104 protein-coding genes and 2 pseudogenes (2 of these 106 running past the window's edge) are annotated in these 114488 nt (G+C 64.3%); 53 read left to right on the top strand and 53 right to left on the bottom strand.

What is annotated here, in order from left to right; translation table 11 throughout:
- From LQZ85_RS03590 to LQZ85_RS03580, 3 genes are all read left to right on the top strand, one after another.
- Window positions 1–1509: the 3' portion of a glycoside hydrolase family 43 protein gene (locus LQZ85_RS03590; RefSeq protein WP_230100497.1), read on the top strand. The gene continues 153 nt to the left of window position 1, outside the view; only the last 1509 of its 1662 coding nucleotides appear in the window; its start codon lies beyond the left edge, outside the window; it ends in the stop codon at window positions 1507–1509.
- 15 nt (window positions 1510–1524) lie between these two features.
- Window positions 1525–2979 (top strand): ABC transporter substrate-binding protein, encoded by a 1455-nt coding sequence (locus LQZ85_RS03585; RefSeq protein ID WP_230100496.1) that lies wholly within the window; start codon window positions 1525–1527, stop codon window positions 2977–2979.
- Between the two features lie 109 nt (window positions 2980–3088).
- On the top strand, window positions 3089–4642 hold the full coding sequence (locus tag LQZ85_RS03580) for an alpha-N-arabinofuranosidase (protein ID WP_230100495.1): 1554 nt from the start codon (window positions 3089–3091) through the stop codon (window positions 4640–4642).
- Between the two features lie 336 nt (window positions 4643–4978).
- On the opposite strand, the gene LQZ85_RS03575 is transcribed toward LQZ85_RS03580, so the two are convergent.
- The 8 genes from LQZ85_RS03575 to LQZ85_RS03540 all read right to left on the bottom strand — a co-directional run bounded on the left by LQZ85_RS03575 (window position 4979) and on the right by LQZ85_RS03540 (window position 11578).
- On the bottom strand, window positions 4979–5335 hold the full coding sequence (locus tag LQZ85_RS03575) for a hypothetical protein (protein WP_230100494.1): 357 nt from the start codon (window positions 5333–5335) through the stop codon (window positions 4979–4981).
- Window positions 5335–5910 carry a helix-turn-helix transcriptional regulator gene (locus LQZ85_RS03570; protein WP_230100493.1) on the bottom strand — a complete coding sequence of 192 codons (576 nt, stop codon included), beginning with the start codon at window positions 5908–5910 and terminating at the stop codon, window positions 5335–5337. The genes LQZ85_RS03575 and LQZ85_RS03570 overlap by 1 nt, the downstream gene beginning before the upstream one ends.
- Before the next feature lie 117 nt (window positions 5911–6027).
- Window positions 6028–6324: an antitoxin VbhA family protein gene (locus LQZ85_RS03565; protein WP_230100492.1), complete on the bottom strand. Its 297-nt coding sequence runs from the start codon at window positions 6322–6324 to the stop codon at window positions 6028–6030.
- An 11-nt stretch (window positions 6325–6335) separates the two neighbouring features.
- On the bottom strand, window positions 6336–6791 hold the full coding sequence (locus tag LQZ85_RS03560) for an SOS response-associated peptidase family protein (protein WP_290368287.1): 456 nt from the start codon (window positions 6789–6791) through the stop codon (window positions 6336–6338).
- 207 nt (window positions 6792–6998) lie between these two features.
- Window positions 6999–8408, bottom strand: coding sequence for an aldehyde dehydrogenase family protein (locus tag LQZ85_RS03555; protein ID WP_230100490.1), 1410 nt, complete (start codon window positions 8406–8408; stop codon window positions 6999–7001).
- The gene (locus tag LQZ85_RS03550) at window positions 8405–9886 is read right to left on the bottom strand and encodes an APC family permease (protein WP_230100489.1); all 1482 of its coding nucleotides are present in this window, start codon (window positions 9884–9886) and stop codon (window positions 8405–8407) included. Before LQZ85_RS03550 ends, LQZ85_RS03555 begins: the two co-directional genes overlap by 4 nt.
- A gap of 40 nt (window positions 9887–9926) precedes the next feature.
- A complete protein-coding gene (locus LQZ85_RS03545; protein WP_290368286.1) occupies window positions 9927–11243 on the bottom strand; it encodes an NAD(P)/FAD-dependent oxidoreductase in 1317 nt (438 codons plus the stop codon).
- Window positions 11240–11578 (bottom strand): cupin domain-containing protein, encoded by a 339-nt coding sequence (locus LQZ85_RS03540; protein ID WP_230100488.1) that lies wholly within the window; start codon window positions 11576–11578, stop codon window positions 11240–11242. Before LQZ85_RS03540 ends, LQZ85_RS03545 begins: the two co-directional genes overlap by 4 nt.
- 103 nt (window positions 11579–11681) lie before the next feature.
- Between LQZ85_RS03540 and LQZ85_RS03535 the strand changes: the two genes are divergently transcribed.
- Window positions 11682–12278 (top strand): TetR family transcriptional regulator, encoded by a 597-nt coding sequence (locus LQZ85_RS03535; protein WP_230100487.1) that lies wholly within the window; start codon window positions 11682–11684, stop codon window positions 12276–12278.
- 370 nt (window positions 12279–12648) lie between these two features.
- On the opposite strand, the gene LQZ85_RS03530 is transcribed toward LQZ85_RS03535, so the two are convergent.
- The 4 genes from LQZ85_RS03530 to LQZ85_RS03515 all read right to left on the bottom strand — a co-directional run bounded on the left by LQZ85_RS03530 (window position 12649) and on the right by LQZ85_RS03515 (window position 17185).
- On the bottom strand, window positions 12649–13083 hold the full coding sequence (locus tag LQZ85_RS03530; RefSeq protein WP_230100486.1) for a hypothetical protein: 435 nt from the start codon (window positions 13081–13083) through the stop codon (window positions 12649–12651).
- A 404-nt stretch (window positions 13084–13487) separates the two neighbouring features.
- Window positions 13488–15284, bottom strand: coding sequence for a site-specific integrase (locus LQZ85_RS03525; protein WP_230100485.1), 1797 nt, complete (start codon window positions 15282–15284; stop codon window positions 13488–13490).
- A 470-nt stretch (window positions 15285–15754) separates the two neighbouring features.
- Entirely contained in the window at window positions 15755–16777 is a 1023-nt protein-coding gene (locus LQZ85_RS03520; RefSeq protein ID WP_230100484.1) for a tyrosine-type recombinase/integrase, read from the bottom strand.
- A 144-nt stretch (window positions 16778–16921) separates the two neighbouring features.
- Complete coding sequence (locus LQZ85_RS03515) at window positions 16922–17185, bottom strand: SOS response-associated peptidase family protein (RefSeq protein WP_230100483.1); 264 nt, start codon at window positions 17183–17185, stop codon at window positions 16922–16924.
- Between the two features lie 331 nt (window positions 17186–17516).
- On the opposite strand from LQZ85_RS03515, the gene LQZ85_RS03510 reads away from it, so the two are divergent.
- Window positions 17517–17828 (top strand): hypothetical protein, encoded by a 312-nt coding sequence (locus LQZ85_RS03510; protein ID WP_230100482.1) that lies wholly within the window; start codon window positions 17517–17519, stop codon window positions 17826–17828.
- A 463-nt stretch (window positions 17829–18291) separates the two neighbouring features.
- On the opposite strand, the gene LQZ85_RS03505 is transcribed toward LQZ85_RS03510, so the two are convergent.
- Together LQZ85_RS03505 and LQZ85_RS03500 are read right to left on the bottom strand one after the other, a co-directional pair.
- Complete coding sequence (locus LQZ85_RS03505) at window positions 18292–19284, bottom strand: endonuclease NucS domain-containing protein (RefSeq protein WP_230100481.1); 993 nt, start codon at window positions 19282–19284, stop codon at window positions 18292–18294.
- Entirely contained in the window at window positions 19281–19955 is a 675-nt protein-coding gene (locus LQZ85_RS03500) for a hypothetical protein (protein WP_230100480.1), read from the bottom strand. Before LQZ85_RS03500 ends, LQZ85_RS03505 begins: the two co-directional genes overlap by 4 nt.
- Window positions 19956–20556: 601 nt before the next feature.
- Between LQZ85_RS03500 and LQZ85_RS03495 the strand changes: the two genes are divergently transcribed.
- On the top strand, window positions 20557–21057 hold the full coding sequence (locus LQZ85_RS03495; RefSeq protein ID WP_230100479.1) for a hypothetical protein: 501 nt from the start codon (window positions 20557–20559) through the stop codon (window positions 21055–21057).
- 3596 nt (window positions 21058–24653) lie between these two features.
- Window positions 24654–25799 (top strand): site-specific integrase, encoded by a 1146-nt coding sequence (locus tag LQZ85_RS03490; RefSeq protein WP_230100478.1) that lies wholly within the window; start codon window positions 24654–24656, stop codon window positions 25797–25799.
- Between the two features lie 16 nt (window positions 25800–25815).
- Here LQZ85_RS03490 and LQZ85_RS03485 read toward each other — a convergent pair whose 3' ends face one another.
- The 3 genes from LQZ85_RS03485 to LQZ85_RS03475 all read right to left on the bottom strand — a co-directional run bounded on the left by LQZ85_RS03485 (window position 25816) and on the right by LQZ85_RS03475 (window position 28896).
- Window positions 25816–27339, bottom strand: coding sequence for a hypothetical protein (locus LQZ85_RS03485; protein WP_230100477.1), 1524 nt, complete (start codon window positions 27337–27339; stop codon window positions 25816–25818).
- A gap of 626 nt (window positions 27340–27965) precedes the next feature.
- The gene (locus LQZ85_RS03480; RefSeq protein WP_230100476.1) at window positions 27966–28508 is read right to left on the bottom strand and encodes a hypothetical protein; all 543 of its coding nucleotides are present in this window, start codon (window positions 28506–28508) and stop codon (window positions 27966–27968) included.
- 196 nt (window positions 28509–28704) lie between these two features.
- Window positions 28705–28896, bottom strand: a complete 192-nt coding sequence (locus LQZ85_RS03475; RefSeq protein ID WP_082586642.1) for a substrate-binding domain-containing protein — start codon at window positions 28894–28896, stop codon at window positions 28705–28707.
- Between LQZ85_RS03475 and LQZ85_RS03470 the strand changes: the two genes are divergently transcribed.
- The 14 genes from LQZ85_RS03470 (at window position 28880) to LQZ85_RS03405 (ending at window position 45201) form a co-directional block, all read left to right on the top strand.
- Entirely contained in the window at window positions 28880–29443 is a 564-nt protein-coding gene (locus LQZ85_RS03470) for an aldehyde dehydrogenase family protein (RefSeq protein WP_230100475.1), read from the top strand. The genes LQZ85_RS03475 and LQZ85_RS03470 overlap by 17 nt on opposite strands.
- A 670-nt stretch (window positions 29444–30113) precedes the next feature.
- A complete protein-coding gene (locus LQZ85_RS03465; RefSeq protein WP_056279339.1) occupies window positions 30114–30650 on the top strand; it encodes a nuclear transport factor 2 family protein in 537 nt (178 codons plus the stop codon).
- A 96-nt stretch (window positions 30651–30746) separates the two neighbouring features.
- The gene (locus LQZ85_RS03460; RefSeq protein WP_230100474.1) at window positions 30747–32054 is read left to right on the top strand and encodes an LLM class flavin-dependent oxidoreductase; all 1308 of its coding nucleotides are present in this window, start codon (window positions 30747–30749) and stop codon (window positions 32052–32054) included.
- Window positions 32055–32067: 13 nt separating this feature from the next.
- On the top strand, window positions 32068–33750 hold the full coding sequence (locus LQZ85_RS03455) for a CocE/NonD family hydrolase (RefSeq protein ID WP_230100473.1): 1683 nt from the start codon (window positions 32068–32070) through the stop codon (window positions 33748–33750).
- A gap of 107 nt (window positions 33751–33857) precedes the next feature.
- Window positions 33858–35006, top strand: a complete 1149-nt coding sequence (locus LQZ85_RS03450) for a flavin reductase (RefSeq protein ID WP_230100472.1) — start codon at window positions 33858–33860, stop codon at window positions 35004–35006.
- A 523-nt stretch (window positions 35007–35529) separates the two neighbouring features.
- Window positions 35530–37071: an ABC transporter substrate-binding protein gene (locus tag LQZ85_RS03445; RefSeq protein WP_056279345.1), complete on the top strand. Its 1542-nt coding sequence runs from the start codon at window positions 35530–35532 to the stop codon at window positions 37069–37071.
- A 102-nt stretch (window positions 37072–37173) separates the two neighbouring features.
- Window positions 37174–38178 (top strand): ABC transporter permease, encoded by a 1005-nt coding sequence (locus LQZ85_RS03440; RefSeq protein WP_082586645.1) that lies wholly within the window; start codon window positions 37174–37176, stop codon window positions 38176–38178.
- On the top strand, window positions 38175–39074 hold the full coding sequence (locus LQZ85_RS03435) for an ABC transporter permease (RefSeq protein ID WP_230100471.1): 900 nt from the start codon (window positions 38175–38177) through the stop codon (window positions 39072–39074). Before LQZ85_RS03440 ends, LQZ85_RS03435 begins: the two co-directional genes overlap by 4 nt.
- On the top strand, window positions 39071–40054 hold the full coding sequence (locus tag LQZ85_RS03430) for an ABC transporter ATP-binding protein (RefSeq protein WP_056279352.1): 984 nt from the start codon (window positions 39071–39073) through the stop codon (window positions 40052–40054). The genes LQZ85_RS03435 and LQZ85_RS03430 overlap by 4 nt, the downstream gene beginning before the upstream one ends.
- The gene (locus LQZ85_RS03425; protein ID WP_056279353.1) at window positions 40051–40836 is read left to right on the top strand and encodes an ATP-binding cassette domain-containing protein; all 786 of its coding nucleotides are present in this window, start codon (window positions 40051–40053) and stop codon (window positions 40834–40836) included. The genes LQZ85_RS03430 and LQZ85_RS03425 overlap by 4 nt, the downstream gene beginning before the upstream one ends.
- Window positions 40837–40962: 126 nt before the next feature.
- Window positions 40963–42381 (top strand): alpha/beta hydrolase domain-containing protein, encoded by a 1419-nt coding sequence (locus LQZ85_RS03420; RefSeq protein WP_230100470.1) that lies wholly within the window; start codon window positions 40963–40965, stop codon window positions 42379–42381.
- A 33-nt stretch (window positions 42382–42414) separates the two neighbouring features.
- A complete protein-coding gene (locus LQZ85_RS03415; RefSeq protein ID WP_230100469.1) occupies window positions 42415–44052 on the top strand; it encodes an amidohydrolase in 1638 nt (545 codons plus the stop codon).
- Between the two features lie 95 nt (window positions 44053–44147).
- On the top strand, window positions 44148–44606 hold the full coding sequence (locus LQZ85_RS03410; protein ID WP_230100468.1) for a DUF3237 domain-containing protein: 459 nt from the start codon (window positions 44148–44150) through the stop codon (window positions 44604–44606).
- A 58-nt stretch (window positions 44607–44664) separates the two neighbouring features.
- Window positions 44665–45201, top strand: coding sequence for a MarR family transcriptional regulator (locus tag LQZ85_RS03405; protein ID WP_157538253.1), 537 nt, complete (start codon window positions 44665–44667; stop codon window positions 45199–45201).
- 252 nt (window positions 45202–45453) lie between these two features.
- Here LQZ85_RS03405 and LQZ85_RS03400 read toward each other — a convergent pair whose 3' ends face one another.
- The 3 genes from LQZ85_RS03400 to LQZ85_RS03390 all read right to left on the bottom strand — a co-directional run bounded on the left by LQZ85_RS03400 (window position 45454) and on the right by LQZ85_RS03390 (window position 48124).
- On the bottom strand, window positions 45454–46635 hold the full coding sequence (locus tag LQZ85_RS03400; RefSeq protein WP_230100467.1) for a 4-hydroxybenzoate 3-monooxygenase: 1182 nt from the start codon (window positions 46633–46635) through the stop codon (window positions 45454–45456).
- 97 nt (window positions 46636–46732) lie between these two features.
- Window positions 46733–47485: an IclR family transcriptional regulator gene (locus LQZ85_RS03395; RefSeq protein ID WP_056279366.1), complete on the bottom strand. Its 753-nt coding sequence runs from the start codon at window positions 47483–47485 to the stop codon at window positions 46733–46735.
- Between the two features lie 60 nt (window positions 47486–47545).
- Window positions 47546–48124 (bottom strand): PadR family transcriptional regulator, encoded by a 579-nt coding sequence (locus tag LQZ85_RS03390; RefSeq protein WP_056279369.1) that lies wholly within the window; start codon window positions 48122–48124, stop codon window positions 47546–47548.
- A 125-nt stretch (window positions 48125–48249) separates the two neighbouring features.
- Here LQZ85_RS03390 and LQZ85_RS03385 point away from each other — a divergent pair, with 125 nt between their 5' ends.
- On the top strand, window positions 48250–49338 hold the full coding sequence (locus tag LQZ85_RS03385) for an aromatic ring-hydroxylating dioxygenase subunit alpha (protein WP_056279371.1): 1089 nt from the start codon (window positions 48250–48252) through the stop codon (window positions 49336–49338).
- A gap of 2 nt (window positions 49339–49340) precedes the next feature.
- On the top strand, window positions 49341–50324 hold the full coding sequence (locus LQZ85_RS03380) for a PDR/VanB family oxidoreductase (RefSeq protein WP_230100466.1): 984 nt from the start codon (window positions 49341–49343) through the stop codon (window positions 50322–50324).
- A gap of 2 nt (window positions 50325–50326) precedes the next feature.
- On the opposite strand, the gene LQZ85_RS03375 is transcribed toward LQZ85_RS03380, so the two are convergent.
- The 4 genes from LQZ85_RS03375 to LQZ85_RS03360 are packed head-to-tail and all read right to left on the bottom strand — an operon-like array spanning window position 50327 to window position 54193.
- Entirely contained in the window at window positions 50327–51835 is a 1509-nt protein-coding gene (locus LQZ85_RS03375) for a long-chain fatty acid--CoA ligase (RefSeq protein ID WP_230100465.1), read from the bottom strand.
- A 37-nt stretch (window positions 51836–51872) separates the two neighbouring features.
- A complete protein-coding gene (locus LQZ85_RS03370; protein ID WP_230100464.1) occupies window positions 51873–52325 on the bottom strand; it encodes a MaoC family dehydratase in 453 nt (150 codons plus the stop codon).
- A gap of 49 nt (window positions 52326–52374) precedes the next feature.
- A complete protein-coding gene (locus tag LQZ85_RS03365; protein WP_230100463.1) occupies window positions 52375–53259 on the bottom strand; it encodes an amidohydrolase family protein in 885 nt (294 codons plus the stop codon).
- A 4-nt stretch (window positions 53260–53263) separates the two neighbouring features.
- On the bottom strand, window positions 53264–54193 hold the full coding sequence (locus LQZ85_RS03360) for an SDR family NAD(P)-dependent oxidoreductase (protein ID WP_230100462.1): 930 nt from the start codon (window positions 54191–54193) through the stop codon (window positions 53264–53266).
- A gap of 104 nt (window positions 54194–54297) precedes the next feature.
- On the opposite strand from LQZ85_RS03360, the gene LQZ85_RS03355 reads away from it, so the two are divergent.
- Window positions 54298–54759: a MarR family winged helix-turn-helix transcriptional regulator gene (locus tag LQZ85_RS03355; protein ID WP_056280225.1), complete on the top strand. Its 462-nt coding sequence runs from the start codon at window positions 54298–54300 to the stop codon at window positions 54757–54759.
- 103 nt (window positions 54760–54862) lie between these two features.
- A complete protein-coding gene (locus LQZ85_RS03350) occupies window positions 54863–55519 on the top strand; it encodes a hypothetical protein (RefSeq protein ID WP_056279384.1) in 657 nt (218 codons plus the stop codon).
- Here LQZ85_RS03350 and LQZ85_RS03345 read toward each other — a convergent pair.
- On the bottom strand, window positions 55516–56433 hold the full coding sequence (locus LQZ85_RS03345) for a LysR family transcriptional regulator (RefSeq protein WP_230100461.1): 918 nt from the start codon (window positions 56431–56433) through the stop codon (window positions 55516–55518). The genes LQZ85_RS03350 and LQZ85_RS03345 overlap by 4 nt on opposite strands.
- Window positions 56434–56539: 106 nt before the next feature.
- On the opposite strand from LQZ85_RS03345, the gene LQZ85_RS03340 reads away from it, so the two are divergent.
- The 7 genes from LQZ85_RS03340 to LQZ85_RS03310 are packed head-to-tail and all read left to right on the top strand — an operon-like array spanning window position 56540 to window position 63246.
- On the top strand, window positions 56540–57571 hold the full coding sequence (locus LQZ85_RS03340) for an amidohydrolase family protein (protein WP_056279389.1): 1032 nt from the start codon (window positions 56540–56542) through the stop codon (window positions 57569–57571).
- 13 nt (window positions 57572–57584) lie between these two features.
- Window positions 57585–58277, top strand: coding sequence for a 4-carboxy-4-hydroxy-2-oxoadipate aldolase/oxaloacetate decarboxylase (gene ligK, locus LQZ85_RS03335; protein ID WP_056279391.1), 693 nt, complete (start codon window positions 57585–57587; stop codon window positions 58275–58277).
- Between the two features lie 2 nt (window positions 58278–58279).
- Window positions 58280–59230 (top strand): amidohydrolase family protein, encoded by a 951-nt coding sequence (locus LQZ85_RS03330; protein ID WP_230100460.1) that lies wholly within the window; start codon window positions 58280–58282, stop codon window positions 59228–59230.
- 2 nt (window positions 59231–59232) lie between these two features.
- The gene (locus LQZ85_RS03325; protein ID WP_230100459.1) at window positions 59233–60606 is read left to right on the top strand and encodes a protocatechuate 4,5-dioxygenase subunit alpha/beta; all 1374 of its coding nucleotides are present in this window, start codon (window positions 59233–59235) and stop codon (window positions 60604–60606) included.
- Window positions 60603–61556, top strand: a complete 954-nt coding sequence (locus LQZ85_RS03320) for a Gfo/Idh/MocA family oxidoreductase (protein WP_056279395.1) — start codon at window positions 60603–60605, stop codon at window positions 61554–61556. The genes LQZ85_RS03325 and LQZ85_RS03320 overlap by 4 nt, the downstream gene beginning before the upstream one ends.
- Entirely contained in the window at window positions 61553–62527 is a 975-nt protein-coding gene (locus tag LQZ85_RS03315; RefSeq protein WP_230100458.1) for an aldo/keto reductase, read from the top strand. Before LQZ85_RS03320 ends, LQZ85_RS03315 begins: the two co-directional genes overlap by 4 nt.
- Window positions 62524–63246, top strand: a complete 723-nt coding sequence (locus tag LQZ85_RS03310; RefSeq protein ID WP_230100457.1) for a substrate-binding domain-containing protein — start codon at window positions 62524–62526, stop codon at window positions 63244–63246. Before LQZ85_RS03315 ends, LQZ85_RS03310 begins: the two co-directional genes overlap by 4 nt.
- A 230-nt stretch (window positions 63247–63476) precedes the next feature.
- Here LQZ85_RS03310 and LQZ85_RS03305 read toward each other — a convergent pair whose 3' ends face one another.
- The 3 genes and pseudogenes from LQZ85_RS03305 to LQZ85_RS03295 all read right to left on the bottom strand — a co-directional run.
- Window positions 63477–64505 carry an agmatine deiminase family protein gene (locus LQZ85_RS03305; protein ID WP_230100456.1) on the bottom strand — a complete coding sequence of 343 codons (1029 nt, stop codon included), beginning with the start codon at window positions 64503–64505 and terminating at the stop codon, window positions 63477–63479.
- Between the two features lie 60 nt (window positions 64506–64565).
- On the bottom strand, window positions 64566–67448 hold the full coding sequence (locus tag LQZ85_RS03300; RefSeq protein ID WP_230100455.1) for an aminotransferase: 2883 nt from the start codon (window positions 67446–67448) through the stop codon (window positions 64566–64568).
- A gap of 419 nt (window positions 67449–67867) precedes the next feature.
- A pseudogene (locus LQZ85_RS03295) lies at window positions 67868–69541 on the bottom strand (amidase); the annotation flags it as partial.
- A gap of 157 nt (window positions 69542–69698) precedes the next feature.
- Here LQZ85_RS03295 and LQZ85_RS03290 point away from each other — a divergent pair.
- Window positions 69699–70316: a TetR/AcrR family transcriptional regulator C-terminal domain-containing protein gene (locus tag LQZ85_RS03290; protein WP_056279405.1), complete on the top strand. Its 618-nt coding sequence runs from the start codon at window positions 69699–69701 to the stop codon at window positions 70314–70316.
- Window positions 70317–70384: 68 nt separating this feature from the next.
- Here LQZ85_RS03290 and LQZ85_RS03285 read toward each other — a convergent pair whose 3' ends face one another.
- Window positions 70385–70567, bottom strand: a complete 183-nt coding sequence (locus LQZ85_RS03285; protein ID WP_056279407.1) for a hypothetical protein — start codon at window positions 70565–70567, stop codon at window positions 70385–70387.
- Window positions 70568–71391: 824 nt separating this feature from the next.
- On the opposite strand from LQZ85_RS03285, the gene LQZ85_RS03280 reads away from it, so the two are divergent.
- Entirely contained in the window at window positions 71392–71772 is a 381-nt protein-coding gene (locus tag LQZ85_RS03280; RefSeq protein ID WP_056279408.1) for a cupin domain-containing protein, read from the top strand.
- Between the two features lie 419 nt (window positions 71773–72191).
- Complete coding sequence (locus tag LQZ85_RS03275; protein ID WP_157538255.1) at window positions 72192–72560, top strand: hypothetical protein; 369 nt, start codon at window positions 72192–72194, stop codon at window positions 72558–72560.
- 253 nt (window positions 72561–72813) lie between these two features.
- Here the strand turns inward: LQZ85_RS03275 and LQZ85_RS03270 are convergent, their stop codons facing one another.
- Together LQZ85_RS03270 and LQZ85_RS03265 are read right to left on the bottom strand one after the other, a co-directional pair.
- Window positions 72814–73101, bottom strand: a complete 288-nt coding sequence (locus LQZ85_RS03270; RefSeq protein ID WP_056279417.1) for a hypothetical protein — start codon at window positions 73099–73101, stop codon at window positions 72814–72816.
- Between the two features lie 114 nt (window positions 73102–73215).
- A complete protein-coding gene (locus LQZ85_RS03265; RefSeq protein WP_056279420.1) occupies window positions 73216–73554 on the bottom strand; it encodes a hypothetical protein in 339 nt (112 codons plus the stop codon).
- A 176-nt stretch (window positions 73555–73730) separates the two neighbouring features.
- Between LQZ85_RS03265 and LQZ85_RS03260 the strand changes: the two genes are divergently transcribed.
- Together LQZ85_RS03260 and LQZ85_RS03255 are read left to right on the top strand one after the other, a co-directional pair.
- Entirely contained in the window at window positions 73731–74042 is a 312-nt protein-coding gene (locus LQZ85_RS03260) for a hypothetical protein (RefSeq protein WP_056279422.1), read from the top strand.
- A gap of 67 nt (window positions 74043–74109) precedes the next feature.
- Window positions 74110–74631 (top strand): ankyrin repeat domain-containing protein, encoded by a 522-nt coding sequence (locus tag LQZ85_RS03255; RefSeq protein WP_056279425.1) that lies wholly within the window; start codon window positions 74110–74112, stop codon window positions 74629–74631.
- Between the two features lie 251 nt (window positions 74632–74882).
- Here LQZ85_RS03255 and LQZ85_RS03250 read toward each other — a convergent pair whose 3' ends face one another.
- Both LQZ85_RS03250 and LQZ85_RS03245 read right to left on the bottom strand, forming a co-directional pair.
- Entirely contained in the window at window positions 74883–75530 is a 648-nt protein-coding gene (locus LQZ85_RS03250) for a response regulator transcription factor (protein WP_056279427.1), read from the bottom strand.
- Window positions 75527–77041 (bottom strand): GAF domain-containing protein, encoded by a 1515-nt coding sequence (locus tag LQZ85_RS03245; RefSeq protein ID WP_230100454.1) that lies wholly within the window; start codon window positions 77039–77041, stop codon window positions 75527–75529. Before LQZ85_RS03245 ends, LQZ85_RS03250 begins: the two co-directional genes overlap by 4 nt.
- A 145-nt stretch (window positions 77042–77186) precedes the next feature.
- Here LQZ85_RS03245 and LQZ85_RS03240 point away from each other — a divergent pair, with 145 nt between their 5' ends.
- From LQZ85_RS03240 to LQZ85_RS03230, 3 genes are all read left to right on the top strand, one after another.
- The gene (locus tag LQZ85_RS03240) at window positions 77187–77954 is read left to right on the top strand and encodes a universal stress protein (protein WP_082586648.1); all 768 of its coding nucleotides are present in this window, start codon (window positions 77187–77189) and stop codon (window positions 77952–77954) included.
- Window positions 77955–78096: 142 nt separating this feature from the next.
- A complete protein-coding gene (locus tag LQZ85_RS03235; protein ID WP_056279434.1) occupies window positions 78097–78711 on the top strand; it encodes a hypothetical protein in 615 nt (204 codons plus the stop codon).
- 37 nt (window positions 78712–78748) lie between these two features.
- Window positions 78749–80056 carry a signal peptidase I gene (locus tag LQZ85_RS03230; RefSeq protein WP_082586649.1) on the top strand — a complete coding sequence of 436 codons (1308 nt, stop codon included), beginning with the start codon at window positions 78749–78751 and terminating at the stop codon, window positions 80054–80056.
- Window positions 80057–80203: 147 nt separating this feature from the next.
- Here the strand turns inward: LQZ85_RS03230 and LQZ85_RS03225 are convergent, their stop codons facing one another.
- From LQZ85_RS03225 to LQZ85_RS03210, 5 genes are all read right to left on the bottom strand, one after another.
- The gene (locus LQZ85_RS03225; protein ID WP_056279440.1) at window positions 80204–80857 is read right to left on the bottom strand and encodes a hypothetical protein; all 654 of its coding nucleotides are present in this window, start codon (window positions 80855–80857) and stop codon (window positions 80204–80206) included.
- Window positions 80858–80885: 28 nt separating this feature from the next.
- Window positions 80886–81173, bottom strand: a complete 288-nt coding sequence (locus LQZ85_RS03220; RefSeq protein ID WP_157538259.1) for a hypothetical protein — start codon at window positions 81171–81173, stop codon at window positions 80886–80888.
- 78 nt (window positions 81174–81251) lie between these two features.
- Complete coding sequence (gene rarD, locus LQZ85_RS03215) at window positions 81252–82157, bottom strand: EamA family transporter RarD (protein ID WP_290368288.1); 906 nt, start codon at window positions 82155–82157, stop codon at window positions 81252–81254.
- 190 nt (window positions 82158–82347) lie between these two features.
- A complete protein-coding gene (locus LQZ85_RS17935; RefSeq protein WP_082586652.1) occupies window positions 82348–82560 on the bottom strand; it encodes a uracil-DNA glycosylase family protein in 213 nt (70 codons plus the stop codon).
- Between the two features lie 186 nt (window positions 82561–82746).
- Entirely contained in the window at window positions 82747–83958 is a 1212-nt protein-coding gene (locus tag LQZ85_RS03210; protein ID WP_230100452.1) for an ROK family protein, read from the bottom strand.
- Between the two features lie 376 nt (window positions 83959–84334).
- On the opposite strand from LQZ85_RS03210, the gene LQZ85_RS03205 reads away from it, so the two are divergent.
- From LQZ85_RS03205 to LQZ85_RS17930, 6 genes and pseudogenes are all read left to right on the top strand, one after another.
- The gene (locus LQZ85_RS03205) at window positions 84335–85735 is read left to right on the top strand and encodes an extracellular solute-binding protein (protein ID WP_056279447.1); all 1401 of its coding nucleotides are present in this window, start codon (window positions 84335–84337) and stop codon (window positions 85733–85735) included.
- 64 nt (window positions 85736–85799) lie between these two features.
- Window positions 85800–86792, top strand: coding sequence for a sugar ABC transporter permease (locus LQZ85_RS03200; RefSeq protein ID WP_056279449.1), 993 nt, complete (start codon window positions 85800–85802; stop codon window positions 86790–86792).
- Window positions 86792–87667: a carbohydrate ABC transporter permease gene (locus LQZ85_RS03195; protein ID WP_056279450.1), complete on the top strand. Its 876-nt coding sequence runs from the start codon at window positions 86792–86794 to the stop codon at window positions 87665–87667. The genes LQZ85_RS03200 and LQZ85_RS03195 overlap by 1 nt, the downstream gene beginning before the upstream one ends.
- A complete protein-coding gene (locus LQZ85_RS03190; protein ID WP_056279452.1) occupies window positions 87667–89043 on the top strand; it encodes an alpha-L-fucosidase in 1377 nt (458 codons plus the stop codon). Before LQZ85_RS03195 ends, LQZ85_RS03190 begins: the two co-directional genes overlap by 1 nt.
- Window positions 89036–92059: a glycoside hydrolase family 2 TIM barrel-domain containing protein gene (locus tag LQZ85_RS03185; protein WP_162253859.1), complete on the top strand. Its 3024-nt coding sequence runs from the start codon at window positions 89036–89038 to the stop codon at window positions 92057–92059. Before LQZ85_RS03190 ends, LQZ85_RS03185 begins: the two co-directional genes overlap by 8 nt.
- A gap of 162 nt (window positions 92060–92221) precedes the next feature.
- Window positions 92222–92359 (top strand): annotated as a pseudogene (locus tag LQZ85_RS17930) (winged helix-turn-helix domain-containing protein); the annotation flags it as partial.
- Window positions 92360–92593: 234 nt separating this feature from the next.
- Here the strand turns inward: LQZ85_RS17930 and LQZ85_RS03180 are convergent.
- A complete protein-coding gene (locus LQZ85_RS03180; RefSeq protein ID WP_056279456.1) occupies window positions 92594–92878 on the bottom strand; it encodes a hypothetical protein in 285 nt (94 codons plus the stop codon).
- Window positions 92879–93488: 610 nt separating this feature from the next.
- Here LQZ85_RS03180 and LQZ85_RS03175 point away from each other — a divergent pair.
- A complete protein-coding gene (locus LQZ85_RS03175; protein ID WP_157538261.1) occupies window positions 93489–94868 on the top strand; it encodes an ROK family transcriptional regulator in 1380 nt (459 codons plus the stop codon).
- Between the two features lie 81 nt (window positions 94869–94949).
- On the opposite strand, the gene LQZ85_RS03170 is transcribed toward LQZ85_RS03175, so the two are convergent.
- Window positions 94950–97355, bottom strand: coding sequence for a right-handed parallel beta-helix repeat-containing protein (locus LQZ85_RS03170; RefSeq protein WP_162253861.1), 2406 nt, complete (start codon window positions 97353–97355; stop codon window positions 94950–94952).
- A gap of 778 nt (window positions 97356–98133) precedes the next feature.
- Window positions 98134–98463: a TraR/DksA family transcriptional regulator gene (locus LQZ85_RS03165; RefSeq protein ID WP_056279462.1), complete on the bottom strand. Its 330-nt coding sequence runs from the start codon at window positions 98461–98463 to the stop codon at window positions 98134–98136.
- Window positions 98464–98989: 526 nt separating this feature from the next.
- Here LQZ85_RS03165 and LQZ85_RS03160 point away from each other — a divergent pair.
- From LQZ85_RS03160 to LQZ85_RS03145, 4 genes are all read left to right on the top strand, one after another.
- Window positions 98990–99196, top strand: coding sequence for a hypothetical protein (locus LQZ85_RS03160; protein ID WP_056279464.1), 207 nt, complete (start codon window positions 98990–98992; stop codon window positions 99194–99196).
- A gap of 329 nt (window positions 99197–99525) precedes the next feature.
- On the top strand, window positions 99526–99690 hold the full coding sequence (locus LQZ85_RS03155; RefSeq protein WP_230100451.1) for a hypothetical protein: 165 nt from the start codon (window positions 99526–99528) through the stop codon (window positions 99688–99690).
- A 330-nt stretch (window positions 99691–100020) separates the two neighbouring features.
- Complete coding sequence (locus LQZ85_RS03150) at window positions 100021–100569, top strand: DUF488 domain-containing protein (RefSeq protein ID WP_056280232.1); 549 nt, start codon at window positions 100021–100023, stop codon at window positions 100567–100569.
- A 56-nt stretch (window positions 100570–100625) separates the two neighbouring features.
- Complete coding sequence (locus LQZ85_RS03145; RefSeq protein ID WP_056280235.1) at window positions 100626–100940, top strand: hypothetical protein; 315 nt, start codon at window positions 100626–100628, stop codon at window positions 100938–100940.
- A gap of 471 nt (window positions 100941–101411) precedes the next feature.
- Here the strand turns inward: LQZ85_RS03145 and LQZ85_RS03140 are convergent, their stop codons facing one another.
- From LQZ85_RS03140 to LQZ85_RS03085, 12 genes are all read right to left on the bottom strand, one after another.
- Window positions 101412–102044, bottom strand: a complete 633-nt coding sequence (locus LQZ85_RS03140) for a uracil-DNA glycosylase family protein (RefSeq protein WP_082586656.1) — start codon at window positions 102042–102044, stop codon at window positions 101412–101414.
- Complete coding sequence (locus LQZ85_RS03135; RefSeq protein WP_082586657.1) at window positions 101995–102282, bottom strand: MGMT family protein; 288 nt, start codon at window positions 102280–102282, stop codon at window positions 101995–101997. Before LQZ85_RS03135 ends, LQZ85_RS03140 begins: the two co-directional genes overlap by 50 nt.
- 295 nt (window positions 102283–102577) lie before the next feature.
- Window positions 102578–103267, bottom strand: coding sequence for a response regulator transcription factor (locus LQZ85_RS03130; RefSeq protein WP_056279468.1), 690 nt, complete (start codon window positions 103265–103267; stop codon window positions 102578–102580).
- Window positions 103267–104508: a histidine kinase gene (locus LQZ85_RS03125; protein ID WP_162253862.1), complete on the bottom strand. Its 1242-nt coding sequence runs from the start codon at window positions 104506–104508 to the stop codon at window positions 103267–103269. Before LQZ85_RS03125 ends, LQZ85_RS03130 begins: the two co-directional genes overlap by 1 nt.
- A 20-nt stretch (window positions 104509–104528) precedes the next feature.
- Window positions 104529–105155, bottom strand: a complete 627-nt coding sequence (locus tag LQZ85_RS03120; protein ID WP_162253863.1) for an ABC transporter permease — start codon at window positions 105153–105155, stop codon at window positions 104529–104531.
- A 215-nt stretch (window positions 105156–105370) separates the two neighbouring features.
- A complete protein-coding gene (locus LQZ85_RS03115; RefSeq protein WP_056279474.1) occupies window positions 105371–106300 on the bottom strand; it encodes an ATP-binding cassette domain-containing protein in 930 nt (309 codons plus the stop codon).
- A gap of 447 nt (window positions 106301–106747) precedes the next feature.
- Window positions 106748–107776 (bottom strand): hypothetical protein, encoded by a 1029-nt coding sequence (locus tag LQZ85_RS03110; RefSeq protein ID WP_056279477.1) that lies wholly within the window; start codon window positions 107774–107776, stop codon window positions 106748–106750.
- Between the two features lie 662 nt (window positions 107777–108438).
- Entirely contained in the window at window positions 108439–108705 is a 267-nt protein-coding gene (locus tag LQZ85_RS03105) for a hypothetical protein (RefSeq protein WP_056279479.1), read from the bottom strand.
- Complete coding sequence (locus LQZ85_RS03100) at window positions 108702–109124, bottom strand: hypothetical protein (RefSeq protein WP_230100450.1); 423 nt, start codon at window positions 109122–109124, stop codon at window positions 108702–108704. Before LQZ85_RS03100 ends, LQZ85_RS03105 begins: the two co-directional genes overlap by 4 nt.
- Window positions 109103–109789: a hypothetical protein gene (locus tag LQZ85_RS03095; protein ID WP_230100449.1), complete on the bottom strand. Its 687-nt coding sequence runs from the start codon at window positions 109787–109789 to the stop codon at window positions 109103–109105. The genes LQZ85_RS03100 and LQZ85_RS03095 overlap by 22 nt, the downstream gene beginning before the upstream one ends.
- A 330-nt stretch (window positions 109790–110119) precedes the next feature.
- Window positions 110120–110404, bottom strand: coding sequence for a hypothetical protein (locus tag LQZ85_RS03090; protein ID WP_056279483.1), 285 nt, complete (start codon window positions 110402–110404; stop codon window positions 110120–110122).
- Window positions 110405–110584: 180 nt separating this feature from the next.
- Entirely contained in the window at window positions 110585–111754 is a 1170-nt protein-coding gene (locus LQZ85_RS03085) for an endonuclease NucS (protein WP_230100448.1), read from the bottom strand.
- 2000 nt (window positions 111755–113754) lie between these two features.
- On the opposite strand from LQZ85_RS03085, the gene LQZ85_RS03080 reads away from it, so the two are divergent.
- Both LQZ85_RS03080 and LQZ85_RS03075 read left to right on the top strand, forming a co-directional pair.
- Window positions 113755–113982: a helix-turn-helix domain-containing protein gene (locus LQZ85_RS03080; RefSeq protein WP_230100447.1), complete on the top strand. Its 228-nt coding sequence runs from the start codon at window positions 113755–113757 to the stop codon at window positions 113980–113982.
- Window positions 113982–114488, top strand: partial view of a site-specific integrase gene (locus tag LQZ85_RS03075; RefSeq protein ID WP_230100446.1) — the start only. Its footprint extends 633 nt past the window's final position; the window shows 507 of its 1140 coding nt (coding positions 1–507); it begins with the start codon at window positions 113982–113984; the stop codon falls past the right edge of the window. Before LQZ85_RS03080 ends, LQZ85_RS03075 begins: the two co-directional genes overlap by 1 nt.

The raw sequence follows: 114488 nt of genomic DNA, 5'->3' as shown, positions 1-114488 counted from the left end.
ATCGGCCATGCGCTCGACGCCGGATTCGACCTGCGCGGCGTCCCGGATTCCGGCGGAGTGTGGGCGCCGAGCCTTTCCTACTCCGAGGGGCAATATTGGCTCGCGTACTCGATCGTCCGCTCTATGGACGGCGATGACAAAGATATCGACAACTATCTGGTGACGGCGGATTCGATAGCGGGTCCCTGGAGCGAGCCTGTGCATCTCGGTTCCCGGGGCTTCGACTTCTCGTTCTTCCATGACCTCGACGGCACTCACTGGATCGTTGGAGTGCAGTGGGATCAGAGGCCCGAGCATCCGTCATTCTCAGGACTGGTGCTGGAGCAATATCTGCCCGACGCGCGCCGTACAAGCGGTCAGGCGACGCGAATCTATTGCGAGGCCGGCCTTGTCGAGGGACCGAACCTGTACCGGGTCGGGGATTGGTACTACCTGCTGATCGCCGCTGGCGGAACCGGCTGGAACCACGGCATCACGATGGCCCGATCACGAGAGCTGACCGGTCCGTACGAACGCGACCCTCGAGAAGCCGTTCTGACGGCACGTCACTCGCCCGGCGACCCCTTGCAGAAGGTCGGACACGGCGAACTCGTGGAGACACCCGACGGTGAGTGGATGCTCGTTCATCTTGCCAGCCGGCCCACGCTCCATCTCGGGGAACGCTATTGCACTCTCGGTCGAGAGACCTGCCTGCAGCACGTTCGGTTCGAGGACGATGGATGGCTGCGCCCTGTGGGCGGGGGCGACCGGGCACGCGTCGAACTGACGCTGGGTGATCGGCCGGACGGACTCATCGCGGAGCCTCTGGAGAGGCGGTGGGTCGACGCCTTCGATGCCGGCGGCCTGGATTCGACCCGATGGTCGACACTGCGTGCAGCACCACGGATGCTGGACTTCACGGCGCGGCCCGGGTGGCTCCGGATGCGCGGAGGGCACTCGACATCGTCGGTATTCGACCAGACGATGATTCTCACCCGGGTTGAGGAGCACCACACGGAGTTCGAGATCGTCATGGATGCTGATCCAGCGACATCGCGCGAGGCGGCAGGTCTGGTCGCGTGGTACGACCGGTCGGGCTGGATCTGGTTGCAGGTCACCTTTGACAGGGAGAACGGCCGACATCTCCGTGTCGTTCAGCGGGTCGGTTCGTCCACAACGCGCTCAGATCCTGTTCCGGTGCCCGAAGGGTCTCTGAGATTGCGGGCGGTACTCGACGGGCCGTGGTTGCGATTCGCGTTCTCCCCGGCGACGGGCGGCCGAGTGCGCGAGGTTCAGACGGCATACCCGGCGTGGATGCTCTCTGACGACCACGGGCCGCGGCTGCGATTCACGGGGATGTTTCTGGGTGTGCGTGCCGAAGATCTCGACGGCCGTGGATGGACAGCGGACGTTCGACGGGCCGGTATGCGGACCTCATCGACACGCCTGCCTCAGGCCCGCGCTGTGGACGAGTCGAAAGGCCGTCACGAGGGGGATTCGGCGGCGGCCGTGGCAGTAACGAAAGCATAACGGATATCGCGCGCATTGCGCCGACGGGCCCGACCGGATAACGTTATCCGTACCCGGTCAGTCGTGAGCGGGCCTACAGCGATTCGCATGCTCAAAGGAGATGACATGACCGGAAAAGTGATCACCGGCCTCGTAACCGATCGAAAGAGGCTTACGCGTCTTGTGGCGCTTGGCGCAGCGATTGGGCTGGGTGCGACAGCACTCGCCGGTTGCGCACCGCAGGACGGCTCAGGCGACTCGGGTGGTTCGGGAGAGCGTACGAGCATCCGTGTGATGTACGCCACGGGCGATGAGACGTGGAACAACACCGTCGATGCCGTCGTCGACGCGTTCAATGCTCAGTCGGATTCCACGGTCGTTCAGCTGGACCCCATGCCGCCTGGTGCGGACTACGCCACAACCGTTCGCACCATGGACGCCACCGGCAACTGGCCGGCGGTGATCGACATGCGAGACACCGCCACTTATATCAATGCAGGCAAGCTGGCGCCGATCCCCGAGGAGGTCACCGACCTCCTCGCCGCCGATGCGTTCGCTCCGACCGAAGACGGCAATGTGTACATCAGCCCGACCACCGGGATGATGGGCGAGATCGGCTTCAACATCGTCTACAACAAGGACTACTTCGAAGAGCATGCCCTCGAAGAACCCGCGACTTACGATGAGTTCATCAAACTGATGGATGACATCAAAGCCAACGGCGACGCGCCGTTGGCGATCGCCGCGGCACAACCGGGATCGACAGACCTGCTCTTCAAGCCATTGGCGGGGCCGATCAACGCGTCGTACGAAGACGGGTTCTGGAATGCGGTCGCCAGCGGCGAGGCCACGATGGAGGAGCTGCGTGAGCCTCTGGAGCGGACGAAGCACATCACCGACAACTATGCGCTCGAGGGTTGGGCGTCCACTGACGATCCTCAGCTGACCACGCTCCTGGTGAACGACCAGGCGGTGATGATCACCTCCGCATCCGGTCTTGGGCGTCTGCGTGACATCAACACGGTCGACCCCGAGTTCAACGCAGGCATGTTCATCATCCCTGCCGACGACGGCACGGTTCATGTCCTGCGCAATCCACTGACGGGTGACACCGATTCCGGCTGGGCCATCTCCGAGCAGGCGCATCAGGACGAAGCTCAGTATGCGGCCGCCATCGAGTTCCTGGAGTTCTACTACTCTCTCGACACGGCAAACCTCATCGAGAAGTCCGGCACCATCGCGCCCAACATCAGCGAGGTGGACAAGATCACACGCAACACGTCCATCCCGGGTGCCAAAGACTATTTCGCGTTGTTGGAGAACCCGAAGCTCGAGTGGTACGAGAACCCCACGAACTGGTCGACCTTCTCGACGTTCAACAGTTTCTTCCGTCAGTCGCGGGTCGAGATGATGACCGGACAGACGACGATCGATGAGCTCATCGTCAAGATCCAGGAGAACTTCGACTCCGTGATCGAAGACGAAGGTTAGAAGCCCAGCGTCCACCTCACCGCCCGACGTGGAGGCGGGAACGGCGTTCCGGCGCCAGTCCCCGCCTCCACGTCGCGTGATGCCCAGCCTCGTCAGACCCGGAGATCCCATGCACACCGTTCACGCCACCGTCGATCCCCGCTTTGTTGTCGGTCCCGTACGCCGCGAACTCTTCGGAGGGTTCGTCGAGCACCTCGGACGACACATTTACGACGGAATCTTCGAGCCGACCCACCAGACCGCGGACGAGCAAGGGTTCCGGACCGACGTGATCGATCTGGTGAAGGAACTCGGTGTTTCGACGATCCGCTATCCGGGCGGAAACTTCGTCTCCGGATTCAGGTGGGAGGACTCGGTCGGACCCGTCACCGAACGACCACGACGCCTCAACCTGGCTTGGCACGCCACCGAGACGAACGAGATCGGCTTGCATGAGTTCTCCGACTGGCTCGAGAAGGTCGGCAGCGAGCTCATGATGGCCGTCAACCTCGGTACCAGAGGTCCACTCGAAGCGCTCGACCTTCTCGAATACTCGAACATCCCCAGTGGTACGCGCCTCGCGGAGGAACGGATCGCCAACGGCCGCGCCGAACCGTTCAACGTGCGCACGTGGTGCCTGGGCAACGAGATGGATGGTCCGTGGCAACTCGGACACCGCAGCGCGGACGACTACGGCAGACTCGCCTCCCAAGCAGCCAAAGGTATGCGTCAACTGGATCCCGACCTCACCCTCGTCGTATGCGGATCCTCCAGCGCGCAGATCCCGACGTTCGGTGAATGGGAGCGGGTCGTCCTTTCTCACACCTACGACGACATCGATCTCATCTCTTGCCATGCCTATTACGAGGAACTCGACGGAGACCTCGGCAGTTTCCTGGCCTCCGCAGCGGACATGGATCGCTTCATCGAAACCGTGGTCGCAACCGCAGACCATGTGGGCGCCGTGCGCCGATCGAAGAAACGCATCGACATCTCGTTCGATGAGTGGAACGTCTGGTACATCCAGCGATATCACGCGATGGAACAGATATCCGGCCTGGACAACTGGCCGGTCGCACCGCGCCTCCTCGAGGACACGTACTCGGTCGCGGATGCGGTGGTGGTGGGGAGCCTTCTGATGACGCTCCTGAAGCACTCCGATCGAGTCGCCAGCGCCTCGCTGGCGCAACTCGTCAACGTCATCGCCCCCATCATGACGCAGCCCGGCGGACCGGCGTGGCGGCAGACGACGTTCTTCCCCTTCTCGCTCACATCGCGTCTCGCCCAGGGGTACGCTCTCCGTGTCGCGTACGAGTCGCCCACCTACTTCACCGAACGCCACGGAGACGTCGCACTCGTAGACATCACCGCGACGCACGATGCTGCCGCGAGGCGAAGCACCATCTTCCTCGTCAACCGCAGCCAGACGGACACGGTCACGTGCTCGGTCGACGTCTCGGCTTTCGGCGAGACGACCATCGCGGAAGCTCACACGCTGAGCGATGCAGATGTCTATGCGGCGAACACGCTCGAGGATCCAGGACGTGTGACAACACAGGCCAACAGCTCGGCAATGATCAGTGACGGATTCTTGACCGTCGAGCTTCCGCCTGTCTCATGGACAGTCCTGGCGCTGGGAATCTCCGACTCACGACGGGGCGCCACACCCAACTCGCTCAACTAGATCGAGCGTGCGCGGATATCTCCATGGAGGATGAGTGACCCTGTATCGGGAGCGCCTATTAGAAAGCAGACTTCAATCTGTTCTCGGCATTCCGGGTCAGCGAACGGACCCGCCCAATCGGGGAGCGACACCGACGCTGCACGATTTGGCGAGTCATGCAGGGGCAGCGTCCTTTTAACTAAAGGCGGAGCCCAGATGTGTCCGCTGACGACTCCACCCTGAGTGAAACGGCTCGCCCCCCTCGGAGTCTACGATCAACAGGTTCAAGCAGCAATTGACCTTCTATTCGACACGAAGAACCACCTCTGCGAGAAGATCGGCCGCGACCGCCCGCAGCTATAATGCCTCACCCAAGACATCCACGCTGTCGCGGTCGTAGATCGTCTCCCACTCGACGGGCCGCCGCCCGAACGTGGGCACCGAGTCTGCGTTCTCCACCGCGAAGTTGAACCAGCCGGCGCTCCATCCTCGTCGATCCGCCACACGCTCGGCTGCGGCGAGGACGGCGTCATCGCTTCCGGGGTGAATGTGAAGAGAGTCGAGGTCTCCAGTGGCGCGCCGGTCGAAGTACCTGATGACGAGCGCGGCACCGCCGACGAGGCGTATGCCCGCGACTTCACCGGCCGCGTGGAGTTCACCGACGAGGTCACGGAGGCCGGAGATGATGTCGTCGCGATCAAGCGAGTCGCCCATCAGACGCTCGCCAGAGTGTCTCGCCAGACAAGGACGCCACGCTCAAGGAACTCGGCGGGGACATCCTCGGGTGCCGGGATCGGGTCCGCAGGATCGACGTCCAGAGTTCGAGGCGCCCGGAGCTGTCTGTTCGGAGCGTCAACCCATGCGGGAGAGGGGAGTCCCTCCTCGCTGAGGCGAAGATCCACGAGCGCTGCAAGGGCCGCATCCCACACGCGGTCACCAGTCGGCTCCGGCTCGGCGAGGCCGAGGACCCCGCGCACAAGGCCGTGTTCGGAGTTGAGGTTGTCACTCAACTGGATGAGCTCGCGAAGAGCACTGTACTTGTCGCCCGCACGCAGGTACCTACGGATCGCTGCGGCGATGGTCGCCGCGTCGTCCCGCCGCGTGGGTGCGGAATACAGTCGGTGGCCGGTGCCGCTGAGGAAGCGCTCGATGGTGCTGAACTCGGCCTCGCGACCGCTTTCGAATCGCGACACTCGGCCCTGGTCGACGTTGGTCCGTTGGGCGAGATCCTTCTGTGTGAGGCCGCGGCTCTTTCGAGCGGCGCGCAAGAGAACTGATGCGTTCGTCATGTCGCCTCCTCTCAGAAATGTTTTCAGAGCCATATTCTATCGGGATTCGAGGCCGAGGGGGACCGACGCGGTGGCGCGGCATCCTGAGAGATCTGGCGACCCGAGGGACGCCCAGGCTTATGACCCCGCGCTTGCGCGTCGCTTCGCCTGCTCGATCAGCTCCTCGATTGCCACGTCTCCGTCGACGTATGACTGGACTCGGTCCAGGACTGCAGGATCCGGCTCCAGCCCAGCAAGGGACGAGCTCGCGATCGTGTCGTCGACGAGATCATGTCGCCGGATGAACTCGAGAGTCTCTTCGGTCGTGAAGGTCTTACCTCCGCGCTCCGCGAGAGCTTTGATCCGAAGCTCCTCCATGCCCTCTCGGATCTCCTGGAGACGTGCGAGACGGGCCTGCTCTTCTGGTTCGGTCACGATGTCTCCGTTCAGGCGACCGGCTCCAGCAGAGTCGGGTCAGTGGGGTCGACGGTGCGGCTATTGCTGACCTTGCGGTCGACGATGTGTTCGCGGATCGTAGAGGCGACGTCGCTCGAGGTGTGCTCCAGCATCGCCAACGTCTCCGTCTTCCGGTCACCAATGAGCTTCTCCGGTGTGAGCCAGGCATCCCAGGTGTCGGGCGTCAGGAACGCGGGCATCCGGTCGTGCACCTCGCCGCTGGCGTCGCGTGCTTCGCGGGTGATGACGACGAAGCAGCGCGACTTCTCGCCGTTCGGCAGTTCCATCGACCAGGTGAGGCCGGCGGCCGAGAGCAGTCCGTCGCCGTGCAGGAAGTGTGGCGTTTTCGGGGTCTTGTCGCCCGTCCACTCGAAGTAGCCGCGCATGGGAACGATGCACCTCGCTGCAGAGAAGGCGGGTGCCCAGAAGCCCTGTGCGAGCTTCACCGAACTAAGAGGACGCCTGCCGAAAACGATCGTTTTCGGTTGATGTTGTGTCCGTGCGATGGGCGGGGAGTCTTGCTTTGAGGGAGTAGCTGCTACCTAGTGCATCGCTCACGTGCCTCTAGGGAGCCGTCGGCTGCCCAGTCGTGGCGTGCGCCGGCGCTCACACGCCGCGACTTGGCTCGCCCTCGGCGAGGGATGGCTGCGTTGTTATCGTGAGATGACTTTTGGTGCTGCGACGGCTTTGAGGCCTGCGACGCCGAACTCCTGGCCATACCCGGACTGCTTGGTTCCTCCGAACGGTACCTGGGGGTTGAGTGCGCCATGCTGATTGATCCACACGGTCCCTGCCTGGAGGCGAGCGGCTACGTCCACGGCCGCGTCGATGTCGTCCGACCAGACGGAAGCGCCGAGGCCCTGAGTGGAGCTGTTCGCCCTCGCGATGGCGTCGTCGACATCGGAGTAGCGGAGCACAGGGATCGCCGGGCCGAACTGCTCTTCGGCGACGAGTGAGGCGTCGTCCGCGATATCGGCGACGACTGTGGCCCGGTAGAAGAGCGGGCCGAGCTCCTCGGCGGGTGCACCTCCCGTGACGACCCTCGCGCCGGCGGATCGTGCTTCATCCACGAGGCGGCTCACGATGTCGAACTGCTTCTCGTTCTGCAGAGGTCCGAGCACGTTTCCCTCCTCGAGTCCCGGTCCCATCGGCATCGTCGAGGCGAGACCGGCGAGGGTGTCGACGACCGATTCGTAGACGGAGTCGTGCACGTAGAGTCGCTTGAGCGACGCGCATGTCTGGCCCGTGTTGATGAAGATGCCCCAGAAGAGGTCCTGGGCGATCTTCGACACGTCGGTGCCCGGAAGTACGATGCCCGCATCGTTGCCGCCGAGTTCCAGCGTGAGGCGGGCGAGGTTCTGCGCGGAGGACTCGATGATCTTCCTCCCCGTCGCGGTCGAGCCCGTGAACATGATCTTGTCGAGACCCGGATGCTTCGCGATCGCGGCACCGACCTCGCGGTCTCCCACGACCACCGACAGGACTCCTTCGGGGAGATTCGCGTTAAACACCTCGACGAGAGCGAGCACCGACAGTGGCGTGTACTCGCTGGGCTTCACGACCACGGTGTTGCCCATCCGCAGCGATGGTGCGATTTGCCAGACCGAGATCATGATCGGCCAGTTCCATGGACCGATCGCTCCGACCACGCCGAGCGGGTCGTAGTGCACCTCCGCGCGGGACGCGTCGTTCTCGAACACGACCTCGGGTTCGAGAACGGTGTCGGCGGCGCTTCTTGTCCAGACGGCTGCGGCGCCGATCTCGAATCTGGCGTTGGGTCCGTCCAACGGCTTGCCCTGTTCGCGGGAGAGGATCACCGCGAGTTCTTCGGCGCGAGCTTCGATGTCGTCAGCGATTCGATGGAGGATCCGGCTACGCTCCTGGTGGCCGAGAGCAGCCCAGGCCGGTTGAGCCTTCCTGGCCGCACTCACGGCCGAATCGAGGTCGGCCAGCCCGTGTACGGGCGCGTATCCGATCGTCTCACGGGTTGCCGCGTCCGGGATTGCTCGCCCGTCGCGCTCGGGGACCGTGATGGCGTCGAGAAGTGTGGTCGCGGTGGTCATGATGTCTCCTTGTCGAATGAGGGCGATGTTGCATCGGCTGAGCGGCCGCGCTCGCTGGCGAACCCGCCCGCGAACGCGACCGGCACCACCGCGAGCAGGACGGCGGCGGTCGCCACCTCACCGCCGATGAGAGAGGTGAAGTTCGTCACGACGAGCGTCAGAACACCGAGCAACAACACGCCTGCAACAGCGGGCGCGATCCGTGTCTGCCACAATCCACCCCCCGGGTTTCTCACTGAATAGGCGATCACGGCGACAGAGCAGAGAACGTAGAGCGTGATGAGGGCGGCGACGGCGAGTCCGCTGAACCAGGAGAAGAGGGTGAGCACAGGATCGAGACTGAGGACGGCGAACGGCATGATCAGCAGCACTGCCAGGATCGACTGCACCCACGCGGCAGCGTGCGGCGCGCTCTGGCGGTTCGTGCGTGCGAGCGCGTAAGGCAGAGAGCGCTGGGTCGCCAGCGCGTGAATGTACCGGTTGATCCCATTGTGGAAGGCCAGGATGCCCGCGAAAAGAGAGGTGACGAGGAGAACACCGGCCACAGGGCCGGACCAGGAGCCGAGAATTCCGACGAGCGCGTTGAAGACGAACACGGTCGAGTCACCGGAGACGACTGCTGCCTCTGCGGCGGCAACCGCGGCGTCCGCACCGTAGAACGAGATGAACATCCACGATACGAAGGAGAAGAACAGTGCGATAACGCCGACCGAGAGGTAGGTCGCACGGGCGACGGTGCGGCGAGGATCCTTCGCTTCGCCAGAGTAGATCGCCGTGGATTCGAAGCCGAACATGGAGGCGACGGCGAACATGAGGGCGACGCCCGGCGCGCCGGACATGACCGCCGCCGGCGAGAAGCTCGAGGCCACATCGATCGATCCCTCGGGGCCGCCGCCCATGATGAGCGTGCCCACAGCGAAGGCGAGCAGGATCGCCACCTCCAGGCCGACCAGCACGGCAAGGACCCGTGCGCCCAGTTCGATGTTCAGCGAGCCCAGTACCTGCACGAGAACGATGGTGACGATCACCGGGATCCACCAGGGCACGACGATGCCAATTGTGGCGAGGAGACCGCTGAAGCTCGCTCCGTACAGGCCGTACATCGCCGCCTGGACAGTCGCGTAGGCGACGACCGCGAGCCAGGCTGAACCCGTGCCCGTCTTCCGCCCCAGTCCGGCGGACACGTATGCATAGAAGGCACCTTTGCCGTCGATCCGACGTGACATGGCGATGAACCCGACGGCGAAAATGACGATGATGATGCCGATGAGCAGGTACGCGCCGGGCGCGCCCGCCCCGTTGCCGAGCAGGATCGTCAGCGGCAAGGCACCGGCGATGCCAGTGAGCGGGGCTTGAGCAGAGAGGACGAAGAAGAGTATCCCGAGTACCCCGACCGCCCCCTTGCGAAGCGATGTGCGGTCGTCGGTATCGCCTCGCTCAGCGGGGGCCACCCGGCTGGCTTCGTTTTTTGTGGACATGATGATCACCTTTGATCTCTTGTAGTTGGGTATTGCCGAATCAGGCGGCCACTGGGCGGGATGCCGTGAGAACGCCGTGAGCTGCTTTCAAGCCGCTCTCGATCGCTCCGTCGATGAAACCGCCCCATCCGTCGGCGATGTCTGATCCGGCGAGTCGAATCCGTCCGAGCGGCTGTTGCAGCGCTGGCAGGGAGCCCGAGAGGTAACCGGTTCGGTGCATCGGCCAGGTTTCCTTGGAGAATTCATCTCCGACCCAGTCGTGGCCGACACTGGCGGTGACGCGCAGGTCCGGTACGAGGCGGTTCAGCACCCGCTGAACGGCCTCTGGGTCATTGGGGTCGAGGGCCGAGGCATCGGGGCCGAACCCGATGACATAGGTGAGTCCGTCCCGCACGTACTCGGACTGGAAGAAATTCAGCGGCCAGTCGGAGCCGCCGAGTGCGACGAAGGGGCGATGCTCACCCTCGACGGTGAACCACGCCTTGACTCCGAGGCCGAGCTGGCCGCGGTCGGCTGCCATGCTCACCGGTTGGGGGAGAGCCGGCTCGAAGTGGATGCGGCTCAGGGTCTGCAGCGGCACCGTAAGGATCACATCCCGCGCCGAGTAATCCGTCCCGTCGACCGTCGTCACGACAGCGGAAGACTGGTCCTGCGTGATGTCGCGGACGTCGGCGCCGAAGACGAAGTCCGCAGGAGTGTCCTGGAGGATCGCCTCAGCAAGAGCGCGGGTGCCTCCCGCGATCTTGTAGGTCGCGCACGCTTCGAAGTTGACCTTCCAGTCGCCGTTGGTCAGTGAAACCCACCGCAACGCCTGTGTGAAGGCGGCATCTGCGATATTCCCATTGAAGTTGAGCGTCCAAAAGGACTCGAGCAATGCACGTCGCTCCGCGCTTATCGGTAGTGCCGCGATCTCGTCGGCGAGCGAGCGGGAGTCAGCTTCCCCGACCGATGTGCTCAAGGGGCGGAAGGGCTGGGGGAAGACCTCTCGTGAGCTGGCGGTGAGGACCTGGTTGGGCTCGTCGAGTAATTCGAGCAGCTCGTCTGCCGAGCCTGCTGCAAGCTTGGAGCCGTCCCACCAGTAGGCGTTCTCGGGCACGGGGCTGGGAGCGAGGCCGATGCCGTAGCGGCTCAGCTCGGCCCAGACATGAGGCTGTGTCCAATGCACCCACGTTCCACCGAGTTCCAGCTCCATGCCGAGGCGGCGGTCGAGCCAGGTGCGACCTCCGATGCGATCCCGCGCTTCCAGGACCAGCACCGATTGTCCGCCGCGGGACAACTCGCGGGCCGCCGTGAGCCCTGCGAAACCTGCCCCCACCACAATGGTGTCGTATGACTGTGCCATATCGGTGTCGCTCACGAGTACACAAAAAACTCGACGGTCGGCTCGAGCACGGTCCATGTCGCCGATACGCCCTTGTTCATCGATGCGCATCCACCGGCCGCGACCTCGAATGCCTCTGAGCCCTCGGGCTCGATCCGCACTCGTCCTTCGACGATGTAGATGGTCTCGTCGGCGTGAGCCTCGACCACCATCGGTCCGGGCGTCTGGTCCGGTGTGATGAACCAGTAACCGGCGGCGAGTTCCTCGCGTCCGCCCTCCCCGGGACGGCGCACCCACTGCACCTCGCCGACTTCGAAGGGCTCGCTCTTCGTGCGGTTCTGCGTACCGGCGGTGATGAACTGATCAGGCATCTGTGTCCTCCTCGACGAGCCTCGCGCTACTTTGCGCACTCGCTCAGACTAAGCAATTGCTTAGTTCAGCGCAAGAGCGCATTTTTTAGGGTTTAGTGGGGGTATGGCTCGACAGATTCCCTACGGCAGCGGTCGCGATCTTCTGGTGGCGACGACAGTGGGTATCGTCGCGGAGAAGGGCCTCCGGGGGATGACGTTTCGTGCCGTCGCGGACCGGGCTGGCGTCAACAACTCGCTGATCGCTCATCATTTCGGAAACAGGGAGTCGTTGCTCGCGGCCGCACTGGACTGGAGCGTCGAGAGTTCGATTGACTCCACCGGCCTGCTCGATCTCGCGACGAGCAACGCCTTCTCTGACGGTTTGCTGGACTCCGTCGCTGAGCGACCTGAGCTGCAAGCATTCCAATACGAGATGATTCTCGAATCGCGAAGGAATCCCGTATACCAGCCCTACGTCACCCGCCTCTACACCCGGTACCACGAGGTCGTCGCGGCCAGTTTGAGTCACCACGGCATCGACGACCCCTCGGGTGCACTCGCGAGATCTGCTTTCGCGACTTTGGATGGAATCGTCCTTCAGTTCATGGCGGGGGTTGACGCAGAGCTATTGCGAGCGGCATTGCATCAGCTCTGGGAGGGGTTGCTTGGCACTAGGGATAGCGCTGTCATCGAAGCTGCAGCCGGGACCAGCAGCGGGTGATCCAGCGAGCGAAGCCAGCCTGGCATGCGCGAGAATACGGTTGACTCCTCCAGAGCCGCGCCCGACACGAGGAGCTGACCCTGATCAACGATCCCGAAGAAGCGATCCGTGCGAATCCGGCCGACGCCCGAACTGACTTACGACGTCCCGTGCGTGTTCTCGAACCGACATCACCGAAAACGATCGTTTCGGTAGACGCGCCTGCGCGCTTCATTGCTACAACTTGGACCGCGGGTCTCGGAACGGCGAGCTCAGAGTCCGCGCGCCAGGTCGAGTCACCCAGTGGCGACCGTGAAAATCGTCTGCACGTCGCACGCTCCCGCTAGTTCGAACGGCCCATCGAAGTTTGCCCGCATCCATCCGAGCCCGGCTAGTTGTGGTTAGACCAATAGTCGGCCACCAAGTGCAAGACGCTTCCGTCCGGCCTGGCCGACACCGTGATGGTGCGGGGGTCGAAGAAAGTTCCTGGAATATCCAGCCCCATCGTGACCCCAATCTCCTCCGCAAGAGCCTCCGGCGATTGCCCCTCCGGTGGCAGCACGGTGAATGTGGTGGCGCAGCCACCACTCCCGCACCCAGTGTTCTCGTCGATAATCTCGGCGCCAGCAGGCAACGGCAGTACCGACGCCGGTGGCACATCACCTTCGGTGGCCATCACATTCAGCCAAAAGACACGTCCCGCATACAGTGCCGCCAGCACGGCGATGATCACGATGGCCGCGACCCCGATTCCTACCCACAGCCAGCGTCGCGACCGGACGTTCGCATCCCTATCTGCCTGCTCGAAGTGCTGCGCCTGTCCCATGCAGCGAGCCTACTGACCGCGATTCATCACCCCAGAAACGCAACGCCCACGGGCAGGTTCAACGACGGCCACGCCGATTGAACTGGGCGATCTCCGCCGAGGACGACCATTGCTTTCAGGTCGATGGCCGATTCGAATGACGCTGTTAAGCCGGTCGAGCCAGGGTCTTCTTCGGCAGCGGGCACTAGCTGAGAAGAGGACTCAAGCACACCACCGGCGTCATTCAAGTCCGGTGGCGACTTCGGCGCCGAGAACGATCGATTTCGGCGGCCTGATGGAAGTTGCCTGCCGCAAGTGCAACACGCCGAGGAGCGACGCGCCGTAACCCCCTGCCGAAACCCAAACGCACCGAAACGGGTGGTGTACCGTTTGCGGCTGAAGATCTGTCCGTGAACCGCGAGGGGTCAAGGCGTGGGGTTTTCCCCCTCCGGACGACGTCGTTCGAGGGTCAGCCGGACAATCTGACTCATCTGTCCCAGCTTCTCCTCGGCTGCCCGGATGCTGATCTCGATGCCGTCCACTTCTCCAAGCCAGCCCATCCTCTTCGCCTCGGCAAGCCGTTCGTGGAGGTTGGCCAGGATGGATTCGAGGCGCTGGCGTTGTGCCGGGTCCGGTCGTAGCATCGGGCAGCGGATGCACGCGTGCTCGTGAATGCAGGGGGTTCCGTAGCCGCGTGAGCAGGACCCGAGTTCGACCTTGCGTTTGGAGAAGTGTGCGTGGAACTCCTCGAGCTCGGTCGCCGACGGATCGCGGTAGTCCTCTGCTGGTCTCGACGCTCGTCGACGATCAACGAACTGGCGGAAGTGTCGAGCGACGTCTTCATCGAAAACTGCCGCGTATCCCTGAGTCGTCGAGAGATTCAGGTGTCCCATCACTTTGGCGAGGATGTGCACCGGCAGTCCCGACCTCAAAGCGTCCGTCGCGAACAGCCGCCTGAAGTCGTGGGCAGTCAGTCGCGTCTCGGGGGTATCGAGGCCGGCCACTTGCACGGCGTAGGCGACGAAGTTCTTGAATGCGGCGGGCGAAAACACGCGGCGAACATCGCCGTCTTTCCACTGGAAGAGAAACGGCAGCGGTGGGGAGAACTCTCGCTCGAGCGAGTCGTAGCGGATCACCAGCGGAACCTGATGCTCGTCTCCGCGGGCGCGTTGTCCGAGACGAGCGAGGACGTGCGCAAGCTCGGGTGAAACGAGGAGCACGCGTTCTCGATCGGATTTCGACGGGACAACCTGTAGCAAGAGCATCTTCTCGCCTGTCGATGCTTCGTAGGTGAACAAGGCGGTTGCCGTGAGCTCCGAGACTTCCTCCTGCCGCATGCCGGTCTCGTGCATGACATGGACTATCGCCCAGGACCAGAATGCTCGCTCCGCGATCCGCGCCTGGAGGATGCGGGTGTCGGTCGCGAGATCCAGAATCGGGACCGCGGTCATCGACACACCGGGGCCTGCACCCGTTTCACGAAGGTACGCTCGCCCAGCCCACTCGAATCGCTCTCCGAGAGGGGTCGTGGTCGCCGCGCGCAGAAGCGACTCCTGATGCTCGAGGTCTGTGTCGATGGCGGCGAGGAGCTTCGGGACGCTAGGTGCGATCTTGCGGACTCGTTGATGGTGGGCGGCGATCACCCGTCGTCTGTGTTTCTGGTGGCCGGCGGTGTCGATCTGGGAGACGATGCTCGCAGTCGACCACGACGCCCAGTAGGCGTCGTGCGTGGCCCACACGGCGATGTCGAGGTACATGGCGCGCACCGCGAAGAGGGTGCGATAGCGGTTCTTCAGGCGTCCGACCGATTCCGTCTTCCACCAGTCAGCCACCTCCGGCGCGACACGTAGGTCGGCTTGCTCGGGATTGCGCGAGCGAATCTCCATCCAGAAGTTCCGGAGCAGTTCAGTCGACATCGCCTGCAGAGTTGGGTAGTCCACGCCCGGTGCTCGCGACCTGAGGTAGCGCGTGAACATCTCTGCGACGGCGGGCGGTTCGATCTTGTTCCTCGCGACCATCGCGGCTGCATCCGGCCTCGGCGGCTTCGCGAGCTGGCGAAGAGGCGGGAGGTCGGGCGGAACGATGCCGAGCCGTTTAAGGATCTCGAGCGCGTCTGCGAGCCCGCGGCGGATGGGCTTACGGGCGACGGCAGCGAAGGCCACGACGTCGTCGGCCGTGATCTCTCTGAGGTGTTTGCCGGTCGCCACCTGGAGGATCAGCACGGCTCGCAGTGTGTCTCGTGCGACATCGGTGGGGAAGCCTTCGAGCGACCACGGCGAGAAGCCGTCGAGACGGATGCGACCCACTCGGTTGAGGAACTCTGCACTCGGCCGAAGAGCGTCGAGGCGAATGAAGATCGACACGGCTACGCCGGGGCTCGTGCCAAGTTCGCGAGCGACTTCGTTGAGGCCAGGGAAGGCGTCGTGCCAGGTCAGGCTCGGCATGTTCTCGACCCCGCTTGCGTCCCAGCGCCGTTGCCAAGTCTCGCCGGGGAAGGTCATCAGCGTATCGATGAAGATCTGAACGATCGGGCGATAGTCGCTTCGGATGCCATCGTCGTACGGCGTGTGAGGAATCGCGGCGTTGAGGAACACGCCGGGGCGCGCTCGTCCTCGGGACGGCCGGCGATGTCGACGGAGTTGCGGCGCTGTAGGCGGCGCTTCGATCGGGTCTTCCGTCTCGATGAGGTCTTTCACCATGATGCGTCCCCCAGAAGTTCGTCAAGATCGGAGCTGTCGTAAGTCAACGCCGGAGCATCCGGCGTGGGTCTAGGCTCTGACCGCGCCCGAAGATGCTGAGCCACGCGCTCGATGATGTCGTCGTCATGCTGTTGGAGGTACTCCTGGGTCGTGGACAGATGCAGGTGGCCGAGAATGCGTTGGATGTCGCTGAGTGTCAGAGCGGGGTCGTTGGACATCCGCACGGCTGCAGTGTGCCGAAGGCCGTGAAGGCGCACCTTCGCATCTATCTCGAGGCCGACCCTGTTGAACATCGCTCTGGCAGCGTCATACCCGAACGGCCGATACGGGCGTCGATTTGTCCACCACACCGGGTTGCCCTTCGCGAGTAAATCGGGCGGCAGCGACTCTTGGTACAGCCGCAGCCACAGGAACGCGTTGGACGAGGCTGGCAGAGCCTGCTTCGCGCGAGTGCCCTTCCGCTCTACCGTGATGCGCTGGGATCCTGGGTCAACGTCCTCGAGATTCATGCCGAGCAGCTCTGAGGGGCGGGCCGCGCTGGAGAGGTAGAACTCGACGAGGGCTCGATCCCGCGTATTGCGGATGGTCTGGAGGATCTCGGCGACGCGCGACTCAACGATCAATCGAGGTGCTGTCTTCGGGACCTTCTGACGAAAGTCGGCCCGACGGTCGCGTCGGAACGCCAGTTCAGGGTTGTGGTGAGCGTTCAGCCGTCTGCCGCTATCGGCACGGCGCGCCGGTACGGGATTGATGATCGGACCGCGCTGTTGCGCAAGCTGATAGTCATAGAAGGCCGAGATCACGGCGAGGTTGTGATTCAGCGTCCGAGGCGATAGCGGCCGAGGGCTCAGCGCTGAGGGTTGGCGACAGGCGAGCACGAAGTCGCGCACTGTCTCGCGTGCTGCGCGCTCCCAGTCCGCGCGCTCGAGCGCGAGGTGACGAAACCACCTCAGCAGGCCGTACGCGTACGACCGGCAGCTCGATTCAGCGTTCCCACGTGCCCAGAAGTCGAGCATGAAGTCCGAGACTGCGGTGATGATCGCGCCATCACCATCGACGACAGCCCAGAAGGGAGGGTCATTGAGGGCCAGTACGGCGCCGACACGAGTTCTCTTGCTCATCTAGTCGAGCATCGCATTGAGAACCGACAGGAGAGAGGCTTAGTTCGGTATACACACCTTTTCCATGCGAGCGTTGATGATCGGACCACCCTTGGGGCGGTTCGCCGGCTTCTGCCAGTCCCAGCGCACGAGCTCGAGGATGCGGCCCTCGCCGCGGTCGCGCGCGATCGGTGCGTTCTGCGTCGGAGCCACCGAGTAGGCGCCGGCCCACGACTTCCACCAGGCCTCGGGTTTGCCGCCGTCGGCGACGTACTCTCGGATCAGTTCATCGGTCTTGGCGTCGTTCGCGGATCGGCCGCTCATGGCAGAGACCATGGTCGGCCGCTCGGGGGAGATGCTTTCTTTCGGCCTCGGAGCGCAGGGATACCGAGGCCCACAGCGTGGATGTTCCGGTCGGCGATCTGCTTCGAAGCGGGATATGGAGCGTTGGCGCAGCATCCTCGTCGAGCGAATGGTGGACACAGCGGTTCAACTCGAGAGCGCCTGCAATCGCGAAGGTAGCGAACTGATGGTCTTCTCGCCCATCGCAGGCCCTCTTGCACCTTTCGTCGGCACTGCTCTTTCCCGGTGTGACGGTACTCGCGCTGCCGGGGGTCGACGATTCGATCGGGGGCACGGCTCGTAGGATCGTTAGATGGGTTCAAACTTTGAAGACCGGTTGCTGCTCGCTGATAGTGATCCGCAAGCTGCCCTCGAGTACCGCGCGGCTGCGGAGGAGGTTATGGAAACGCAACGTCGAATCTTCGAAGCGCACATGGCTGAGGGCGTGCCGATCACGCCGGAGATAGCTGGCCCGTACGTGACCGCGCGACGCGAGCTGGGTCAACTCAATCGAATCTGTTTGCGACACGCCGCAGTGCGCCTTGACGACGCGCGACGTTCAAACGGGGAAGAGAGTGATCTCGAGTCGACCGTCATTCACTACGATCTGAACAACCCGCATTGACCTGTCAGTTCCGATGGGTGACGCTCCCGAAGGGAGCACGCAGATCGACTCATCGGATCGTCGACAATAGAAGGCTCGGAAAGTCGGGTGCTTGTCGAGCCGCTCGGTTGCGCATCTAGGTCTCGCCACACGCCGCCGGCAGGCACACCGCGTCGCGTTGCATCGAATCGCGGATCAGATCCGCGATTCGAGTCGGATCGAGGCCGACGGCTAGGCACACGCTTGGCGTGATGGGCTTTCCGTGCACGTCGAGCTTAGATTCTAGAGAGGTCATGAAGGAATGAGCCTGCTCAGGACGCCATCCATCGGGGCGGCGGTCAGAACGGTGGCGTTGGAGTGCCACGAGAACGGCAACGATACACTTGCCGCAGATTCCGACGCGAGGCGATTTGGGGCCAACGACACAGGCACCGCGGACGTAGCGTGTAACCGGCGTGCGCCCGATCTCGAGGATCTCGCCGTCTCATTGCGGCCCCTCGGGGGCTCGCGCCTCGGCCGATCGCCGCGTTTGCGCAACATGCGCTCGTGTCGTGCGCCTTCGCGAGCGCAGCCGGACGTAACCGCTCAGTCGCGCGTTCGGACTCGGTTGGCTCCATGAAGGAACAAGCTCGACAAGAGGCTCGTATGCGCTTAGCCGCGCCCCAACCTCGCTCTTGTCGTGTACCCAGCGTCTCGACCCATCGACGATCTGCGTCAGCGTCTTTCCAAAGTGGCCGATGTGGTAATCCCGACGGTATCGTCGCTCGCCCGCCTCTTCTTGTTGCCAGTGCTGGTAGACGAGATAGGCAAATGTCGTCGGCACGAAGTCCCACACGAAGGAGTTCGAGTACGCGTTCCAGAATGCTCGAAGATCTTCGTTCGTGCTCGCAGTCGGTGAGCGCCTCCCGCGATCTGAAATAGAAGGGAGGAGTTGTGTGGATCTGCGTGGTGGGTTGGGAGGTGCGTTGACACCGCACTCAACGATCTCGATGTATCCGCGATGCTCGGCGTATGTGAAGGTTTGGATGGGGAGGGCGGGTCTGGTGAGGGCTGCAACCGCTCTTTCTGTGATCTCATCGATCGAGCCCGCGATGATCGCAAGCCGAACCGGGCCGGCTTTCTTTCTCGGGAACTGGCGGTCAAAGTGTTGCTCGAATGCCGTCTCAACACTCGCGTCATGCCAGTAGGGGCTCACTCGCGCCTTGAGCGCTCGAAAGTCGAGCAATGAGATCGAGCGCGCATACGAAGCGACTTGACCCAGCACAGAAGCTGTGGTCGCTCCGTGCTTGAGCTCGAGCACCCAGAGGTGTCCCCTGGCGTCGATGGCGAGGAGGTCTATTCGCCCGTTCGCGACGGGCACTTGGCGACCGATGATGAGGAGGTGCTCGCCTAGCAGCCCTAGGTTCGCCGCGATCACGGTCTCCAGGTCGTATTCGTTAGAGATCCTCGGGCTGAAATCCGCACTGTCGATGCTCAATACTCTTCCTCCCTCGCGAGCGCGACCACGTCTTCAACCGGCCCACCGTCGCTTAGCCATGCATGGGGCGTCATCGGGCCCTCGCCAATCAGGTCGCTCTGTCGTACCGCCATGAGCGCCGACAACCCCATCCAGCCGCGCCACGCGCCAGCGTGAAGAATCTCGGAGAGTCCGGGTAGGCGCTTTGATGCCGATCGAAGATCGAATTGCCAGCTCGGGAAACGCGGCGCTCCACCGATCTCGACCGCTAGGAGCTCCTTCGCGGATGCCTGCGCTATTGCGTCTGCAGGATCGAGACGCAAGATGCCGCAGGCGTGATCGAGAGACATGGTCCGGCATGCGTGGGTCAGAAAATTCTCGAGTGCACTCAACTGGAGAGCCCCGCGGGCTACGTCCAGCTTGGTCGCCGCCAGCTCTTCCTCTGTGAAGGCACCCGAACGGATAAGCGAGTCTTCTTGCTCGGGCGTCATGGCATCCGCCGCGACAGGGCGAAGTGACAGTGCGACCTCTACAAGTCCGGTGATCAACCAATCGCTGTCGGAGACCAGTGCGGTGAGGGCCGCGCCTAGGGCTTCAAGCGGAGCGGAGTCCGCTGACTCGGCAGAAACATCGTCTGCGGCCGTGGACGCGGATGGGTGTTCTTCGTAGCGGGGGGCTGAGCGTTCGTTCATGGCTCGGAGGCTAGGGGAGTGGGTCGTGTCACGCAAGACAGCTAATTCCCCCTGATCTGGGACTTGTGGTCCCGAAATGACGTGCAGAGTGACCAGAATCTGGCCACTCTGTGGCCAGATTCTGGTCACTCTGCGGTCCCTGCTGGCCCGTAGCTCGGGTGGTGACCGCGTGGGGGTCTCCTTGTGGTTGCTGGCGAATACAGGGTGGGCCGGCGTTGACCGCGGTGAGGGAGCCTTGATTAATTGCGATTAGTGATTTCTTGGGCTCGGGCGTCTGGAACGTCGAGGGAAAGCGGGTGTGAGTTCACGGCAAATACATAGGAAAGTCAGTACCCGGGGGCTGCTCCACGGGCAGCCGGCTCGACGTCGACCGAGTTCGTCACCGCCATGCTGGTCGTGTTCGCCTCCAGGACACTGGCCTCGTCCTGATGGACCCGCGCGACAAGTCCGGCAGAAGGTGGCGCCGCACCGGGCGCCGCGGCGCCGAGAGTATGGAGTTCGCGGAAGCATCCTGAACCCTCATTCATCCCTTTTGAGTCCTCGTCGACTTCGGGTGGCGAGGTTCTTCTTTTCACCCGAGCCACTCCGATATACAGGACTCATGCTCCGCACTCGCCTCGCGCCCGCATTCGGCGCTCTGCTCCTCGCCGTCGTCGTCGCCGGCTGCTCCGCACCCGACTCTGACTCGACCGCCGAAAGCTCACCTTCGCCGTCGGCGAGCACCGTCGACGAAGTCACGCCGGCGCCCTCGGACACCACGGTCGAGCCGGTCCCGACGGAGTTCCCTCCGGCGCTGCAGCTGGTGAACTACTTCCAGACCGCAGGTCTCGTCGTCGAGGATCCCCGCGACAACACCGCCAAGGGCTGGTGCGACGCCGACATGTGGGACTGCACCGAGTTCCTCACATCGGAGCAGGTGTCGATCGCCATTCTGCCGAGTCCTGAAGGTGCCGAGCGACTGATGGCCACCGGCAGCGCCTACGTCTCCAGCGACGGTCGAGTCGGCCTGTCCTTCGCCGCGCAGCGCACGCCGATCGAGCAGCAGGATCAGTTCACCCGCGCGCTCGAGGACTACCTCCTCACCGTGCCCGCTCAGAGCTGATCTGCACTCACACTTCTTCGAACCCTCGTTACCCTCGGGCAGCGGGGGTTCTTCTTTTTCGCCGGCGCTGCGCTGTGGCGACTCTGGAAGTCACCCCGGCAGTAGTGGCCGCGATCCGGCCCGTTGGCGGTCACTCTCCGGTCACTGCGCGCCCACAGAAGGGCGCTTGACCCTGTCTCAGGGGTGACCTGGAGGGCGTGTTCCCGGATTGTGACCGCTGTGTGGCCGCTCTGTGACCGATTCTCGGTCACGGCGCTGGTTTCGGGGTCAGTTTCCTCGGACGGAGCCTCGGTTCTTCTGGACTGTCCGTTATGGGGCCGCTAACTGGTCAGATTCCGGTCACTCTGCGGCAACGCGATTCCGTCAAGTGGCCGGATAGTGACCGCGAAACGGTCACATGACGGTCACCATTTCCCGGTGCGATGCACCGGATTCTGATGCGTGAAGGGCGAAGGATGGCGGGAGCGGAGAGCGAGTAAGGCTCGCGCCGGGACCCGACATCTAACGCGGTCGCGGGTTCGCCAGATCCCCCTTCGGTGTCTTGCTGGCTGCGGGGCTCAGCAGACTCCTCCTGCGTTGCTCGCCACCGTAACCGGTAGATGATCGACGCCCTATGGCCTGCCCTGGCCTCTTGATCGATCGCCTGTGATTCCGTGCTTCCTGGCGGCCCTCGCCTCGCTGAGAACCCAGCTGGGTGAAGATCGAACGGTGACCTTTCGGACGATGGAGCGCGGGGATCGTGAGGAGCCACTGGGGGTTCTGCTACGGCGGCGCGCATGCGTTCGCAGCGGGGTCGCCTTCACCCCCGCTCGTTCCGTCCGCCTGAAGGCAGAACCGGACGCCGATGAACCGCTGTATCAATCAAGTCCCGGAGTTCACAACGGAATGCCACTACGACCGCGTAACCGATGTCGAAGAGGTGGGTGGTCAAGGCGCCCCGGGCCGGTTTCTGAGACGAATTGCCCCGCCGTGTTCTTTGACCTCTTACGAGCTGGATTCGCCGACGCTGCTCATCCTCCGGTGAGGTGATGTGCGCAGGTTGCGACTCCTGGAGAAGTCTCGACCTTGAAGACCGATGACGTGTCTGATTCTGTGCCCACCGCGGCGTCGTCGAGGTGGTGTCCTGGTCACTCCACAGTCGCGACCGATGGGTCAAAGAAAGTGCTCAACGGTGTCGCTTCGCTCCTGTCGACGATGTCCGACGGGCTCTCCTTCGTCGACCCCATCGATGGAGTGATAGCCGTCAGAAGGAAGCCGCAGCACAGCTGCAGCCTGCGCTGCTTGAGGACCAACTGCGACCGCCTCCGGGCGGCCGCGACGGGGGTGGTACCGGTCCGCTTCGCTCCCCTTTCGTGGCTTCGCTTCAGGACTGGTCCCTGTGTGCCACTTCGTTCTAAACACCGGTACCAGTCGACCCCCGACTTTCCGGGCAAAAGGGATACCCCAGGTACCTGACCACCCTCTGGGTCCTGCGGATTCCGGCCAGGTACCTGGGGGTCAGGTACCGGCCCTTTTCCCCGATCAAGCAGCAAATCTGAAGCCGTTTTCTCGCTGAAGCTCGAAACTGGCGCAAAAGAGTCAAAGAGCATAAGGGGAGGTGGCACCGAGCTGCGTTTCCACCCCTCGCTTCGCTAGGTCGGAATCTTGCTCTGTGGTCGGCGCGGCCGACACCTCTTCGGTCACCCATTCGACTGTCGCTTCGCTCCGTCGCCTGGCTACCCTCACCCTCTCCGCTGCGCTTCGAGGGCCCCACTTCGGAGCTGGCGCTCCTTGCCCTCCAACGCCCCATCCGGGGCCTTGTCGGGTGCTCCCACCGATGCCGCATCTCCGCTTCGCTGCGACTCGGACATCGTCGGCAGACCACGCCCTTCACGGGCGTGGAGCAAGAGCGCGGCAGTGCCGCGTGATGAGGCATAGGGAACCGGCGACGCGGAGCGAACTGACCCTTCGGGGTCGATATGCGGAGGGTGCTCTGCGCGTCAACGGCAGGAGGTCGGCGGTGTCGACCCGGGGACTGGTTCGATGTCCGTCACAGGCCTGTTGTCTGCGACGCTTCCCGATCCTGATGGACATGAAGCCGAGGAGGCACATCGCCGTGGCGATGGACACGAACGGGGTCACCGTGAGACGGGAAGCCGGCGTGCGAGACTGGACCGAATCTCTGCCCTCGCTCGGATCTCGACGCTACGGAAGAAGAGTCGGCGAGCGGGTATGAATGTCGCGGCCGGGGTGCTTCGGTGGGACCGGCGACGTGTCCCCGGTCCCGCGGAGCGACCCGTTCGACGACGTCTGGTGCTCGAGTCATCGCGCCACCTCAAGAAGAACCGACGGCGGCTGATGTTGACGACGATGACTGGCTGGGGCAATGACCCCCTCGCAGATATTCATCACCGCCCAAGTCGCTCCGGAGCGACTGAGCAGCTCGTCCAGACTTCGCTCGTGCGCAGTTCATCGAGGTGTAGGGACACCCCGGAGGAGGTCTCACCTGTGTCTGGACACCGTCCAACCTTCCCCGAGGAGCGAGTCGTCCGCGATGCTGATCCCATCGAAATTCGCGCTGCGAGTTTTCGGAGAAATGTCCTTCACCGATTTCCTGCGATCATGCGCACGTCATACCGGGCGCTAGACGAACATTCCCGCGCCGAGAAGGAACCCTCATGAAGACCCCGTCGGCTAGCAGATGCTCGTCTCGAGCGTCAAAAGTCCGAACGCCCACGCCGCGGTGGTGAGGCGGGCCTGCACGTACGCAGCGGGCAAGCGGTGCGAGACGGCGCTGTCTCAGCGACCTGCATCGCGGGCGCTGTGTACCTGGAGGTGCCTACAAGGGTGCAGGTACGCGCTCCGGCCCGATTAAGCCCTGGTCTGGGGCGATAAAGGCGCTCCAATATCGCGCGCCAGCGCTTAGCCCCAATTGTGTCTTAAACCTACGCTGATCGGGAGTTTCTAGAAAAGTACCTGGTGTACCTCCACTTGAGGTGAAACCTTTCTATAGGAGGGCATGTATATGGGCTCAGATAGCGTGGAGGGTGGAAGACGTCCTTTATCGATTCTTTAGATCAAGCAGGTACACCAGGTACTCCGCTTCGAGGTCGCCGGAGATCCCTGTAATCACGCGAGAGTGCACGTACCTGCTGGTGTGCCTGGAAGGGCGATTTTCCCAGTTACACACCAGGTACGCCGAACAGGCGAAACGGGCTAGACCCGCGGCGTGAGCGTTTGTGTACAATTGGGGCAAGCCTCATATAAACAAACGGGCCAGAGCGAACGCTCGACGAGTGGATACGCCAAGCAACCGCTAATGGGTTCGGCTACCAAGGTCCTCTTGAAAGCTGAACCGTGCCTCTGCACGGATCTTTCAAGAGGAGACCTGTGTCTACTTCGGCCCCTACGAGCACCGCGCTGCTCGACTCTCTGATCACCCCGGCAACTCTTGCCGCACGCCTCGGAACGACTGAACGCAGCCTCAGTGAATGGCGCATCACGGGCCGGGGTCCAAAGTACATTCGTGTTGGCCGCAGCCCGAGGTACCGGCCCGAAGCCGTCGACGTCTGGTTGCTTGCCCAGGAACACTCGAACACGTCCGAGGAAGCCGCCTGATGGGGACGGTCAAGGCATACTCTACGAAGACCAAGGGGCGGATGTACGAGGTCTGGTACACCAAGCCCGACGGAACTCGCGGTCACGACCGCGGGTTCAAGCTCAAGCGAGACGCGGAAGCGCACCTCGCCACAGTCGAGGTGGCAAAACTCCGAGGCTCCTACGTTGATCCGGCGGATTCGAAGATCCGCATCTCGGAGCTAGGCCCAGCTTGGCTCGAGAGGCACAAGTCGAAAGTCACAGCCAGCAGCCACCACTCAGTCGAGAGCACCTGGCGCGTTCACGTCTTACCGCAATGGGGGCACTACTCGGTCGGCGCGATAACTCGACGGGATCTCGCCATCTGGTTGACGAAGCTGGGGGAGTCTCGATCACACACCACGGTTGCGCGAGCCCGGGACCTCCTCGGTGGCATCTTTGACGAGGCGATTGAGGACGGGCGCATCGTCAAGAATCCCGCTCGTGGGATCGCGATCAAGAAGAAGCCCCTGCCTGAGGAGACCTTTCTCACTCATCGGCAGGTTGAAGAACTCGCGAGAGCCTCGCGGTACCCGACACTGGTGCGGTTCCTTGCCTACACAGGTCTCCGTTGGGGTGAGGCCACAGCCCTACGAGTGCGCAACGTCGACACCGCGAAGCGGCGTCTCATGATCCGCGAGGCTGTGGCCGAGGTCAACGGTAGGCACATCCTCGGGAGCGTGAAGAGTCACGAACGGAGGATCGTCGCTTACCCTGACTTCCTCGATCCGGAGATCGCTGAGGCGTGCTTGGCGAAGGGGGCCGATGATCGCATCTGGACTGCGGTAGACGGCGGGTTTCTGCGCTCGGGCAACAGCCGAAACGGTTGGTTCCAAGCAGCGGTGAGACGATGCATGGCTGCGGACTCTGGCATGGTCCGGGTCACCCCGCACGACCTCCGGCACACAGCGGCGTCGCTGGCAATCAGCGCTGGTGCGAACGTCAAGGTGATTCAACGAATGCTCGGCCACAAGTCAGCGAAGGTAACGCTAGACACATATGCCGCCCTTTTTCCCGACGACTTGGACAACGTGACTCAGGCGCTCAGCCGCCAGCGTGCAGCCACGTTCAGCAACCTCCGCAGTAGGGTTTCGGGCGCAAACCGTGTGTCTGCGTCACTCGAATGAGCCCTAACCATCGCTTTCAGTCCTCAGTCTGGATTCCCTTCAGCTCCGGCGCCCTGCCCTGCACCACTCCCAGTGCGGGCCGATACAGGAATGGAGTCCAGTAGTGATCCTTGCGTTGCTCGAGTACTCCAATGTCGACGAGTCTTGCCGTTCGGCGAGCGGTCTCAGCCTCGTCTGTCTGCCAGATACGTGAGAGGCTGGCGTCGTTTTGAGCGCCCTTCTCACCGTCAAGTGCCTCGAGATACGGGACAACGTCAGGGTACTCGGCATAAACCGTCGAGTTGAGTCGCTCCTCTGATACTTGCCGATCGGCGGCCTCGAAAGCCTTAGGGTGAAAGATTGCCTCGCCGTCGGTGTCATCCAGTCCCGTTTCGTAGCGCTCGACCTGTGCGTCGCGCGCGTGAGCGAACAATGAGATCAGTTCGCGGGGCGCGTTCACTCCGAGACCATCCTTAGTGTGGTTGATACACCATCTGAAGAGCGTCTTCGTCTTTCCTGATCCTGTATCCACGGCCTTCGGGAAAACTCTGCCGAAGGCTTGCTCCTGCAACGCTGAATCGGCCACAACCTTCCTCGCGTCGAGGTCGTAGTGCTTGAGCAGTTCCTCGCTTTTCACGAGTCGCCGGGTAACTAACTGGAGAAGCGTGGGCTCAGTCCAACTGATCGTCTTCTTGCGGACGATATGACTCGCTTCACGAAAGCCACCAGCGGTGACGTCGGCCCAGATGTCGGATCGTAGGAATACCTTGAGTTGGAGGCGGTCGAACCCTCGCAAGTCCAGGTACACCCGGAACAGCGCGCGGAGAGCGGCTCGCTCAAGCTCCGGCGCAGTCGCGAAAGCGGCATCGAGTCGATCCAGGCAGATCCACAGCGAGCGGTCCACATCTTGTAGAGCATCCTGGGCGAGATCAAACAAGTCGCTCACGTCCCCAATCGCTTCAGCGGGATCTAGCGTGGCGGCAGGATCGGCAAACGACATTGAGCTGCTCAGTCCTATGGGAGCGCCGGTTCCGGGGTCGAGATGCAATTGTCCTTCGACCTTCTCCGGCGAGACGCGACTTCGCACATACGCCCAGATCGACTGCAGCACTTTCCGGCGTGGTTGCTTCCCCGAAAGCAGCCCTGCATCACGGAGCATCGCATGGAGTTGCTTGGCTGGATCGGACTTGACTCCGGCATCACTCAGAGTCTCGCTGATGAGGCTCGCGAAGTAGAGCGCCCAGATCTCCTTGAACTCAGCTTCGGAAGGATTGTTGGAGACGAGTGTCTTGAACGCTGGCTCACCCTGCGGGTTCTCGGCGGTCGCGATCAGGATCCGCCTCGTCGCGAGTTCGGCACCGCGTTCGATCAAAGTTGAGTAGACGGCGCTCTTCCCTCCGCCCTTGGGCGCGAGGATGAGATCGACCTTGCCATCCCACACCTTTCTCCAGACATCCGTTTCGAGAAAGTACGAAGCAAGTTCCGCCTTTTCGTCTTCCGCTACGCCGCTACCAAAGTCGACGGACGTGACAACTTCCAACTTTTCTTCGATCGATGCCATGCTCCGAGCATAGAGTTTGCGATGCGCGGTTGCGGTGGACAAGGACAGACTGAGTCGTACCAGCTCCCACGAAGTAAGTGCACACAACTCACATCCACGGCAGCGGCACATCATGGTTGCCTACCCACCACAGCCCCATCGCAAGCATGCTGTCAGTTGAGCGCAGAGGTAGCGCCAGAGACGGGTGCGTTGGCTGGGCGCTGAAAATGTTCGACGGGGCTTCCAAGCTCCAGTGCGGCCTGAGTCCTCCCGTCCATATGAGATGAGCTGCAGCTGGTTCGATCACACCCGCGGGCTGGAGGCAAAAGCTGGAGACAACTGCGGGCGAACTTGTTGCGGCTGCACGGCTGCTCCCGCTGCGGCATGGACGGGTGCGCCCGTGGTGCGTTTTGGTGCAGGAAGGGTCGTGAGTAGATGTGAGCAACCGTGCGCGAGAGGGAGATCTACCCGCGAAACTGCGCGGATCGCTGACAACTCGCGGCGGATCAATAGCCCGAGCAATGGGTTCAAATCCCACCGTCACCGCCACCACGAAGGCCCCGAATCCCCTGGAAACACTGGGATGCGGGGCCTTCGTCATGTGTCGAGGCTGTAGTGCAGTAACGCAGCGGTAACGCGAGAATAACTTAGGTCGACCACTTCGCCGACTGCGAGTTCGAGGACTCCCAATCCCGTCGCTGCTCCGCCTTCATGGCTTCCTGGATGCGGCGGTCGAGATCGTCAAGCTCGGCAAGGACTTCGGATGCAGCCCACACCCGGTCCTTCTTCCGTCCGGTGATCTCCTCGAGGAAGCCGGCGCCGACGAGTTGATCGATCACACTGTACGTTTGGCGGGTGGTGGTGCCTGAGGTGGCGGCGCCGATCTCGTGCATAGACATGACGGGGTGGTCATAGAACGCGACGGTGAGGATCTCGGCTGAGGAGCCAGCGTGGGGCTTGAGCTCTGCGCGCCACTCGTCGGGCACGACTTTGAGCCGTGCGATCGAGTCGCGGGACGCGGTGGCTACGAAGCGGGCTGACTTGGCGAACAGAAAGATGAGCGGCGCGGGGTCGCCGAGCCGGTACGAGCCGAGCGCGGTGAAGTAGTCGTCGCGCCGGGCGAGCAGCCCGCTGGCGAGGGGGACCACCGCGTTCTTGGTGACGTCGCGACGCCGGAGCGCGGGGCGCACCGACCCAAATACTGGCTGGCCTCCGGACCAGAAGACGAACTACAGCGGGCGCGGGATGACGTCGCGAGAAGACCGCACCCAGCAACGATCATGTGCCTAGAATTACCACGCGGGTCACTGATCTTGTCGGCGTCAGCGCCGCCGACCTCGGCGACAGCGACAGCGATCGTGACAGCGACGGCCTTCGCGCCAGGGGTCACCGCGGACCCGCCTCGATCGCTGCCTTCCACCGCGGTGGAGCAGTGCTTTCACGGATCACCAGCTCGGTCGAGAGCTCGATCCGGTCCGAGTCGATGAAGTCGCCGTGGTCTCGCCGGACGAGTGCCTGGACGGCGAGCTGTGCGAGCTGTTCCAGCGGTTGGCGCACGGTGGTGAGCAAGGGGGTCATCCAGGTCGACTCGGTCGTGGATGCCCTCTCTCGGCTCGCCTCGACGATGCCGATGGGACCAGGACTCGAAGAGGGAAATGTCCTCGGACCTCTTCAGAATCAGAGGCAATTCGACATCGTTAGCCGCCTCATCGACGAGGCGCGGTCCGGAGGAGCCAAAGTCGTCACCGGTGGTGCACCCGCCGAAGGCCTCGGTCCGCTCTTCTACCAGCCCACAGTCGTCGTCGACATCGCAGACGACGCTTCTCTCGTCGTCGAGGAGCAGTTCGGCCCGGTCATTCCCGTGCTGCGGTACTTCGACATCGACGACGCTGTCGCACGGGCGAACAGCTCGTCGCAGGGGCTCGGGGCATCCGTCTGGTCGGCTGACATCGATGCTGCCCTCGACGTAGCCGCTCGTCTGCAGGCTGGGACTGTGTGGATCAATCAGCACGGCGCGCTCAATCCACAGGTTCCGTTTGGCGGCACCAAACAGTCCGGATACGGCCAGGAGTTCGGGGTAGCGGGGCTCAAAGCCGTCGCGGCCCCGAAGGTTATCTCGCGGTGAGAAAAACCCTCTATGGCCACTCCTTTCCTTCTCGGGGAGAGTGACGGGCGTCGGAGCCGACGACGACCCGGCGCGGGTGACGCCATCGAGAGCCACTAGGGTGCCATCCGGCGACCTGGAACCGGTCGCCGGCAGAGGCGGACGGGGCGAGAGGACGGCGATCGTGCCGAGAACACGGCGCCGGCGGAGCCAGACCACTCCGGTGGAGATCGCGACCGCGGTCGCGAGCCTGTTGAGGCTGCTCACGCCCGCGTGTCCACCCTCGACCCAGCACTACCACTGATCGCCGTGATCTCGTCGCGACTCCACGCCGAGGGCCAGGGGGAGAGGCACCCGGCCCGGGACCCCATCGAGTTCGGTCTCCCCGCAGCGGACGAGCGAGGCGTGTCGGGAAGTTCTCCAGAATCACGGCCAGTCGGTGTTCAGGTCTCCGCGGAGAGGGTGAGTGGGACTCGCTCTTCGTGCGGTGTGCGGACTGACGAATCATGAACGAGTGAATTGCATGGGAGGCAAAGTATTGAGAATATGGTGGAAACCGCACGAAAGTAATTCAGTAGTTGACGAACTACGCCGCGTTCCGTAGTCTGACATTGACGCTGGTCAAGGCAGGACGGCGAGTTGGTTGGTCGTTCGAGTGACCAAATAGTCGGCAACGAAGGAGTGGCAGACGGTGAATCACGAGGATCTGACGCGGCATCTGATCGCACTGGAGCGAAGGGTCGAGGATCTCGAGTCGACTCAGGCCATAGCCGCGCTTCATCACAAGTACATTCGTGACCTGGCGGCGCGCGATTGGCGAGCGGTGTCTTCCGCCTACACCGAGGACGCGCTCTGCGACATCCGTCATCACGGAGTGCACCGAGGTCGTGAGGCCATCGATGCCATGTTCACGAGGGACTTGGTTCCTGTCGTGCAGAGCAACGATGGGTACATTCTGTCGTCGCCGGACATCGTGGTCGATGGAGATGCAGCGCGCGGCACGTGGACGTGGCATCGACTGCAGGCGGACTTCAAGACTTCGCTCGGCATGCTTCGCGTCTGGGGGCCGTGGTCGGAAGGCCGTTACGAGACTGAGTACGTCCGGGAGAACGGGGAATGGAAGATCTCCAAGCTCTGGTTCCGCGTTCACGCGCCCGATCATGACGAGGAGATGGTCGAGGTCGGTGCTGCTGGTGGCGTCATCGGGGGCGGTCTGCGACGGCGTTGAAGCTCAGTACTTGCCGTTCAGCGGGCGCGAACCCGCGACGACTTCTGCCACTTTTTCAGTGTTCTCCCGCCCTTCCAGAAAGATCGGATTGAAGACATGACACGCATGATGGTTCTTACGACGTTCGTGATGCCGCTTGGCTACCACCGCAACAGCTGGTGTCGTCAGGGGAGCCGCGCAGAGGAGGTGCCGGGACTCGACCTGCTCACCGATATCGCGCGAACAGCCGAGAACGCCAAGCTCGACGCGCTGTTCTTCGGTGACGTAGTTCACGCGACACCTACGTTGCGTGGCGACACGATGATGAACGGCTTCTATGAGCCGATGACGACGCTTTCAGCATTGGCGGCGCGAACTCGCCATATCGGCCTCATCGGGACGCTGTCTACGTCCCTCATGGATCCGTACAACGTTGCGAGGATGCTTGCGTCGCTGGACCACCTCTCGGCGGGGCGCGCAGGTTGGAACATCGTGACTTCTGGCGATGGCTATCAGAACTTCGGCTTCGCAGAGGTCCCTGACCCAGCACAGAGGTATCGTCGGGCACAGGAGTTCGTCGAGGTCGTCAAGCAACTATGGGACAGCTGGTCCGATGACGCAGTGGTCGTGGATCGCTCCGAGCGTCGGTGGCTCGATACCGCAAAACTGCGCAAGATCGACTTCGCGGGCGACTACTTCACGGTGGAGGGGCCGCTGAATATGCCCCGGCCGCCGCAGGGTCACCCGGTGCTTGTGCAAGCCGGTTCCTCCGGTCCCGGCATGGCATTGGGGACGTCGGTGGCAGATGCCATCTACACCGCCCAGCCGGACTTCGACCAAGCGGTCTCGTTCTATGCCTCAAGCAAGTCCATGATCGCTGCGAATGGGCGCGACCCCGACGCCGTGAAGATCATCCCGGGGATCGTGCCCGTGGTCGCATCTACACAGCGTGAGGCTGACGAGATTGCGGCCGAGCTGAGCTCGTTCCTCGATGTCGAGCAGGGGCGACTCCAGATTGCAGGCGACCTCAAGGTGGATCTATCTGACCTCGACCTCGATGAACCGGTCCCGGCTGAGCGGTTTGATCAGATTCCGCAGCGATCCAGTCGCCAGGAGATCTATCGTCGCAAGTCGGTCGACCAGGAACTGTCTCTGCGCGATCTCATTCACGATCGAGCGCGGTCGACAGGGCATCAGTGGATTGCCGGCACGCCGGCAACGATCGCGGACCGGATGCAGAAGTGGTTCGAAACCCCCGCGTGTGACGGGTTCAATCTCAATTCTCCCTATAACCCCGAGGGGTTTGAGCGGATCTGTTCCATGCTCGTCCCTGAGCTACAGAACCGGGGTCTGTTTCGGACGGAGTACGAGGGCACACAGCTGAGAGACCATCTCGGACTGGCGCGGCCCGGTCTCCAGTTTTGATGGGGGGGCACTCATGATGTCATCGCCGTTGGACCCTCATGCGATTATCGATCGCCCGGGTGCGGATCCCGCCAGCGTGGTCGGAAAGCCGGCGCCCCCGCCCTTGCTTCACGAGACCGTCGATCTCGGTGGGCTTATCGTCGAAAAGGATGCTGCAGTCCGACTTCGCGATGGAACTACGATCTACCTCGATATCTACCGGCCCACTTCTGAGGCGACAGACCTTCCGGTCCTGCTCGCGTGGGGCCCGTACGGGAAGCACTGGGTCACGAAGGCCACGTTCCCCGGGTCGGGAGTCGATCCGGAATGGATCTCGCCACATACCGGCTTCGAGGCGCCGGACCCGGTCTACTGGACGCGACACGGCTATGCCGTCGCCTATGCCGACCCCCGGGGACTCTGGCATTCGGAAGGCGACTTCTCCCATAACGGCCCACAAGAGCGCGACGATCTCTACGACACGATCGAGTGGCTGGGAGCCAGTACGTGGTCGAACGGCCGGGTCGGGATGCTGGGAGTTTCGTACTTGGCGGGGAGTCAGTACCAGGCGGCGTCGGTGAAGCCTCCGTCGCTCAAGGCCATCAGCCCTTGGGAGTGCTTCGCCGACTGGTATCGGGAGTTCGCAACACATGGGGGGATCCCTGAAACCGGCTTCCGGCCCCGAGTCTCGACGAACGTGTCATACGGCCTTTCCCGCACCGAAGACACTGCGGCCAATCTCGAGGCGCATCCCCTCGATGACTGGTACTACGCCGACAAGTACGGAGATCTCGCCACTATAGATGTGCCGGCATACGTCGTCGCATCGTGGAGCGACCATGGGCTGCACACCCGCGGCACGCTCAATGCGTTCGCAGCGATGGTTTCGCCGAACAAGTGGCTGGAGGTGCATGGGCAGAAGAAGTGGCAGTACTTCTATGAGCCGGCGAGCGTCGAACGGCAGCGCGTGTTCTTCGACACCTTTCTCAAACAACGAGAATCCGGGATCCACGACTGGCCTCGTGTCCGAGCCGAGCTGCGTGACACGGGCGACTCCGCCGAATCCCGATGGGTGGAATTGCCTGACTGGCCCGTCGCGGAACGTTTCGAGACGCTCCATCTGGACGCCGCGACCAGGTCGTTGTCGGGTGCCCCGCCCGAGACCGGAGCCACTGCGACTTTCGATCCGCAGACCGAGTCGTTTGATGCTGCGTACCTGTTCACACAAGACCGGGACGTCATCGGACCTGTCTCGCTGTCGATCTGGTTGAGCGCGGACGAGAGCACGGACGCAGACGTGTTCGTCGTGGTACGAAAACTGCGCGCCGACGGAACCGAGGTGCTCTTTCCCATCAATTCGCTTTTCGCGGACGGGCCCGTCGCACTCGGATGGTTGCGAGCCAGCCACAGAGCGCTTGACCTCACGCGCTCCACCGCTTTGGTCCCTTATCATCCGCATGACGCGGAGCAGCCCCTCACACCAGGAGTGCCCGTCTGCCTGAATATCGAGGTCTGGGCATCCGGCACAACTTTTCATGCTGGCGAAAGCCTCGTGCTGACCATTCAAGGGCGAGATTGGATGAAGCGACCGTTGTCGGGTGGCGTGCCACCGCTTCAGATCCTCCACGAGGAGTCGCGAACCGTCGGCAGGTGGAGTATCTGCACGGGGAGCACCCATGAAAGCGTTCTTCGTCTGCCGGTCGTCGAATCGGATTGAACGCATACACACACAGCTTGGGAGTGCGCTCTGCCCGTTGCGAGCGGGTCTCGTTGAGAAGCGCATCCACGCACTGGAACCCGATCATTCTTGAATGAGGAGTAGTCATGTCGCAGTCAACAGATCCCGCCGCCGCCGGCGCGCTCGATCAAGGAGTCTTTCGGAACGTCGCGGGGCACTTCGCGTCGGGGGTGACCATCATCACGACCGAGTCTGATAGCCGCCTCTTCGGCACGACGGCTTCCGCGGTGGCATCGTTGTCGATGGATCCGCCGATGATGCTGGTGTGCTTGAACAAATCGAGTTCCACTCATGATGCCATTCGTGAGCGGGGACGATTCGCGGTCAACATCTTGGCGCTCGAACAGCGCGACTTCGCAACTCGGTTCGCTACGAAAGGCGCCGACAAGTTCCGCGATGTCCCATACGCTCAAAGCGAGCGAGGACTGCCGCTCATTGAGGGTGCGCTCGCAAGCATCGAGTGTCGCGTGGCAGACACAGCTCCCGGCGGAACTCATACCGTCTTCATCGGGGAGGTTCTCGACGCGCGGTCTCGGCCTGGGGAGCCTCTCGCATACTTTCGAGGAAAATTCGGATCGCTTGAGCGGATACTCGAAGCCAGCAGCTACGAATCGGTTCGCGAGCTCGTCTTGCGGCGACGCACAGCCGTCGGCGAGGAAATTCATATCGACGATTTCGCCGGGGAACTCCAGACGGAATCTGCACTGGTGTACAACTCACTGGTACGGCTTCTCGCTGAGGGACTCGTGTTGCGTTCGGAGCAAGGCGTGTTCACGCCGACGCCGATTACTGAGGAGTTCGTCGATGACTTCTATGGAGCGCGCCAGACGATCGAGGTCGGTGTGCTCGACGCGTACCTGCACGACGCCCCAGATCACCGAGTGCTCGACATCGTCCGGCGTGGGCATGCCCTGGCCAAGAGCGAAACCGGCACTCCCGATGCACTCGACGCGTTCCTGCGTGACAATCTCGACTTCCATGCTGCGATTGTCGGCCTTGCCGGATCTCGGCAGCTCGAGCTCCAGTTTCGGCAATTGAGTCTCGTCACTGTCTGGCGCGAGACCTATCAGTCTCCTCTATGGCGCGACCAGTCCGGTCACCCGTTGATCCACAGACTGGCCCTGGCCATCGAGAGTCGCGATGCCGAAACCGCGAGTGAACTCGTGCGCACTCAGGTTTCGTTCGTCACGGCCGCCGCGAAGGAACTCATCAGGCTGGGCGGCGGCGCGTTGTGAATCACCTCCCGGCCGGTGCAGATTCTCGCCATGTCCCGAGCCGTCGTATGAGTGATGCGTATGACTGGCGAGGGCCTCGCGGATCCCGACGCCGCCATGTCGAGCGCCCTCAACGGCAGGATCTCGGTATTCACTGTCCCGGCGACATTGACGAGGTCAAGATCCAGTGAAAGTGACAGGTCGATCTTCGTCTTCGCGGCCCGCGGCATCAGCCGTTCTCTCCCGGTGACCACAGTCAGATGCTCTTGATCCGACGGGGCGAGAAGTTTACTTCTGAACCTGCCGACAGTTTCCATTTGCCTTGATTGCGCCACGATGCCCGTGAATACGGCGGACCACGCGTTCTCTGAAGATGCGAGCTAATTCACTAGTTGACGATATGACGATGGCTGGGTAGCCTGTACTCAACCGGGACTCTGGTCGGGAAGACCACCGAAAGCACTTCGAGTCGGACAGAGAAGGCGCGAGTTCCCTAGCCATGACACAGAGCGAGACCCACCCGTCGCACCACAGAGGAGTAGAGATGGTCAACAGTCGGAAGTCCAGAAGCACCGTCTTATGGGGGGCGTCGGTTCTTGCAGCTGCGTCGCTGGCCCTCGCCGCATGTTCCGGAGACGGGGGTGCAAGCCAGGCGCCGGCTGACCTGACCGAAGTTCACGTCGATCTCACCACGTCCGTGACGTCTATCGATCCGGCCATGGGTCCCTACCTGTCTGACTCCGTGATCGTCGCGCTGACCAGTGGGCGACTCGTGCAATTCGTTCGGGGCAGTGCAACTAAAACGGAGCCCGTGCTCGCCGAGAGCGTGACCGCCTCAAGCGATGCCACGATCTACACAGTGGTCTTGAAGCCTGATCTGACGTTCTCCGACGGTTCGCCGTTGACGAGTGAAGACGTCGTGGCGTCCCTCACCAGGTTGCGGGACACCCCGGGGCCTAACCAGAGCTACGCAGAGATGATCGTCGAATTGGCGGCGCCCGACAGCAGGACGGTGACCATCGGACTGAGCATGCCGTTTGCGAATTTCGATCAGATGCTGGCCGTGCCGGCCATGGGTATCCTTCCCGCCGCCGCTGCGACGGACGAGGACTACTTCCAAGGTGAGCCCGTCTTCTCCGGTCCTTACGTTCCGGAAGGCAACGTCAAGGGGAGCTCGTTCTCGCTCGTCCGAAACGAGACGTTCGCAGGAACCCACCCCGCGGTCGAAAAGCTCGAGTTCAGTGTGGTGGCAGACACTCCCACCAGCGTCAAGCGCCTCCAGAGCGGAGATGTGGACTTCATTCCTGCGCTGCCGCACGAAGTGTCGGCACAGCTCTCGGGAGACGTGACGGCTCAGCAGGTCGACGGTCTCGCGAGCCTTTTCATCGTTCCGAACAATCGGCCGGGTGGACTGTTCGAAGACGTGCGCATCCGCCAGGCGATCGCGTGGGCTATCGATCGCGAGGCCCTGGCGACGTCCGCGTTCGGGCCGGACGTCATACTTCAAAGTGGGCCGTACCCTGCCGTGGCGGACTACCCGGTACCGGTGAAGGTCTATGCGAAGCAGGACATCGCCCAGGCGGAGAAGCTGCTCCAAGGCACCGCCTGCGAGAACGGTTGCTCGTTCACCGTCAGCTACTTCGCGAGCGCCTCAGACGAGGCGGGTCGAGTGGCCGCTGTGCTTCAGCAGCAGCTCGAGCCGCTGGGGCTGAACATGAACATCCAGCCCGTCGAGGACCAGCAGTTCATTCAGAACTCGGTGGACGGCGCGTTCGACCTCAACATCGTCACGTTCAGCAAGTTCAATGCTCCGAGTTCTGCGAAGGGCAACTTCGACCCGGCTGCCACGATGTGCATCTTCGCCGGTTGCGAGAACGAACAGATCGCGCCCGCGTTCAATGATCTGTTCGGAGCTCAGACGCCACAGGACCAGGAAGCGGCATCTGCCCAGGTGTTGCAGGTGTTCGAAGAGTGGACGCCGATCATTCCCGTCTCCGGCGTGACGGGCAGTTACGGCGTTCGATCCAACCTCGTCGACGTGATCGGTCTGCAGCCGAACTCGGAGTTGTGGATTGCCGGCCAGTAGGCCGCGCGCCCTCGCCCGTCGCCCGAGCCTCTCGATTCACGCGCAAGGAAAAGACATGGACGGGTTCGTAGTCGCCTCTATCTCATCTCAGGGTGAGAGATCATGAGTGCCACGACGGAGGCCATCGCGGCAGGCTCCTCCCCTGCCCGGGGACGACGCGGATGGTCACGGTTGGTGCGGAGAGTCGGGCAGAGCATCCTGCAGCTCGTCATTGTGGTGGCGCTGATCGTGGTCGGGACGGCGGTGCTCGTCCGGCTCGTACCCGGCGATCCGGCGCAGGCCATTCTGGGTATGCAGGCGACGCCCGAGACGCTCGAGGCGTTGCGTGATCAGCTCGGTCTGGACCAACCGCTCTTCTCTCAGGTCCTGAATCAGCTCGCGGGGCTCCTGATCGGCGACTTCGGAACGTCGATGACCTCGGACCAGCCGGTCTTCTTCATCGTCGGTGAAGCCCTCCCCGTCACGCTTTCCTTGGTTGTCACGGGGATCCTCTTCACACTCGTCATCGCTGTTCCGCTTGGTCTCCTCCCCGCCTTTGGGGTAGGCTCTCGAGGCGTTCGCGTCCTCCGGATGTCGATGGTCGTCCTCATCGCCATCCCGTCCTTCCTAATCGGTATCTACCTGCTCATCCTGTTCAGCGTTCAGCTTCACTGGGCGCCTGCGGGGGGTTGGTCGAGGGAATGGCCGAGCACGCTGCGATACGTCTGGCTTCCCAGCTTGGCCCTGGCGCTATTCATGACGCCGATCTTCGTCCGATCAATCGAGCGTGAGTCGACGAGATTGATGGGCGAGGAGTTCGTGGAGGCCGCGATCAGCCGTGGCGTCTCGCGGCTCTCGCTCGTCGTCCGCCACGTCCTGCCCAACGTGCTTCTCCCGATCATCACCCTTGTGGGATTCAGCATGGCGGTGCTCATCGGCGGCGCGGTGGTGATCGAGGCGCTCTACGGGATTCCGGGAATCGGCTCGGTGGTCGTGACGGCCGTCGGACAACGCGACTATCCCGTGATCGTCGGGGTGACCGTGTTCACAGGCATCTTCACGGTCGTGATCAGCCTCATCACCGACATGATCTACACGATCGCCGACCCAAGGGTGCGTGTTCAGTGACTACCATTCCGCGGACAACCGCTATTCCTCTCGCGGCGAAACGACGCCGTGCCGAACGTGGTCTCACCGAGATCATCGCCGGCGCGGTAGTGCTCCTGCTCTTCGTAATCATGAGCTTTCTCGCTCCGGTCCTCATCGGCTACGGCCCTAACGAGCTGGGCGGGCCGCCTCTGGCGCCACCGTCCCCCGAGCACCCATTCGGGACCGATGTGCTCGGGCGCGACGTTTTCGTCCGGACTTTCGTCGCCGTCCACGTCGACTACCTCGTGGCACTGGTAGGGGCGTTCGTGTCTCTGGCGATCGGGACACTCCTCGGCACTCTGGCCGGCATGGCGAGGCGGCGCACCTGGGGTACGGTCCTGATGAGGGTGACAGACGCACTCATCGCCGTCCCCTTTCCGCTGCTGATCCTTCTGATTCTGCTCACCGTCGGCAATCAGGTCAGTGTGCTGGGCACGCCGCCGGGAGTGTTTCAGATCCTCGTCGGGATCGTGGTCGTCGGCTGGTCGATCTATGCGCGTCTCGCGCGTGCCGAGGCCGCTGGCCTCCGATCACGCGACTACATCGTCGCCGCCGAGTTGATGGGATATGGGAAAGGTCGGATCACGTTCCGCCACATCATGCCTGCTGTGATTGCCGTGACCGGGACCTATGCGGTCGCCGACGCCGTGATCATCGTCGGATTCGTCGCCAGCCTCCCGTTCCTGGGAGCTGGTGTACCGCCGCCCACTCCGGAATGGGGATCGATGATGTACGAGGGGCGCTCCTCAATCGTCTTCGCCTGGTGGCAGGTCATCTTCCCTGCGCTCGCGTTGACCATCTCGGCGGTCGCAGCGTCGGTCATCGCCGACGGACTGCTCGATCGCACTGCGCGCAAACTGAGGAGACAGGAATGACTCTGGACACGGCGCCGGAAGCGCAGCTCAGCCTGCGAGTCCGAGACCTCGAGTTCTCAGTGGGAGACAGCGTCAGGCTTGGTCCGATCACGCTGGAAGCTGCTCCCGGAACGACCCTCGGCGTGGTCGGGGAGACAGGTTCTGGAAAGTCCCTGCTCTGCCGTGCCCTGGTGGGAATGTTGAGCCTCTCCGGTGGAACCATCGACGCGGGCTCGATCGAGTTCCAGGGCGAAGAGTTCGCCCGAGCCGATACCCGCCGCTGGGCTCAACTGCGGCGTCGACGCGTCGGGTATATGCCGCAAGCCTCCATGGCCGGCCTCAATCCCGTGCGCAGGGTGGGCAGTCAGCTCAACGACATCCTCGTCGGCACCCGGATAGTGAAGCGCGACAAATCACGCGTGCTGATGCAACAAGTGCAGATGCGCGACCCTGACCGGGTGCTTCGCAGTTATCCCCACGAGCTTTCCGGCGGGATGCGGCAGCGCGTGATGCTGGCCTTCGCGCTCGCGGGCGACCCCGACATCCTGGTTGCTGACGAACCGACGACAGCCCTGGACGCGACAGTCCAGAACGAGGTGCTCGGTTTGATTCAGCAGGTGCAGAAGGAACGAAACATGGCAATGGTCATCGTGTCGCATGACATGCGTGTGATCCGCCGAGTCTGCGATCAAGTTGCCGTGATGTACGGAGGTCGAATCGTCGAACTCGGCCCGACATCGACTGTCTTGTCCGCACCGTCGCACCCGTACACGAGAGCTCTACTCCAGGCAGATCCTACGCTCGCAGCGCGTAAGACGGTTCTGGGTGCGATACCGGGCGCCCCGCGACCACCTGTCGATTGGCGGGACGGTGGTTGTGTCTACCGCGAACGGTGCCCGTTCTCGACCGAAGTGTGCGCCCAGTCGGTGCCTGAACTCAGGAACGTGCGCGCGGGCGACGCGGCCGCGTGCCACCATGCAGAGAAGGTCGTGGCGGCATGAGCGACACCCCAGCGATCGAGCTACGTGACGTGCGTTATCGGTACACCGGAAACGGTCCAGAGGTCTTGAAAGGCATCAGCCTCGCGGTTCCGGCGGGTACGATCACAGGGCTCGTCGGGGAGAGCGGATCGGGGAAGTCCACCCTGGGCAGACTCGTCGTCGACGAGCGCCGACCGACGGACGGCGATATTCTCATCGAAGGCAGGCGCTGGGATCGCAGTTCGCGCAGGAACGGTATGCGCCGATCCGTGCAGATGGTGTTTCAGGATCCGTTCGCGGCGCTGAACCCGTACTTGTCACCGCTCGCCGCTGTGACCGAGGCGGTTGCTGTCGCAGATCGGCAGGGGCGCGCCAGGGCGCGCGACCGGGCGATCGAACTGCTCGCGCAGGTCGGTCTCAGCGGTGCCCTTGTAGAGAGGGCTCCCAGTTCCCTCAGCGGTGGTCAACGACAGCGCGTCGTGATCGCCCGCGCGTTGGCATGTCGACCTCGGGTGCTGGTAGCGGATGAAGCAACTTCCGCACTCGATGTATCCGTGCAGGCACAGATTCTGAATCTCTTGATGGGGCTGCAGCGGGAGCTGGGGTTGACGATCCTGTTTATCAGCCACGACATCTCGGTGATCAATCATTTGACGGACGATATGGCGGTCCTCAAGGGCGGTGTGATCGTCGAAAGCGGCGCGACCGACCAGATCATGAACGCGCCGCAACATGCCTACACGCGCACTCTGCTCTCAGCGTTCGGCCACACGCCGATCCCTCCCCGCGTTCTTCCCAGTTGAACCGTGTCCGACGGGCGCTGCACTCGCCACTCCGTTGCCGCTGCGGAACACCCACTGGCGACGATGGGGATGAGTGATCGTCCACTACTCAACCAATGACCAGGCAGTTAGAGAAAGGCATCCGGCATGATCAACGAGATTCCCGGTGCGACAGAATCTCCGTCGTACCTCCCCGAGCAGATCTCGCAGAACCTCGCGACCATTCGTGACGCAGGCTACGACGTCCGGGAATACTCGATCTCGGCTCCGGCGCGCGTTTTCGCCGATAGCAACGGCGCTCTTCCCCATTCGGTGACCGCCACTTCCGAGTTCACGAGTCGTGTCGTCAGCGTCTTCCCGCTCAGTCCGGAGAGGTTCAGTGGGAACGTTCACTTCGAGCTCTTGAACCCTTCGGGCGGGATGGAGTCATCGATGTTCTGGCCTGACGCAGCCGGATACATCCTCCAGCGCGGTGATGCTTACGTGGGACTCACGTGCAAGAACGTGATCGTGGAGGCGCTCAAGGCAAGCTCTTCTGCCAGGTACGCGCATTTGTCGGTGGGGCACGACGGGCTGCTCTGGGACATGATCGCTGCTGTCGGGCGCGCGCTCCGCACTTCCGAGGGCGGTGGCATGCTCCCCGGGCTGAAGCCGGCGGAGCGGATCATCGCGAACGGATGGTCGCAGTCGGGTAGCTTCCTCCGTACTTACCTTTCAGAGCACCTTCACGCCCTGCACAGTCTCGAGGCTGGTCACGACATCATCGACGGCTACGTGATCGGGGTCTCAAGCGGCGGGTTCGGGCCGATGGGCTACGTGAACATCGACCGGGATGGCGAACTGGACTTCGACGAAGACTTGAGGCCGATCGGCGAATTCGATCAGCTTGAGCTCGACGACCCGCGGCGAGTCGTCCGGGGGGCGTCGGTGCCCGTCATGGAGTTCATGACTGAAGATGAGGTCATGCAGCACCAATGGCACAGTCGGGGGGACAGCGACACGCCAGGTGACCTCTACAGGTGCTATCAGATCCCCGGTCGCGGTCACATCAGTGGCGTTCGCAGAGTGCATTACGAGAAGCCCGTCGATGGGCGGCACATGTCCGAGGGCGATCTGCCGGATGAGCCGGAGCATGTGGCGACGATCTTCCTCCTTGCAGCAGCCCTTGACAACGTCATCCTCTGGACCAGGGGTGTGACACCGCCCCGCGCCGATCCGATCGTCGTGGACATTCCGGCGTCGTATGTCCGGGATATGGCGGGCGTGGATTACCGAGCGCTGCGATCGGCGAAGGACTCCTCAGGGCATGCTAGAGGCGGGGTCCGGTATCTCGACGTCGACGTGCCGCGCACATTGATGGCCGCCGATGTCGATGGCCCCTTGACCATGAAGTACTGGGAGCACCGGGCCCTTTCCGCAGAGCAGATGCGAAGTCTCTATGGCTCAGTCGACGTCTATAGAGAACGCGTCGAAAGGCGGCTGGCGGAGCTCGTCGAGGAGCGTTGGTATCTGCCTGAGCACGTGCCGGCCGCGTTGCACCATGCCCTCGACGGCATCGACTTCTGAGTGTCCGAGAACGAGTCCTGAGAGGAACAAGAAATGGCTTCCAAGATCTTTGTAAACGGTTCGATCTACGTGACGGGGGTCGGTTCGCGGCCGGCTGCGGTCGGCGTCGTAGACGGTGTCATCGCTGCGATCGGGACCAGAGGCGAGGTGGGCGATCGAATCGGGCGGGCCGATGAGATCGACCTTGCCGGCGGCCTGCTCAGTCCGGGTTTCATCGACGCCCACCTGCATCCGATCATGGGAGGGGCGGAACGTGGTCAGTGCGATCTCAACCAAGCGGCGACCCGCGAAGAGGTTCTTCGAATCGTCGCTGAGTTCGCAGCGGTGTTGCCGGAGGACGCGTGGGTGACCGGTGGGGGATGGAGGCAGGACGTTTTTCCGAATGGGCTTCCTACGCGCCAGGAGCTCGACGCGGCGACAGGCGGTCGTCCGGCCATCCTGCGCAGCGGGGAGCGGCACAGTGCGTGGGCTAATACCGCGGCGTTCCGCGCAGCGGGCATCGGAGTGACCTCGCCTGATCCATCCGATGGGCGCATCGAGAGAGAAGCAGACGGATATCCATCCGGCACCCTGCACGAGGGAGCCATAATGCTCGTGCAGTCCGTCGCACCCGAACCCGATTTCGGTGCCATGTACCGCGGGTTGCTCGTCGCCCAGGATCACTGCTTCTCACACGGAATCACCGGGTGGCAGGACGCCATTCTGCGTGTGCACGACAACGGTATCGATGCGCTCGACGTATACCTTCAGGCACTGGAACGCGGCGACCTGCAGGCGAAAGTCCGGGGCGCCTTGTGGTGGGACAGGAACCGCGGACTGGACCAGGTCGGCGAATTGATCGAGCGCCGGAATCGTGCGCGCGATTGGGCGCCGCGTTTCCGCGCCGATTCAATCAAGATCATGCTGGACGGGACCTGCGCGAACTTCACCGCGCTCCTCACCCAGCCGTACCACGATGGTCACGGTCATGCCACCGAGAACCATGGGATGAGACTCGTGCCTTTCGAGCAACTCGGGTCCGCCGCCAAGGAACTGGACGCAGCCGGCTTCCAGATGCACTTCCACGCCCTGGGCGATCAAGCGGTTCGGGATGCGCTCGATGCGATCTCGTCGCTGCCGCGCCCTTCCTTGCAGCGACACCACCTTGCGCACCTGCAGATCGTGCAGCCGGACGACGCGGATCGTTTCTCGATGCTCGGTGCGATCGCGAACCTCCAACCGCTGTGGGCGCAGAGCGATGCGTACATGGATGACCTGACCATTCCGTTCCTCGATCCTCAGCTACGCGAGTTGCAGTACCCATTTGGGACGCTGGAGCGGGCTGGTGCCCGAATTGCAGCAGGGAGTGACTGGCCCGTCTCTGACATCAGTCCGGTCGCGGGGATGCACGTCGCCGTGAATCGCAACGCGACGGGAGCGCCGAACCCGGGCCCGTTCCTGCCGGAAGAGGCCATGCAGTTAAGGTCGATCTGGGATGCGTACACGGCGGGTTCTGCCTATGTGAACGGCCTCGAGGACCGAGCCGGCAGAATCTCCGTGGGCTATGACGCCGACTTCGCCATCTTCGACACTGACCCGTTCACCGCACCTCCCGAGCAGATCGGGGAGGCCCGCGTGGTATCGACCTGGGTCGACGGACGAGAAGTCTACTCACACGATGCTCGCGTCTGAGCGCCGCAGGCGAGCGCTCGATCGTGTCAGATCCGGAGCAGGCAGTTGCTTCGCGACTTCCACAACCGCAGATCCAATAGGAATGAGGAACCCGCATGCGTGATCCAGGCCTGGAACTTCTCTTCGAAGCGACTGGTGATCTCTCAGTTGCTGTGACCATCGGGAGCACCCCGAATGGACTGGAACGGGTGATTCCCATCCCCCCTGGCGGGCCTTTCGAGGGCCCGCACATCCGGGGCAAGATGGTCGGTGGATATGATTGGCAGCTGACGCGCCCGGATGGGGTCACCGTCATCGATGCGCTCTACCTTCTGGAAACGGATGACGGTGTGCACTTGCGGTGTCGCAACCGCGGTCTTCGTCATGGCGACCCCGCGGTGATGCAACGTCTTGCGGCAGGCGAGGAGGTCGACGCTGACGAGTACTACTTCCGATGCGTTCCCGAGTTCTCGGCCCCCGCAGGACGATACGGATGGATGAACGACAACATATTCGTGAGCACGGGCGCTCGTTTCTCTCAGTCGATCAAGGTCCGCTTCTACCGTTTGACGTAGTGGACGACATGAACGGTGATACCCGAATCAGCTCGGGTATCACCAAGGGGGTAAGGCAATGACACAGTCAAGAGCGAGTCTTCCTGAAGACCGGTTTCTGGACTTCGTGAAGCTGGCTGGTGATCGCACCGCAGCCGAACTCGGGCATCTCGGAAGCGGACCCACCGTGCTATTGACACTGCTCACGCGTCGCGTCACGCGACAGTTGGCGGACAGCGATAGCGTGGTGTTACCCGATGGCCTCACTTGGGCAGGCTTCCGAGTCTGTTTCGCGTTGTGGGTTGCCGGGCCACTTGAGCCCCACCGCCTTGCATCTCTCACGTCCATGAGCCGGGCGGCCGTGTCCGCTGCCCGTAAGCCCCTCGAATCCCGCCAGCTGGTGACGTCGGTCGGCTCGTCCACCGATCAGCGATCCATTCTCCTGTCGCTGACACCGCAAGGCGCCGACCTCGTCCTGGAGATCCACGAACGTGCGATGCGGAACGCTACCGAAGCCCTCAATGCGCTGACGCTGCCCGAGCAACACCTGCTCGTGGGGCTTCTCGGAAAGGTTGTAGGCGACGAGGAAGATGCTTCGACCGCCTCCGACGGGTGAAGCACCGGTTCCGCTCGCCGCGGCGGACTAGGTGGCTCGTGTCGCTAGGAGCTTGTCGAGGACGCCTACACCGCGCGCGTTCTTTCTCCGGACTTCACGCGAAGACCTCGTGGCGGTGCTGTGGACCGTAGGAACGGCGAGCCACAAACCGGTCGCACGGCGGGCCTGGCGCCGTGCAGTCGATCGCGGCCTCGCCGCCGCTTGATCGGCTGAGTCTCGTCGCGGGCCAGGTCAGGGTCGAGTCGATTCCCCTCATCCCTCGTGGGGCCACCCCGTGTACGCCTCGGCGAGGAACGTGCGGCCGGCTTCCGACTCGACCACGGATCGCAGTTCCCCGACCTGTCGGCGCTGATCGAACGGGGAGGCGTCGACCGCCGTGTGCAGCATGCTCGTCATCCACCAGGAGAAGTGCTGCGCCTTCCAGATGCGCTTCAAGGCGGTCTCGGCGAACGTGTCGATGAGGCGCGCGTCGTTCTCCAGAAGCAGCGCGCGAAGGGCGCAGTCGAGCAGGACCACATCGGCCACCGCAAGGTTCATGCCCTTGGCGCCGGTCGGGGGAACCGTGTGCGCGGCGTCGCCGACCAGCACGGATCGCCCGTGCCGCAGCTCGCGGGCGACGAAACTGCGGAAGCGGAGGACGTCACGCTGCACGATCTGTCCGGTGGCGAGAGAGGTGCCAGGCACTCGGGCCTGCAGCGTGTCCCAGATCTCCGCCTCGGAGAGCGCGTCGGGGTTGGCGGCCGGGTCGCACTGGAAGTACATCCGCTGCACGGTGGCGCTGCGCTGACTAATCAACGCGAAACCGTCGGGGGAGTTGCTGTAGATGAGCTCCTCCGAGCTGGGCGGCGCTTCGCAGAGGATGCCGAACCAGGCGAAGGGGTACTCGCGGAAGTAATTACCCGTCGAAGGACCGGCGACGGTCGGGCGCACGACGCTCCGCGAGCCGTCTGCGCCGACCACGAAGTCCGCGTCGATGCGCAGTTCGTCACCGTCGGCCGTCGTGGCGGTCACCCAGGGGTGCTCGGTCTCGACGTCGCCCACGCTGTTGACCTCGGTCTCGAACCGGAGGTCCTGGCCTGCGGCCAGACGCGCGGCGATGAGGTCCTTGAGTACCTCGTGCTGCGGATACAGCCAGACGCTGCGACCGACGAGAGACGGGAAATCGATACGGTGACCCTCGCCGTCGAACCGCAATTCGATGCCGTCGTGACGGTTGCCGGTGGTCAGCACCCGCTCGCTCGCTCCGGACTCGTGGAGCACGCGTACGGTCTCCTGCTCGAGGATGCCGGCACGGATGGTCGACTCGATATCCGAGCGGCTGCGACGGTCGAGCACGACCGATTCGACACCGGCGTCGGCCAGCAGATGCGAGAGCAGCAGGCCTGCGGGACCGGCGCCGACGATGGCGACCCTGGTGCGGACGGTGCGGGGCATGGCGTCTCCTTCGACGAGTGGGTCGCAGCCAGTCTGCTTGCATCTCGCGGAGGGCGCGTCGGGGTTCCCGTTGAACGGGACTGTAGTCTGCTGAACCTCAGCGTCGTCCGCCGAGAGAGCGCTCGATGTCCTGTGCGGCGGCGAGCAGTTCGCGCACAGCCGGCTCGACCGCGTCGTCACGACGGAGCACCACGGAGAGTGCGGCAGTCACGTCTCCCGCCTCGTCGCGCACGGGCACCGCCACACCCGTCGACACCGCTTCGATGTACCCCGGCGCGCTCGCGTACCCCAGTGCGCGCACCTCCGCGAGCTTTCGCCGCAGGGCCGCCGGGTCCGTGATCGTCTCGACCGAGACGGCGGGAAGCGGTCCCGCGAGGATGCGCTCCTGCAGTGCCCGATCGGCGTAGGCGAGCAGCACGAGACCGGATGACGACGCGTGCAGCGGGAGGCGCCCGGCAACCCTGGTCACGTTCGCGCCGGAATCCGGTCCGCTCAGCCGCTCGAGGAAGAGCGCCTCATCCTGCTCGAGGATCGCGAGCTGCGTGTGCTCGCGCACCCGCGCCTGCACGCGCTCCATGAACGGCAGTGCCACCTGCCGCAGCCGCAGCGCGTGGGACGAGCGTGTCGCGAGCTCCCACAGGCGCATGCCGATGCGGATGCGCCTGTCATCGTCGCGCTCCAGCATCCCGCCATCCACCAGTTCGCCGACGATGCGGTGCGCGGTCGAGGCGGGGAGTCCGGCCCGGCGCCCGATCTCGGCCGCAGTCTGCACCGTCCGGGCGGGTGTGAACGTCTCGAGCACGCGGATCAACCGTTCGGTGACCGAGTCGCCGGTGGAGGAGTTCGCCATGTGGTGAGTCTGACACGGTGAAGCGCGATTCCCATTGATCGGGTATCGGCATGGCGGCTGTCACCCGAGGTCGTCGAGAAGCCGGAGGCCGCGCTCGGCCCAGCGGATCTCCGCCGTCGCGCGCTCCATCAGGCCCTCGTACGCGAACACCTTGAAGGCGACCGCGCGCTCCCGCTCGGCTTCGGGGATCGCGGCGAGGCGCCGTTCGACCATCGGATGGGCGCCCGACCGGATGCGGTCGATCTCGCTCTGCCACCTGTTCCGCAGCTCCGTGTGCTGGCGCACATGGGCGTCGAGGAATTCGCGGGCGGCTCGGGGTTCGGCCGATTCGAGGTACGCGGCGCGGAGGTGCGCGGGGTCGCGAACGCGCGAATACTCCAGCGGTTCGTCGAACCAGTCGGAGAACGCCCGCGCGCCCTCTTCGGTCACGTGGTACATGCGGCGGCGTCCGTGCACGCCTCGCGTCTGCTCCTCGGCCAGAAGCAACCCGTCGGCCTCCATGCGACGGAGCTCGGGGTAGATCTGCGAGTCGGGCGCATGCCACACGTGACCGACGGATTCCGAGAACAGCTTCTGCAGCTCGTACCCCGACAGCGGGCCCACTCGCAACAGGGCGAGCAGCGCATATCTCAGTGACATCGAACCTCTCTCGTCGTCTCCAGGAACGTATCAGGAGGCGCCGATCCCTTGCGCGGGAGGACCGTTCGCTCGTAAGCTGCAAATACCTATCGAGATAGGTAAATTCCCGACACGAAGGAGTGGCGATGGCAGAGACGACGACGGCGAAGATCTTCGAATATCCGCGAAACGCCTGGTACGTCGCGGCCTGGGATCACGAAGTCACCAGGAAGCCGCTCGCGCGCACGATAGCGGGGCGGCCGCTGGCCCTCTTCCGGACGGAGGACGGCGCACCGGTGGCGCTCGCGGACGCTTGCTGGCACCGCCTCGCTCCGCTCTCGATGGGAAAGGTCATCGGCGACGAGCTGCAGTGCCCGTACCACGGCATCCGCTACGACCGCACCGGCCGGTGCACCGCCATGCCCGCCCAGGAGACGATCAACCCCAGCGCGATGGTCCCCTCCTTCCCGATCGTCGACCGGTACCGGTACGTGTGGGTCTGGGTCGGAGATGCGGCGCTCGCCAATCCATCCACGATCCCCGACATGCACCAGATGACATCGCCCGAGTGGACCGGCGACGGAGAACTCATCCACGCCGAGTGCAACTACCAGTTGGTCGTGGACAACCTCATGGATCTCACGCACGAGGAGTTCGTCCACACCTCGAGCATCGGCCAGGACGCGCTCAGCGAGTCGGAGTTCGTCACCAGCCACACCGACACCACGGTGACGGTCGAGCGATGGATGATCGACATCGAGGCGCCGCCGTTCTGGCTGAAGAACATGCGCGACAAGTTCCCCGGCTTCTCCGGCCGAGTCGACCGCTGGCAGATCATCCACTTCGAGGCGCCGTCGACGATCTGCCTGGACGTCGGAGTGGCGGCCACCGGCACCGGAGCACCCGAGGGGGACCGCAGCGCAGGCGTCAACGGCTACGTGATGAACACCATCACGCCGGAGACCGACCGGACCAGTCACTACTTCTGGTCGTTCCAGCGCAACTACCGGCTCGACAGTCAGCTCATCACAACCCAGTTGCGCAACGGCGTGCACGGCGTCTTCAGCGAGGATGAGGTGATGCTCCAGGCGCAGCAGGCCGCCATCGACGCGAACCCGGATTACGAGTTCTACAGCCTCAACATCGACGCGGGAGGCATGTGGGTGCGGCGCCTCCTCGAACGGATGCTGGAGGCCGAGGGCCGCATGGCCGTGCCCGCCGCGGTCGGAAGCTGACCGTGGCGAGCGCGCACTCCATCGTCTGGCAGCGGGCGACGGTGATCGGCAGTGCCGAACTGACGCCGGCCATCAGACGGATCGTGATGCGGCCGCAGCATCCGGTCCCCGCCCCTCCGGGCTCGCACCTGGACGTGCGCATGCGCATCGGGACCGAGACCGTCACGCGGTCGTACTCGATCGTGGACAGCGAATCCGCCGGAGCCGCGCTCGCCATCAGCGTCTTCGACTCGGAAGCCTCGCGCGGAGGGGCCGCGGTGATGCACGCCCTGCGGGAGGGCGACGTCATCGAGGTCACGCAGCCACTCCAGGACTTCCCGCTGCGGCTCGGCGCCCCGACATACACGCTTCTCGCCGGCGGGGTCGGGATCACGGCGATCACGGGGATGGCCTCGGCGCTCGCAGCGGCCGGCGCCGAATACCGGATCGTCTACTGCGGACGCGAGCGTCGGCAGATGGCCTATCTCGGCGACCTCGAGGCGGACCACGGCGACCGGCTGCAGGTGCATGTGCGGGAGGAGGGCACGTCGCTGGACGTCATCGCTCTGGTCGAGAGCATCGCGCCGGAGGGCGAGCTGTACATGTGCGGGCCCATCCGCCTGATGGATGCCGTGCGGCGCGCGTGGATCGCACGCGGGCACGCTCCGTCGCACCTGCGGTTCGAGACCTTCGGCAACAGCGGCTGGTTCGCACCGGAAGCCTTCACGGTGCGCGTGCCCGCACTCGGGCTGGAGACCGTGGTGCCCACGTCATCGACGCTGCTGGAAGCCCTCGAGTCGGCCGGGGCCGATGCGCTGTTCGATTGCCGCAAGGGCGAGTGCGGCCTGTGCGAGGCGAGGGTCATCGACCTCGAAGGGGTTATCGACCACCGCGACGTCTTCTACAGCGAACGACAGCGGGACGCGAGCTCGCGCATCTGCGTCTGCGTCTCACGGGTCTGCGCACCGGCGGGAGGCGCGCGGGAGATCACGCTCGAGCTCAGCTAACGCTACGCGCGTGACCGCGCATAGCGCAGCCGCAGCTCGGCCTTGCGGATCTTGCCGGATGCCGTGCGCGGCAGTGCCTCGACCACGATCACGTTCTTCGGGATCTTGTACTTGGCGATCCGGCCGGAGAGGTGGGACCGGACGTCCTCGAGAGTCACGGCAGCTCCGTCGCGCACCGTCAGGACGGCCCACGGCACCTCGCCCCATCGATCATCCGGAACGCCGATGACGGCGACCCCGGTGACCCCCTCGATGTCGTTGATGAGGTTCTCCGGCTCCGCCGGGTAGATGTTCTCGCCGCCCGAGATGATCATGTCCTTGAGGCGGTCCGAGATGAACAGGTAGCCGTCGGCATCCAGGTATCCTATGTCGCCGGACCGCAGCCAGCCGTCGTCCGAGAAGGCCGCCGCTGTGGCCTCCGGCAGGTTGTGGTAGCCGGCGAAGACGTTCGGGCCCATGATCTCGATCTCGCCCACGGTGCCGCGCGCGGCGACCGCGCTGTTCACATCGACGACGCGCACATCCGTGAAGAAGTGCCCGAGGCCGACGCTGCCCTGCTTGGCGCGGGACATCGCGGGGGCGAGCGAGGTCGCGCCGGGAGACGACTCCGTCATCCCATAGCCCTGCGAGAACGACAGCCCGCGCTCCTCGTAGGCGTTCATGATGCGCGTCGGCACGGGGGACCCGCCGCACGTGAGCTTCCTCAGGGACGAGAGATCGGTGCCCGGCCACAGCTCGTGATCCGCGAGCAGCTGATACGTGGTCGGCACGCCGCTGAGCATGGTCACGCCGTACCCCGGGATCAGGCGCAGCGCGCGCTCCGGGTCGAAGCCCTTCTCGAGCACGAGGGTCGCGCCCTTTAGCACACAGGGGAGAGCCCCCATGCCCAGGGACGCGGCGTGGAAGAGGGGAGAGATCATGAGCGCGACATCGGTCGAGACGATGTCGTAGTCGATCACGCAGTTGATCGCCATCCAGGTGAGATTGCCGTGCGTGAGCACCGCACCCTTCGCGCGACCGGTGGTGCCAGAGGTGTACATGATCACGGCGGGGTCCTCGAGCGACACCGCGACGTCGACATGTCCCGCGCGCGTCTCCGCCAGGATCGCCTCGAGCCCGTCGGCACCGGTCTCCAGCACGTGATCGATCTCGAGGTCGAGCGACGCGACGGTCGCGGTCGCTGCCGGATCGTGCACGATCACGCGCGCCCCCGAGTCCTCCAGCACGTGCGTGATCTCGGGCGGCGCGAGCCGGGTGTTCACCGGGACGAACACGGCTCCGAGCGTGGCGGCGCCGAACAGGGTCACGAGGAACTCCGGGCAGTTGTCACCGAGGAACGCGACGCGGTCGCCCTTCTGCACGCCGCGTTCGAAGAGCACGGCCGCCATGCGGTCGGCGTCGTCGGCCAGCGAGCGGTAGCTGATCGACGTGTCGTCGAAGATTAGGGCGGTCTTGTCCGGCGACTTCATCCGTCGCTTGACCATCCATCCACCCAGTCCGCGATTGTGCATGAGCGCTCTCCCTTGAGTGCGTCCGCAGCCGATGGGTCTACGCGTAGAAGCGGTAGATCCCTCGTGCCACGAGTGCCGGCTTCGGTGCGTCCTGGATCTCGATCGTCTGGTCGACGGCGAACTGGTATCCGCCGGGGACCTCGGTCACCTCGGCGATGACGGCGTTCATCCGCACGCGGGAGCCGACCTTGACGGGGGAGACGAACCGCACCTTGTCGAGTCCGTAGTTGACCTTGGTGGTCACGCCTTCGAGCTCGAACAGCTCGGACCAGAACTTCACCGCGAGGGACAGCGAGAGGAATCCATGCGCGATGGGTGCTCCGAAAGGCCCTTCGGCGGCGCGCTCCGGGTCGACATGGATCCACTGGTGGTCGTCCGTGGCATCGGCGAACAGGTTCACCCGATCCTGGGTGACCTCGATCCAGTCGGCGAATCCGAGGTCGGTGCCGGCGAGGCCGGGGGCGTCTGCATAGGCGGCGGTCGTGGTCATGAGTGTTCTCCTTGTCAGAGGGCGGGCAGGGTGCGGTCGGGCTCGATCATCAGCGGAGGCCCAGCAGGCGGACGGCGTTGTCCTTGAGGATGCCGGGCATGACCTCGGGCTTCAGATCGGTGAGCTCGGCATCGCGCAGCCACCGGTCCGGGGTCAGCAGCGGGAAGTCCGAGCCGAAGAGCACCCGTCGCTTCAGCAGGGAGTTCGCGTTGCGCACGAGCTGCGGCGGGAAGTACTTCGGGCTCCAGCCGGAGAGGTCGATCCAGGTGTTGTGCTTGTGCGTCGCCACCGAGATCGCCTCGTCCTGCCAGGGCACCGAAGGGTGCGCCATGATGATCTGCAGGTCGGGGAAGTCCGCGGCGACGCCGTCGAGCAGCATCGGGTTCGACAGCGCCAGGCGGAACCCGCGTCCGCCGCGCATGCCCGCCCCGATCCCGGTCTGCCCGGTGTGGAAGAGGGCGACGACGCCCGCCTCCTCCAGCGCCGCGTAGAGGGGGTAGTGCGCCTCGTCACTGGGGTCGAAGCCCTGCACGGTCGGATGGAACTTGAATCCGCGGACCCCGCTCTCGTCGATCAGTCGACGTGCGCCGTCCACGGCTGCCGCACCCTGCCGCGGATCGACCGACCCGAACGGGATCAGCACGTCGTTGTTGCGCGCCGCACCCTCGGCGATCTCGGCGCTGGAGATCGCGGGATGTCCGAGTTGCGTCGTCGCGTCGACCGTGAAGACCACGGCCGCCATCCTCCGCTCGCGGTAGTGATCCGCGATGCTGTCGAGGTCGGGACGCGGCGAATCGGCGCTGAAGTACTTCGCGGCCGCCTCCGCCAGGTCTCCGGGCAGCGAGGCATGCCCGTGGCCGTCGACCTCGATGTGCACGTGGACGTCGATCGCGGTCAGCGCCTCGACGTCGATGGCGGCTTCGTAGCGGGTCATCTGCTCAGGACGCCGCAGGGCGCTGCAGCTCTTCCGGCAGAGGAGGGAAGCTCTCGCCGACGGTCTGGAGCGCGGAGCCGAACTCGCTGGCGAACGATTCCTGGAGGGCGTCGTACGTCCAGCCGCCGGTCCGGTAGGCGGTGACGACCGCTTCGGGATGCGACCACACCTGCAGGCGGTCCCCGCCGACGCCGAGCGCCTGCCCGGTGACATCGGAGGCGGCATCGGATCCGAGGTAGGCGATGAGTCCTGCGACATCGTCCGCCGTGCCGAAGCCGAGGTCGTGCCGGAAGAAGTCGGGCATGGGCCGTCCCGCGGTGTCGGCTTCGACCGCCGCGGCGAAGTAGGGCACGGTCGCGGTCATGGCGGTCGCGGCGACGGGGATGACGGCGTTCGTGGTGATCCCCGCGCGCTTCAGCTCGAGGGCCCAGGTGCGCACCATGCCGACGATGCCCGCCTTGGCCGCGGCGTAGTTCGTCTGGCCGAAGTTGCCGCGCTGACCGGTCGGGGAGCCGATGCAGATGATGCGTCCGCCCTCGCCCGCTTCGCGCATGTGGACGGCTGCGGCGCGCACGGTCGTGAAGGTGCCGCGCAGGTGCACGTTGATCACCGTGTCGAAATCGTCGTCGCTCATCTTCCAGAGCACCGTGTCGCGCAGGACGCCGGCGTTCGTGACGAGGATGTCGAGGCGCCCGAAGGCCTCGACCGCGGTGCTGACCAGCAGGTCGGCGGTCGCGGTGGGTCCGACGGGAGCGACGACGGAGACTGCTCGACCTCCGGCATCGACGATCGTCGCGACGGCGGCGGCCGCGGTGTCGGCGTCGACGTCGTTCACGACGACGGATGCTCCCTGGCGAGCGAGCTCCTGCGCGTATGCGAGGCCGAGACCGCGCCCGGATCCCGTGACCACGGCGACTTTGCCTTCGAGTGACATGGTGACTCCTTCGTTCCGCACCGTCTGACGTTCAGCATGATCAGATCACACAATGATTGAGAATGTCAATGATTGCTTCTGGCACGATTTGCTACCATCGGCTCATGACAGACGCGGTGGGTTTGCACGGGCGGTTGGCCGCATCCGCCCTCGGCGACGATCTCAGCTTTCTGCTCGCCCGCGCCAATGCGCTCTCGCTGGCCGCGGGCAATGCCGCTCTCGCCCCGCACGGACTCCGCGTCCGGTCGTATTCGGTGCTCGCGCTGGCATCCGCCGAGGGAGCGCAGCCGACGCAGCGCGAGCTCGCCGAGTTCCTGCGGCTCGACCCCAGCCAGGTGGTTCCGCTGGTCGACGACCTCGAGCGGAGGGGGCTGGTAGAGAGGCGCCCTGACCCCGCGGATCGCCGGGCGAACGTGGTGATGGTGACCGACGCGGGCCGTACCGTGTTCGCGGCGGCTCAGGCTGCGGCGCGGGACTCCGAGCGGTCGGCCCACTCCTCACTCGATGATAGCGAGCACGCGCAATTAACGCGGTTGCTCCGGCGGGTGGCCTTCCCGGGTGGATGACCGGAGCATCCGTCTGCAGTGTTTAGCTGAACTTTTCAATCATCAAGTTTTATGATGATCGCGACGGCGATCACCCAGTTCCACGGAGCGGTAGCCTCGTCCCATGCCCCCCACCGCTCCCACCTCCGCGACACCCTGGGCGCCGTTGGACGCGGAGGCGGTCGCACGGCTCCTCGCGCCGGCATCCGTCCGCTGGTGGCTCTCGGGCGGTGTGGCTCTCGACCGCTGGCTCGGTCGGGCGATCCGTCCGCGTGCGAACATCGACGTGAGTGTGACCGCCGCTGACCTCGCAGCGCTCGTGGAGGCGCTACCCGCGGGGCTGACCGCCTGGATGCCGCCGGACGGAGACGGCATCGCCACTCCGTTCGTCGATGCACCCTCGGATGCCGACCTGCAGCCGGTCCTCATCCACGACGACGCACGGAGCGTCTGGGTGCTCCAGGTGAATGTCGAGGACGATGCGCCGCGCGTCTGGGTCTACAAGCGCGACCCGCGTCTTCAGCTTCCCTGGGATCGGGCAGTGCTCGACATCGACGGCATCCCGACCGGTGCCCCCGAGGTGCAGCTGGTCTGGAAGGCGTTGCGGCCGCGGACGGAGGACGACGTCGACAAGGATGCGGTGGTCGCCGAGCTCTCCGATGAGGCCCGTGCGTGGTACGAGCGCGCGATCTTGTCGATCCATCCGCATTCGAGCTGGTCGATCCATGTCCGGAGTCCCTTCGCCCCGGGTAAGGCCAGCTGGAATCGCAAGAAGAGCTAGTCCGCGCGAGCCGTCCGGTACTCGCCCGCGGTGACGGCATCGAGCACGACGGAGCGGAACCACTTCTGGGCAGCCGACAGGTTCGCTTCGCGGCGGGTGTACACCGACACCGGCGTGCTCTGCCCCGGCCATGGCAGATCGGCGATCCGGAGACCCGGGAACCACCCGCTGAAGACCTCGGCGACGTGGCGGGGGAGCAGCACGACCAGGTCGGTCGCCTCCAGCACGGCCGGAACGGTCGCATACTCCTCGACCGTCAGGGCGACCTGCGGCATCAGGCCATGCTCGGTCAGGGCCTGCAGAGGGAACACATGCCCGCCGCGCGCCGAGACGCGCACGAAGCGGCGGTCGTCGAACATCTCCGGCCCCGTTGGGGGAAGCGGATGCTGTCCCGAGGAGAGTGCCACGTACTCGACTGCGCGCACGTGCGTTCGCCACAGTCGAGGGCTGCCGATCATCGACACGGTCATCGCGAGGTCGATCGTCCCCCTGATCAATCCGTCTTCGACCTGATCGGAGTCCAGCCGAGCCACCTGCAGATGCGGACTCGCACCTGCGCGGGCGAGCGCGGCCATGATCGGCGGAAGAAACGTCTGCTCGCCGATCGAGGTGAGACCGAGCGAGAGCTCGCCGCTGTACCCCGCCGGATCGAAGGCGTCGGGCTCGCTCACCGTCTGATCGATCTGCGCGAGGGCTTCATGCAGTGGGCCGAAGAGCTGCGTGGCCTTCGCGGTCGGCACCATGTCGTTGCCCTCGCGCCGGAACAGCGCGTCAACGAAGGTCTCGCGCAGGCGTCGCAAGGTGTAGCTGACTGTCGGCTGCGTGACATGCAGCCGTTCCGCCGCCGCGGTCACGCTCCGGAGTTCGTACAGCACGACGAAGGTGCGCAACTGGTTCAGATCAGCGAGAGTCATGCATCGATCCCCTCTATGGGTTACGTCGTATACATCTATTGGACTATATACAGCCCCCGACTTAGAGTCGTGCTCGACAGCATCCGAGTGACAAGGACGACACGCGTTGATCATCGACATCCATGGCCACTACACCACGGCGCCCGCGCAACTGGGTGCCTGGCGTGATCTCCAGATCGCCTTCGCGGAGGGGAACGGCGACGCGCCGGATCCGGCGTCTCTCCGCATCAGCGACGACGACATCCGCGAGACGATCGAGGCGAATCAGCTCCGGTTGATGAAAGAGCGCGGCAGCGACATCACCGTCTTCAGCCCCCGCGCCTCTTTCATGGCCCACCACATCGGCGACTATGCCGTCAGCGAGACCTGGGCCCGCATCTGCAACGACCTCGTCGCGCGGGTCGGCGAGCTGTTCCCCGACCGCTTTCTCACCGGCGCCATGCTGCCGCAGACGCCTGGTGCCGACCCGTCGACGACGGTGGCCGAACTCACCCGAGCGGTGGAAGAGCTCGGCGCCGTGACAGTAAACCTCAACCCTGACCCGTCGGGCGGCCGCTGGTCCGCCCCCGCGCTGACCGATCGCTCCTGGTACCCGATCTACGAGAAGCTCGTCGAGTACGAGATCCCGGCGATGGTGCACGTGAGCACGACCTGCCGCCCCGACGTATTCCACACCACGGGCGACCACTATCTGGGTGCAGACACTACGGCGTTCATGCAGCTGCTGAAGGGCGACCTGTTCGCCGACTTCCCCGACCTGAAACTCGTCATCCCGCACGGAGGCGGCGCTGTGCCGTACCACTGGGGTCGGTTCCGCGGTCTCGCGATGGCGCTCGGCAAGCCTGAGCTCGAGGAGCACTTGCTGCGCAACGTCTTCTTCGACACGTGCGTCTATCATCAGCCGGGCATCGACCTGCTGACCGACGTCATCCCGACCGACAACATCCTGTTCGCCAGCGAGATGATCGGCGCAGTCCGCGACATCGACCCGCGCACGGGTCACCATTTCGACGACACGAAACGCTATGTCGACGCCACTCGGCATCTGTCGGATGCCGCGCGCGCCCAGGTGTTCGAGGGCAACGCCCGTCGCGTCTACCCGCGGCTCGACCGCGCCCTGACCGCCCGCGGGCTCTGAGAAGGATCACACCATGCGACTGAACGATCTTGGCATCGTCCGCACGAACATCCAGCGTCCCGACCCGGACGACGTGGCCCGCCTGTCGCAGTTCGGGGTCGCCACGATCCACGAGGCTATGGGGCGCGTCGGCCTCATGCGTCCCTACATCCGTCCCGCTTACACCGGGGCGCGACTGTGCGGCCCGGCGGTGACGGTGCTGCTGCAGCCCGGCGACAACTGGATGTTCCACGTCGCGGCCGAGCAGGTCCAGGCCGGCGATGTGATCGTCGCCGGCTGCACGACCGAGAGCGAGGACGGCTTCTTCGGAGAACTGCTCGCCACCTCTCTCACCGCGCGCGGCTGCAAGGGACTCGTGATCGACGGCGGTGTCCGTGACGTGGCCGACCTCGAGAGGATGGGCTTCCCGGTCTTCTCCCGCGCCATCAGCTCCAAGGGGACCGTGAAGGCCACGCTCGGCTCGGTGAACGTGCCGGTCGTCGCCGCGAACGCGCTCGTCAACCCGGGAGATGTCGTCGTCGCCGACGTCGACGGAGTGGTCGTCGTGCCGCGCGAACTCGTCGGCGCCGTGGCGGATGCCAGCCGCACGCGCGAGGACGCCGAGGAGTCGAAGCGGCAGAAGTTCCGCGAGGGCGTGCTGGGCCTCGATCTCTACGGCATGCGCGAGCCGCTCGCCGCGGCCGGCCTGGAATACGTGGAGGACTGACGATGGCGCACGGCGACACCACCGGTGGATTCACCAAGACCGACGGCTGGCTGGACTGGTACGACGGCCCGACCACGCCGACCTTCCGGCTGCCGACGGGCGCGGTCGACGCGCACTGCCACGTCTTCGGACCCGGTGCCGAGTTCCCCTACGCGCCTGAGCGCAAGTACACGCCCTGCGATGCATCGGCGGATCAGCTTTTCGCCCTGCGCGACCACCTCGGCTTCGACCGCAACGTGATCGTGCAGGCGACGTGCCATGGTGCCGACAACAGCGCGCTCGTCGACGCGCTCCGCCGCAGCGAAGGTCGCGCAAGGGGCGTCGCGACCGTCCGCAGAGATGTCACCGACGAGGAACTCTCCGAGCTGCACGCCGCGGGCGTGCGCGGTGTGCGCTTCAACTTCGTGAAGCGGCTGGTCGACCGGGTGCCCACCGATTCGCTCGACGACATCGTCGCCAGGATCGCGCCGCTCGGATGGCACGTCGTGATCTATTTCGAGGCCGACGACCTTCCGGAGCTCTACGACTTCTTCTCCCGCATCCCGACCGGCGTCGTCGTCGACCACATGGGCCGACCCGACGTGGCGAAGGATCCGGAGGGCCCGGAGTTCGCTCTCTTCCTGCGATTCCTGCGGGAGAACCCGAACGTGTGGACCAAGGTCTCCTGCCCCGAGCGGCTCAGCGCGACCGGCCCGCGCGCGCTCGACGGCGAGCAGCACGCCTACACCGACGTCGTGCCGTTCGCCCGCCGTGTGGTCGAGGAGTTCCCCGACCGCGTGCTGTGGGGCACGGACTGGCCCCATCCCAACCTCAAGGACCACATGCCCGACGACGGGCTGCTGGTCGACTACATCCCGCAGATCGCGACGACGCCGGCCCTGCAGCAGAAGCTGCTCGTCGACAATCCGCGCCGCCTCTACTGGGCGGACTCAGACACCACCGAAGGAGAATGACGATGTCACTCGACAAGCCGTACAGAGACATTCCCGGCACCACCATCTACGACGCCGACCAGGCTCGCAAGGGGTACCACCTCAACCAGTTCGCGATGTCGCTGATGACACCCGAGAATCGTGAGCGCTTCCTCGCCGACGAGGCGGCCTACCTCGACGAATGGCCGCTGAATCCGGTGCAGCGGCAGGCCGTGCTCGACATGGACCTCAACGCCATGATCGGCGAGGGCGGCAACATTTACTTCCTGGCCAAGATCGGGGCGACGCACGGTCTGAGCTTCCAGCAGATGGCCGGCTCCATGACCGGCATGTCCGAGGCGGCCTATCGCGACATGATGATCGGCGGCGGTCGCAACCCCCAGGGGGCACGACTCAAGGATCTCGACGGCTGGACGCCGCCGAGCACCGAGAAGGCGACGACGATGCGTCCGGATGCTCCGGCGAAGTTCACGTCGGCCGTGTTCACCTCGCACGTTCCGGCGATCGGCGCGGCGATGGATCTCGGCAAGACCGAGGAGCCGTACTGGAAGAAGGTGTTCGACGGGTACGAGTGGACCCGCCGTTGGGCGAAGGAGAACACTCCGGACGTCGTCATCCTCGTGTACAACGACCACGCGACGGCGTTCGATGCCTCGATCATCCCGACGTTCGTGCTCGGCACCGGAGCCCACTACCCGGTCGCCGATGAGGGATACGGTCCGCGCCCGGTGCCGGACGTGAAGGGCTATCCCGAGTTCGCGGCCCACCTCGCGCAGTCGATCATCCAGGACGACTTCGACCTCACCCTGGTCAACGAGATGGTCGTCGACCACGGTCTCACGGTGCCGCTGTCGCTCGTCTACGGCGAGCTCGGCACGGACGAGAAGTGGCCCGTCAAGGTCATCCCGCTCGCCGTCAACGTCGTGCAGTACCCGGTGCCGTCCGGTCGCCGCTGCTACGAGCTCGGCAAGGCGCTGCGCCGCGCGATCGACAAGTGGGACGGTCCTGAGCTGAACGTGCAGATCTGGGGCACCGGCGGCATGAGCCATCAGCTGCAGGGTCCGCGCGCCGGGCTCATCAACAAGGAATGGGACAACGCCTTCCTCGATCACCTGATCGCCGACCCGCTGGGCCTCACTGGATGGCAGCACATGGAGTACGTCGATGAGGCGGGCTCTGAGGGCATCGAGCTCGTCGACTGGCTGATCGCCCGTGGTGCCATGGACGACCAGTTCGGCGGGGGAGCCCCCGAGGTCGACCACCGGTTCTACCATGTGCCGGCATCCAACACCGCGGTCGGCCACCTGGTGGTCAGCAACGAGGTCGCGCCGCACCTCGCGGCATCCGCACCGGCGAACGCATCGGCGGATCAGGAACTCGAAGAGGCGACGGCATGAGCGATCGCACCCGTGTCGCCGTCGTCGGCGCCGCCGGCGCCTTCGGGATGAAGCACCTCGACGGTCTGGCGCACATCGAGGACGCGGAGGTGACCGTGGTCAGTGCCACCTCGCAGGAGAAGGCCGATGCCGTGGCCGCTCAGTACGGCGTGGCGAACGCCCTCGTCGGGTTCGAGGCGGTGCTCGAACGGGACGACGTCGACGCGGTGATCCTCGCTACCCCCACCGGACTGCACGCGGGGCAGACCCAGGCGGTCCTCGCCGCGGGGAAGCATGTGCAGGTCGAGATCCCGCTCGCCGACTCGGTGGCGGATGCCGAGGCGACACTGGCGGCCGCCGAGGCATCCGACCGCATCGCGATGGTCGGACACACCCGGCGATTCAATCCCTCGCATCAGCTGGTGCACGAGCGGATCACGGCCGGGGAGTTCGCCGTGCAGCAGATGGATGTCCAGACCTACTTCTTCCGCCGGTCGAACACGAACGCCAAGGGCGAGGCGAGGTCGTGGACCGACCACCTGCTGTGGCATCACGCCGCCCACACCGTCGATCTGTTCGCCTACCAGGCGGGCAGGATCGTGCAGGCGAATGCGATCCAGGGGCCGATCCACCCTGAGCTCGGCATCGCGATGGACATGTCGATCCAGCTGAAGAGCGAGAGCGGCGCCATCTGCACGCTGTCGCTCTCGTTCAACAACGAGGGCCCGTTCGGCACCTTCTTCCGCTACATCGGCGACACCGGCACGTACGTCGCGCGGTACGACGACCTCTTCGACGGCAAGGAGGAGCAGATCGACGTGTCGCAGGTCGCCGTGAGCATGAACGGCATCGAGTTGCAGGACCGCGAGTTCATCAGCGCGATCCGCGACGGTCGCGAGCCGAACTCGTCGATCCGGCAGGTCATCGACTGCTATCGCGTGCTCGGCCGGCTGGAGGAGCAGCTCTCGTGACGCTGCCGCGCATCGGACTCGGCTGCATGTCGCTGAGCCACGCGTACGGTGTGCCGCCCTCTGAGGAGGACGGCCTGCGTCTGCTGCGGACCGCGCTCGACGAGGGCGTGCGGATGCTGGACACCGCCACGCTCTACGGCGGCGGTCGCAACGAGGAGCTCGTCGGTCGCGCGATCACCGGGCGACGCGACGAGGTGATGCTGGCCAGCAAGGGCGGGATGTCCCTGGTCGACGGTGTCAAGAGGATCGATGGGCGCCCGGCGACTCTGCGATCACAGGTCGACGCCTCGCTGAAGCGTCTCGGCACCGATCACATCGACCTCTACTACTTGCACCGGTGGGACAAGACGGTGCCCATCGGCGACAGTGTCGGCGCGCTGGCCGAGATGGCGGATGCCGGGAAGGTCGGGGCCATCGGCCTGTCCGAGGTCTCGGTGGCACGGCTCCGCGAGGCGCAGGACGTCACGCCCATCGCGGCCGTTCAGAATGAGTATTCGCTGTGGAGCCGCAACCCCGAGCTGGGGATGCTGCAGGCGACGGCGGTGCTGGGCATCGCGCTCGTGGCGTTCTCGCCGCTGGCGCGCGGTTTCCTCGGCGACTCGATTCAGGATCCCGACCGGCTCGCTCCCCGTGACATCCGTCGCACGCTGCCGAGGTTCCAGGGCGAGCACTGGACTGCCAACGCCGCGCTGCTCCCGTCGTGGCGCGCCCTCGCGGCAGAGGCCGGATGCACGCCGGCTCAGCTCGCGCTGGCGTGGGTGCTCGCGCGAGGCTCGCACGTCGTGCCCATTCCCGGGACGACGAGCACCGCGCACCTGCGCGACGATCTCGCGGCGGCGGAACTCGCTGTCGACACCGGGCTGCTGCGGCGGGCGGGCGAGCTGATCGACACAGCATCCGTCTCCGGCCCCCGATACAGCACGGCGCAGGCGACCGAGGTCGACGCGGAGTCGTTCGAGAGTGTCGCATGAAGGCCCTCTCGTCGATGGCCACCAGAGCATTGCTCGCCGACCTCGCCACGGCCGCGGCCGAGGCCGGCCTGCCGCGCGCCGAGATCGAGTCGGTGGGTGGGGTCGACGCGGCACGCCGGGTGGCGGCGGGGGAGCAGCTGGAGCTCGTCTTCCTGGCATCCGGAGCGCTGCAGGAACTCGCCGACCACGGACACGTCACCGCGTCTTCGGTGACGCCGCTCGTGCTGTCGCGCACCGCGATCGCAGTCCGTTCCGAGGGAAGCCGCGAGGCCAGCGCACCCGCCGTCCACGCCTTCGATGATGCGGCGGGCGTGCGTGCCGCCCTGCGGAATGCCGGGCGCATCGGCTACTCCACCGGGCCAAGCGGCACGGCGATACTGCGGCAGATCGACGACTGGGGCATGGCCGGGGAACTGCGTGGTCGACTCGTGCAGGCCCGGCCCGGGATGCCGGTCGCCCGTCTCGTGGCCGACGGCGAGGTCGACGTCGGCTTCCAGCAGCTCAGCGAGATGGTCGGACAGGAGGGCATCCGGATACTGGGGGCGCTCCCGCCGGACTGTGCCATCGACACGGTCTTCGCCGGGGCCGTCGCGACTACATCGACCGACCCCGCGGCATCGCGCGCGGCGCTCTCGTTCTTCGCCTCCGACGCCGTCGCGTCGATCAAAGACGAGCACAGTTTCGTCCACCCGCCGCGACCGTCCCGCAAGTCTAGGTAAACGCGCTTCGGGGCTGCGACAAGTTAACTCGGGGCGTGATCCTGGTCCGCGACTGCGGCCAGAGCGGAAGAGAACCGCGAGTGGCACGCAGAAGGCACGAGCAGGCAGCAGGATGCCAGAAACCGTATAGTCCGCACTTCCCAGCGGGTTGACCGCGGCTACGGCGAACAGGACGGCCGCCAGTGCCAGCCCGGCATCGTCGCCGGGTTGATTGCGAGGGGACGCGATGCTCAGTCCGCGGCGGGCAGAGTGGGCTGCTGCTGGGTGATGCAGTGGATGCCGCCGCCACGGTCGAAGAGCGGACGGGCATCGACCGTGGTGACCGCGCGGCCTGGGTAGGACTCGCTCAGGATGGCGCGGGCCCGCGCATCGGCCACATCGTCGCCGAAGCCGCACGCGATCACGCCGCCGTTGACGACGAGGTGGTTCACGTAACTCCAGTCGACGAAGCCGTGGTCATCGCGCAGCGTCGACGGTGCCGGCAGTGCGGTGATCTCAACCGCGCGTCCGAGTGCGGCGAACTGCGACTCGAGTTCACCGCGCAGGACGTTCATCACCTGCGCGTCCGGATGCGAGGCGTCGAGTTGGTCGTGCAGCAGCACCCGATCCGGAGCGGTGAACGTGGCCACGATGTCGACATGCCCGTTCGTGCCGAGGTCGTCATAGTCGCGGGTCAGCCCCTGCGAGAGCCAGATCGCCTGATCGGCGCCGATCGTGCGGGCCATCTCCGCCTCGACGCGCGCGCGGTCGGCGAGCGGGTTGCGGCGCGGATCGAGCTGAACCGTCTCCGTCAGAAGCACGGTCCCGGCGCCATCGACGTGCAGTCCGCCACCCTCGGCGACCAGGAGGGACGAGATGACCTCCGCGCCGATCGCCTCGCTGACGGTGCGGGCGATCTGCGCGGACTTCTGCCACTCGGCCCACGCCGGGGCTCCCCAGCCGTTGAAGATCCAGTCGACCGCCCCGAGCACGTCGGGCCGGTCGTCGTCGACCACGAAGGTGGGGCCCATGTCGCGCATCCAGAACTCGTCGACCGGTGCCTCGAGGATCTCGATCGAGGAATCGAGCATGCGCCGTGCACGGGCGATCTCGGTGGGATCGACCACCATCGTCACGGGCTCGAACTCGATGATGGCGTGGGCGACGGCCGTCCAGGCCGCGTAGCCCTCTTCGCGCGCCGCGGCGGTGTCGCCGAGCGTGAAGCCCTGGCGAGGGAAGGCCATCCAGGTGCGGGTGTGCTCTGCGGTCTCTGCCGGCATGCGCCACATGGTCGTTCCTATCTCGGGGGATGTCTGTCGGGAGTGCGAAGCGAGGGGAGGTCACCAGCCGGTCGCGAGGACGTGCGCGACGGCATCGGCGAAGTAGTCGACCGACTCGCGGGTGACGCACAGCGGCGGCTTGATCTTGAAGACATTGAGATGATCGCCGGTCGGCTGCATGATCACCCCTCGTTCCCGCAGTCGGTCGCAGATCGCGGCCGTGTCGCGGGTCGCCGGCTCGAGGGTCTCGCGGTCGAGGACGAATTCGAGTCCCAGGTAGAGTCCCGATCCGTGGACGGCGCCGATGATCGGGTGCTCGGAGGCGAGCGCCTCGAGGCGCGAGCGCAGGTGAGCGCCGACCTGTCGTGCGTTCTCCTGCAGGTTCTCGTCGCGGATGATGTCGAGCACTGTCAGGCCTACCACGGACGACAACGGAGAGCCGCCGGTGGAGGAGAAGAAGTAGCCCTGTGTGCGATAGCGGTCGGCGATCTCTCGACGGGTGATGACTGCGCCGAGGGGCTGACCGGCGCCGATGGACTTCGCGACAGCGACGATGTCGGGAACGCCATCCTGCTGCTGGAAGCCCCAGAACCACTCTCCGAGTCGCCCGAAACCCACCTGCACCTCGTCGGCGATGGCAATCCCGCCCTGACGGCGGACCGCGGCGTACACGTCGCGCAGATAGCCGTCGGGCAGAGCTACGCCTCCGGCGTTGCCGAAGTACGACTCGCAGATGAAACCGGCGGCGGGCATCCCGGAATCTGCGAGCCCTTCGATGACCTGCACCGCCTCGGGGGCGTAGTTCACCGCGTCGGCGCCGCGGTGTGTGCCGCGATACGGGTTGGCAGCCGCGACGGTGTGCACCCATTCCGGGCGCGAGCCGACGGCTGCGGGGTTGTCGGCCACCGAGGTGGAGACCGCATCGCTGGCGAAGGTCCACCCGTGGTACGCCTCGCGCATGGCGACCATATCCCGTCGGCCGGTCGAGGCCTGGGCGAGGCGGATGGCGAGGTCGACCGCTTCGGAGCCCGAGTTCACGAAGAACACGGTGTCGAGCTCATCCGGCAGGGTCGCGGCGATCCGTTCGGCGTACTCGGTGATCGCCCGGTAGTGGAATCGGGAGTTGGTGTTGAGCAGACGCAGCTGCCGGTGCGCGGCCTCGGCGATGCGGGGGTGGGCGTGGCCCACCGACGCGATGTTGTTGACCATGTCGAGGTACACGCGGCCGTCGATGTCGATGAGGTACTCGCGCCATGCCCGCTCGATCTGGGGCGGGTGCGTGTAGTAGTGCTCCTGGACCTCGGCGAGCACGGCCTCGCGGCGGCCGAGCATGTCCTCGCCGTCCGCGTCGGCTGCGGCCGGGGGAGTGAGGCCGAACGCCGCGGCAGGGTCGCCGAGTACGGTTCTCCACCCCGCCGCCATCTCGGCAGTGACGCGCTCCGGTGCCGCCACGACATCGGCCCCCTGCCGCTGCACGAAGAGGCGCGTGCGAGCGGGAAGGACCCGGTCGTCGCCGGAGGAGGGAAGTCCGGAGATCGTGAGGGTCTCGCCGCCGTCGGACACGGCGATCGTGCCCGGTCGGATCGTCGTCGTGTCGTCGATCCGGGAGATCGGCGTCGGCTGCGCGAGCCAGACGGTGACGCCGGTGGGGATCGTCGCCGGCGCTTCCGGGGTGCGCGCGGGCGCCTCGGTGAGCACGGGCCGCCACGCCGGAAGGAACACCGCGTCGGCCCCGTCGTCCAGTGATGCGAGCGCCGCGTCGTCGAGAGCGCCCTGCGCCGACCAGCGTCCCTCGTCGTTCAGGGGCGAGGTCGTCCCGGCGTCGAGCGCGGTCACCCGATCGAACGTGGCGAGCGGGGCGCCGGTCCAGACCTCGTCGGGCGCATCCCGGCGGCCCAGCGAATCCCGGATCACGGCGTTCATCACTCGTGACGGCACCGATGCCGCGACCTCGAGAATGAGCATCTCGCGCTCCAGCGCATCGCCCGCATAGGAGTTCGCGTCGTCGAGGCGCACCTGCTGACGACCGCTGAGGGCGAGCACGGCGCCTCGCAGCACGACGAGAGGCCACAGCGCGGTGAGCTCGTTCGCGTCGAGCGGGCGGAGCTCATGGAACGCCCGGATCGCGGGGAGGGTCGTGGCGAGGGTCGCACCGTCGTGGTGCAGCAGCGACGACACGGTCGTCGCGATCTCGCCTACGCGCCAAGAGCTGACCACGTCGCCGAAGTCGATCACGGCATCCGGCAGCGGATCCTCCATCCGGTGCAGCACATTGTCGTCGGTGATGTCGAAGTGCCCGGCCTGCGTCGGTAGCGACTGTTCCACCGGTCGGAGCGTGCGCAGCGCGTCATCCGCAGCGGCGCGGACGAATTCCCGCACGGCGGTGTCCGGTTCAAGAGGGAGGAGCGTGTCGATGACGCGACCGGCGTGGCGGAGATCCCACTGCAGCACCCGCCCGCTCGCGACATGTTCGAAGTCGGCCAGTGCGAGACTGACCCGCGCCGACAGCTCGCCCATGCGGTGGACCACGGCGGGGGAGAGGTAGCGCGACCCCATCAGCGTGCGACCAGACAGATTCTCGATCACCCGGGCGTGGATCCGCCCCTGCGATGTGTTCCACCAGGACGACAGGGGGCCTCGGGGCCCCAGGACCACGCGAGGCACGCGGAGTCCGGGGTCACGGTCGCCGACGGTCGCGGCCGCCGCGTCCTGCATCTCGATCTCGGGCTCGCTGAAGACCGGGTTGCTCAGCTTGAGGACGCCGAGAGGCACGGACGAGTCGCGCGGGAAGACACGGAAGTTCTGGTCCTGCTGGCTGCCGAGCGATGTCAGATCCACCTCGATGCCGAAGGTGCCGGCGAAGAGACGCCGGACCTCGGCGTCGTCGAGGGTCGGCGAGGGCAGTTCGACGTGCTCGAAATAGTCGAAGAACTCGTGCGACATGGTCTCTCTTCTCGCTTCTCTGCGACGGCCGGGTCGGGCGCCCGCGACGTCGGCTATGTCAGGTGTCAGAACGGGGTGGCGGTCGTCGTGGCGGTGTGGCCTGCCGTGGCGCCGTCGGCGTTACGGACGATGACGACGACGAGCGGGCCGTACCCGGGACGCCACTCGCTGTGCCGCGGTTCGTAGGCGTCTGCGGGCACGAACAGCTCGCCTGTGATCCGTTCGCCGTCCGTCGTCGTCGGCACCGGGATGCCGTCGACCGAGGCGGCGCACTCGTCGAGGGTCCCGCCGGTGACGGTCGCCGTGAAGCGGACGAGCCCGTCTCCGCCCGGAGTCGCGTCGAGGGTCACGGTGTCGATCTGCACCGCTATCGAGCCGTCGGCCGTCGGGACCGCGGTGCGGAACAGGGCCTCGTTGGCCAGTGCCGGTGTGCGCACCGGCGCCGCTCGGCGCACGCGCAGCGCCTCGACCGCCGAGGCGATCTGCAGCAGTCGCACGTCATCATGACCGCGGCCGGCGATTGTCGCCCCCACCGGCATCCGAGTGTCGGACATGATGCCCATGGGCACCGTGAAGGTCGGGATCCCCAGATGGCGCGGCACCAGATTGCCGTTCGACACCCAGACACCGTTACGCCAGGCGATGTCCGCGGAACGCGGATTCACATCGGCATCAGCGGGGCCGACATCGGCCGCGGTGGGGAAGATCACCGCGTCGAGGTTCTCGGCATCCATCCACTCCTCGAGGTCCACACGGCGGGCGTGCTCCAGGCCGCGCAGCCCGGCCTCCAGGCCCGGGATTCGCCTCCAGTCGGGCTCGCGCTCCGCGGCCACCGCCACATAGTCGCCGATGTCGTAGGCGATGTCGAAGGGAAGGATGCCGTAGCGGTCCTGCAGGGCTTCGCGCGGGTGGGGGAAGATCTGAGAGGCCTGTGCGTCAGCGAGCCGCTCCAGGGCGGGGTCGCCGTTCTGGCGCAGGAAAGTGTCCATCGCCCAGATCGCGAGCGCCCCGACCTCGTCCTGCAGGAACTGGGGGGTGACGAACCCGCGCTCGACGAGGTCGCGGTCCTGTGCGTGCAGCTTCTCGTAATTGTCGACCGCGGGAAACGCCGTCTCGACGACCTCGGCGCCGGCGGATTCGAGATCGTCTCGCAGGTGAGCCCACAGGGCCATCACGCTCTCGCGAGTCTCGATGGGAAAAGACGAGGCGCCGTCGCCGTTGATGTAGATCCGAGGAACTGCGAAGCGGAGGCCGGCGAGGGAAAGGTCGTCGAGTTCGGCGAAGGACTCGGGACGCAGCGCGGACGGCTGGGGAAGGGGGATCCACGGCTGCGTGCGCCAGAGGTCGCCGTGCGCGTCGGCGTCATCGGCGACGACCGCGTCCAACACGATCTTCATGTCGGCCACCGTGCGGGTGTGCGGCACGACGACGTCCATCGTGGGGACGAGCGGCCAGTTGCCGCGCACCGAGATCACACCACGCGACGGGGTGTAGGCGACGAGGGCGTTGTTCGACGCGGGCGCTCGGCCCGACGACCACGTCTCCTCGCCGAGACCGAAGGCCGCGAGGCTCGCCGCGGTCGCCGTGCCCGAGCCGTTGGAGGACCCGGACCCGAACGCCGAAGTGAGGTAGTCGCCGTTGTACGGGGACTCCGCCCGACCGTAGACCCCGCGCTGCATCCCGCCCGCCGCCATCGGAGGCATGTTCGTCAGGCCGAGTAAAACCGCCCCGGCCACGCGCAGGCGGGCGACGGCGAAGGCGTCCTCCGAGGCGACGAGGTCGGCGAAGGCGGGGGATCCGGAGGCGACGGTGAGCCCCGAGACGGCAAAGCTGTCCTTCGCAGTGAACGGGATCCCGTCGAGCACGCCCCGGGACTCGCCCCGGGCCCGCCGAATGTCGGACTCCCGAGCTTCGTCGAACGCGGCGGGGTTCAGGACAGGAACCGAATTCAGACGGATGCCCGAGCGGTCGTAGAAGGCGATGCGGTTGAGGTAGCGGGCAACGAGCTCGACGCTCGATACGATCCCGGTCTCGAGGGCGGCGTGCAGCTGCGCGATGTCGGCTTCGACGACAGTGAATGTCGAGTGGTCCATGATTCTCTCTCCGCTGGCGCCGTGAGCGCTCTCTGCACCGCCGGACAGGCGTGGCGAGATAAAACATACAGCGTTTGTTTCTTAAGCACCAGACTTTTCACGGCGTAGGCTGGGGCGGCCGAAGGAGACTCTCATCGCACGACCGTCGAAGCCACTGTTGAACCGCGACCTCATCGCTCGCACCGCCCTCGAGCTCATCGATCAGGAGGGTGTAAAGGGTGCGAGCATCCGTCGGGTGGCGGCCAAGTTGGGCGTCAATCCCGCCTCGTTGTACAACCACGTACCCGATCGGGCAGCCATGATCGAAGACGTGCGAGCTCTCGTCTCAGCGCTGATCGACTCCCGGCCGCTTAGGGAAAGCCCCTGGGAGCAGGGCCTCTGGGCCTGGGCGAACTCGTACCGGCGCGCGTTCGCGCATCACTCACGGACGATCCCACTGCTCATGACGACGAAGGCTTCGGCCCCGGTCCTGTTGGCGGAATACGAGGACTTCGTGGCGGCCGCCGAGCGGGCGGGCTGGGGGAGCGGAGATGTGCTCCCGCTGCTCACCGCCTTCGAGTCCTTCATCCTCGGCAGCGTCCTCGACATGTCGGGACCCCCGGTGGTCTTCGATCCGACCGGACAGGAGGAGGAGTTCCCGCGCTTTGCGGCTGCCTTCGCTACGCTGGAGCGCGAGGATCCCGGTGATCCCGTCGCCACGCGTGCCTTTGAGATGGGCCTGCGCATGCTGATCGCTTCTGCCCGCCCCGACGCTCGCGCAACACCGGGGCTCTAACGCGCCGTCGCGTTCGCCTCGCGCCATTCGGGCTATTCAACAGACGGTGTTGGTGAAGATCATGCGTGTCAGCGACGCCGCAGATTTCGCCGGATCAGCTGCACCGCTATCTCGGCGATTAGCACCGAGAACGCGATGTTCGACCAGAGCGGTGTGATCGCCGTCGTGGTGAATAGGCCGAGCGGCGATGCGAGGCACGCGGCGACTTCCACGAACAGTCCGCCGCGCAGGTCGACGTTCTTGCGGCGCATGTGCCCAGCGTGGCCGAGAGCGACCCCGGGATCATCATGAAGACGAGGTCCCCTTTTGCGATCAGGTCGTTGGCGCCGAAGAAGAACATAACTGCCGGGACCACGCCGCCGCCGCCGGCGCCCAGCACTTCCGAAAGGATGCCGGTGACGATGGTGGCCGGACCGTGCGGATCATGTGCACGTTGAGGAACTCGAGCGGTACAAGCCGGCGATGCGCGGCCACGTGGAGTACCTCGCGTCTCTCAACGAACACAGCGACATTGACTCGCAGATCTCGGACCGGAAACCGAGGCACCGCGGCCGAACGAGAAGTGGATCGTTTAGCTGGTCGATGACATGCTCGAGACGCCTGCCGAGTAGACCGCTCAGTCGGTTGCGCCCGAGCTGCCTATGATGACTTCGACGAGCGAACACGTGACGATAACCGTTCGGCGGATTGTGGAAGTAGACCCGACCAAGCATCTTGAAGCTGTCAGATGACGCCGGGGCGTGTTCGTCTGACTCAGAGCGGCTCCGGCGTGCATTGGGGTCACTCCGGGGTGCCTCGCTTCAGTGCTTCCCCCTTGAGCGGGGTGTGCCGCAGCCGCTTCGGTCAGGATCGCAACTGCGCCGCACTGCTCAGGGTGCCTGAGGACTAGCGATCATAGACCCCTGAGTTGAAGGCGTTCGCGCCGATAGTCGGGATAACTGGTCTTATCGTGGCCAATGGGCCAGACGTTGAAGTGAGATGAGGCTGAGTAGGTGAGCGACGTTTGAGCAGTGGTGGAGTGGGATCGCGAGGGTGCGAGCGTCTGCAAAGTAGATGCGTCTGGGAGGATCGAAGAATGCCCGAACCAGTCGAGGTCACCACCGCTGATCACTACGTGTGGGGCGAGGTCTCCGATGGGTGGCGACTGCTCGACAACCCAGGACTGTCAGTGATCGAGGAGCGAGTGCCGGCCGGCGCCGGTGAAGAGTGGCACGTGCACGACACGGCGACGCAGTTCTTCTACGTGCTCGAGGGCACAGCTCAGATGCAGACCGTCGACGGTACTGTCGACCTCGCGGCCAGACAGGGCGTGGAGCTCCCGCCCGGGCTTGCGCACCGATTCTTCAACCCTGGAGACACGGAGACGCGGTTCCTCGTGATCAGCACGCCGAACACTCGTGGAGACCGACGCGCTCTCGACGTCGCCGCTGAGGTCACCGCGTCGCTGGAGTCGTAGCCCTCTTGCGGAAAAAGATCCGATCGACGATCCTGAACCTGCCAGATGGCGCCGGGGGGCGATCATCTGGCCGGAGTGGCTCTGGCGGGCATCGGCGTCACTTGGGACGCCTCGCATCAGCGCTTCCTCCCTCGCGCGAGGCGTCCCGCACCGGGCCGGCTTTGGGTTGCGCGCCTGGTGCGACAGTGGCTGTTCGTCGTACCCTCGACGCATGGTGGGATCGATCGATCAGCGGAGCCTTCGGTTCCATCGCGCGATGCTCGGCATCAGCGCCGTCCTGTTCGGATATATGATCGGGCTCCTCACATGGACCGTCCAACTCGGCACCGACAACTCCCCACTCCAATGGATTGTTTATGGGTTGCTCGTCTTCGGCTCTGCAGCGCTGCTCAGGTTTCAGGTCGGGCAGGCTCGGCGACGTGGCGGTGGTCGCGAGTGGGGCACAGGGCCGAACCGACATCTCAATGCCGCTGACGACGGGAGCGCCGATGCCTCCCAATGATGGCGATGCTCAGAGTGAAGACGAGCTGAGAGGCCAGTTGCTCCGGATCGAGGAAGAGCACGCTGCGCTTCTCTCGTCGACGATCGGCATGGTGAGTGTGGGGAACGGCGAGCTCGCGGAGCGGGCCAATGAGCTCGAGCGCAAAGCTGACGTGATCCGCGCTCGACTCGGCGAGCCGACCCGCCATCCACCGGAGCCGCCGCGTCGTCGCGTGATTCTGGGATGGGTCACTCTGTGCGCGGCAGTAGTGGCGATCATCGCGCTCGTGCTGCTCTTGCCTCACTGAGTGCGCCGGACGTGAGGGTCTCCGTGCTCTTATGATCGGCGCATGGAACGGAATCCTTTGTTGCCGTCTATCCCGGACCTGCTGCTGATAGGCGGAATCGTCTTGGCCGTGCTGGTGGTCGTTGGTGTGGGGCTGGCCGTGTGGCTGGTGAGGCGATCTCGGTCACGTCCGGGGCCGCGGCCCTCCGATCCGGACGGCAGCTGAGACCGGTTCGCCTCGAGGACTGATTCGTCCCGTTCGGCGGGTGGGGCGATCACAGCTCCCAGTCGGTCATGTCCGTGGAGAGCGTGGGCTCGAACGCTGGAGTGTCTCCGGTGCCGTTCGTTTCGCGCGGCGACACGATGATGAGGACCTTGGATTGAGGGCTTACCAGAACGCTCACCATGCTTTCGCCGTCCTGCAGTTGAACGAAGGACGGACCGGTGGTGGCGGCAGCTTCTATACGGCCGATGAGGTCGGCGAGATCGTGTTCCGGTTGCAACCGGAACGACCATCCGTCGATCGTGACCTGTGTCTTCGTCTCCACTCGCGTCTCGGTCATCCCGCGAGGGTAGCTCCAGCCCGGCGGCTCATGCGTAGGGGCTTGCATCCGACGACGACGAGTTGTAACGATCGACCGACTGAGGCAGTCGCTGTGGCACCCTCTGTGGGCCGATCAGGCTTGAGCGGGAACCGCTATGCGATCAGTGGACGTGTTCTCGGCCGGTTCGGGAACGAGGTAGAGACCGCTCGGTGAGTTCGCCGTGAAGGCGAGAGCGTCGACCCATTCGCGGTTGATCGCGGGCTGGCGGCTGCCGAAGTACTTGAACACGAGGGAGCTGCCCCCGTGCACCCACACGGTCACTCGGCCACCGCCGACGCTGGTGTCTTCGCGCCAGGTGAAGGGGAACGGCTCACCGCGGCGCAGCTTCGCGGTGATGACCAGTTGGAGATGCGTCAGCGCACGGTCTTCGATCTCGGTCTTGACGCCGTTCTCGTAGATGAACTTGCCCATCGGGTGCTTTCTGCTCTGCCACGAGATCCTCGAACGAGGCGCGGCTGACGATGTCCGCATCGTGGTTGACCCAATTCTGACATGCGTCCATCAATCATGATCTTGCGTGTGACCGTGAATATCCGCCGGAGTCTTCAGCCGTTGAGCTGCGTGCTCTCCCGGATAGGGTTCAATGCATGGGATACATCCAATACGGCGGTGGAAACGAGATCCACATCGAGGATCGCGCGCTCGCTCATCTCAAGGTCGTCATAGCTACGAAGCTGCGGCGCAACGAGAGTTTCACCCTGTCGTGGCGTCACCCCGAGGGTGACCCGGAAGGCCGCTCGACGATCTGGCTGCATCCGTCTATTCCGCTGCGGTTCACATTCGACGACGCGGAAGCACCTCAGCTCAATGCGCAGTGGATCGAGCAGCTCATGCACTCTGCGAGCTCCACCGGGGGCATTAGTCTCACCGACGAGGTACTCGAGACTCCGGGCGAGTAGACCACCGCCCTCAATTTTCGCGCTGAGGGCGGTGCGACGGAGTTGCGAGCCAGATAGGAGACAAGTCATGCCCAGCGCTCACGGATTGGCGAAGATGGGTTCCTACGAGGACTTTGTCGCTCTCTACGACGGGGACGCTCACGTTGTCAGCTCTTCGGGCCTGACCCTTCTGCATCGTGCGCTCGGAAACCGCCACCTCGACGCCCGACTGGCGATCTCGAGTCGGCTGCTCGACGATGGGGCGGATGCGGGAGCAGTCGTCGCTCCGGAGGGTTACTCGACGCTGCACATCCTTTTCTCTCAGACCTCTCATGATTTCGTTGCCGAGGTGCCGCTTGTGGAGCGTCTCCTGGAGGGCGGGGCGGACGTGAACGCCAATGCTGCGCGGTGGGGCACGCCGCTGCAGACGCTCGCGGTGGCGCTGAAGTACTCCGACGAGGAGCTTGCGCCGTTCTACGAGGTCCTTTTCGCGCGCGACGATCTCGATCTCCTCGCCCCCGGACGTGACGGCCTCAGCACGCTCGAAACCAGCCGCCGGCTCGACGATCACCGTACGGACCTGAGTTCACGGATGGAGCAGTACCTCTGAGCGACAACCGCCGCGGGGTGTGCGCCGAGTCTCGGCCCCTCGTGTCGCCGAGGCCCGGTCGGGCGGATGCCCTGCCAGCGTGGCTGGCGACCTGTCGAAAACAGTGCGCCCGCCGCGGGCCTGGTGCGGATCCCGAGTTGGCCCTGCTGCATTCATCGGCCTCATGATGCGCTACGTGTCCAAAGAACTTCGGACACCGCGGGCCAGGTGTGGGATGAACGCTGTCTTGACAGAGCAATGTGAACGAAGAGTCAGGGCTTGAGGGGTGATGTGGCGTAGACCGCGGCCTGAGTGCGGCGTTCCATGCCCAGCTTGGCGAGGAGGCTGGAGACGTAGTTCTTCACCGTTTTCTCGGCGAGACCGAGGCGATCACCGATCTGGCGGTTGGTCAGGCCGTCGCCGATGCATGTTAGTACCTGCCGTTCACGCAGAGTGAGGTCCGTTGCGGGGAACCTGTTGTCAGCGTTCGGCTGCGCGGGCGCCGCGGTCATCGCCTGTACGACGCGGTCGGCGACGTGGCGGGATACCAGTGATTCGCCTCGGGCGGTGCGCCGGATCGCATCCGCGAGGTTGTGCCCGCGGATGTTCTTGAGTTCGTACCCGGACGCACCAGCCAACACTGCGGCCACACTGGCGTCGTCGTCGTCGTGGGCGGTGAGCATGAGGCAGCGGATCCGGGGCTGGGCCGAACGGATGGCGCGGCAGAGCTGGACTCCGTCGCCGTCCGGAAGACGCAGATCCAAAACCACGACGTCGGGCGATGTCGCGGGGATGCGCGCGAGCGCTTCTCGGACGGTGCCCGCTTCGCCGACGACGCTGAGGTCGGGCTGCACGTCGATGAGAGCCGCGACGCCGTGCCGAACGATCTCGTGGTCGTCGACGAGGAACACGCGAGTCATACCCTGCTCCTCTCCGCTACGAGGCGTGCCCACCAGACGACCCGCGTTCCTTCTTCTGCCGCGGAGAAGATGGTGAAGTCGCCTCCGCGCCGTCGAGCACGGTCTGCGAGATTGCCTGTGCCACTGCGGCGCACGGCATCCGGCGACACCCCGACGCCGTCGTCGGTCACCACCACTTCCACCGAGCCCTGATCGACGCTGACCATCACCGTCGTCACGTCGGAACAGGCGTGCCGGGCGACGTTTGCGAGGCATTCCCGGACGACGGCGATGACGTCGTCTCCCACTGTGCCGGTCAGCATCAGGTCGACCGGGCCGCGGAAGGTGAGCTGCGGGCTCACGCGCAGCGAATCGCTCATCTCGCTCACGACGTCGAGGATGCGGTGCCGCACCGACCCGGTGGATGCGCGCCGGCGGGAGGTCAGCGCGAACACCGCGGTGCGGATTTCGTCGATCGCCTCGTCGATGGCGTCGACCTGTTCGATGAGGGCGCCTTCCGCCTGCGGAAAGCGGGCGGCTACCGCCTGCAGCGACAGCCCGGTGCCGAAGAGGCGCTGAATGACGTGGTCGTGCAGATCGCGAGCGATCCGACTGCGCTCCTCGGCCAGCTCCACTCGGTGCCGGTCGCCGCGGGCTCGGATGATTTCGATCGCCAGCCCGACCTGGGTGGCGAACTCGGCGGCCATGTCGACGTCGTCGGCCGTGAACGGAGCGGTCCCGCGGGATCGCGAGAGCGCGAGCGCGCAGATCGACTCGCCGGCGACCACGACGGGCAGCACCATGCTGGGCCCCATCTCGGCTTCCAGAGAGATCAAAGCCGTGCCCGCGGTTGACAGAACCACGCGTCCGCTGCGCAGCGCGCGGTCGACGAGACCGCCGCGACGCTCGTACCGACGTCCCTCGAATCGCTCCGCACCGCTGCCGCGTGCGGTGTGGATGAGCAGCAAGTCAGAGTCCGGGTCGGGAACCACGACGCTGATGACGGCAGCGGCGACCACAGTGCCCACACGAGCGAGGACCACGCCGACGGCGTCGGAGACATCCTCAGACAACAGTGCCGATGACACCTCGGTCAGCGCCGTGCTCCAGCGGAGCTGACGCTGGAGCTCGTCGTAGAGCTGACCGTTCTCCAGCGCCACCGCGGCCGTTCCCGCCAGCGCGACGATCATCTCCTCGTCGTCGGGCGTGAAGGGTCCCCCAGGGCTCCCCGTCAGGTAGAGCGCCCCGTACGCGTCACCGTGGGAGCGAAGGGGAACGGCGAGGAACTCGGGACCGTCGTCCATGGAGATGCCGGCGCGTCGAGGCTCCCGTTCGACCCCCGTGAGCGGCGTCAGATCGGAACTGTCCAAGTCAGCCAGCGGGCCGCGTGAGGCGGAGCCGGCGACGTGTATGACGCGGTCCGCGAGTCCCCGACGATCGAACAGGACGATTGCACCGTCGAGAGCGTCGAGAAGGGACACCGCGGCGTCGACCGTTCGTCGCAGAACAACATCGACGTCCAACGACTCCATGACGGCGCGATGTGCCTCGAGCAGTCTTTGCAGACGAATCTCCGACACTGTTCCTCACCCCCTCGTGTAGCAGGACCATACCGGAGGGACGGTGGGACCTTCGACCCTGTTGACAACGGCACCTGAACGCGAGAGTGAAGAGATCATGAGCAGAGCGAAGTCCCGGGCCCGCCGAATCGTGGGGGTCGATGGGACCGCCACGGCCGAGACCGCGCTGCGGTGGGCTGCACGCCGCAGCACGGACGACGGCGCGCCACTCCTTCTCGCACACGTCGGTCCCTCTCTGGGCAAGTCGGACGTATCCGTCCTGGAAGACGCGCGGGCGATCATCGACGCCGAGCATGCCGGCCTCGCGGCCGAGCCGCTGCATCTTGAAGGCCCCGTCTGGAAGGCGCTCAGCGAGATCGCGGAGCCCGATGACGTGATCGTGATCGGCACCGACACTAAAGGCCTCGGGCGCAGCCGGGTGAGCGGTGCGTTGAGTGTTCAGCTGGCCATCACGGCACAGTGCGCCGTCGCGGCGATTCCCGACATAGATCTGAGCTTCCGTCGGGGCGTCGTCGCCGGAATCGGCGCTGCCAACACCGCTCGCCGGGTGGCCGAGGCCGCATATGTCGAAGCGCGTGACCGCGGCGCGCCCCTCACGCTGATCCATGGAGGCTGCCGCGAGCACTGCACCGACGGGCTCGATGCCGCCGAGCGAGCGCTCCTGGCGATCGACCCGACCATCAATATCCGACGACGCATCCTGTCGACGCCGGCCGCCGACGCTCTGCTCGACGCCTCGCTCGACAAGGAGCTCCTCGTCCTCGGCCGGGGATCCCGGAGCGCATCCGGGACCCCGATCGGCGCCGTCACGCACACCGTGCTCCTGAACGCCACCGCGCCCGTGCTGCTTCTGCCGCCGGGCTGAACCCATGGGACTTTAGTCCCTACTGCTCCACCGGTAGCCGTTCTACCGTGAATCATCGAGCATTGCGGTCCGCCGCGCTCCGGCGGCACGTTCGCGTCGCTTCTCCTTCTCCCCAGCCCCACTTCCTTCGAAGGGTTCTCCCATGCCGTCTTCCTCCCGCCGCAACCGTGCCATCGCCGCTCTCGTCATCCCCGTCTCCGTCCTCCTCGCCGGCGGGCTCGTCTGGCAGAGCTCGTACGCCGCCTTCTCCGCTCGCACCGAGAACTCGGGCAACTCCTGGAGCACCGGTCGCGTGACCCTGACCGATGACGACCGGGGCGCAGCAGCCCTCACGGTCGAGAACATGGTCCCGGGCGACCGCGGCGAGAAGTGCGTCGTCGTCACCACGAACTCGAACGTCCCCGGCGAGGTACGCACCTACGTCGAGGACCTCCTCAAGGACCGCGGCCTCGAAAACCACATCCTCATCTCGATGGAGAAGGGCACCGGCGGGTCCTTCAACGACTGCACCGGTTTCACCCCCGACTCGGGTGCAGCTCCCCTCACCGGCACACTCGCGCAGCTCGCCGCCGCCGACACCGACTGGGCGACGGGCGCCAACGGCTGGACGACGACCGGCACGGCCGGCGAGTCCAAGACGTACCGCGCGACCTGGTCGTTCGACACCACCGGCATGACGCAGGCCGAGATCGACGCCCTGCAGGGCGCGCGGGTGGGACTCGACGTGGTCTGGGAGCTCCAGACCACCGATAACTGATCGCCCACTTCACAGGAGCCGGGCCGCGAGGCGAACCATGACCACCACCCTCCCCCCGAAGGACGCCGACGCGTCTGTTCCGGAGCACCCGACTCCTGAACCGTCGTCCGGGCCCTTCGGGAGGGACGGCTGGGCCAGGTTCGCACTACTGCTCGTCTCCCGCGGATACCTCACCGTCATGGCGACACTCGCCATTATCGCCTTGCTGCCGATCCTGCTCGGCTGGCGTCCCATGATCATCCTCAGCGGCTCCATGGAGCCGACGATCTCGGTGGGAGACGTCGTCCTCATCTCCGACGTCCCGACCGGACAGACCTACGGCGACGGGATGGTGGTCGCGTTCGAGACCGTCACCGTCGACGACAAGCCCATCATCAAGATGCACCGCATCGTCGAGACCCGCGAAGACGGGTTCGTCACACAGGGCGACGCCAACGCAGATCGCGACTCGGGCACTCTCACTGAAAGCGAGATCCAGGGCGCCGGCCGGCTGCTCGTCCCCTTCATCGGACTGCCCGTCTACTGGATGGGACGCGACCCGCTCGCTCTGGCGGCATGGATACTCGGCACCCTCGTGGCCATCGGACTCGCACTGCCGACGCCCTCACGCGCACGGCGCTCCGAGCAGGTCGTGATCGCCGCCCTCGCTGCTGCCGCGATCGTCGCCGGAGCGGCATCCCCGTCCGCGCACGCCTATGCCGCGTTCAGCGCGCGCACCACAACCTCGGCGACCTGGGGCGCGGCCGCGCTCCCGCCCATCGCCGTCGGACGCGCCGAGCCTTTCTCGCTCCTGGCCGCCACGTCGGTCTCGGACGGTCTGTTCACCTTCACCGACATCAGCGGCAGCATCGGCACGGCCCCCGGCACCACGATCTCCAACTTCAGCGTGCTGGACCGGTACGGATCACTCGAGCGCAACACGAGCGCCGCACGCGTGGCCATGGCCGATGCGCGCACGCTCGCCACCGCGCTGGAAGCGCGACCCGCGACACCGCGCACCGGAATCCTCACCGGACGCGTGACCCCCGGCACTTACTCGTGGAACGCGCTCAGCACCTCCGGCACCATCACCCTCGACGCCGGGCGAGACCCGAGCGCACGATTCGTCTTTATCGCCAACAGCCTGACCGTCGCAAACAACACGAACGTCGTCCTCGCGAACGGCGCCACGGCCACCAACGTGTACTGGCGCATTCGCGGCGGTGCGACGCTGAATACCAGCACGCTGCGTGGCACGCTGCTCGCGGACGGTGCGATCACGGCCAACACAGCGACCGTCTTCGGACGCCTCATCTCCTTCAACGGATCGATCAGCGCCAACCGGTACACGATCAGCCAACCGTAGAGATCACGTTCGACGATATAGAGATTGCCGCCACCCCGGGGCAGACACTGCTGTTACTCGATGTCAGCTCCCGCACCGCAGCCGAGTCCTCCGCGAGATTAAAAGGAATTCTGGTGACGGTGACGGTCGGCAAGACAGCGATCCCGTCTATCCGAGCGCGATCCATCGCGCTGCAGCACCCTTAAGCACTCCGCGGGACGTTCGAGCCGTGTCGCCCGAAATGACACCTGAACCAGCCTGCTCCTCACCGGTGCCGATCGTGGAACTCTTGAGGTGATCCGGCAGCTTTGCGGTGAGGACAAGGACGACGTCGATGAGTTTCCAGTCCAGCTCTTGGCATCGCTGCTGCGCCGCGCGCAGCTCCGCAAGGGCGGGCATTGCGCAGTCGACGGGGACAATGAACGCTTCGAGGTGGAAGAACTGGCCCTGGTCGCGCACTCGAACCGCCACGTCGCGGACCCACGGCAGTGTGACGAGATAGTCGAGGACGGCGTCGGCTGCGGGGTGCGGTTTGTGATCATCGAACGTGGTGGCGCGGGTGTCCATGAGGTCGGTGATCGCAGCGCGGGTGTTGCGCAGTCCGTCCCAGAGGATGCTGCCGGCGATGAACGTCGCTGCGGCCGAGTCTGCCCACCAGTACCCTAGGCCGATGCCTCCGACGCCGACGATGGAGCCGGCCGCGGTCATCCAGTCGGCTTTGTTCATGTCGGCGTCGGCGTAGAGGACCTTGTTGTGGAGGTCTTTCGCCAGCCGCATCTTGACTCGACCGAAGTAGATCGGAAGCGGGATGGTCAGCGCCATCACGCCCATCATCAACCACCCGGACGCTTCAGGGGCTTCCGCTGAAACGGTGACCCGTCACACGCTCGTACTCGCGCTCCCACAGTCGCACGCGGCGTCCGCAGTAGATGCACCAGCCCGCCATGGCCAACAGCACACCCAAAAAACACCACGCCAGAACGATGGTTGCCGGGGAGTTCTTCTCCGCATACACGACGACCACGGTGCCGATCAGCGCGACGAGCACCAGGATGGCGACGGCTCCGCCGTAAAGTCCGCGGGAGCTGTAAATTACCCTGCCCGTGCGACGGAACGGGAACACGGGAGGAACTGGCATCGTGACTCCACCTTAAGCCACCGCTCCCGGGGATGAGCGAATGTGGGCACCGACCGCGCCGCGGCTTCGTTCGCTCTATCACTGCGACTCGGACGATCCGATGTCGCTGCTAGGCCCCGTCGAGGGGAAGCGCTTGTTTCGCGACGCCCTCGCGGTCTCGATGCCCAGCAGGCACAACGCAACGGCGATCGGTCCGTAGACGAGAAGGTCGACAACCGACAGAGGTTCCCCGAGAAGCACGATCGACACCGCCACGAGTAGCAGAGGCTCAACATAGGTCAGGAGACCGAAAAGCCCGAAAGGAAGCAACTCACTCGCGCGGAGGTAGAGGAGCAAAGCAAAGGCACTGACCAGCCCGATTACAAGCAGCCCCACGATGATCCTCGGACCATCGGTGGTCGGCCATGTGTGCCAGATGCTCAAGCACACGGCGATAGGGAGCAGAACTGCCAGTTCCAGCCCCAGGGCTCCTGGACTGCTCAGATCAAAGCGGGCACGGAGTTCGAAGTACACGGGATAGCCGAGCGCGACGACCATCGTTGCCGGCGAGATTCCTCCAGCCAGCACAATCGCGCTTGCTACCCCTGCGGCTGCGACCACGACGGAAGCAAGCCGCAGAGGGCGCAATGATTCACCATGGATCACACGTCCGGTGACGACCATCATCAGCGGAAGAAGCAGGTAGCCGAGCGCCACCTCTAATCCGTGTCCGGAGATCGGCGCCCATCCGAAGATCCAGAGCTGCACCCCCAGCAACAGCCCGTTGCAGAGGATGACCAGCAGCAGCGCGGGGCGGCGACGAACTCGTCCGAGGATTCTGAGGAGATCCTGCGACTTTCGCGAGACGAGGAAAGCCAGGACCACCAGTGGAATAGTGATGAAGACGCGCCAAGCAAAGATGCTGTCCGCCCCCAGCGGAGTCACCAGTGGCGGAAGGTAGAACAGGACGCCAAAGAGCACGGATGCGGTCACAGATGCGACCACTCCAACTCGAGTGCTTTCTTTTGCGTCGATCAGGCCCTCCGAAGCCAACTGGACCGCACCACGATGTCAGCTTGGCCCTCTGCTATTCTCGTCTCTCCTTGTGCTTCGAACCCGTCGATGCAATAGGGCGGGAGGTTGCTCGATCAGCTAGGCCCAGCGACACCGTTGAGCCGGAACCCACAGGGGGGTCTCACCGCAGGGCAGTGTCGATGTGTTGACGCAGATCTTTTACGACGTCCGTGACGAACCAGGGGTTCCTGGCATGCCAGCGAAAGTTGAGCGGCGAGGGATGTACTAGCGGGAACCGTTCGGAAAGAAACTTTTGATAGTTCCGCACTGTGTTGGTCAGGGTCTCGGCGCTCGTGATCGGTAAGTAGCCCTGCTGCGCGTGTCGTCCGACCATAGGGCCAACCGCATCTCGGACATCAGTCCACAGTGGCGAGTGCTAGCAGACCGTGAACCCTCGACCCGCGGCGCGTCTCCGGAACCGCCACGCCCTTGTACGGGGTAGTGGAAGCCCATCGAGAAGGGAGCAGACTATCGAGACCATGAATTCTGTACCGGTAGGGGCACAACGTTGAGAACGGGTCTAATCAGCTCGAACTCTGCCACCCCACCTGTTGTCTCGGGCTTTCGAGCGGCCGAGCTCCAGTGCTCCGTGGAGCTCTGGATCTTCAGATATCCGGCCGATGCACACGCTCGCCTGCAGCGGTGACATCTTGGTGAACTCCTTCTCCACACGTTGCGCGAGTTCTGCGCCTCCGGCGATGGCGGTGGCGCCCTGTAGGACGAATAGCCCCGGGTCGACGACCGAGGCGATCGAGGCGCAGGCCACGGCGATGCGGCGGGCGACCTCGGTGAGGTATGCCTGTGACTGCTCATTGATCGACTGAACAGCTTTGCGCAAGAGAGTCCCAGGGGCTCCTGCGGGGAGGCCTAGATCTGTCGCGAGCGTGCGAAGCCCGGCGGCCCCAATAAGTCCCTGCAGATCGCCGTCGAATCCACCCGCACGTGGGCTAACCGGGAGCATGGGTGCGCCAGGCAAGGGTGTATAGCCGATCTGCCCTGCGGCTCCTGAAGCCCCGGGAATCGGAGATCCATCGATCATGAGGCAAGCTCCGACCCCGGCTCCAATCCAGAGCAGGGCGAACGTTCGCCGGTTCCGCAGGGGCTCGAACTGACCTTCGGCGAGTGCTGCCAGTTGGACGCCGTTGAGCATCTCGACGGGAGTTGGGACCTGGGCTGTCAGAGGTGCGAGCAGTTTGCCCTCCAGGCGGGGGAGGTCCCAAGAAAACCCCAGGTCTCCCGATGAAGGGTTCACAATACCGGGGACACCGATCACTGTTCGTGCCATACGATCCAGGGGCACTCCCGCCTGAAGCCGTGACACTTCGATCGCATCGGCGATCTGATCCGCGAGCGGACGGCGATCGACGCGGCGGGATATTGTCTCAACCGCCGGTCCCCCGGCGATATCACCGAGGGCAGCGGTGATCCGGCGATCGCGAACGTTTGCGCCGGCGACAAAGCTGCGGCCGGCAACAAGTCCGTACAAGATCGCGCGCGGGCCGGGCCGCGTCTGCCGGGTCTCGCCAACGACCTGAATATGTCCGGCATCCTCGAGCCTCTTAAAGACATCGATCGCCGTAGGTTGTGCGATGCCCAGTGCATCACGAACCTGAGGGCGACTCATCGCGCCGTGTGCGGCGATCAGGTCGAGAACCTTTCGCTCTTTGATCTGGCGCGGCGGGGTAGCGGTGCTTCGTGAGCCGCTTTCAGCGGACGTGGACTGTGACGACATTGATGCTCGTTCCGCGAAGGACGTTTGTACAGGATCCTAACGCGCCGAATCCATTGAGGTTGGCTGGCGGGCGTGAGGCGGGAAGATCCGATCGAACGCTGGTTCAACTAGTAGTTTTTTAGTTACGAATCTACTGGTTAGAGCTAGAAGTCCGCTCCACAGGCGAGATTCAGCAGGTGAGGGACCTGGTATCAAGTCACTAGGTTACCTAATCGTGATATAAAAAGATCGGATGTCTGTTGAAACGCAGCCGTCTAAACAAATAATCTGTTCCTGCGATCCCGAGCCGAATCGGGCCGCCTGAAGTGACAAGGACGTCATCCTCCATGACGGTCAACCGATGAATCCCCGCGCCACACGCGCCTGAAGGAGAGCCATGAAGAGAATCCCCGCTGTCGCCAGCGGCACGGCATTGATCGCCGTTGCTGGCCTAGTACTGGTCGGATGTACTGGAGCTACCGGAAACACTGCGGACGGGGATCAGATCCCCGCTCCCGATGTGAACTGTGAGGTTCCTGCTGTCAACCTCGATGATTCGACGGTCGACACCGATGAGATCGAGGGTGAGATCACCTTCATGACACAGGGCCTCAAAGGCTCTTTCGATGATTTTTTCACGGCGCAGATCGAGGAGTTCGAAGCCGCGAATCCCGGCACCACGATCACATGGACCGACATGGGTGGGGATGCCGACTTCGACACCAAGATGGTGACGCAGGCGGCCAACTGCTCGATGGCGGATGTGATCAACGTGCCGTCCTCCACGATTCTCGCCCTGTCACAGGCGAACCTGCTTCTGGACTACGACACCAAGGCTCCGGGCATCGGAGACAAGTTCGTCCCGACGGTGTGGGACTCGATCGGGCTCGGTCACGATGGCGCACATACCGCGCTTCCATGGTACTGGGGCCCCTTCATCACGACCTACAACAAGGCGGTATTCGAGCGTGCCGGTCTGGACCCCGAGACCCCTCCCGCTGACATGGGTGAGTATTTCGAGTACGCCCACGCGATCGCGGATGCTGACAACGGGGACTACGCGATCTACGGCAACACCGACTGGTACCTGCTCAACCAGTGGCGCAACATGGGCGTCGAGATGATGAACGAAGACGCCACCGAGTTCACGTTCGCCGACGACGACCGCGCTCTCGAATGGGTCACGCAGATGGCTGATCTCTACGAGAAGGGCGGGATCCCGAAGGACTCCATCATCGGAGATCTTGATCAGTCCAAGGCCTACAACGCCGGCAACCTTGCCTTCGGCACTCCGAACGCCTCGTTCCTGCGCAGTGTGAAGGAGAACAATGCCGAGGTGTACAGCGTGACGGGCGTCGGACCCGACACCGTGCCCACCGGAGAGGACTTCCTATTCTCCGGTCAGTACATCGGAGTGTCAGTGACGACGGAGAATTCCCCTCTCGCCGTGGCGTGGGCCGAGCACATCACCTCCGCCGAGCAGGAGCTCGCGTGGGTGAACTACGGCATCGAGACCGAGACCACCGTCATCTTCCCCGTCGCCACCGATGCGCTCGATCAGCTGCAAGCGGCGGACGACACCAGCACCGACCCGATGGACCAGGCGCGTGCGGTCGCGGCAGAAGAGGCACAGAAATCTACGGCGTACGCCCCGGACTTCTATGTCACGGGTGCCGTGCAGCGTGCGCTCGTCGACAACATCAACCTGGCGATCGCCGGCCAGGCTGATCCCGAAGAAGCGCTTGTAGCCGCAGAGGCAGAGATGAACTCTCTGCTGACACGTCTCCTCGCCGACTGATCTCACGGGGTGGGCGCCGTCTCGGTCGCCCACCCCGTGATGCGCACGAGAAAAGTAGGCCCGCATGTCTCTCCTCCACGAAGCCGAACAACCGGCTCCGGCGCGCGAGCGCACCCCTCGGCCGCGTCAGGGCGCGGCATCCGCCCGCAACGGTCGCGACCTGAACGGCGCTGCCCGGTTCCGCCCGGCCTGGGTGCCGTGGCTGTGGTTGATCGCCCCGATCGGAGTCATCACGGCTTTCTACCTCTACCCGTTCGCGAACATCCTGTTCCTGTCGTTCACCGACGCGAGCCCGCTGTCGGGTCGGGGCGCCTTCGTCGGCCTAGAGAACTACGTCTTCCTGGTGAACGATCCCGGATTCTGGAATGCGGTCGGCAACTCCCTCGTGTATGCGATCTGCGTCGTTCCATTGATGGTGATCCTGCCCTTGCTACTCGCCCTGCTGCTGAAGGACAAGGTCCCCGGCATCGGCGTCTTCCGCGCGCTGTTCTACATTCCGGCGATCAGTTCGCTCGTCGTCGTCTCACTGGCATGGACGGCGTTACTCAAGGATGACGGCGCGATCAACAACCTCATGATCGACCTGAACCTCATCGACGATCCGCTGCCGTTCCTCACGGGGCGCTGGTTCCTACTCTTCTCCGCGATGGCCGTCACCATCTGGCAGGGGCTGCCGTACTACATGATCCTGTACCTGGCCGCCCTGTCGAACGTCGACCGGTCGCTGTACGAGGCGGCCGCGATGGACGGCGCGGGGCCAGTGCGTCGCTTCTTCACCGTGACGGTTCCCGGCGTGCGCGTCATGCTCTCGCTCGTGGGGATCCTGTCGATGATCGGTTCGATCAAGATCTTCACCGAGGTGTATCTGCTCTCCAACGGGTCCGGCGGCATCGGCGGGCAGTCCGAGACGCTCACGATGTACATCCGCGCAGTGGGCCTCGACCCCACCTACGGTTCGCTCGGCCAGGGTGCGGCCGGTTCCGTCTTCCTCTTCCTCCTCACGCTGGGCCTGCTCCTGATGAGCCAGCGTCTCAATCGAAAGGCGGAGGAGCAGTGATGTCCACCGCGATCCGTCCACCTCGTCGCCGCCGTTCGACGTCGTTCGGGACCGTCACCGGAAACGCGCTCGTGCGCCGGTACATCATGCTCGTCGTCGTCGGACTCCTGCTGCTCGGTCCGCTGTTCCTGCCTCTGCTCGCCGCCTTCAAGGCACCGGGGGAGCCGGTCTTCGGGCAAGGAGCGACGCTGTTCCCTCAGGAGTGGTCGTTCGCGGCATTCGTCGACCTGTTCACGCGCACTCAGATCCTCCGCTCCATCGGCAACTCGCTCATCGTCTGTCTGCTGACCGTCGTGTCCTCCCTCCTGTTGGCCACGGTTGGCGGATACATGCTGTCTCGACGCGGATGGGCCGGCCGCGGGATCGCCCTCGTGGTGGTGCTGGCGACGATGATCTTCCCATTCGAGTCGATCATGCTATCGCTGTACGCCCAGGTGCGTGGGCTCGGCCTCTACGACACCCTGCCCGGAATCTGGCTGCCGATGATGCTCGGGGCGTTCCATCTGCTGCTGATGCGCGCTGCGTTCCTCGGGATTCCCGACGAGGTCGAGGACGCCGCCTTCCTCGACGGCGCCGGCGAATGGCAGCGATTCTGGCGCGTCTTCCTGCCGCAGGTGAAGGGCTCTTTGACGATCGTCGCGCTGACAGCGTTCATCGCGGCATGGCAGGACTACCTCTGGCCGCTGCTCATCACCCAGTCCGCCGAGAACACGACCATGATGCTCGCGATCGCGCAGCTGCAGTCATCCTTCGGAACGGACTATCGGGTCGTGCTCGCCGGAGCGATCACCGCACTCGTCCCGATCGCGTTGGTGTTCTTCTTCGCGCAGAAACATTTCTTTCGCGGAATTGAAGAGGGAGGACTGAAGTTCTGATGGCTGAGAACGCTACTCCGGAGGCGCCCCGCATCGAGGGCGTCGAGATCGACCTGGGCATCGAAGTGGTCGACTACGTCTGGCCCGCGAACGAACGCACGCGCGCTGCCCTCGAGCACTGGCAGGACCTGAAGGTGGGTGTGCTCATGCATTGGGGCATTTACTCACACGTGGGGCAGGCCGGATCCTGGTCATTGCACCGGGACCACCTCGGCGACTTCACCGACCCGCCCGCGGACTGGGTGGGTTCGGACGCGGAGTACCACGACTGGTATCGCGATCAGGCACGTTCGTTCCGCGGGCAGGACTACCACGCGGTGGAATGGGCGGCTGCCTGTGCAGGCAGCGGGGCGCGGTACATGATCTTCACCGCGAAGCACCACGACGGGTTCGCGATGTACGACACCCGCTTCTCGAACTTCAAGGCGACGTCGGAGGAGAGTGGACTCGGACGCGACGTTCTGCGCGAGACGTTCGATGCGTTCCGTGCCAAAGAGATGGAGGTGGGGGTCTACTTCTCGAAGGCGGACTGGAACCATCCCGGGTACTGGGACCGCGCGCTCCCGATCACAGATCGCTTCCACAACTACGACCGCAGTGAACGCCCGGGCCAGTGGCAGTCGTTCGTCGACTTCACGCAGGCGCAGATCGACGAGCTGATGACGAGGTACGGACGTGTCAACGCGCTCTGGCTGGACGCCGGATGGGTGCGCGAACCCGTCGAACCGATCGGGATGGCAGCGATCGCAGAAGCTTCCCTCGCGGCGCAGCCGGATCTTCTCATCGTCGATCGCACCGTGCACGGTCCACACGAGATGTACCGCACGCCGGAGGAGGTAATCCCGCCGCGCAAAATGGACACCCCCTGGGAGTCGTGCATCCCGATGACGGATCACTGGTGCTCCGTAGTGCTCGATGAGGAGGCCCGACCGTTCGCCGACATCCTGCGGGAGCTCGCTCAGGTTGTCACTCGTGGTGGCAACTACCTCATCGGTGTCGGCCCGGATGCGACCGGTCGCCTGTCACGCTCCGTCGCCGAACGCCTCGCCCAGCTCGGCGAGTGGCTCGAGGTCAACGGTGACGCAGTGTACGGCACTCGACCGTCGACGCTGGCGATCGAGTCAACAGACCTCGCCTGGGCGACCACGAGCAGCGGTGGCCTCACCTATGCGTTCGGGATCGCCCGGCAGGGCGCGTCGACGCCGGAGCAGACCATCACTCTGCCTGAGGGCTTCATCGGCGCCCGGCGGCTGGGCGACGGTGCTCTCCCGGTCGACGACACCGGTCGTGGCGCCGTCGTGCGTGTTCCTGCGACCGACGCTTCGGTGGTCGTGATCGTGCTCGAAAGCGGGGGGAGTGAGTCGGCGGTTGGCTGAGTTCACCATTCCCGCGCCCGATCCGACACGCGTGGTGACACCGTCGGCGCGGGTATCGACCGATGCACCGGAGCTCACCCTCGACGGGGAGTGGGGTTTTCGACTGATCGGGAGACCGGAGACAGTCGGCACCATACGGGTTCCGTCGCATTGGGTGCTGCCGGCGAATGCGGGCCGGGGCAATCCGATCTACACGAACCTCGTCTATCCGATCCCCGTCGCGCCGCCTCACGTGCCCGATGACAATCCGACCGCCGAGTACGTACGAGTCGTGGAAGTCCCCGCGGAGTGGACCGGCTCAGGACGGATGCTTCTGCGCACGGACGGCGTCGAGTCCTCCGCCGAGTTCTTCATCAACGGCGTCGCGGCGGGATCCCGCCTCGGGTCGCGACTGGTGCATGAACTTGACGTCACGGATCTGATGACGGCGGGGGAGAACGAGGTGCGCATCGTCGTCCGGCAGTGGTCGGTCGGCACCTACCTCGAAGATCAGGATCAGTGGTGGCTGCCGGGCATCTTCCGGGACGTCACCCTTCGCCATCGTCCACGCGGCTGTCTCGACGATGTCTGGATCGATGCCTCCTACGACGCCGGCCTGAAGGAGGGGTGGATTCGCCCGGAGTTCCGTGCGGCGGTCGAGAGCTGGCCGATCCGCCTGCGGGTTCCGTCATTGGAGATCGACGTCGAGTACGGCGATGCCGCAGAGGTCCGCGAGATCCGTGTTCCGGCGGTGCGGCCGTGGTCCGACGAAGATCCAGCGCGGTATGAGGTGATCATCTCCTCGTCGGGTGAGGAAGTGCGCCTGTCGACCGGTTTCCGCTCGGTGCAGGTCCGAGACGGGGTGCTGCTGGCGAACGGTCGCCCGCTGAAGCTGCGCGGGGTCAATCGCCATGAGATCCACGCCGAGCGCGGCCGGGTGTTCGATGAGGCGGACGCGCGTGCCGACCTCGAGCTGATGAAGCGGCACAACGTCAATGCCATCCGCACGGCCCACTACCCCCCGCACCCGCGGCTGCTGGATCTGGCCGACGAGTACGGGCTGTGGGTGATGCTCGAATGCGATCTCGAGACGCACGGCTTCGAGTTGGTCGACTGGCAGGGCAACCCCTCGGATGATCCGGCGTGGTCAGCCCACTTTATGGACCGCATTGTGCGCACCGTAGAACGCGACAAGAATCACCCATGCGTATTCTCCTGGTCGCTCGGAAACGAGAGCGGGGAAGGACGTAACCTCGCGATGATCGCCGAATGGGCCGCAGAGCGCGACCCCAGTCGACTCGTCCACTATGAGGGCGACCACCGTGCCGCATACACGCAGCTGTACTCCCGTATGTACCCGGCGCTCGAGGAGGTTCAAGCTTTTCTGTCCGACTCAGGACCGATCGCCGCGGCTCATCACCCATCCGCCTGCGTGGATGCGGAAGAAGCCGCCCGAGCGCGTCGCCTGCCCTACATCCTCGTAGAATATCTGCACGCCATGGGCACGGGGCCGGGCGGCATTGCCGACTATCACCGGCTGATCTCCGCCGAGCCCCGGATCGCGGGCGGCTTCGTTTGGGAGTGGCGCGACCACGCGCTGAGCGCTCACACCGCAGACGGTGAGAGTTATTTAGCGTACGGCGGTGATTTCGGCGAGGAGCTGCACGACGGGACATTCATCGCGGATGGCCTGATCTCCGCCGAGGGAGTACCCTCATCAGGACTCCTCGAATGGGCCCAGTGCGTCGCTCCCATCCGAGTTGAATCGGGCGAGGGGCGCGCTCGCGTGGGGTCGACACTTCAGCACGGAGCAGCAGTCGTGGACGTGCTTTGGCGGATCGAGGCCGACGGCCACGTTATCGATTCTGGTTCCGTCCGTTCGTTGCAGGTCGCCCCGGACACCGTGACCCCCGTCCCGGTTAAGCCTGACCTCGTCACTGCTCTATCGCGGGCAGCGACATTGCACGCGCAGGAAGCATGGATGACTTGGGAGGTCCGTCACAGCGGGGAAGCTCCGAAATGGCTTCGTGGCGCGGTGATACATCGCACACAAGAGAGATTGGACTATCCCGCGCAGCCTCGGGCTGATCGAGAAGGGACCAAACCCCAGCTCGCATTGAACGAGCAATCATGTCTGCAGAGACACCCGGGCGGGCTCGAGACAGCAGTCTTCGGAACCGTGCAAATTGATCGCAGGACAGGTTCGATACTCCGGATCGGTGCATTGAACGTTTCCGACGCTGGCCTAACCGTCTGGCGTGCTCCTACCGATAACGACCGTGGCCATGGTGCCATTGACTATCTCGATCATGCTCCTCAGGAAACGCTCGGCGCTGGCGCCGGACAAAGGGGGCCCTCATCGGCTGACAGATGGTTGGAGGCAGGCCTCAATCGTCTTGTGCCGTCCACGGTCGCCGCCACGGACGATGGCGTAGCCGCCACCACCCGAACACTCTGGGCGGCCGCGGGCACAAACACCGCGATCGAATGTGTTCGTCGATGGACGACTGTGCGCGAGGGCGTCGCTACGCTACAGCTTGAGGTCCGACCGATTGGTGCTTGGAACGTATTTTGGCCGCGGATCGGCGTTCATCTCCAACTGCCGAAGCACCGTTGGGATGCGGAATGGTTTGGCCTTGGCCCTCACGAGAGCTATCCGGACATGCGGGAGTCGACATACGTAGGCAGGCATCGCCTGCCGATCGCGGAACTAACGCCTCCTCAGGTACATCCCCAGGAAGCGGGTCACCGCTCTGATATCGGAGAGATCGTGTTGTCGGCCCCTGAGATGTCTGAGCGCGTGCGGATTCGACGTGTCGCAGGAGAACTCGGCTTCAGTCTCCGCTCGTGGAGCCCCATGGAGATCACCGCTGCTAAACATCCATATGAGCTGCCTCCGCCACGCAGCGCCCATCTCATCCTCGATCTGGCGATGCATGGCCTCGGTTCGCGGTCATGCGGGCCCGATGTGCGTCCGGAGTATCAACTGAGGCCGCGTCGACTCGGCGTCACCCTAGAGTTCTCGACCAGTGGGTAGGATCACAGCCCGTATGCGAAGGAGCAGAGAGATCTCAGAAACAATGCCGCACACGGACATCTGAGTCTGTGCCGACCTGTTCGAACGATGTCCGTCAACGGTCAGCAAGAGACGTTTCATGAGTGACGGTATTGATCTCGTAGCCGTCACGGAGAACAGCAGGTGAGCCGCGCAGCCAGCCGTGAGGCCATTCTACGAGCCATGATGACCGACGCACCCCTCAGCCGCGCGGACCTTGCGAGGCAGACAGGTTTTTCTCGGCCCACCGTGTCAGAGCTTGTCAAGGAACTGATCACCGAGGGTGCCGTCAGGGAAGGTGCGCGAACGCAGCCTATTGGTCCGGGCAAGCCTGGCACTCTCCTCGATTTCGACTTGAACGTGACACAGGTCATCGCCTTCGATCTCAGCGACACTACGCGCCTATCTGGGGCTCTCGCGCTCCCGGATGGGCGGCTCCGAAGTGCCGTGTTCAAGGATCATCCAAACGGGAGGGATGACGATCTTGAGGCCGTGATAGTCGAGGTTGCAGCGATGCTACTGCGCCAAGTCGATGGTCGCGCCCTCGGTGTGGGAATCGGCGCGCCCGGTGGGCACTCCCGTTACGGTGGCCTCGGTGAGCGGCTTGCAGAGAGGCTCGGTATAGACGTATTCGTCGGAGACGACGCCGATCTTGCAGCGGACGCCGAGATGGTGTTCGGCGCCGCTGCAGCACCGTTTCTCCTCGTTCGGCTGGGAGCGCGAGTCCGAACCGCGGTCCGCGTTCACATCGGAGACCCAGTAAGCTGTTTCGCGCTCGGGCCCGCACGTGAACTCCCGCATATTGTGACCGGGAGAAGCAGTGATGCAACATGCGATTGCGCGCGCTCGGGTTGCGTCCACCATTGGTCATCCGCCCCTACCGTCTCGAGGCGACTGCTCGCGCGGCCTGTCAGCGATCATGGCCGAGTTCTGCGCGAGGCCGGTGCGCATCTGGGAGTTCCACTGGCAGTCCTCTCGTCGACGCTCGGATCGCCGAAAATTGTTCTTAGCGGACCCGCCAGCATGCTTCGGCGCGACCTAAGCGATGCAATCGCCTCGACGCTGTTGACTCTGGCTGATTGCCAACCCAATCCCGTCGTTCAATGCAGCTCATTGAAACAGGCCGTCCTTCAGGGTGCTGCAGTTCGTATGATTGCCCAGCGATTCGGTCAAGGTTGAGGGCTTCGGCGTCCGTCCCCGCGAACAGCGCGTTGATCATCAGCGCCCAAGCTGCGCATCAGATCCGGTGACACATCAGATATGACTTCACCAAACAGGCCGCCGGGATCGCCAGGATCGGAGCAGCCATCGTTACAACCGACGAATCAGACCATCGCACGCTACGCCAACACAAGATCTCGGCGAACTGCGCGAAGGCCGCCATGTTCGGGTGCGCGTCCTCGGCGGTTCCTTGAACGACACCACTCCGGGACCGAGCGATGACATCGCAGCAGCTGACAGCACGCTCGATCCTTCAGCGAACGTGCGTTACCCTGAACCGAGAACACGCAGGACTCGAGAGGCGAACGTAGAGAGCTCGATGGACCGTCAGCCAGGAACGTCGGGGAAGAGTTTTCACGGAATGCCCGGGAGTGCCCGTCTGCTGAATGATCGGATTGCGCTCGAGCTTTTCGCCCAACATGGCAGCCTGAGTCGCACACAATTGCGGGACATGATGGGTGTTACCCAGCCGACAGCAATTGACCTCGTTCGACGCCTCACCGAGGCGGGCATGTTGACGAAGCTTAAGCAGGAGGTTCAGTCACGACGCGGTCCGAAGACTGCCGTGTTTGGCCTGGCGTCTGGAGAGCACTTCATTGCGGCAGTGAACGTTCGCGACCGTTTCATCGGTGTACTAATCGCGGACATCACGGGCGGACCCTCAGTCGCGTCAGCAGATCGCCGGATCGACGATCGCCCGCTCGCGCGGCAGATACACGCCGCCGTCGAGGCCTTGCTCTTGAGCGTGGGGCTTGGATGGGAACGGGTGGTCCAAACAATTGTCGGCGTACCGGGCGTCGTAAATCTCGCCACGGGCGATCTCGGCTTCTCGTGGGATTTGCGTAATCTGAGTGGGAGCCTGTTGTCCTCGTTGCAAGCGGTTGTCAGCTCGCCTGTCCAGCTAGTAAACGGCGTAGACCTGGCGGCGGTCGCCGAAGGTACACGAGCAGATCTGCAACAGCGGTCGATCTTCGCCCTCCTTTGGATCGGCACCGGCGTCGGCTCATGTCTGATGGTAAATGGGACACCGCTCAGGGGGGCGTCTGGCGCCGCCGGTCAGATCGGGTATACGCCGGTCCCGGAGGCGCCGATGCCCCAGGTTCGGCCTCGTACCGGCGGGTTCCAGGGGGATCTCCAAGCATTAATCGGCGGGCAGGGGCTCCGTGCGCTTGCAAAGAAAGTTGGGCTACCGAGCCAGAGCGTGCCCACATTGCTGCGGCAAGGAGCTGGGCCAGCTGACCATCTCTTTCAGGTCTACTTCAATGAAGTCGCGCGCAGGATCGCGATCGCGTGCGCGTCCATGGCATCGGTCGTCGATCCCGGTGTCTTTGTTCTTCAGGGGTCGACTGCGATGGCGGGAGGAGCCGAGCTCGCGCAGCGGGTGCAAGACAGATTTACAGAGATCTCGCCGCTGAGCGCCACCGTGAGACCGGGTGCATACCAGGAGCATGCCGAGCTCGAAGGCGGTATTGAACTCGGACGCAAGCTGGCTCGTGATGCGATCTGGGGAGGTGGAGAAGTCTTGCGACAGCGACGTTCAAACTCGGCTCAACCTTTTATCGTTCCCTGACCTGCTGTCATCGATCGCACGCTACCCCGCACCACGACAGTCCGGGTGCGGGGTAGCGGAACTCGCGATTGCGCTAACGGGTTAGGAATAGATATCGAAGCGATCGATAACCACATACGTCCCAGAGGCCGAGCCGTTCTTGGTGCCCAGTGCCCTAACCTTCAGGGTGTGTGTTCCTGACGCCAGGATCGGCGTCGTGAAGACGGACACCGCACCGATACGAGAAGCAGAGTAGAGATCGATGATGACTTCAGGTCCGCCGTCGACTGAAACGCCGACTCGCCCTTCATTCGCGTCCTTGACCGCGAAGAACGCGGCCTGTGTGCCCGAGAATGTTAGCGTTGCGGTCGCGCCGACGGTCGCAGACCAGTGGTTTGAGTTGAGGTACTGGGGAGGATTGCCCTGGGCGCCGCTGCATGGTTTGCAGCTGCTCCATCCGCTCGAATAGGTGAGGCTGTTAGCTCCGCTTGCAGTGAACGTGTCGTCTACGGTGACGGGTACCCGCGTGACCTCAGCACGGTCGAGCAGTACCCAGTTGCCGGTGGATGCGGCGCCATGGGTCCCTGTGACCTGGACGGTTACCGTGTGGGAGCCGGGCGCGAGTTCATTCGAGGTAAAGACTGGTCTGTCGCCCAGCCGGGAGTAGCCGTAGAGGTCGATGTTCTGCGCGGGGCCTCCGTCGATGGAAACGGCAGCGATTCCCGCATCCGGCGCGATGACCGCACGAAGCGTGATTCGTGTGCCGACAAAGGTCATCGATGCGGTTGAACCCGTAGTCTGGGAGTAGCTGTTGCTCTGATTGAACTGCGACTTGACTGAGGAGTCACCAGCGCACGGGTTGCAGTGTCCCCAGTTCCCCTGATAGTTCCACTGACGGTTGGCCGTACCGGTGACTGAGTCGTCAACTGCGAGGCCGGTCATTGCGTGCTGCGGGGCGGAGACACCCGCACCAGCGTACGCGCCAATATTCGGCGGTTCCGTCGTGCTGATGGTGTTGCCGAAGTAGTCCGTGGCCGGCGCTCCCGGAACCAAAACTCCGGTTCCGAGCGCGGGGGAGGACGGGCGCAGTTTGTATTCAGGTGCGTTAATCGTGGTCGCGGTGCCGGGCGCAACGAGTAGCGGATCGGCGGTGATGAGGTTGGAGTCAGACGGGTCGGCGCCAGTGTGATTGCCGAAGATCAGATTGTTGCTGTACGAGGCGATCGGGTCGAAGGAGCCTGTTCCCCAGTTCACGAACAAGTTGTTCGTGAAAGTAGTGTTCGTGGGGGCGCCCGCTTGGACCTTTTCAACAGGTTTCGTCGAAGAGCCGGGAGAGATGAAGACCGTGTTGTTATAGATCTTCATATTGTCGACAGCGTTGTAGAACGCAAAGGCCGCACCGCCATCGTTTTGGCTAACGTTGTACCGGACAATGCCATTCGACTGTAGAAAGAACTGCATGAAACCGACCGGGTTGTCATGCGAGTAGTTGTACTGGAACACGCCGTCAGTGATGCCCCAGTCGAAGTCGTAGGCGAATCCATCACCCCCGAGGGTGGACTGCCCCGAGACTTCGTTGTACTGGAACACGGGACGGACGCTCAAAGCACCCCAAATGCCCGCGTCGGCGGTCGAGCGGGTTCCGCTGTTGGTAACTTTGCTGTGCTCGACGACGCCGTCAGTCGTGTTCGCCATCATGATGCCGTTGCCGCCTGCGTTGTCGACAGTGACACGGTTCACGCGCACGTTGATAGCGCGCGCGTCGTTGTTTCGCGTGTTGATCCGGATCCCCGCGTCGTCGACGGTCTTGATGTCCACATCCTGAATCAGGAGGTTGTCGACCCGCGACGTTGCACTGTCCGCGCGACCAGTCACGATGATGCCACCGTCACCGGGCTCCACCCAGCCATTGTTGCCACCGTTGTATGGAACGCCGCTGATGTCATGAATGGTGAGGTCTGTAAGCGAGATGCCCGTGAGTGGCGTGGTGAGCGCGTTATCGATGACAATCCCGCTACGAAGAGCGGCAGTAGCCGAGCGGTTGGAGATATCGAGATTTCGAAAGCTCAGGTTCGAGTTGCGGGTTATCACGATGGTGCCAGGTTGCGCGCCAGCGCCGTTGATTGCGGGAGGGTTGCCGGTACCGTACGCCCCGAAGACGATGGGCGCTGCTTGGGATCCTGACGACGTCGGTGCCAGCTGTCCAGTCCAGGAGTCGCCTGACTCGAAGAGGACGGCGTCGCCGGGATTGAGAACGGCGGCGTTAACCTTCGTAAGCGAGCGCCACGGTGTCGTGCTTGAAGTACCGGACGCTGCATCGTTGCCCGACTCGGAAACGTAATAGGTCGTAGTTGCGGCTGCTGCGGAATCGGCGCCGGTGGTGGCTGACAGGAAGGCCCCGACGAGCAGACTTGCTGTTGCGAGTGCAACAGCTGACCGCGAACGGAGCATCAGGGCGGGTCTCGCGACTCGCGCCTCGGGCGACAATCTTATTCTTTCAGCACTCACTGAAACTCCTCATCGAGTTGCACTACGGGTAGCCGCTTGGCCGGACCCAGTTTTCTAGTAGGAGCCTTACTTGTCAACACCACGAACCAAGTTCCGCGTGAATCGCGAACGCAAACGCAAACGCTGATCCCCTCCTCGCGTTCGACCAGCGTTACGCTGCGGCCCGACCCTCCGGCGAACTAGGGCGTGTCTGACGATGCCTTGGTTCAGGCATGACGTCGTTCAACACGACGGCGGAACGGTAGATCACGGCGTGCTGTGGTAGCGAGTGGCGGGATCGCCACTACTTGAAGTATCGGCGCTCGATCACATTCCGGATCGAGGCGAACCTCCTGCCCGGATGGCTTGTCCGGGTCAGTGGTGTCCGTCCACGGCGGGTTGTGAGTGATGCCTACCCTCAGGTCGCCGCCCTGTACATCGCGGAGCGTGCCGTCCACGTCCGCGGGCACCCCGGTGCACCCCGAGAGCATCATCACGACCGCGACAACACCAACGACCGCGGTCGCACTCCACCGGTGTGCGATTGACATGTGATTCCCATCTATTCTTGTCTGCGCGCGTCCTGCGCCGCTCGCGCATACCCTTACGCGCTCAGGCTGCGATCGCGTGGACCTCATCCCTAGGGAGGCTCAGCGGCCCGCCGGGCGGCTTGTTGTTTCGGAATCGCGCATCCTCTTGCTCCGAATGTGAGGTCGCGCCGAGGGTTCGTTGATGAATGACGACTACTCGGATTCCTCTGGGGTCCGGGTGGACCGAGGGGATCTCGATCGGTTTACAACTACGCGGCTTCGGCATGGTTCTGACAATCGATACAGGCGGAAGCGTGAGGGACGACTTCGAGACGTGCCGGCGCGATCTGGCCACCGCATCGTGCGCACTGGCCGTAGGTGCCCGCGTCGAGCCGGTTCAGAGCCGCGCTGATCTGTTGGATCGTGAGACGGTGTGCTTCTGCCGTCTGGTAGGCGACCGGGTCGATGGTCGGCAGCGCGCGGGGCTCGAGGTCCTGGAGTAGTGTCAGGCGTTCCTCGAGTCGTTGCTCGAGGTGCTTCTGGATGGCCGCGGTGTCGGGGGTGGTGACCGCAATCTCGGGGGTGGTGTGGGTTGTCATGACTGCTCCTTTGGGTACAAAAAAAGCGCCGCTGCTGCGACGCGCTGGATGACCGGATAGCCCTGAAGGGTCTACGGCGAAGCAGCGCGGAGAGCGGACCGGAAAAGCAGGTCGCCGCCGCTGCTTCGACGGGGCGGAAGAACCTCGTGCCGCGCGCCCGCAAAGTCGACCACGCTCGCCAGCACAGACGCGTCCACAAGACGCTCCGAGTGAGTGCGGTCAACGACGGTGGTCATGGCCCTCACCATAGCCGCACCTACAGAAAAAGCAAGTCGCCATCACGCACAGGAGAGCCGGTTGCATTAACCCCGGTCCTGGCTATGGTGAGGGCATGATACCCAGCACCTTCTGTCGCGATTCTTTCGCAGAGTTGGCTGCTGCTTTCCTTCTCGCGGTGCCGTTTCCGTTCGGGGACGCGCGGTGGTTACTACGCGTTCGACGGGCTCCGCCGGGAAACGAGTAGCCCTCGTTACCGTGCGCGCTGTGTGTCTTTGCGTCGCGCTCCACGCCGGATCTAAGGAAAGCCATGACCATTGAACACAACCCGGCGCTGCTCATCGAGCGAGCCACGACAGCACGCATCACAGCTCTGCAAGACACGCTCCGTGGCCTCCGCCAGGAACACGAATCTGCAGTCAATCAGCGCGTCCACGCGGACGTGCACCGCCGCCATGCCAACAACGACGGGACGAAGGAAGTCCTCATCGACGAGGTGGGACTTACATGCGGCTGACAGAGAGACGGCGCGCGCGCATCATCGAGGTAATCGGCGACCCATTGCGATGCTTGAACGTCATTGCAGAAACTAACGCCACCTCCCAGTACTCGCCAGATCTGCGCGTTGTTGGAGTAGACGGAAGCAGTGCCCAGAGCAAGGCCGCTTTCGCGGCCGTGCTCCGGAGCCATAAACGGAATGCGTCACGCATCCCCGCGTCGGTGTCCCACGTCATTGCTGTCGTAGAGCCCCCGGCCCAGAACGAACCATGGGCCTTCGCGAACGTGCACAGATGGGCCATGTCCATTCATCGGCGCATCCAACGTGCACGAGGAATCGATGCCGACGTGACCGTGCTTCTGGTGGACAGGGACACTTATCCGGACCTCATCCTCGAGCGGATCGAGGAGCTTGCGCAGCGGCCCCCCGGAGTGAACCCTGCCGCGGTACACACCATGCGTGAGATCCGCTCATGCTCCATCGCGCAGGCGTCGACCAACGATTTCATCTGAGACATCAAATCCGGGCACAGCAATGCGATTGTGTCCGCTCAGGAGCCGAGTTGACTTCCCCTGGAAGACGGCTACGGTCAGTGGTTCATGCGCCAGCCACATAGGGGAAGCGAGTACCGATGTCCGGTAAGTCACCAAGCACACGTGGAGCGAAGAAGGCTCCTCAACTGTCGATCAAGGAAAAACGAGCGGCGAAACGCGAGAAGCGCGAACCGGACGTCTTCCTCAAGCCACGCAAGGGAGCGACCCGCTGACCGCCTGGCCGGGGGCTCCTTGGGTGCGAGGAGCCCCCGGCCAGTCAGCCCTATCTCGCAACGTTCCAGGAGCATGATGCAACAGCCGACAGTGTTCACCATTGGTCATTCCACGCACCCCATCGACGAGTTCATCACCCTGCTGCGAAACAACGGGGTCCAACAACTCGTCGACGTGCGAACCGTTCCCGGCTCACGGCACAACCCGCAGTTCGGAGCGCAGGCCCTCGAACAAAGCCTGAACGAAGCCGACCTGGGGTATGCGCGGATGGAGGAACTCGGCGGACTGCGACACACGCCGGCGAAAGTGGAGAGCGTCAACGGCGCGTGGCGTAACAAGAGCTTCCGAAGCTACGCCGACTACATGCAAACTGAGCCTTTTACTCGCGGAATAGACGCCCTGATCGCCCTCGCTAGAGAGAACAGTGTGGCGATCATGTGTGCGGAAGCAGTGCCGTGGCGCTGCCACCGATCCCTGATCGCCGACGCGTTGCTCGTTCGTCACCTCACCGTGAAAGACATCATGAGCGCCACCTCCACCAAACCGCACACTCTCACCTCCTTCGCCAAGGTGAACGGTCAACGGCTGTGGTATCCGCCCACTAACCTGACAGAGCAACCGTGAACATGTGCACGCCTTCGGATAGCTGAGACCACTTCAAAGAATGGATGTTGTCCGCCATGGGCACACTTCACTACGGCGGGTCGGAGGCCTCGATCTATATCGAGGAGCGCGCCCTCGCACATCTCAAAGTCGTGGTCGCGACCAAGCTGCGCCGCAACGAATCGTTCACCCTGTCGTGGCTGCATCCCGAAGGAGACGTAGAAGGGCTCAGCACCATCTGGTTGCACCCCTCCATCCCGCTTCGTTTCACCTTCGACGAGCTCGAGACCCCGCAGCTCAAAATGCGGTGGGTCCAAGCGCTCATGCAATCGGCGAACAGTTCCGGAGGCATAACGTTCCTCGAAGAGGTGCTGGAAACGCCGACGGGGTGACTGCCACAGGTTCGGACCGGCTAGTCTGGCCCGTCGTGCATCTCTTGCACGCACGTGAACGATCCGCACGACCTAACTCGCGGTAGCAGAAACAGATCGGTCGACAGGCAGGCCGAAAACATGAACGGTCGAGTCAGCGGAGTCAGCGGAGTCAGCGGAGTCAGCTGCGTCCGAGGCGGTTGCCCTCTCGAAACGTTGAGTTCCCCAGAACCGAGGCTCCGAGAGGGCTCGTCACAAGAAAACGTGACACCGCCTCGTCGCGTGGCGCAGCGCCCCAGACGCTTCGCAGGTAGCCCCAGCTACCAAGCAAAGATTACCGAAGTCGTGTGTTGGGCCGCACCAAGGTGCGTGATCAAGAACAGGTCGGAGCCTGAAATAACTCTCCGAACCGGCACAAGCCGTGTCAGGGCCTGCTGGGTGCTCGATTTCATCTGCGCCTTAGACAACCTGATTCAGGCTCTTGGAACGGTCTCACCGCAGCGCAGTCTCGATGTGTCGGCGAAGATCCTCAACGACCTCCGCGGCAAACCACGGGTTCCGGGCGTGCCAGCGAAAGTTGAGCGGGGAAGGATGGACCAGTGGGAACCGCTCAGGAAGAAATTGCTCATACCTTCGCACCGTGTCGGTCAGGGTCTCGGCCCTTGCGATCGGGAGATACGCTTGCTGCGCGTAGCGTCCGATCAAGAGCGTCAAACGGATATTAGGCATCAAAGCGAACAGTGGTGGATGCCACCTGGCAGCGAAGCCTCGCCGGGGCGGCGCATCCCCTGACCCGCCGCGACCTGGACCCGGGTAGTAGAAGTCCATCGGCAAGAGAGCGAACTTGTCCGGGTCTCGGAACTGTCCTTCGGTGACACCCAGCCACTGCATGAGAGTGACACCACTCGCGTCATCCCATGGCACTCCGCTTGCTTGTGCCCGGCGTCCTGGTGCCTGACCGATGACGGCGACCCGCGCAGCAGCACCCGCCGTATAAATCGGATCCATGCCCTGCTCTCGCAGTGCGACGTTCGCCGCATCGTGTATCAACTCATGACGAACGACAGCGAACGCGTCAAGGTGCCGATCGTTGCCCACGGACTCTCCCGATATCCACTCGGCCATCACGCATCGGTGTCTTCTCATTCCGAAGAAGCACGGGGGCCGTGCCCCGGTGGCAACTCGCGGGAGTCCCATCGCTGTAGAGCACTCTCCACCAGGGGCTGTCCTCATCGAGCCGACCCACAATCCCGCCCGCTTGTTGGGGACCAATACCGACAAGCGCGGCAACCTCTCCGTAAGTAACTACTTCTCCCGCTGGGACTGCGTCGACAACTATTCGAACGTCATCCAGAAGACTCATGTGGCCACCTCCTATCGCCGGGGCGTGATGCGTGCCTCCTCCACGTTAGCGAACGGTGCTCTTGCGGGCAGCGGCCGCAGACGATCCCCGCAATTCCGCGACTTCGTTAGCCGCTGCGAAGGACGGCGCGTGGCAGACGTGCCGATGCTCGTATCGGACATCGCCCCGGCAGTCGTCTGCGCGACGGGTAGGGCCAGTTGATCAAATACTCGTACAGTGATTCCGTTCCTGCAGCGGAGACGTAAGCGTCCTTCTCGGTGCACTCACCAATCTCTCAACCAAGAATGGCCTGGACCTAGTTGCTCGTGTTCACGATGCCGAGCTCGTAGGCCAGGATGACTGCTTGGACACGGTTGGGTAGGTCGAGCTTCACCAGGACCCGGCCGAAGTGCGCCTTGACGGTGGATTCGCTCAGATGGAGCGCATTCGCGACCTCTGTGTTCGTCAAGCCCCGGCCGACATGGAGGAAGACGTCTCGTTCGCGATCGGTGAGTTCCGAGAGCTCGCGCTGCGGCCGCCGGTGTCTTCGGGGTGCGAGTTGGGGTAGCGCGACCTCGATGAGCTTGGCCGTGAGCCGAGGGGAGATCACCGCGTCGCCGCTCGCGATGGTGCGGATCGCGGATACGAGTTCGGTTGGTCTGGTGTTCTTGAGGAGGAAGCCGGCGGCTCCCGCGCGGAGCGCTCCGAACGCGAACTCGTCGAGGTCATATGTGGTGAGAACCAGTACTCGAGCATGAGGAAGTCGCGTGCCGACCTCACGTGTTGCGTCGATTCCGTTCATGCCGGGCATCCGCACGTCCATGAGGATGACATCGGGGGAGAGCCGTGAGGCGACCTCGATTGCAGACGCTCCGTCTGACGCCTCGCCGACGACGTGTATGTCGTTCTCCGCTTCGAGTACGAGCCGCAGTCCGTAGCGCACGAGTTCCTGATCGTCGGCGATCAGCACGCGGATGCGTGGGTGTGTTGTGTCATCTGCGATCATCAGGGCTCCATCTGAAGTTGCACGAAGACCCGCCAGCCGCCTCCTGGGCATGGGCCTGCCTCGACGTGACCATCGTAGAATTCGGCTCGTTCGCGGATGCCCACGAGGCCTGTGCCCGGATCGGTGACCGGAAGCACGGACTCGGATCGATCCTCCACCAGAATCGAGATGTTCCTCTCGGCGAAGGAGAGCTTCACGAGAACGTCTTGTACCCCTCGTGCATGGCGCAGGATGTTGGTCAGCGCCTCCTGCACGATGCGATAGACGGTCAGACCTGCGACCGCGTCTGCGGCGAGTTGCCCTGTCTGTTCGACACGGATCGGCAGTCCTGCCGACCGGGATTCCTCGATCAAGGCGGGTAGACGGTCGACGCCCGGCGGCGCGGACGGGTGGTGCAGCGACGGTTCGTCGTCTCGCACCGAGGTGAGCAGTCGGCGCATCTCGGTGAGAGTCTGTCTTCCGGTCTCGGCTACTCGAGCGATTGCTCGGCGTGACTCTTGGGGCCGGGACTCGGCGGATACGTGTGCTCCATCAGCGACGGCGATCATGACGGCGAGGCTGTGGGCGATCACGTCGTGCATCTCCCTCGCTATCCTCTCCCGTTCCTGCACGGCGGCGATATACGCCTCCTGATCCCGTTCACGGCGGAGTTGCTCTGCGCGTTCGGTAAGCCTGCGCACCTCGTTCCGACGGTGCCCGATATTTAGCCCCGACAGCGTACAGATCAGCGACACCACCACGGCGACCACAGTCGCGCTGAGCCAGTCCACAGCCCATGCGTCGCCGTCCACACGAGGCGCCAGACCCAACAGCGGCGGGCCGAGGCGAACACGCAATGCCAGCACCAGCGCTGCGACCGTGCAGGATGCGATGGCGAGAGCGAAATTGCCCCACGCCTGACGGGGCTGCGCGAACACTCCGACTGTGTACAGAGCGGCGCAGACCAATACGGCTTCGGCTCCCGATCCGCTCGCAAACGACGCCGGCAGAAGGATGAGCGCAGCGATGAACGCCGCGCGCGGCTTCCGCTGCATAGACAATATGACCGCGATTCCAGCGACGAAGACCAGTAGCAGTGACCACACCGGTGTCTTCAACGGGGACTCGAGAGACAGGTATCCGAGAATCAGCGTGACGCACACATAGAGGGCAAGAACGAGGAAAGTCGCCCGTCGCAGAGGACGGTCTTCGACGCTGCCCGCGACACCACTGTTGGGCGTCGCCGTCTCGGCGGCGCCCAACAGTGACAGCGGATTCATTCTCATACGTCTTTCGACCGTAGCGCGATCGCGCCGGCCGCGAGTGCGACCGCAGCCCAGATCGAGGCGATCATCCACCCCGCCCCGACGCTGATGTGGCCTGCCCACAGGTCGAGGAAGGGTGAGCCTGCGGGGCTGATTCTGGTCATGGCATCGCCGGCGTTTCCGAACTGGATGATGCGCAGGATCCGCGATGCCAGCCCGAAGGGAAGCAGAGAAGCCGCCACGGGAAGAAGCAAGGTGGTCAAGAACACGATGATGGATCCCGCGGTCGTGGATCGCACGAGGGTTCCCACCCCGACTCCGAAAAGCGCACAGAAACCCAGGTACATCGCGGAGCTGAACAGTGCCAGGAGGACTCCCGGTGCGCTCAGCGGTGCCGCCAGTCCGAACTGCGCATAGATCGGCGTGGTGATCGCCCATGCGCTGAAAACGGTGACGACAGCAGTGGCGGTACACGCGGTGAAGGCCACCATGGACTTCGCGCTAAGAACGCGCAGACGATCTGGTACCGCGACGAAGGTCGGTTGGATGCCACCCGACGAATACTCGGAGCCGATCACCATCACCCCGATGACGCCGGCGATGATTTGCCCGATCACCACGGTCGGGACGGTCACATCAGCCATCGTGCGTTCCACCGAGAAGACCGACGGTGCACCGGACGACTCCAGGGATACGCCCAAGAAAAGGCTGCCGCCGACTCCGATCACGAAGATTCCGAGGAGCCCCAAACCGGATGAAGGCAGGCTGAGGAGCTTGATCCACTCCGAACGGAGTACGTGGACGAACGCCGGACGAAGAGTCCGGGAGTCCGCCCGGCCGCGGTGTGCGACGACGGCGTTCACTGTGCTCCTCCTTGTGATTCCCGCACTGTTGCGCGGTATTCCGTGTCTTGCGCGGTGAGTGCGAGATACGCGTCCTCGAGAGAGCCCTCGACGGTGGAGACCTCATACAGGACGATGCCAGCGGCCGCTGCTGCGCGCGCGACACTCTCCGCTCCGAGGTTCGTGATCTCCACCACATCATCCCCCCGCGTCGTCACCGTCACATCGTTCCCGATGACCACGCGCGTCAACTGCTCCACATCTTGGGTACGAACCCGAACCATTGAGGTAGTCACCGAGCCGACCACGTCGTTCAAAGGGCCATCTGCCAGGATTCTGCCCCTCCCGATGACGAGAAGATGATCAGCGGTCTGCGTCATCTCGCTCATGAGATGCGACGACAGCAGCACCGTCCGCCCCTCCGCGGCGAGATGGCGCAGCAGCCCGCGAATCCACAGGATCCCATCCGGATCGAGACCGTTGACCGGTTCATCGAGGATGATCGTGTGCGGATCTCCGAGCAGCGCCGCCGCGATACCGAGCCGTTGGTTCATCCCGAGCGAGAACCCCCCAACTCGCTTACCTGCCACCGCATCCAGGCCGGTCAGGTCAAGGACCTCCCGCACACGTGCCGCGCCGATCTGGTGGGTCACCGCGATCGCCAGCAGATGCTTGTACGCCGAGCGGTGCTTGTGCGCCGAACGCGCGTCGAGCAGCACACCGACCTCGCGAAGCGGGGCGGGCAGATCCACATATGGACGCCCGTTGACCTCAGCGATGCCCGAGGTCGGTCGGTCCAGCCCCACAATCATCCTCATCGTCGTCGACTTTCCCGCGCCGTTTGGACCTAGGAAGCCCGTCACCTTGCCGGGTTCGGCGGTGAAGTTGATTCCATCGACCGCGACCTTCGATCCATACTGCTTCGTCAGAGATTGAACTCGAATCATCACTTGCCTTTCGTTCATGTACGACGCTATGAACGAAGTCGCATCGGCACATCGGGCTGGGGTCCTGAAGAAGCCACGAGGCAGTACCAGGGTCCATACCCTCTTAGTTCGTATGTACTGGCTGTCTGAGCCCTCCGCGAAGACATGAGGGCTGGCATCGGCGAGCAGATCATCGCACTACTCAACAGTGCGCTGGCAGCAGCAGGACGCCCCGGAGGGGCCGGACCCGGTGCCTGCCTATCGGAAGAAGGCCGAGTCTCTGGGAGCGGCCGACATCGGTCGGGCCTCAGTCGACGGAGTCGTCGAACGCGTCGAACACTCGAGGGCTGGAACGGAGGTGACGCTGGAGTCGGGCGAGGTCATGACTTTAGAGCCCGGCGAGACGGTGGCTTTCCCGAAGAAGTCGCAGTCAGCCTACGACGGCCAGGGTGCGCGGCCAGGCGATCGCTAGTCGAACGCAGGAGTGTCCCGCACGAAGCAGGTCAGCAGCGACGTGGCGTTCATGATCGCGAGCACGGTGTTGATGCGGTTGTACTGATGCCGCGTGATCGCGTGCGCGGTCGCGTTGCGCCGGTATCCGTCGGGGCGATCATCCACTGTGTAGCGCCCGCTCATGATGGTGGTGACGGGGTGCACCGCGAGCGTGAGACGCCAGCTACGTTTGCGGAACTTCTTGTATGAGGCGACGTTCGTGACGACTCCCAGAGGCGCCTGCAAGGCGGCCTTCGAGTGCTGTGTCACGAGAGTGTCGAGCACGTTCGTGGCTAGGGACTGCGCAGCCTCGACGTGACCGTCCCGCAGTGCATTGATCGCCTTGCGGATCATGTCGCCATAGAGCAGGGCGCGCTTCTGCGCCAGGCGGGAAACCAGCCGTTCGCAGCTGGTCACGATGCCCTTGTGATTGTTGCTGATGACGCGACGCCGGCTCGAGGCATCGGGGGCCGCGAGTAGCAGCTCTATTACGCGCGCGGAGGGCACCCACGCGAGGGGGATCCCTTCTTCGAGGATCGCGCGCACTTCGTCTTCGAGCTCGTCGGGCTCGGTTTCCACGCCGCGCCAGTTCGACGGCAGGTGGGGCCGACCGAGTTTGAGTCCCTTCGTGAGCTCGCTGATCCAGCTCAGATCACCGAGGAGGCTGGCCTGCAGGCCAGTGAACCCCTTCAGCGATGTCAGCTGCGTATCGACGATCGACTGCATCGGCGCGAAGAGAGAGACCGGGAAGCCGAGACCGGCGGGCCCGTCGATCTTCGGGTTGATCATCGACGAGCCGCGGAGCATGTTGGTCAGGCCGGTTGACAGCGAAGACACCTCGAGCGCTTTCGAGACGGCTGACTTGAGCATCGGGTCTGACAGGTACGACGGCGTCTGTATCGATCCGAGAATGCCCTTGAATCCCTGCGATCCTGTGAGCGACGATGCACGCAGGGCCGCGGAGGCGGCCGACTGCAGCGCAGGATCCAGTACGTATGAGGGCATACGGACTGAGCCAAGGACGCTTTTCAGGTTCTCAGACACCGAGAACATCGGCTGCAGTCTGTTCACCTCATCGATAATCCGCAGCGTTGAGCGCGGAGGCGTGCCGAAGATGGCGCGGGACATGTCAGAGGCCTTCGGGATCACTCGACGCCCGACGCCGTCGTTCGTGTCGTCTACTTCGACCGGTTCGACCGCGCTATCGCTCGTGTCTGTCACCCTGCCATGCAAGCACAGGCCACGGATGCGGATACCAGCTGTCGCACCGTGTCGCGAGGTGAGCGGTGATGGTCGCGGAGCGCGAGGAGAAGCTGCCGCACCTTCGGCATCGTTCCACTATGCGTGCGCATCAGGGTCCGGGGCGAACATGCTGTGCGTCCACGCTCGCAAGGACGCACAGCTATATCGGTCGGTTCCATTCGGCCACGATTCTCTCCGAGTTGGCGTTGAGCGGCGAGGGAGGTCGCCGCGTCGGCGCGACGGGTCGGCACAAGAGCGTGCGGGGGAGCATTGACGAATCTATTCGTCGCTAGCCAGAATCGCCTCTGGGGGAGGAATGCCTGAGTCTTTTTCGCAGCTGGGGCCGCGGCGCTCGTCTTGATCATCTCCGCGATAGCTGGCCCGATGATCAGGCTTGCCATAGCCCGAATTCATCAGCGTCAGCGTCAGTGACGTCGCGCGATGTCGCGGTCGCCAAAGTGCGGCGGTGCCACAGCGTCGTTGGATCCTGACCCGCGTTGGGAGTCACACCTACCCCCGGCCGCGGTCACGCCGTGAAGGTTGAGGCTGCCCATCCACACTTCGCCGGCGATCGGCTCAAGGGGCGTGCGCGCATGCTCGACGGATGACGAGAGCGCAGCTGTGACCTTGTTGAGCGCGCCGCTGTACCAGGCGGCCGCGTCGTCGCGGAGGGCGTGGATCTCGCGGGTCATGGCGCCTGCGACTCGGAGGCCGGGGCTGCGAACTCGCGGGTCCGCATGACGGCCGCGACGCCGAGGAAGCTGGCGAGGTGGACGACGTCGTTGCCGCCCATGACGCGGTTCAGCGTGAACTTCCTCGGGAACTGCTCGAGGAGCGGGTTCTCGTCGTCGAATGTGTGCTCGGTCTTTAGAGCGAAGATGCGGGTGGTGTCGAGGGCCCGGAAGCTGTCGATCGAGAGAATCGATGAGGTGACGTCACCCCAGATGAGTCGGTCGAACTGCTTCTGGTTGGTCCAGTGCTGGCGGATGCGCTTCGCGATCCCCGTCGATGAGTTGGCGACCCCGACGTAGACCTGGGCGAACTCGTCGAGCACCATGATGTAGAGCCCGGGCACGCCGTCCCACTTCGTCAGGTCCGTGACTTCCACCATGCCGCGCCGGCTGGCGACAGCCGACTGCAAGGCGCGCTCGAACTCCTCGCGATCGAGGGAGGCGAAGTGCGCATGTTCAGGTCGAAGCTCTGCAGCGCTCTCTCGCGATGCTCTTCGCACCATTCGTCGGAGTGGAAGCTGTGTTCGGCGTCTTCGTACGACCAGTCGAGGGAGTCCCACAGCTCGGGGTTGTCCTCACGGCGCCATCGCGGCAGCGACGAGCGCTTGTTGATCGTCGCGTAGGTCTCGCGAGAGATGCGGAGTCCGAGCCCGAAGTGACTGCGCACCGCCGTGCCGAAATGTGTGGCTCTCTCGATGCCGACGGCGCGCGGTCGGCCCTTGCGCGGTATCGCCACAGGCACGCCCCAGACCTTCCGAGAGAGCCGCGTCTGCCATCGGTGCCAGACGAGCGAGCGCCCGGAGTCCGTCAGCGCATGCAGGGTCGCATTCGCGTTCGGGCCAATGCCGACGTCGAAGATGCGCGCGGAGTCGAACTCGAGGTGCTCGCCTTCGGGGATGAGACCGACGCTGGTCAGCTCGAACGGGTCGGCGTCCCGCACGAGGTAGCCGGACTCAGTGAGCTCGTGGCGCAGCTTCTGCGCGTCTCGCTCCGCTGGCGCCCACACGAGAGTCTCGCGCGGGGTGACGGTGATCTCGAGTTCCATGGTTATCCTCCGGGCTGTGAACTCCTATGTACGTTGTGAACTCTGGTGTACTTCGGAGTCATGGAAACAGGATCCTCCATTGCTGAGGTGCTGGCTCGATTGAACTCCCAATCACGAGAGTCGGACCGGCACGAATAGGATCTCAGCATGATCGTGTCTAGCCACGTACCACTCGTTCGTCGTCTGACCGCCGTATTGGGTCCGACGCTCGTATCGACGTTGGCTGGGGCGAAAGACACGCAAGCTGCGAAGAGGTGGAGTGAAGATAGCGGTCCTCGCCCTGACACAGAAGCGATCAGACGTTTGGAGTGTGCGGATGCGGTCTGGCGCTCAGTCAGTGACGCTGAAGGGGAGCACGTAGCGCGGCTGTGGTTCATCGGCGCGAATCCCTTCCTTCGAGGAGAGGACACCGCCATTACCGCCATCCGCGAGGGCCGATTCGACGAGGTTGTTGGCGCTGCTCAGGCGCTGGTGGAAGACACATTCACCGGGTAGGCGGATGCCCCCGTTCGCCGTCGACGAGCGCCTGAAGTGCCGCTTGAACCTCGACTCGCGCGTCTTCCGGGGATAGCTCTCCAGTGAGGATGCGCCGAGCGCGGTCGAGATCTTGGGCACTCGGCTGATGCCCTCCGAGCTGCTGCCCCTTTTGAATCAGAGCTAAGGCGCGCATGACTTCGGCCTCGGTCAGAGGTTGCTGGTCCATCCTTCTTCCCCCTGTCCCGACGCCCGAATCTCGGGTTGGTGACCGCGCTAATCCGATGAGTGCTCGGAGCGACGCGCGCGGCGGAGTCGATCTCACATGCGAGCGTAACCACTGAGCAGCTGACCTGGGGCTGGCAACGGCCAGCCACCAACGAGCAGGCGAAGTCGTTCATGTTCGAGGGATGGATCCTCGTCCCAGTACTTTCTGTCCTTGCGCCAGCCTCCGACCATACTGACGGCGTTCCTCAGTTGGTGTGCAAACCCGTGCGTGGGCTTCAACCGTTCTACGCCGACAGATGCTTGCTCGTTGATCCACCAGTCGTAAAGCGAGTTCAGGAGCGGGTAGGGGACAAACGAAGTGGTGAAGCGAGGCATGAAGAGCTGCGCGAAACACAGGATGTCGCCGTGCGAGCCCTTCGTGAAGAATGGTCCGTCGTAACGGGAGCGCTCCGGCCGCTGCTTGTGGATGTGGCTGAGCAACTGGCTGGTGCTGTGCTCAACCGCAGCGACCGTTGCCAGGTGAAGTTCCTCGAGCTGCGCGCGCACGCTGATCTGTTTCTGTTTGGAGCCAAGGTCGATCCATTCGCTGGCTGTCACAAAGGTTTCACCGCGATGCCGAGAAGCACCGACCACATAGAGGCTGATCGGTAGATCCTTCTCGCGCAGGAACTTAACCGCCTGCAAAGTGGCTGCATCGATCTGTCGGGCGACGAGAGACATCGTCTGAGTTTGATTGAGGACCGCTGGCATCGGCTTACCGAAATACTCAGTGAATGCCTGCGCGAGAGAAGGGGCGACCGTCGCTTCTCGTCTCAACCGTTGGTTGCGCTCGAGGATGTACTCCTCGAAGACGGCTTCCAGCGATGCTCGATCGAGGCCATCTACCCACGCGCCATAGGAGATGACTTGACCAACCTCTAGATCCTTCGCGCGATCCCGCTTCAGCTCCATCGTTTTAGTGGAGCCGTCTTCTCTGAGCCCGAGGAGATCCAGGACACGACCGAATGGTGTTTTGACCTGTCGACCGATGATCAGGACCCTCTCGCCTACTAACTCAGGTGTGGACTCGATCAAGTCCTCGAGATTGGTCTCGAGAGCGAAAGGTTGGGGGAGTACCGGCACGAGACCATCGCCCGCCAGTCGCCACAGCGGGAGGGCGTGCGCCGCACGCGGAGCCCCTGAGCGCCCGCCGATGCCTCGACGTCGACGCGAGGACTTCTGCGATGTTGGATCGTGCTGGGAGGAGGTGCCGTTGGTGCTCATCGCCAGGACAGTAACTGACACTGCGGACATTCCGTCGGCCCACGGACCTCCCCCGTTCCGCGTGGCCTGCATAGACCGACCGTCCCCAGAGAGAGCGAGCAGTCCAAACGCGCACGTGGTTGCGAAGCGCTTCCATTATGTGGATCGCCGGACCTCGATGCGCCTCCGTGTGGCCACCAATAGGCCAGGAAGAGGCCAGGAAGAGACCAGCAAACGGCCAGCTCAATGCGATAAACAAGTGTGTCCGCCGCGAGGCCATCTACCGGCCACTATGTGGTCACTAGCCGCCCACAGGTGACCGTTCCGAGGCCACTCGGCGACCAACCCATACTTCCTGGCGCCAAGGTCGATCTCAACCGCTGCTTGCCGCCCGCCGGTCGCGGGAACACTTTGCGATCCGTGCGCTCGATGGAGGAACGTGTCGGCTCATACGCGCTCGCGCTTCGGATGCTGTCTCCCTCGGTCTGTCTCGAGTTGCTCTATATCGTCGCGGCGATCGGGAGCGGCGGTGTCTCTTCCAGCGGTCGGATGAGTGTGGTGGTCGCGGCAAGCAAGCGGTGAACAGATGGCCTCAGGCGACCGTTTCCAGGTGGTCGCGTCGGGCGAGCAAGCATGATGCGAAGACTGGAAACAGGCGCTTCATCGCTTCGCTCCAGGCTTGTCCCCCTGGTGCCACTGCGTTCTAAAGCAGGGGGGCAAGCGACCCCGGACTTTCCAGGCCAAAAGCGTCGCCATGTCCCCATGACCCCCTGCGGGCCCTACGGGTTCGGCCATGGGGACATGGATGATGGGGACACGATTGTGCTCAAAGTGATCTGCTGCTTCCGCGAAAACCCGTCGTGGATTCGTTGTTCACAAGGTGCCACTTCGTTCGCAAGCTTGTGAACAACGAATCCGCGACTTTCCGGGGCAAAATGACATGCCTGTTAACGCGCTGGCTCCGTCCTTCGTCCTGAGTCAGCGCGTCAACAACGAGGTTGAGTCAAGGCGAAAGTCCCGATCAAGCAGCAGATCAGATCCCGATTCCTCGCTGAAGCTCGGTCTCGGGGTCGAAAGAAGGGAAGAGCATAAGAGGAGGTGGCACCGGGCTGCGTTTCCCGCCTCGCTTCGCTCGGCAGAAACTTGACCGGTGGTCGGCGTAGCCGACGCCTCCCAGGGCGCTCGGCGGTCGCTACGCTCTGCCCGCTGACGCTTTGGATCTCTCCCGGATTCAGAGCTTCAGATGGCTTCCCGGAGGACCCCGAGATCGGATTGCCGCAGGCGGCGTCCATCTCATCTCGCCGCCGGGAAGTGGTGCCTAGAAGGTTGCGTGCCGACCGCACGAGGTGCAGTCGCAGCTCAATTTGCAGGAATCTCGTGATTCATCGTGCCGATCTTCGACGGGCAAGTTCACCGATGGCGAGCGCGTGTACCTGCACGTGTCCCTGCAGCGCCAGTTACACGGCTGAGTCGTAGAAAGCCCAGATGGGCGCGAGTTTTCGGGGCTCCAGAGGGGAGTTGGGCAGGTTTCGCGTAATTAGCCACTGATCTGGGATTTTGACGACTGTACCTGGTGTAACTGCCTTCGAACGCAAACCTCTATATAGGAGCCCCTATAGCTCAGTGGGGGGTGCGGTTGTGGGCAACCACAATGACTATCTCTTTTTCTGAATAGACCAGGTACACCAGGAACACACGGTGGAAGGAGGGCTTCGAGGCGCAGAAAGACGCTGATCTTGATGTAACTGGTGGTGTAACTGGAAGCCCTGATCCCGTAGTTACCCACCAGGTACACACTGCTCGCGGCGCTAGCGGACGGGTGAGCGTCAAGAGCCTTTGCTTCGACGGTTCGCCCCGGTGTGCGCCTCGAGGTGTCCGTTGTGCTGTGTACAGTCGTGAACAAGCCTGAATGAGAGTAAAAGGGCAGGGCCAAAGCAGGTCCGACCGGTGGATACGCCAAGCAACCGCTAACGGGTTCGGCTACGAGGTCCTCTTGGAAGTTCGACTTCTAAGGGAGATCCATGTCTTTTTCCACCCCTGCGAGCACCAACTTGCTGGACTCGCTGATCACGCCGGCAACGCTGGCCGAACGGCTCGGCACGACCGAGCGCAGCCTGAGCGAATGGCGCATCACTGGCCGCGGGCCGAAGTTCATCCGAATCGGCCGCAGCCCCCGCTACCGTCCAGAGGCGGTCGACGAATGGTTGCTCGCACAAGAGTATGCGAGCACCTCGGCGGAAGCTGCCTGATGGGCAGCGCCTACTCGTACGACACGAAGAACGGCAAGCGCTGGGAGGCTCGATACCGCAAGCCAGACGGGAAGACCGCTCGCAAGGGCGGCTTCACCCGTAAGCGGGACGCTGAGGCGTACATCACCTCGGTGGAGTCTGCAAAGTTGCAGGGCGCATACATTGCCCCGGGGGAGTCTCGAGTCACCGTCGGTGAACTCGGTGCTGCCTGGCTGACTGCGCATGCCGTCGCGGTGAAGCCGTCCACGTTCCACAGTGACGAGAGCGCGTGGCGCGTGCACGTCGCGCCTGCATGGGGCGGGCGCCGGGTTGGCACCATTCGGCACACGGAGGTCGCTGCTTGGATCGCCGAGCTGAGCGTCGACCGTTCAGCGACGACGGTGAAGCGCTGCCATGGGGTCCTCGCATCGATCCTCGACGGGGCGGTACGCGACCGTCGGCTCCAATCGAATCCCGCGCGCGAGGTGAAGACCCCGCGCAAGGTCCGGAAGCAGAGGGCGTACCTC

Source organism: Microbacterium sp. Bi98 (assembly GCF_918698045.1).
Lineage (GTDB): Bacteria > Actinomycetota > Actinomycetes > Actinomycetales > Microbacteriaceae > Microbacterium.
The sequence above is the reverse complement of the archived record's forward strand: the minus strand, read 5'-3'. Positions and strand labels throughout refer to the sequence as shown.

What these genes read in the sequence shown, in the direction of transcription:
- LQZ85_RS03305 (WP_230100456.1), bottom strand. Translation starts at nt 64,505, where the DNA reads ATGCCGGCAGAGACCGCAGAGCACACCCGCACCTGGATGGCCTTCCCT.
- LQZ85_RS03330 (WP_230100460.1), top strand. Translation starts at nt 58,280, where the DNA reads ATGGCGCACGGCGACACCACCGGTGGATTCACCAAGACCGACGGCTGG.
- LQZ85_RS03205 (WP_056279447.1), top strand. Translation starts at nt 84,335, where the DNA reads ATGAAGAGAATCCCCGCTGTCGCCAGCGGCACGGCATTGATCGCCGTT.
- LQZ85_RS03190 (WP_056279452.1), top strand. Translation starts at nt 87,667, where the DNA reads ATGGCTGAGAACGCTACTCCGGAGGCGCCCCGCATCGAGGGCGTCGAG.
- LQZ85_RS03555 (WP_230100490.1), bottom strand. Translation starts at nt 8,408, where the DNA reads ATGACCACCGCGACCACACTTCTCGACGCCATCACGGTCCCCGAGCGC.
- LQZ85_RS03575 (WP_230100494.1), bottom strand. Translation starts at nt 5,335, where the DNA reads ATGGGCGACTCGCTTGATCGCGACGACATCATCTCCGGCCTCCGTGAC.
- LQZ85_RS03260 (WP_056279422.1), top strand. Translation starts at nt 73,731, where the DNA reads ATGGGATACATCCAATACGGCGGTGGAAACGAGATCCACATCGAGGAT.
- LQZ85_RS03140 (WP_082586656.1), bottom strand. Translation starts at nt 102,044, where the DNA reads ATGGCCGAGTGGATATCGGGAGAGTCCGTGGGCAACGATCGGCACCTT.
- LQZ85_RS03285 (WP_056279407.1), bottom strand. Translation starts at nt 70,567, where the DNA reads ATGCGCCGCAAGAACGTCGACCTGCGCGGCGGACTGTTCGTGGAAGTC.
- LQZ85_RS03430 (WP_056279352.1), top strand. Translation starts at nt 39,071, where the DNA reads ATGACTCTGGACACGGCGCCGGAAGCGCAGCTCAGCCTGCGAGTCCGA.
- LQZ85_RS03370 (WP_230100464.1), bottom strand. Translation starts at nt 52,325, where the DNA reads ATGACCACGACCGCCGCCTATGCAGACGCCCCCGGCCTCGCCGGCACC.
- ligK (WP_056279391.1), top strand. Translation starts at nt 57,585, where the DNA reads ATGCGACTGAACGATCTTGGCATCGTCCGCACGAACATCCAGCGTCCC.
- LQZ85_RS03250 (WP_056279427.1), bottom strand. Translation starts at nt 75,530, where the DNA reads ATGACTCGCGTGTTCCTCGTCGACGACCACGAGATCGTTCGGCACGGC.
- LQZ85_RS03425 (WP_056279353.1), top strand. Translation starts at nt 40,051, where the DNA reads ATGAGCGACACCCCAGCGATCGAGCTACGTGACGTGCGTTATCGGTAC.
- LQZ85_RS03460 (WP_230100474.1), top strand. Translation starts at nt 30,747, where the DNA reads ATGACACGCATGATGGTTCTTACGACGTTCGTGATGCCGCTTGGCTAC.
- LQZ85_RS03500 (WP_230100480.1), bottom strand. Translation starts at nt 19,955, where the DNA reads ATGAACGAACGCTCAGCCCCCCGCTACGAAGAACACCCATCCGCGTCC.
- LQZ85_RS03390 (WP_056279369.1), bottom strand. Translation starts at nt 48,124, where the DNA reads ATGTCACTGAGATATGCGCTGCTCGCCCTGTTGCGAGTGGGCCCGCTG.
- LQZ85_RS03550 (WP_230100489.1), bottom strand. Translation starts at nt 9,886, where the DNA reads ATGTCCACAAAAAACGAAGCCAGCCGGGTGGCCCCCGCTGAGCGAGGC.
- LQZ85_RS03130 (WP_056279468.1), bottom strand. Translation starts at nt 103,267, where the DNA reads ATGATCGCAGATGACACAACACACCCACGCATCCGCGTGCTGATCGCC.
- LQZ85_RS03415 (WP_230100469.1), top strand. Translation starts at nt 42,415, where the DNA reads ATGGCTTCCAAGATCTTTGTAAACGGTTCGATCTACGTGACGGGGGTC.
- LQZ85_RS03230 (WP_082586649.1), top strand. Translation starts at nt 78,749, where the DNA reads ATGACCACCACCCTCCCCCCGAAGGACGCCGACGCGTCTGTTCCGGAG.
- LQZ85_RS03105 (WP_056279479.1), bottom strand. Translation starts at nt 108,705, where the DNA reads ATGACCCGCGAGATCCACGCCCTCCGCGACGACGCGGCCGCCTGGTAC.
- LQZ85_RS03350 (WP_056279384.1), top strand. Translation starts at nt 54,863, where the DNA reads ATGCCCCCCACCGCTCCCACCTCCGCGACACCCTGGGCGCCGTTGGAC.
- LQZ85_RS03475 (WP_082586642.1), bottom strand. Translation starts at nt 28,896, where the DNA reads ATGACCCCCTTGCTCACCACCGTGCGCCAACCGCTGGAACAGCTCGCA.
- LQZ85_RS03540 (WP_230100488.1), bottom strand. Translation starts at nt 11,578, where the DNA reads ATGCCTGATCAGTTCATCACCGCCGGTACGCAGAACCGCACGAAGAGC.
- LQZ85_RS03095 (WP_230100449.1), bottom strand. Translation starts at nt 109,789, where the DNA reads ATGGAACTCGAGATCACCGTCACCCCGCGCGAGACTCTCGTGTGGGCG.
- LQZ85_RS03495 (WP_230100479.1), top strand. Translation starts at nt 20,557, where the DNA reads ATGCTCCGCACTCGCCTCGCGCCCGCATTCGGCGCTCTGCTCCTCGCC.
- LQZ85_RS03085 (WP_230100448.1), bottom strand. Translation starts at nt 111,754, where the DNA reads ATGAGCACCAACGGCACCTCCTCCCAGCACGATCCAACATCGCAGAAG.
- LQZ85_RS03520 (WP_230100484.1), bottom strand. Translation starts at nt 16,777, where the DNA reads ATGCTCGACTTCTGGGCACGTGGGAACGCTGAATCGAGCTGCCGGTCG.
- LQZ85_RS03240 (WP_082586648.1), top strand. Translation starts at nt 77,187, where the DNA reads ATGAGCAGAGCGAAGTCCCGGGCCCGCCGAATCGTGGGGGTCGATGGG.
- LQZ85_RS03160 (WP_056279464.1), top strand. Translation starts at nt 98,990, where the DNA reads ATGACCATTGAACACAACCCGGCGCTGCTCATCGAGCGAGCCACGACA.
- LQZ85_RS03355 (WP_056280225.1), top strand. Translation starts at nt 54,298, where the DNA reads ATGACAGACGCGGTGGGTTTGCACGGGCGGTTGGCCGCATCCGCCCTC.
- LQZ85_RS03445 (WP_056279345.1), top strand. Translation starts at nt 35,530, where the DNA reads ATGGTCAACAGTCGGAAGTCCAGAAGCACCGTCTTATGGGGGGCGTCG.
- LQZ85_RS03135 (WP_082586657.1), bottom strand. Translation starts at nt 102,282, where the DNA reads ATGAGTCTTCTGGATGACGTTCGAATAGTTGTCGACGCAGTCCCAGCG.
- LQZ85_RS03490 (WP_230100478.1), top strand. Translation starts at nt 24,654, where the DNA reads ATGGGGACGGTCAAGGCATACTCTACGAAGACCAAGGGGCGGATGTAC.
- LQZ85_RS03515 (WP_230100483.1), bottom strand. Translation starts at nt 17,185, where the DNA reads ATGAGCGGCCGATCCGCGAACGACGCCAAGACCGATGAACTGATCCGA.
- LQZ85_RS03580 (WP_230100495.1), top strand. Translation starts at nt 3,089, where the DNA reads ATGCACACCGTTCACGCCACCGTCGATCCCCGCTTTGTTGTCGGTCCC.
- LQZ85_RS03200 (WP_056279449.1), top strand. Translation starts at nt 85,800, where the DNA reads ATGTCTCTCCTCCACGAAGCCGAACAACCGGCTCCGGCGCGCGAGCGC.
- LQZ85_RS03395 (WP_056279366.1), bottom strand. Translation starts at nt 47,485, where the DNA reads ATGGCGAACTCCTCCACCGGCGACTCGGTCACCGAACGGTTGATCCGC.
- LQZ85_RS03195 (WP_056279450.1), top strand. Translation starts at nt 86,792, where the DNA reads ATGTCCACCGCGATCCGTCCACCTCGTCGCCGCCGTTCGACGTCGTTC.
- LQZ85_RS03320 (WP_056279395.1), top strand. Translation starts at nt 60,603, where the DNA reads ATGAGCGATCGCACCCGTGTCGCCGTCGTCGGCGCCGCCGGCGCCTTC.
- LQZ85_RS03265 (WP_056279420.1), bottom strand. Translation starts at nt 73,554, where the DNA reads ATGGGCAAGTTCATCTACGAGAACGGCGTCAAGACCGAGATCGAAGAC.
- LQZ85_RS03450 (WP_230100472.1), top strand. Translation starts at nt 33,858, where the DNA reads ATGTCGCAGTCAACAGATCCCGCCGCCGCCGGCGCGCTCGATCAAGGA.
- LQZ85_RS03400 (WP_230100467.1), bottom strand. Translation starts at nt 46,635, where the DNA reads ATGCCCCGCACCGTCCGCACCAGGGTCGCCATCGTCGGCGCCGGTCCC.
- LQZ85_RS03115 (WP_056279474.1), bottom strand. Translation starts at nt 106,300, where the DNA reads ATGATTCGAGTTCAATCTCTGACGAAGCAGTATGGATCGAAGGTCGCG.
- LQZ85_RS03405 (WP_157538253.1), top strand. Translation starts at nt 44,665, where the DNA reads ATGACACAGTCAAGAGCGAGTCTTCCTGAAGACCGGTTTCTGGACTTC.
- LQZ85_RS03420 (WP_230100470.1), top strand. Translation starts at nt 40,963, where the DNA reads ATGATCAACGAGATTCCCGGTGCGACAGAATCTCCGTCGTACCTCCCC.
- LQZ85_RS03100 (WP_230100450.1), bottom strand. Translation starts at nt 109,124, where the DNA reads ATGGTGGAAGTCACGGACCTGACGAAGTGGGACGGCGTGCCCGGGCTC.
- LQZ85_RS03485 (WP_230100477.1), bottom strand. Translation starts at nt 27,339, where the DNA reads ATGGCATCGATCGAAGAAAAGTTGGAAGTTGTCACGTCCGTCGACTTT.
- LQZ85_RS03280 (WP_056279408.1), top strand. Translation starts at nt 71,392, where the DNA reads ATGCCCGAACCAGTCGAGGTCACCACCGCTGATCACTACGTGTGGGGC.
- LQZ85_RS03375 (WP_230100465.1), bottom strand. Translation starts at nt 51,835, where the DNA reads ATGCACAATCGCGGACTGGGTGGATGGATGGTCAAGCGACGGATGAAG.
- LQZ85_RS03345 (WP_230100461.1), bottom strand. Translation starts at nt 56,433, where the DNA reads ATGACTCTCGCTGATCTGAACCAGTTGCGCACCTTCGTCGTGCTGTAC.
- LQZ85_RS03310 (WP_230100457.1), top strand. Translation starts at nt 62,524, where the DNA reads ATGAAGGCCCTCTCGTCGATGGCCACCAGAGCATTGCTCGCCGACCTC.
- LQZ85_RS03530 (WP_230100486.1), bottom strand. Translation starts at nt 13,083, where the DNA reads ATGGGACAGGCGCAGCACTTCGAGCAGGCAGATAGGGATGCGAACGTC.
- LQZ85_RS03570 (WP_230100493.1), bottom strand. Translation starts at nt 5,910, where the DNA reads ATGACGAACGCATCAGTTCTCTTGCGCGCCGCTCGAAAGAGCCGCGGC.
- LQZ85_RS03220 (WP_157538259.1), bottom strand. Translation starts at nt 81,173, where the DNA reads ATGCCAGTTCCTCCCGTGTTCCCGTTCCGTCGCACGGGCAGGGTAATT.
- LQZ85_RS03165 (WP_056279462.1), bottom strand. Translation starts at nt 98,463, where the DNA reads ATGACAACCCACACCACCCCCGAGATTGCGGTCACCACCCCCGACACC.
- LQZ85_RS03440 (WP_082586645.1), top strand. Translation starts at nt 37,174, where the DNA reads ATGAGTGCCACGACGGAGGCCATCGCGGCAGGCTCCTCCCCTGCCCGG.
- LQZ85_RS03365 (WP_230100463.1), bottom strand. Translation starts at nt 53,259, where the DNA reads ATGACCCGCTACGAAGCCGCCATCGACGTCGAGGCGCTGACCGCGATC.
- LQZ85_RS03245 (WP_230100454.1), bottom strand. Translation starts at nt 77,041, where the DNA reads ATGGAGTCGTTGGACGTCGATGTTGTTCTGCGACGAACGGTCGACGCC.
- LQZ85_RS03535 (WP_230100487.1), top strand. Translation starts at nt 11,682, where the DNA reads ATGGCTCGACAGATTCCCTACGGCAGCGGTCGCGATCTTCTGGTGGCG.
- LQZ85_RS03110 (WP_056279477.1), bottom strand. Translation starts at nt 107,776, where the DNA reads ATGCCCTCATACGTACTGGATCCTGCGCTGCAGTCGGCCGCCTCCGCG.
- LQZ85_RS03255 (WP_056279425.1), top strand. Translation starts at nt 74,110, where the DNA reads ATGCCCAGCGCTCACGGATTGGCGAAGATGGGTTCCTACGAGGACTTT.
- LQZ85_RS03385 (WP_056279371.1), top strand. Translation starts at nt 48,250, where the DNA reads ATGGCAGAGACGACGACGGCGAAGATCTTCGAATATCCGCGAAACGCC.
- LQZ85_RS03235 (WP_056279434.1), top strand. Translation starts at nt 78,097, where the DNA reads ATGCCGTCTTCCTCCCGCCGCAACCGTGCCATCGCCGCTCTCGTCATC.
- LQZ85_RS03210 (WP_230100452.1), bottom strand. Translation starts at nt 83,958, where the DNA reads ATGTCGTCACAGTCCACGTCCGCTGAAAGCGGCTCACGAAGCACCGCT.
- LQZ85_RS03325 (WP_230100459.1), top strand. Translation starts at nt 59,233, where the DNA reads ATGTCACTCGACAAGCCGTACAGAGACATTCCCGGCACCACCATCTAC.
- LQZ85_RS03180 (WP_056279456.1), bottom strand. Translation starts at nt 92,878, where the DNA reads ATGCGGGAGTTCACGTGCGGGCCCGAGCGCGAAACAGCTTACTGGGTC.
- LQZ85_RS03360 (WP_230100462.1), bottom strand. Translation starts at nt 54,193, where the DNA reads ATGTCACTCGAAGGCAAAGTCGCCGTGGTCACGGGATCCGGGCGCGGT.
- LQZ85_RS03455 (WP_230100473.1), top strand. Translation starts at nt 32,068, where the DNA reads ATGATGTCATCGCCGTTGGACCCTCATGCGATTATCGATCGCCCGGGT.
- LQZ85_RS03080 (WP_230100447.1), top strand. Translation starts at nt 113,755, where the DNA reads ATGTCTTTTTCCACCCCTGCGAGCACCAACTTGCTGGACTCGCTGATC.
- LQZ85_RS03225 (WP_056279440.1), bottom strand. Translation starts at nt 80,857, where the DNA reads ATGGCGCTGACCATCCCGCTTCCGATCTACTTCGGTCGAGTCAAGATG.
- LQZ85_RS03145 (WP_056280235.1), top strand. Translation starts at nt 100,626, where the DNA reads ATGGGCACACTTCACTACGGCGGGTCGGAGGCCTCGATCTATATCGAG.
- LQZ85_RS17935 (WP_082586652.1), bottom strand. Translation starts at nt 82,560, where the DNA reads ATGGTCGGACGACACGCGCAGCAGGGCTACTTACCGATCACGAGCGCC.
- LQZ85_RS03150 (WP_056280232.1), top strand. Translation starts at nt 100,021, where the DNA reads ATGCAACAGCCGACAGTGTTCACCATTGGTCATTCCACGCACCCCATC.
- LQZ85_RS03510 (WP_230100482.1), top strand. Translation starts at nt 17,517, where the DNA reads ATGGGTTCAAACTTTGAAGACCGGTTGCTGCTCGCTGATAGTGATCCG.
- LQZ85_RS03270 (WP_056279417.1), bottom strand. Translation starts at nt 73,101, where the DNA reads ATGACCGAGACGCGAGTGGAGACGAAGACACAGGTCACGATCGACGGA.
- LQZ85_RS03120 (WP_162253863.1), bottom strand. Translation starts at nt 105,155, where the DNA reads ATGGCTGATGTGACCGTCCCGACCGTGGTGATCGGGCAAATCATCGCC.
- LQZ85_RS03410 (WP_230100468.1), top strand. Translation starts at nt 44,148, where the DNA reads ATGCGTGATCCAGGCCTGGAACTTCTCTTCGAAGCGACTGGTGATCTC.
- LQZ85_RS03300 (WP_230100455.1), bottom strand. Translation starts at nt 67,448, where the DNA reads ATGTCGCACGAGTTCTTCGACTATTTCGAGCACGTCGAACTGCCCTCG.